This is a genomic window from Pseudomonas sp. B111 (assembly GCF_026428275.1).
Classification (GTDB): domain Bacteria; phylum Pseudomonadota; class Gammaproteobacteria; order Pseudomonadales; family Pseudomonadaceae; genus Pseudomonas; species Pseudomonas aeruginosa.
In genome coordinates, this window is record NZ_CP097857.1 from 953,833 (window position 1) to 1,065,586 (window position 111,754).

General features: G+C 66.4%; 99 protein-coding genes, 1 tRNA gene and 3 pseudogenes (2 of these 103 running past the window's edge). 55 read left to right on the forward strand and 48 right to left on the reverse strand.

Going from position 1 to position 111,754, the window contains the following annotated elements; genetic code table 11:
* From M6E97_RS04395 to M6E97_RS04410, 4 genes are all read left to right on the forward strand, one after another.
* Positions 1 to 480 carry the end of a Leu/Phe/Val dehydrogenase gene (locus M6E97_RS04395; protein WP_003091859.1) on the forward strand. Its footprint begins 546 nt before the window's first position, so only the last 480 of its 1,026 coding nucleotides appear in the window; the start codon falls outside the window, past its left edge; the stop codon is at positions 478 to 480.
* A 141-nt stretch (positions 481 to 621) separates the two neighbouring features.
* Entirely contained in the window at positions 622 to 1,719 is a 1,098-nt protein-coding gene (gene pdhA / locus M6E97_RS04400; protein WP_003112129.1) for a pyruvate dehydrogenase (acetyl-transferring) E1 component subunit alpha, read from the forward strand.
* Positions 1,712 to 2,713, forward strand: a complete 1,002-nt coding sequence (locus M6E97_RS04405) for an alpha-ketoacid dehydrogenase subunit beta (protein WP_015502548.1) — start codon at positions 1,712 to 1,714, stop codon at positions 2,711 to 2,713. The genes pdhA and M6E97_RS04405 overlap by 8 nt, the downstream gene beginning before the upstream one ends.
* Before the next feature lie 17 nt (positions 2,714 to 2,730).
* Positions 2,731 to 3,843 (forward strand): dihydrolipoamide acetyltransferase family protein, encoded by a 1,113-nt coding sequence (locus M6E97_RS04410; RefSeq protein ID WP_009313643.1) that lies wholly within the window; start codon positions 2,731 to 2,733, stop codon positions 3,841 to 3,843.
* On the opposite strand, the gene M6E97_RS04415 is transcribed toward M6E97_RS04410, so the two are convergent.
* The 3 genes from M6E97_RS04415 to M6E97_RS04425 form a co-directional block, all read right to left on the reverse strand.
* Positions 3,844 to 4,242 carry a DUF2809 domain-containing protein gene (locus M6E97_RS04415; protein ID WP_003107529.1) on the reverse strand — a complete coding sequence of 133 codons (399 nt, stop codon included), beginning with the start codon at positions 4,240 to 4,242 and terminating at the stop codon, positions 3,844 to 3,846.
* A 93-nt stretch (positions 4,243 to 4,335) separates the two neighbouring features.
* Positions 4,336 to 4,920, reverse strand: a complete 585-nt coding sequence (locus tag M6E97_RS04420; RefSeq protein ID WP_034005770.1) for a hypothetical protein — start codon at positions 4,918 to 4,920, stop codon at positions 4,336 to 4,338.
* Positions 4,921 to 4,955: 35 nt separating this feature from the next.
* Positions 4,956 to 5,222 (reverse strand): YebG family protein, encoded by a 267-nt coding sequence (locus M6E97_RS04425; protein WP_003091854.1) that lies wholly within the window; start codon positions 5,220 to 5,222, stop codon positions 4,956 to 4,958.
* 209 nt (positions 5,223 to 5,431) lie between these two features.
* Here M6E97_RS04425 and M6E97_RS04430 point away from each other — a divergent pair, with 209 nt between their 5' ends.
* The 9 genes from M6E97_RS04430 (at position 5,432) to M6E97_RS04470 (ending at position 15,964) form a co-directional block, all read left to right on the forward strand.
* Complete coding sequence (locus tag M6E97_RS04430; RefSeq protein WP_003091850.1) at positions 5,432 to 5,701, forward strand: DUF2790 domain-containing protein; 270 nt, start codon at positions 5,432 to 5,434, stop codon at positions 5,699 to 5,701.
* Positions 5,702 to 5,820: 119 nt separating this feature from the next.
* Entirely contained in the window at positions 5,821 to 6,039 is a 219-nt protein-coding gene (locus M6E97_RS04435; protein WP_003112066.1) for a hypothetical protein, read from the forward strand.
* A 76-nt stretch (positions 6,040 to 6,115) separates the two neighbouring features.
* Entirely contained in the window at positions 6,116 to 6,631 is a 516-nt protein-coding gene (locus M6E97_RS04440) for an RNA polymerase sigma factor (RefSeq protein WP_003107536.1), read from the forward strand.
* A 64-nt stretch (positions 6,632 to 6,695) separates the two neighbouring features.
* Positions 6,696 to 7,682 (forward strand): FecR family protein, encoded by a 987-nt coding sequence (locus M6E97_RS04445; RefSeq protein WP_022579688.1) that lies wholly within the window; start codon positions 6,696 to 6,698, stop codon positions 7,680 to 7,682.
* A 209-nt stretch (positions 7,683 to 7,891) separates the two neighbouring features.
* On the forward strand, positions 7,892 to 10,567 hold the full coding sequence (hasR, locus tag M6E97_RS04450; protein ID WP_079385797.1) for a heme uptake receptor HasR: 2,676 nt from the start codon (positions 7,892 to 7,894) through the stop codon (positions 10,565 to 10,567).
* Positions 10,568 to 10,652: 85 nt separating this feature from the next.
* On the forward strand, positions 10,653 to 11,270 hold the full coding sequence (hasA, locus tag M6E97_RS04455; RefSeq protein ID WP_003115011.1) for a heme acquisition protein HasA: 618 nt from the start codon (positions 10,653 to 10,655) through the stop codon (positions 11,268 to 11,270).
* 217 nt (positions 11,271 to 11,487) lie between these two features.
* Entirely contained in the window at positions 11,488 to 13,284 is a 1,797-nt protein-coding gene (locus M6E97_RS04460) for a type I secretion system permease/ATPase (RefSeq protein ID WP_023108624.1), read from the forward strand.
* Positions 13,281 to 14,612 (forward strand): HlyD family type I secretion periplasmic adaptor subunit, encoded by a 1,332-nt coding sequence (locus tag M6E97_RS04465; RefSeq protein ID WP_034005767.1) that lies wholly within the window; start codon positions 13,281 to 13,283, stop codon positions 14,610 to 14,612. The genes M6E97_RS04460 and M6E97_RS04465 overlap by 4 nt, the downstream gene beginning before the upstream one ends.
* Positions 14,609 to 15,964 carry a TolC family outer membrane protein gene (locus tag M6E97_RS04470; protein WP_004345209.1) on the forward strand — a complete coding sequence of 452 codons (1,356 nt, stop codon included), beginning with the start codon at positions 14,609 to 14,611 and terminating at the stop codon, positions 15,962 to 15,964. The genes M6E97_RS04465 and M6E97_RS04470 overlap by 4 nt, the downstream gene beginning before the upstream one ends.
* Here the strand turns inward: M6E97_RS04470 and M6E97_RS04475 are convergent.
* Positions 15,957 to 16,244, reverse strand: a complete 288-nt coding sequence (locus M6E97_RS04475; protein ID WP_003098669.1) for a DUF3509 domain-containing protein — start codon at positions 16,242 to 16,244, stop codon at positions 15,957 to 15,959. The two genes, M6E97_RS04470 and M6E97_RS04475, sit on opposite strands and share 8 nt — an antisense overlap.
* 174 nt (positions 16,245 to 16,418) lie before the next feature.
* Here M6E97_RS04475 and M6E97_RS04480 point away from each other — a divergent pair, with 174 nt between their 5' ends.
* The 5 genes from M6E97_RS04480 (at position 16,419) to M6E97_RS04500 (ending at position 20,689) form a co-directional block, all read left to right on the forward strand.
* Complete coding sequence (locus M6E97_RS04480; RefSeq protein WP_003091838.1) at positions 16,419 to 16,904, forward strand: phosphate-starvation-inducible protein PsiE; 486 nt, start codon at positions 16,419 to 16,421, stop codon at positions 16,902 to 16,904.
* A gap of 112 nt (positions 16,905 to 17,016) precedes the next feature.
* A complete protein-coding gene (locus M6E97_RS04485; RefSeq protein ID WP_003091837.1) occupies positions 17,017 to 17,988 on the forward strand; it encodes an HlyD family secretion protein in 972 nt (323 codons plus the stop codon).
* Positions 17,989 to 17,991: 3 nt separating this feature from the next.
* Complete coding sequence (locus M6E97_RS04490; protein ID WP_049311454.1) at positions 17,992 to 19,164, forward strand: ABC transporter permease; 1,173 nt, start codon at positions 17,992 to 17,994, stop codon at positions 19,162 to 19,164.
* Positions 19,161 to 20,294, forward strand: a complete 1,134-nt coding sequence (locus tag M6E97_RS04495) for an ABC transporter permease (RefSeq protein ID WP_003098675.1) — start codon at positions 19,161 to 19,163, stop codon at positions 20,292 to 20,294. The genes M6E97_RS04490 and M6E97_RS04495 overlap by 4 nt, the downstream gene beginning before the upstream one ends.
* Before the next feature lie 53 nt (positions 20,295 to 20,347).
* Positions 20,348 to 20,689, forward strand: a complete 342-nt coding sequence (locus M6E97_RS04500; RefSeq protein ID WP_003098676.1) for a YceK/YidQ family lipoprotein — start codon at positions 20,348 to 20,350, stop codon at positions 20,687 to 20,689.
* 1 nt (position 20,690) lies between these two features.
* Here the strand turns inward: M6E97_RS04500 and M6E97_RS04505 are convergent, their stop codons facing one another.
* Complete coding sequence (locus M6E97_RS04505; RefSeq protein WP_003091833.1) at positions 20,691 to 21,617, reverse strand: LysR family transcriptional regulator; 927 nt, start codon at positions 21,615 to 21,617, stop codon at positions 20,691 to 20,693.
* Between the two features lie 273 nt (positions 21,618 to 21,890).
* Here M6E97_RS04505 and fpr point away from each other — a divergent pair, with 273 nt between their 5' ends.
* Positions 21,891 to 22,667, forward strand: a complete 777-nt coding sequence (gene fpr, locus M6E97_RS04510; RefSeq protein ID WP_003091832.1) for a ferredoxin-NADP reductase — start codon at positions 21,891 to 21,893, stop codon at positions 22,665 to 22,667.
* Between the two features lie 82 nt (positions 22,668 to 22,749).
* On the opposite strand, the gene M6E97_RS04515 is transcribed toward fpr, so the two are convergent.
* The 7 genes from M6E97_RS04515 to M6E97_RS04545 form a co-directional block, all read right to left on the reverse strand.
* A complete protein-coding gene (locus M6E97_RS04515; protein WP_034005766.1) occupies positions 22,750 to 23,286 on the reverse strand; it encodes a nitrous oxide reductase accessory protein NosL in 537 nt (178 codons plus the stop codon).
* A gap of 16 nt (positions 23,287 to 23,302) precedes the next feature.
* A complete protein-coding gene (locus M6E97_RS04520; protein ID WP_003122216.1) occupies positions 23,303 to 24,130 on the reverse strand; it encodes an ABC transporter permease in 828 nt (275 codons plus the stop codon).
* Positions 24,121 to 25,035, reverse strand: a complete 915-nt coding sequence (locus M6E97_RS04525) for an ABC transporter ATP-binding protein (protein WP_015502557.1) — start codon at positions 25,033 to 25,035, stop codon at positions 24,121 to 24,123. The genes M6E97_RS04520 and M6E97_RS04525 overlap by 10 nt, the downstream gene beginning before the upstream one ends.
* On the reverse strand, positions 25,032 to 26,318 hold the full coding sequence (locus M6E97_RS04530) for a nitrous oxide reductase family maturation protein NosD (protein ID WP_079383904.1): 1,287 nt from the start codon (positions 26,316 to 26,318) through the stop codon (positions 25,032 to 25,034). Before M6E97_RS04530 ends, M6E97_RS04525 begins: the two co-directional genes overlap by 4 nt.
* Positions 26,315 to 28,225 carry a TAT-dependent nitrous-oxide reductase gene (nosZ, locus tag M6E97_RS04535; protein ID WP_003138228.1) on the reverse strand — a complete coding sequence of 637 codons (1,911 nt, stop codon included), beginning with the start codon at positions 28,223 to 28,225 and terminating at the stop codon, positions 26,315 to 26,317. Before nosZ ends, M6E97_RS04530 begins: the two co-directional genes overlap by 4 nt.
* 42 nt (positions 28,226 to 28,267) lie before the next feature.
* Positions 28,268 to 30,415, reverse strand: a complete 2,148-nt coding sequence (gene nosR, locus M6E97_RS04540; protein WP_033938292.1) for a transcriptional regulator NosR — start codon at positions 30,413 to 30,415, stop codon at positions 28,268 to 28,270.
* A gap of 228 nt (positions 30,416 to 30,643) precedes the next feature.
* Positions 30,644 to 31,057 (reverse strand): VOC family protein, encoded by a 414-nt coding sequence (locus M6E97_RS04545; protein ID WP_003098688.1) that lies wholly within the window; start codon positions 31,055 to 31,057, stop codon positions 30,644 to 30,646.
* Between the two features lie 60 nt (positions 31,058 to 31,117).
* Here M6E97_RS04545 and M6E97_RS04550 point away from each other — a divergent pair, with 60 nt between their 5' ends.
* Positions 31,118 to 31,420, forward strand: a complete 303-nt coding sequence (locus M6E97_RS04550; protein WP_021265108.1) for a putative quinol monooxygenase — start codon at positions 31,118 to 31,120, stop codon at positions 31,418 to 31,420.
* Between the two features lie 6 nt (positions 31,421 to 31,426).
* On the opposite strand, the gene tsaA is transcribed toward M6E97_RS04550, so the two are convergent.
* The 4 genes from tsaA to amrZ all read right to left on the reverse strand — a co-directional run bounded on the left by tsaA (position 31,427) and on the right by amrZ (position 33,888).
* A complete protein-coding gene (gene tsaA, locus M6E97_RS04555; RefSeq protein ID WP_003091808.1) occupies positions 31,427 to 32,122 on the reverse strand; it encodes a tRNA (N6-threonylcarbamoyladenosine(37)-N6)-methyltransferase TrmO in 696 nt (231 codons plus the stop codon).
* A gap of 52 nt (positions 32,123 to 32,174) precedes the next feature.
* Entirely contained in the window at positions 32,175 to 32,945 is a 771-nt protein-coding gene (gene rhlG / locus M6E97_RS04560; RefSeq protein WP_003138231.1) for a 3-oxoacyl-ACP reductase RhlG, read from the reverse strand.
* A 97-nt stretch (positions 32,946 to 33,042) separates the two neighbouring features.
* A complete protein-coding gene (locus M6E97_RS04565; protein ID WP_003109290.1) occupies positions 33,043 to 33,408 on the reverse strand; it encodes a DUF2784 domain-containing protein in 366 nt (121 codons plus the stop codon).
* A gap of 153 nt (positions 33,409 to 33,561) precedes the next feature.
* Positions 33,562 to 33,888: a transcriptional regulator AmrZ gene (gene amrZ, locus M6E97_RS04570; protein WP_003091802.1), complete on the reverse strand. Its 327-nt coding sequence runs from the start codon at positions 33,886 to 33,888 to the stop codon at positions 33,562 to 33,564.
* Positions 33,889 to 34,248: 360 nt separating this feature from the next.
* Here amrZ and phnC point away from each other — a divergent pair, with 360 nt between their 5' ends.
* From phnC to phnP, 13 genes are all read left to right on the forward strand, one after another.
* Positions 34,249 to 35,085: a phosphonate ABC transporter ATP-binding protein gene (gene phnC, locus M6E97_RS04575; protein WP_003109291.1), complete on the forward strand. Its 837-nt coding sequence runs from the start codon at positions 34,249 to 34,251 to the stop codon at positions 35,083 to 35,085.
* Positions 35,086 to 35,137: 52 nt separating this feature from the next.
* Positions 35,138 to 36,142, forward strand: coding sequence for a phosphonate ABC transporter substrate-binding protein (phnD, locus tag M6E97_RS04580; RefSeq protein WP_003091795.1), 1,005 nt, complete (start codon positions 35,138 to 35,140; stop codon positions 36,140 to 36,142).
* A gap of 67 nt (positions 36,143 to 36,209) precedes the next feature.
* Positions 36,210 to 37,004 carry a phosphonate ABC transporter, permease protein PhnE gene (gene phnE, locus M6E97_RS04585; protein WP_003091793.1) on the forward strand — a complete coding sequence of 265 codons (795 nt, stop codon included), beginning with the start codon at positions 36,210 to 36,212 and terminating at the stop codon, positions 37,002 to 37,004.
* A 20-nt stretch (positions 37,005 to 37,024) separates the two neighbouring features.
* Positions 37,025 to 37,747 carry a phosphonate metabolism transcriptional regulator PhnF gene (phnF, locus tag M6E97_RS04590; protein ID WP_003091792.1) on the forward strand — a complete coding sequence of 241 codons (723 nt, stop codon included), beginning with the start codon at positions 37,025 to 37,027 and terminating at the stop codon, positions 37,745 to 37,747.
* A 9-nt stretch (positions 37,748 to 37,756) separates the two neighbouring features.
* Complete coding sequence (gene phnG / locus M6E97_RS04595; RefSeq protein WP_003138234.1) at positions 37,757 to 38,215, forward strand: phosphonate C-P lyase system protein PhnG; 459 nt, start codon at positions 37,757 to 37,759, stop codon at positions 38,213 to 38,215.
* Positions 38,215 to 38,844 carry a phosphonate C-P lyase system protein PhnH gene (phnH, locus tag M6E97_RS04600; protein ID WP_003138236.1) on the forward strand — a complete coding sequence of 210 codons (630 nt, stop codon included), beginning with the start codon at positions 38,215 to 38,217 and terminating at the stop codon, positions 38,842 to 38,844. Before phnG ends, phnH begins: the two co-directional genes overlap by 1 nt.
* Positions 38,844 to 39,944, forward strand: a complete 1,101-nt coding sequence (locus M6E97_RS04605; RefSeq protein WP_003091786.1) for a carbon-phosphorus lyase complex subunit PhnI — start codon at positions 38,844 to 38,846, stop codon at positions 39,942 to 39,944. Before phnH ends, M6E97_RS04605 begins: the two co-directional genes overlap by 1 nt.
* Entirely contained in the window at positions 39,941 to 40,825 is an 885-nt protein-coding gene (locus M6E97_RS04610; protein WP_003091784.1) for an alpha-D-ribose 1-methylphosphonate 5-phosphate C-P-lyase PhnJ, read from the forward strand. Before M6E97_RS04605 ends, M6E97_RS04610 begins: the two co-directional genes overlap by 4 nt.
* Positions 40,822 to 41,637: a phosphonate C-P lyase system protein PhnK gene (gene phnK / locus M6E97_RS04615; protein ID WP_003091781.1), complete on the forward strand. Its 816-nt coding sequence runs from the start codon at positions 40,822 to 40,824 to the stop codon at positions 41,635 to 41,637. The genes M6E97_RS04610 and phnK overlap by 4 nt, the downstream gene beginning before the upstream one ends.
* Before the next feature lie 49 nt (positions 41,638 to 41,686).
* Positions 41,687 to 42,403, forward strand: coding sequence for a phosphonate C-P lyase system protein PhnL (gene phnL / locus M6E97_RS04620; RefSeq protein WP_003091778.1), 717 nt, complete (start codon positions 41,687 to 41,689; stop codon positions 42,401 to 42,403).
* Complete coding sequence (locus tag M6E97_RS04625; protein ID WP_003091776.1) at positions 42,393 to 43,556, forward strand: alpha-D-ribose 1-methylphosphonate 5-triphosphate diphosphatase; 1,164 nt, start codon at positions 42,393 to 42,395, stop codon at positions 43,554 to 43,556. The genes phnL and M6E97_RS04625 overlap by 11 nt, the downstream gene beginning before the upstream one ends.
* Positions 43,556 to 44,113, forward strand: a complete 558-nt coding sequence (gene phnN / locus M6E97_RS04630; RefSeq protein WP_003109293.1) for a phosphonate metabolism protein/1,5-bisphosphokinase (PRPP-forming) PhnN — start codon at positions 43,556 to 43,558, stop codon at positions 44,111 to 44,113. Before M6E97_RS04625 ends, phnN begins: the two co-directional genes overlap by 1 nt.
* Entirely contained in the window at positions 44,104 to 44,874 is a 771-nt protein-coding gene (phnP, locus tag M6E97_RS04635) for a phosphonate metabolism protein PhnP (RefSeq protein WP_033938287.1), read from the forward strand. Before phnN ends, phnP begins: the two co-directional genes overlap by 10 nt.
* 38 nt (positions 44,875 to 44,912) lie before the next feature.
* Here the strand turns inward: phnP and M6E97_RS04640 are convergent, their stop codons facing one another.
* The 4 genes from M6E97_RS04640 to M6E97_RS04655 all read right to left on the reverse strand — a co-directional run bounded on the left by M6E97_RS04640 (position 44,913) and on the right by M6E97_RS04655 (position 46,374).
* Positions 44,913 to 45,098, reverse strand: coding sequence for a PA3371 family protein (locus tag M6E97_RS04640; RefSeq protein WP_003091768.1), 186 nt, complete (start codon positions 45,096 to 45,098; stop codon positions 44,913 to 44,915).
* A 51-nt stretch (positions 45,099 to 45,149) separates the two neighbouring features.
* Complete coding sequence (locus M6E97_RS04645; RefSeq protein WP_003091766.1) at positions 45,150 to 45,296, reverse strand: hypothetical protein; 147 nt, start codon at positions 45,294 to 45,296, stop codon at positions 45,150 to 45,152.
* Positions 45,297 to 45,384: 88 nt separating this feature from the next.
* A complete protein-coding gene (locus M6E97_RS04650; protein WP_003109295.1) occupies positions 45,385 to 45,663 on the reverse strand; it encodes a hypothetical protein in 279 nt (92 codons plus the stop codon).
* A 192-nt stretch (positions 45,664 to 45,855) separates the two neighbouring features.
* Positions 45,856 to 46,374: a GNAT family N-acetyltransferase gene (locus tag M6E97_RS04655; protein ID WP_003091762.1), complete on the reverse strand. Its 519-nt coding sequence runs from the start codon at positions 46,372 to 46,374 to the stop codon at positions 45,856 to 45,858.
* 119 nt (positions 46,375 to 46,493) lie between these two features.
* On the opposite strand from M6E97_RS04655, the gene M6E97_RS04660 reads away from it, so the two are divergent.
* The 3 genes from M6E97_RS04660 (at position 46,494) to M6E97_RS04675 (ending at position 49,925) form a co-directional block, all read left to right on the forward strand.
* Positions 46,494 to 46,570: transfer RNA gene (locus M6E97_RS04660), tRNA-Arg, on the forward strand.
* Between the two features lie 1,284 nt (positions 46,571 to 47,854).
* A complete protein-coding gene (locus tag M6E97_RS31105) occupies positions 47,855 to 49,660 on the forward strand; it encodes an RHS repeat-associated core domain-containing protein (RefSeq protein ID WP_323809308.1) in 1,806 nt (601 codons plus the stop codon).
* A gap of 28 nt (positions 49,661 to 49,688) precedes the next feature.
* Positions 49,689 to 49,925, forward strand: a complete 237-nt coding sequence (locus M6E97_RS04675) for a DUF7336 domain-containing protein (RefSeq protein ID WP_071534362.1) — start codon at positions 49,689 to 49,691, stop codon at positions 49,923 to 49,925.
* Between the two features lie 533 nt (positions 49,926 to 50,458).
* On the opposite strand, the gene cdiI (M6E97_RS04680) is transcribed toward M6E97_RS04675, so the two are convergent.
* The 16 genes and pseudogenes from cdiI (M6E97_RS04680) to M6E97_RS04755 form a co-directional block, all read right to left on the reverse strand.
* A complete protein-coding gene (cdiI, locus tag M6E97_RS04680; protein WP_003160373.1) occupies positions 50,459 to 50,821 on the reverse strand; it encodes a ribonuclease toxin immunity protein CdiI in 363 nt (120 codons plus the stop codon).
* A gap of 461 nt (positions 50,822 to 51,282) precedes the next feature.
* A complete protein-coding gene (locus tag M6E97_RS04685; RefSeq protein WP_071534440.1) occupies positions 51,283 to 51,834 on the reverse strand; it encodes a DUF6990 domain-containing protein in 552 nt (183 codons plus the stop codon).
* Positions 51,835 to 52,253: 419 nt separating this feature from the next.
* Positions 52,254 to 52,616 (reverse strand): ribonuclease toxin immunity protein CdiI, encoded by a 363-nt coding sequence (gene cdiI / locus M6E97_RS04690; protein WP_031690644.1) that lies wholly within the window; start codon positions 52,614 to 52,616, stop codon positions 52,254 to 52,256.
* A 549-nt stretch (positions 52,617 to 53,165) separates the two neighbouring features.
* Complete coding sequence (locus tag M6E97_RS04695) at positions 53,166 to 53,522, reverse strand: hypothetical protein (protein WP_169311288.1); 357 nt, start codon at positions 53,520 to 53,522, stop codon at positions 53,166 to 53,168.
* Positions 53,523 to 53,925: 403 nt separating this feature from the next.
* Positions 53,926 to 54,324, reverse strand: a pseudogene (locus M6E97_RS04700) (hypothetical protein); the annotation flags it as partial.
* A 187-nt stretch (positions 54,325 to 54,511) separates the two neighbouring features.
* Positions 54,512 to 54,967 carry a DUF6911 family protein gene (locus tag M6E97_RS04705; protein ID WP_123794459.1) on the reverse strand — a complete coding sequence of 152 codons (456 nt, stop codon included), beginning with the start codon at positions 54,965 to 54,967 and terminating at the stop codon, positions 54,512 to 54,514.
* Between the two features lie 1,175 nt (positions 54,968 to 56,142).
* Positions 56,143 to 60,204: pseudogene (locus M6E97_RS04710) on the reverse strand (DUF637 domain-containing protein); the annotation flags it as partial.
* A 143-nt stretch (positions 60,205 to 60,347) separates the two neighbouring features.
* The gene (locus M6E97_RS04715; RefSeq protein WP_014595514.1) at positions 60,348 to 61,328 is read right to left on the reverse strand and encodes an IS5-like element ISPst7 family transposase; all 981 of its coding nucleotides are present in this window, start codon (positions 61,326 to 61,328) and stop codon (positions 60,348 to 60,350) included.
* Positions 61,329 to 61,394: 66 nt separating this feature from the next.
* Positions 61,395 to 72,950 (reverse strand): annotated as a pseudogene (tpsA1, locus tag M6E97_RS04720) (two-partner secretion system exoprotein TpsA1); the annotation flags it as partial.
* A gap of 112 nt (positions 72,951 to 73,062) precedes the next feature.
* Positions 73,063 to 74,760: a two-partner secretion system transporter TpsB1 gene (gene tpsB1, locus M6E97_RS04725; RefSeq protein ID WP_014603856.1), complete on the reverse strand. Its 1,698-nt coding sequence runs from the start codon at positions 74,758 to 74,760 to the stop codon at positions 73,063 to 73,065.
* A 312-nt stretch (positions 74,761 to 75,072) separates the two neighbouring features.
* Positions 75,073 to 75,597, reverse strand: a complete 525-nt coding sequence (locus M6E97_RS04730) for a hypothetical protein (RefSeq protein ID WP_003120098.1) — start codon at positions 75,595 to 75,597, stop codon at positions 75,073 to 75,075.
* A gap of 46 nt (positions 75,598 to 75,643) precedes the next feature.
* A complete protein-coding gene (locus M6E97_RS04735) occupies positions 75,644 to 76,792 on the reverse strand; it encodes a PepSY-associated TM helix domain-containing protein (protein ID WP_019486300.1) in 1,149 nt (382 codons plus the stop codon).
* A gap of 117 nt (positions 76,793 to 76,909) precedes the next feature.
* The gene (foxA, locus tag M6E97_RS04740; RefSeq protein WP_023091724.1) at positions 76,910 to 79,372 is read right to left on the reverse strand and encodes a ferrioxamine receptor FoxA; all 2,463 of its coding nucleotides are present in this window, start codon (positions 79,370 to 79,372) and stop codon (positions 76,910 to 76,912) included.
* Positions 79,373 to 79,515: 143 nt separating this feature from the next.
* Positions 79,516 to 80,502 carry an anti-sigma factor FoxR gene (gene foxR / locus M6E97_RS04745; RefSeq protein ID WP_019486298.1) on the reverse strand — a complete coding sequence of 329 codons (987 nt, stop codon included), beginning with the start codon at positions 80,500 to 80,502 and terminating at the stop codon, positions 79,516 to 79,518.
* An 8-nt stretch (positions 80,503 to 80,510) separates the two neighbouring features.
* Positions 80,511 to 81,029 (reverse strand): sigma-70 family RNA polymerase sigma factor, encoded by a 519-nt coding sequence (locus tag M6E97_RS04750; protein ID WP_003089775.1) that lies wholly within the window; start codon positions 81,027 to 81,029, stop codon positions 80,511 to 80,513.
* Between the two features lie 88 nt (positions 81,030 to 81,117).
* Complete coding sequence (locus tag M6E97_RS04755) at positions 81,118 to 82,032, reverse strand: LysR family transcriptional regulator (RefSeq protein ID WP_003089777.1); 915 nt, start codon at positions 82,030 to 82,032, stop codon at positions 81,118 to 81,120.
* A 124-nt stretch (positions 82,033 to 82,156) separates the two neighbouring features.
* On the opposite strand from M6E97_RS04755, the gene gtdA reads away from it, so the two are divergent.
* From gtdA to M6E97_RS04780, 5 genes are all read left to right on the forward strand, one after another.
* Positions 82,157 to 83,218 carry a gentisate 1,2-dioxygenase gene (gene gtdA / locus M6E97_RS04760; protein ID WP_019486297.1) on the forward strand — a complete coding sequence of 354 codons (1,062 nt, stop codon included), beginning with the start codon at positions 82,157 to 82,159 and terminating at the stop codon, positions 83,216 to 83,218.
* Between the two features lie 12 nt (positions 83,219 to 83,230).
* Complete coding sequence (locus M6E97_RS04765; protein ID WP_034005383.1) at positions 83,231 to 83,929, forward strand: fumarylacetoacetate hydrolase family protein; 699 nt, start codon at positions 83,231 to 83,233, stop codon at positions 83,927 to 83,929.
* 77 nt (positions 83,930 to 84,006) lie between these two features.
* Positions 84,007 to 85,353: an MFS transporter gene (locus M6E97_RS04770; protein ID WP_023094007.1), complete on the forward strand. Its 1,347-nt coding sequence runs from the start codon at positions 84,007 to 84,009 to the stop codon at positions 85,351 to 85,353.
* Between the two features lie 12 nt (positions 85,354 to 85,365).
* Positions 85,366 to 86,010 carry a maleylacetoacetate isomerase gene (gene maiA, locus M6E97_RS04775; RefSeq protein ID WP_003113293.1) on the forward strand — a complete coding sequence of 215 codons (645 nt, stop codon included), beginning with the start codon at positions 85,366 to 85,368 and terminating at the stop codon, positions 86,008 to 86,010.
* A 41-nt stretch (positions 86,011 to 86,051) separates the two neighbouring features.
* Positions 86,052 to 86,963, forward strand: coding sequence for a SphA family protein (locus M6E97_RS04780; protein ID WP_019485206.1), 912 nt, complete (start codon positions 86,052 to 86,054; stop codon positions 86,961 to 86,963).
* On the opposite strand, the gene M6E97_RS04785 is transcribed toward M6E97_RS04780, so the two are convergent.
* The 4 genes from M6E97_RS04785 to dsbD form a co-directional block, all read right to left on the reverse strand.
* Positions 86,945 to 88,279, reverse strand: coding sequence for a cytochrome P450 (locus M6E97_RS04785; RefSeq protein WP_003089787.1), 1,335 nt, complete (start codon positions 88,277 to 88,279; stop codon positions 86,945 to 86,947). The two genes, M6E97_RS04780 and M6E97_RS04785, sit on opposite strands and share 19 nt — an antisense overlap.
* 72 nt (positions 88,280 to 88,351) lie before the next feature.
* Entirely contained in the window at positions 88,352 to 89,122 is a 771-nt protein-coding gene (dsbG, locus tag M6E97_RS04790; RefSeq protein WP_003089790.1) for a thiol:disulfide interchange protein DsbG, read from the reverse strand.
* Entirely contained in the window at positions 89,119 to 89,955 is an 837-nt protein-coding gene (locus M6E97_RS04795; RefSeq protein ID WP_003089792.1) for a TlpA family protein disulfide reductase, read from the reverse strand. Before M6E97_RS04795 ends, dsbG begins: the two co-directional genes overlap by 4 nt.
* Positions 89,955 to 91,724, reverse strand: coding sequence for a protein-disulfide reductase DsbD (gene dsbD / locus M6E97_RS04800; RefSeq protein ID WP_003109558.1), 1,770 nt, complete (start codon positions 91,722 to 91,724; stop codon positions 89,955 to 89,957). Before dsbD ends, M6E97_RS04795 begins: the two co-directional genes overlap by 1 nt.
* 162 nt (positions 91,725 to 91,886) lie before the next feature.
* Here dsbD and M6E97_RS04805 point away from each other — a divergent pair, with 162 nt between their 5' ends.
* The gene (locus M6E97_RS04805; protein ID WP_003103570.1) at positions 91,887 to 92,567 is read left to right on the forward strand and encodes a response regulator; all 681 of its coding nucleotides are present in this window, start codon (positions 91,887 to 91,889) and stop codon (positions 92,565 to 92,567) included.
* Complete coding sequence (locus M6E97_RS04810; RefSeq protein WP_009314168.1) at positions 92,564 to 93,886, forward strand: ATP-binding protein; 1,323 nt, start codon at positions 92,564 to 92,566, stop codon at positions 93,884 to 93,886. Before M6E97_RS04805 ends, M6E97_RS04810 begins: the two co-directional genes overlap by 4 nt.
* 189 nt (positions 93,887 to 94,075) lie before the next feature.
* Here the strand turns inward: M6E97_RS04810 and M6E97_RS04815 are convergent, their stop codons facing one another.
* The 4 genes from M6E97_RS04815 to M6E97_RS04830 form a co-directional block, all read right to left on the reverse strand.
* The gene (locus M6E97_RS04815; protein ID WP_022580888.1) at positions 94,076 to 94,951 is read right to left on the reverse strand and encodes a c-type cytochrome; all 876 of its coding nucleotides are present in this window, start codon (positions 94,949 to 94,951) and stop codon (positions 94,076 to 94,078) included.
* Positions 94,948 to 95,601, reverse strand: a complete 654-nt coding sequence (locus M6E97_RS04820; RefSeq protein ID WP_003089803.1) for a c-type cytochrome — start codon at positions 95,599 to 95,601, stop codon at positions 94,948 to 94,950. Before M6E97_RS04820 ends, M6E97_RS04815 begins: the two co-directional genes overlap by 4 nt.
* A 114-nt stretch (positions 95,602 to 95,715) precedes the next feature.
* The gene (locus tag M6E97_RS04825; RefSeq protein WP_003089806.1) at positions 95,716 to 96,717 is read right to left on the reverse strand and encodes an LLM class flavin-dependent oxidoreductase; all 1,002 of its coding nucleotides are present in this window, start codon (positions 96,715 to 96,717) and stop codon (positions 95,716 to 95,718) included.
* Positions 96,718 to 96,867: 150 nt separating this feature from the next.
* Positions 96,868 to 97,482 carry a TetR/AcrR family transcriptional regulator gene (locus tag M6E97_RS04830; RefSeq protein ID WP_003089808.1) on the reverse strand — a complete coding sequence of 205 codons (615 nt, stop codon included), beginning with the start codon at positions 97,480 to 97,482 and terminating at the stop codon, positions 96,868 to 96,870.
* Positions 97,483 to 97,669: 187 nt separating this feature from the next.
* Between M6E97_RS04830 and M6E97_RS31110 the strand changes: the two genes are divergently transcribed.
* Both M6E97_RS31110 and ptrC read left to right on the forward strand, forming a co-directional pair.
* The gene (locus tag M6E97_RS31110) at positions 97,670 to 97,789 is read left to right on the forward strand and encodes a PA2485 family small membrane protein (RefSeq protein ID WP_003116878.1); all 120 of its coding nucleotides are present in this window, start codon (positions 97,670 to 97,672) and stop codon (positions 97,787 to 97,789) included.
* Positions 97,790 to 97,805: 16 nt separating this feature from the next.
* A complete protein-coding gene (gene ptrC, locus M6E97_RS04835) occupies positions 97,806 to 98,000 on the forward strand; it encodes a type III secretion system co-regulatory protein PtrC (protein ID WP_003089814.1) in 195 nt (64 codons plus the stop codon).
* Positions 98,001 to 98,025: 25 nt separating this feature from the next.
* Here the strand turns inward: ptrC and M6E97_RS04840 are convergent, their stop codons facing one another.
* On the reverse strand, positions 98,026 to 98,298 hold the full coding sequence (locus M6E97_RS04840) for a hypothetical protein (RefSeq protein WP_022580887.1): 273 nt from the start codon (positions 98,296 to 98,298) through the stop codon (positions 98,026 to 98,028).
* 97 nt (positions 98,299 to 98,395) lie between these two features.
* Here M6E97_RS04840 and M6E97_RS04845 point away from each other — a divergent pair, with 97 nt between their 5' ends.
* From M6E97_RS04845 to M6E97_RS04855, 3 genes are all read left to right on the forward strand, one after another.
* On the forward strand, positions 98,396 to 99,160 hold the full coding sequence (locus M6E97_RS04845) for an AraC family transcriptional regulator (RefSeq protein ID WP_034005384.1): 765 nt from the start codon (positions 98,396 to 98,398) through the stop codon (positions 99,158 to 99,160).
* Between the two features lie 26 nt (positions 99,161 to 99,186).
* Complete coding sequence (locus tag M6E97_RS04850) at positions 99,187 to 100,002, forward strand: AraC family transcriptional regulator (RefSeq protein WP_003103554.1); 816 nt, start codon at positions 99,187 to 99,189, stop codon at positions 100,000 to 100,002.
* Positions 100,003 to 100,082: 80 nt separating this feature from the next.
* A complete protein-coding gene (locus tag M6E97_RS04855; protein WP_003089825.1) occupies positions 100,083 to 100,457 on the forward strand; it encodes a cupin domain-containing protein in 375 nt (124 codons plus the stop codon).
* A 58-nt stretch (positions 100,458 to 100,515) separates the two neighbouring features.
* Here M6E97_RS04855 and mexS read toward each other — a convergent pair whose 3' ends face one another.
* Complete coding sequence (gene mexS / locus M6E97_RS04860; protein ID WP_003103552.1) at positions 100,516 to 101,535, reverse strand: oxidoreductase MexS; 1,020 nt, start codon at positions 101,533 to 101,535, stop codon at positions 100,516 to 100,518.
* Positions 101,536 to 101,755: 220 nt separating this feature from the next.
* On the opposite strand from mexS, the gene mexT reads away from it, so the two are divergent.
* The 4 genes from mexT to oprN all read left to right on the forward strand — a co-directional run bounded on the left by mexT (position 101,756) and on the right by oprN (position 108,770).
* Positions 101,756 to 102,670: a multidrug efflux system transcriptional regulator MexT gene (gene mexT / locus M6E97_RS04865; protein ID WP_003089829.1), complete on the forward strand. Its 915-nt coding sequence runs from the start codon at positions 101,756 to 101,758 to the stop codon at positions 102,668 to 102,670.
* 230 nt (positions 102,671 to 102,900) lie between these two features.
* The gene (mexE, locus tag M6E97_RS04870; protein ID WP_003109551.1) at positions 102,901 to 104,145 is read left to right on the forward strand and encodes a multidrug efflux RND transporter periplasmic adaptor subunit MexE; all 1,245 of its coding nucleotides are present in this window, start codon (positions 102,901 to 102,903) and stop codon (positions 104,143 to 104,145) included.
* Positions 104,146 to 104,166: 21 nt separating this feature from the next.
* A complete protein-coding gene (gene mexF, locus M6E97_RS04875; RefSeq protein WP_003089834.1) occupies positions 104,167 to 107,355 on the forward strand; it encodes a multidrug efflux RND transporter permease subunit MexF in 3,189 nt (1,062 codons plus the stop codon).
* Positions 107,352 to 108,770, forward strand: coding sequence for a multidrug efflux RND transporter outer membrane subunit OprN (gene oprN, locus M6E97_RS04880; RefSeq protein ID WP_003089836.1), 1,419 nt, complete (start codon positions 107,352 to 107,354; stop codon positions 108,768 to 108,770). Before mexF ends, oprN begins: the two co-directional genes overlap by 4 nt.
* Positions 108,771 to 108,928: 158 nt before the next feature.
* Here the strand turns inward: oprN and M6E97_RS04885 are convergent, their stop codons facing one another.
* A complete protein-coding gene (locus M6E97_RS04885; RefSeq protein WP_003089838.1) occupies positions 108,929 to 109,444 on the reverse strand; it encodes a DinB family protein in 516 nt (171 codons plus the stop codon).
* A gap of 58 nt (positions 109,445 to 109,502) precedes the next feature.
* Complete coding sequence (locus tag M6E97_RS04890; protein ID WP_033938691.1) at positions 109,503 to 110,381, reverse strand: LysR substrate-binding domain-containing protein; 879 nt, start codon at positions 110,379 to 110,381, stop codon at positions 109,503 to 109,505.
* A gap of 127 nt (positions 110,382 to 110,508) precedes the next feature.
* Here M6E97_RS04890 and M6E97_RS04895 point away from each other — a divergent pair, with 127 nt between their 5' ends.
* The 3 genes in view from M6E97_RS04895 to M6E97_RS04905 are tightly spaced (at most 17 nt apart) and all read left to right on the forward strand, a layout consistent with a single transcriptional unit that may run on beyond the window.
* Positions 110,509 to 111,141 (forward strand): ankyrin repeat domain-containing protein, encoded by a 633-nt coding sequence (locus M6E97_RS04895; RefSeq protein WP_003109549.1) that lies wholly within the window; start codon positions 110,509 to 110,511, stop codon positions 111,139 to 111,141.
* A 17-nt stretch (positions 111,142 to 111,158) separates the two neighbouring features.
* The gene (locus M6E97_RS04900) at positions 111,159 to 111,614 is read left to right on the forward strand and encodes a nucleoside deaminase (RefSeq protein ID WP_003109548.1); all 456 of its coding nucleotides are present in this window, start codon (positions 111,159 to 111,161) and stop codon (positions 111,612 to 111,614) included.
* Positions 111,611 to 111,754, forward strand: the start of a protein-coding gene (locus M6E97_RS04905; protein ID WP_033938692.1) for a CynX/NimT family MFS transporter. It continues 1,083 nt past the right edge of the window; 144 of the gene's 1,227 nt are visible here — the first part of the coding sequence; it begins with the start codon at positions 111,611 to 111,613; the stop codon falls past the right edge of the window. Before M6E97_RS04900 ends, M6E97_RS04905 begins: the two co-directional genes overlap by 4 nt.

Genomic DNA, 111,754 nt, shown 5'->3' on the forward strand with positions numbered 1-111,754 from the left:
GCCGAGCAACTGGCGGCGGTCGGCGCCGAGTTGCTGGTCTGCGACCTCGATCCCGGCCGGGTGCAACTGGCCGTCGAGCAGCTCGGCGCCCATCCGCTGGCGCCGGAGGCATTGCTCTCCACCCCTTGCGACATCCTCGCGCCCTGCGGCCTGGGCGGCGTGCTCACCAGCCAGAGCGTCAGCCAGTTGCGCTGCGCGGCGGTGGCCGGGGCGGCGAACAACCAGTTGGAGCGGCCGGAGGTCGCCGACGAGCTGGAGGCGCGCGGCATCCTCTATGCGCCGGACTACGTGATCAACTCCGGCGGCCTGATCTACGTCGCCCTCAAGCACCGCGGCGCCGATCCGCACAGCATCACCGCGCACCTGGCGCGGATTCCCGCGCGGCTCACCGAGATCTATGCCCATGCCCAGGCCGACCACCAGTCGCCGGCGCGGATCGCCGACCGTCTGGCGGAACGGATTCTCTACGGCCCGCAGTGACGGGCCGGCGTTTCCGGCGAGGCCGCCAGCGGGCCTCGCCAGCGGCAGTGCGGGCCACCCCCGCGGTGCCGCGCGTGCACGCCGCCACCCGCGGCGCGACCCTGAGCGGCACGCCTACCCGGCGTGCGGAGGAGGTTTGCGATGGTTCACAACCGGATCGACCCGCCTTTCACCCGCTACCTCGACAGCGACGGTCGGCCCCTCGGGGAGTTGCCCGCCTGGGCCGGCGACAGCGACGCGCTGGTCGGCCTCTACCGGCAGATGCTCCTGACCCGCCTGTTCGACCAGAAGGCGGTGGCCCTCCAGCGTACCGGACGGATCGGCACCTATGCGCCAACCCTCGGCCAGGAAGCCATCGGTGTGGCCATCGGCAGCCAGATGCGCGCCGAGGACGTGCTGGTGCCCTATTACCGCGATACCGCCGTGCAATTGATGCGCGGTGTGCGCATGGAGGACATCCTCCTCTACTGGGGCGGCGACGAGCGCGGCAGCGACTACGCCGAACCGCTGGCGGCGCAGGACTTTCCCATTTGTGTGCCGATCGCCACCCAGGCCCTGCATGCCTGCGGGGTCGCCTCGGCGTTCCGCATCCGCGGCGAGCACCGGGTGGCGGTGACCACCTGCGGCGACGGCGCCACCAGCAAGGGCGATTTCCTCGAGGCGCTGAACGTGGCGGGCGCCTGGCAGTTGCCGGTGCTCTTCGTGGTCAACAACAACCAGTGGGCGATCTCGGTGCCGCGGCGCATCCAGTGCGGCGCGCCGACCCTGGCGGAGAAGGCGGTGGGTGCCGGCTTCCCCGGCGAACAGGTGGACGGCAACGACGTGCTGGCGGTCGCCGAACGCGTCCGCGCGGCCCTGGAGCGCGCGCGCCAGGGCAAGGGGCCGACCCTGCTGGAGTGCATCAGCTATCGCCTGTGCGACCACACCACGGCCGACGACGCCAGCCGCTACCGTTCCGCCGAGGAGGTCAACCAGGCCTGGCGCGAGGAGCCGATCAAGCGCCTGCGCGCCTTCCTCGCCGGCCGCGGCCAGTGGGACGAGGAGCGCGAGCAGGCGCTGGTGGGCGAGTGCCAGGCGCGGGTGCAGGAGGCGGTGGAGTGTTTCGAGACGTTCGCCGCGCAGGCGCCGCAGGCACTGTTCGAGCATGTCTACGCGCGCTGGCCGGCGGCCCTGGAGGAGCAGCGCGAGCAATTGCTGGAACGCGCCGCGCGGCGGCAGGGAGGGGCCGAACATGAATGAGCGCAACGGCGAAGCGAAACGCCTGGCCCTTCTGGAGGCGGTCAACCTGGCGTTGCACCGGGCCATGGCCGAGGACGAGGCGGTGGTGGTGCTGGGCGAAGACGTCGGGGTCAACGGCGGGGTGTTTCGCGCCACCCTCGGCCTGCGCGAGCGCTTCGGCTTCAAGCGGGTGCTGGATACGCCGCTGGCGGAGAACATGATCGCCGGGCTGTCCATCGGCATGGCCGCCCAGGGCCTGAAGCCGGTGATGGAGATCCAGTTCATGGGCTTCATCTACGCCGCCATGGAGCAACTGGTGTCCCATGCCAGCCGCCTGCGCAATCGCACCCGCGGCCGCCTGGCCTGCCCGTTGGTGCTGCGCACGCCGATGGGCGCGGGAATCCGCGCGCCGGAGCACCACAGCGAGGCGACCGAGGCGATGTTCGCGCACATCCCCGGCGTCCGCGTGCTGGTGCCGTCGTCGCCGGCGCGGGCCTACGGCCTGCTCCTGGCGGCGATCGACGATCCCGATCCGGTGATCTTCCTCGAACCGACCCGGCTCTACCGGATGAACCCGCAGCCGCTGGCGGACGACGCCCGGCGCCTGCCGCTGGACAGTTGCTTCACCCTCCGCGAAGGCGGCGACCTGACCCTGGTCAGCTGGGGCGCCAGCGTCCACGAGACCCAGCAGGCCGCCGAGCGCCTGGCGCAGCGCGGCATCGAGGCCGAAGTGATCGACGTCGCCTGCCTCAAGCCGCTCGACCTCGACACCCTCGAAGCTTCGGTGCGCAAGACCGGTCGCTGCGTGATCGTCCATGAGGCGCCGAAGAGCGGCGGCCTCGGCGGGGAAATCGCCGCGAGCCTCTACGAGCGTGTCCTGTTCGATCTGCGGGCGCCGATCCAGCGGGTCGCCGCGGCCGATATCCCGCCGCCGCTGTACCGCCTGGAACCGCTGTACATGCCCGCCGTGGAGGACATCCTGGCGGCCTGCGACACCGTGCTCGGCTACGCCTGAGCCGAGGGGAGACGACCATGAAGCACTTCAAGCTGCCCGACCTGGGCGAGGGCCTGCAGGAAGCGGAAATCGTCGAATGGCACGTCAAGGCCGGCGACAGCGTGCGCGCCGACCAGCGCCTGGTCTCGGTGGAAACCGCCAAGGCGCTGGTGGACATCCCCGCGCCCTACGACGGGGTGGTGGGCAAGCTGTTCGGCGCCGAGGGCGACATCCTCCACGTCGGCGAACCGCTGGTGGGCTTCGAGGGCGAGGAGGCGGACGCCGGTACCGTGGTGGGGCGCCTGGAGGGCGGCGGTAGCGCCCTGGAGGACCGTTTCTTCATCGGCGCCGCACCATCCACCCGCGAGCACCTGGCACCGCGCGCGACCCCGGCGGTGCGCCAGTTCGCCCGCCAGCAGGGCGTCGAGCTGGCCGGCCTGAGCGGCTCCGGCCCGGATGGCCTGATCACCCGCGGCGACGTCGAGGCCGCTGCCCAGGGCGCCCGCGAACGCTTCGGCGGCGAGCGCTTGCGCGGGGTACGGCGGAGCATGGCGCTGAACATGGCGCGCTCGCATGCCGAGGTGGTGCCGGTGACGATCTACGGCGACGCCGACCTGCATCGCTGGAAGACCGCACGCGACCCGTTGATCCGCCTGGCCCAGGCGCTGGCCGAGGCCTGTCGCGCCGAGCCGACCCTCAACGCCTGGTTCGATGGCGCCTCGTTGTCGCTGAAACTGCATGAGCGGCTCGACCTGGGGATCGCCGTGGACACCCCGGACGGCCTGTTCGTGCCGGTGCTGCGCGACGTCGGTGCGCGTTCGGCGGAGGACCTGCGCGCCGGTATGCGGCGCCTGCGCGAAGATGTCCAGGCACGCTCGATCCCACCGGCGGAAATGCTCGGCGCGACCCTGACCCTATCCAACTTCGGCACCCTGTTCGGCCGCTACGCCAACCCCGTGGTGGTGCCGCCGCAGGTGGCCATCCTCGGCGCCGGCGGCATCCGCGACGAAGTAGTGGCCTGGCGCGGCGAGATGGCGATCCACCCGATCCTGCCGCTCTCGCTGACCTTCGATCACCGCGCCGCCACCGGTGGCGAGGCGGCGCGTTTCCTCAAGGTACTGGTGAACGCCCTGGAGCAGCCCGACGGCTGATCAGCGCCGGCGCTCCAGCCACCATGCCAGCAGCGCGCCGAGGGCATAGGCGAGCAGGTCGAAGCCGTCGGCGGTGCTGCCGAGAACGATGCGCAGCACGGGGCTGGAGAATTGCCAATGCAGTTGCGCCGCCAGGTACTGGCCCAGTTCCAGCAGCGCGCCGACGGCAAAGGCGGCGGATGCCAGCCAGGCGGCCGGCGCCCTGAGCGCGCTGCCCATCAGGTAGTAGAGCCAGACCACCGCCAGCAGGTCGCCGCCGAAGCTGCGTATCCAGCCCCAATGCCGGCCCAGGGTGGCGAGCAGGACCAGCAGGCCGAACAGCAGCAGTGCCAGCAGCAGGCTGCGCCGGTCCAGGCGCCAGCGTCGGGAGCGGACGGGAGAGGCGGGGAGAGCGGGCATGGGACCTTCCTGGTCGATGGGGCTGCCGGGCGTTGTACGGCAAGCGCCGGTTTCCGGCAAGCCGGGCGCGGGTCGGACAAGCGCCGCGCGGACTCAGCGGCGTCGCAGGCTGGCGAGCAGTTGTTCGACGAAGGCGTCGCTGCCGGAGCTGTCGAGGTAGTGCACCTGGGGACCGTCGAGCAGGTAGAGCGCGTGGTAGGGCTTGCCGGCCTGGCTGCCGCGCAGGCGATAGACCTCGGTGCCGGCCACGCGGTAGCGGCTGGCGCTGGCGCGCCGGTCGCACAGGCCGAGGGCCTGGCGCTGCGCCTGGAGACGCTCGCGCTCGGCGTCGGGCAGGCCGTCCAGCGGCAGGGCTCCGAAGAGCAGGCGAACCTGTCGCGGAAGGTCGAGCCGTTCGCCCTCGTCCGCGCCCATCTCGTTGCCTTCGAGCAGGCGGTGGGCGAGGTAATGACCCTCGGCGTAGCGGGCGATCAGCAGGTCGCCGCTGTGCAGCAGGGTGGCGGGGGCCCGTTGCAGGTCGAGTTGCAGCCTGCCGGTGCCGCCCAGGGCCAGGACCTGCGCGGCGCCGGCAGAGGCTGCCGGTGTCTCGGCGTCCGTGGCCTGGAATGGGCAGGCGAGGGCAGGGGCGCCGGCGAGGCCGAGGAGGACGCACAGCAGGCCGGCAAGTTGTCGCGGCATGTTTCGGCTCCTTGCGCTTTGCTTGCAGCGGCGGCTCATTCGTCCGCGGCGTTTTCCTCGAACAGTTCGTTGAGGGCGTCCGGCTGGTTCTTGAAGGCGCGGGCGAAGGCGTCGCGGTTCTTCGCCATGAAGATGCCGAGTTCTTCCACCTGTTCCTCCTTCAGCGACGGCACCGCCTTCTGCAGCACCTCGGCCAGCGTTTCCGCCAGCTCCAGCATCTTGTCGTAACGATCGGCTTCAGCCTTGTCCATGAACAAACGCTCCTGATCCCGGCTGCTGCGGTACACCACTTCGACGGCCATTCATCACCTCTGTGCCTTCTGAGTCGCAAGGTTGCTTTGACTGGTTATCCATACAGTATATGGCGTCTTGCCGTCCGTGGATAGCGCCAGGATTGCCGGCGCATTGCCGGGGCGGTCGTCGTCTGACAGAAATGTCACGCCGGGCTCATGAGCCTGACAGTCTCCGCAGCGTAGTTTCAGGCTGAACGTTATACCAAGGAGACATCCTCATGAGAGTGATCCCGTTGGCACTTGTCGCGCTGCTCGGCCTGGCGCCGCTGGCCCAGGCGCAGCAGCAGCCCTACGGACCCAACCCGGACTCGAAATCGCTCCGCCAGCATTACGTGGAAGGGCGCCTGGACATCGCCCGGGTGATCTACAAGACCGACCTGTGGAGCGCCTGTGGGATCGTCCCGGCGCGCCTGGTCTACGAGGACTCGCAGGGCGAGCGGCATACCGTCGAGTACAAGGCCTGGGGCAGCGGTTGCAGCGGCAATTGAGCGAACCCGGCGCGGCACGGGCCGCGCCGGGTTTTCCTCGGCTCCCGCGCTTCTGCTAAGGTTGCGCGCCTGCCGCCCGTTGCGCGGCGCATACCTTCCGCCCCGCAAGGATGCCCGGCATGCAAGACCTCGGTTTCGCCCTCCTTCTCATCGGCTACGTCTGGTCCGTGGCCAGCGGCGGCCGCCGTTCGATCCCCTGCGCATTGCTCTGCCTGCTGCTGTTTCCGCTGGCGCAACTGGCCTTCGCCATCAACGACGCGCCGATGCGTCCGCCGCTGGCGCTGGCGGCCTTTGGCGCGGGCCTGGCCTACCTCGGCGGCGGCTCGGTGTTCGGCTGAGCCCGGCATCTCACAAGAATACGATTGAAAATCATTATCATAAAAAATATGCTGCTGCCCTTCTGAAAGGACGTGGGTGGATGCGCCGTTGGCGGAGCAGGATCTCAAGGCACTGTTTCTCAGGCATGCGCGGCAGTTGCAGTCGTATCTGTTGCGCAAGACCCGCGATCCGCACCTGGCGGCGGACCTGGCGCAGGAGAGCTTCCTGCGCCTGGCCGAGCAGCGGCACAAGGAGCCGATCGAGCATGTCGACGCCTATCTCTACCGCACCGCGCACAACCTCACCATCGACCATTACCGGCAGGAACGGCGGCGCCGCACCGAGACCCGCCCCAACGACGACCTCGCCGGGTTCGTCGCCGACCAGCCCGGCCCCGAGGAGTCCGCGGTGGATGCCGATGCGCTTGCCCGCCTGCGCGAGATAGTCGCCGAACTGCCGCCGCGCACCCGTGAGATCTTCCGTCTCAACCGTCTGGAGGGGCTGACCCATGCCGAGGTGGCGAGACGCCTGGAAATCTCCGATAGCTCGGTGCAGAAGCACCTGGCCCGCGCCCTGGCCCATGTGATGCAGGCACTCGAGGATTCCCGCTGAATGGATTACCGAGTCTTGCCGGTTCGCGCGTCTGAACCTCAATAACGACCAACGAGAGCCGCACGTGAACAGCCCCCAGGAACAACAGCAGATCCGCCAGCAGGCCGCCGAATGGGCGATCCGCCTGGACGGCGGCGACCTCGACCGGTCCCGGCGCGAAGCGCTGGACGGCTGGCTGGCGGCCGACCCCCGGCACCCGGCCGCGCTGGCGCTGGCGCAACGGACCTGGAAACAGCTGGGATCGCTGGCCGAACCGCGGACGATGGTTCAGACGGCGGTCGCCAGCGCGCCGCGCCGCGCCGGGGGGCGGCGCAAGGGCTGGCGCGGCTGGGCCGCGGCGGCGGCGGTGCTGCTGGCCCTGGGCAGCGCCTGGAACGAACGCGACGCCGGCGTGAGCTGGCTGGCCGACCACGCCACCGGCAAGGGCGAGGTGCGCATCCTGCGGCTGGTGGATGGCAGCGAGGTCGAGCTGGACGCACAGAGCGCCATCGATGTCGCCTACGACAGCCGCGAGCGACGGGTGCGCCTGCTCGAAGGCAGCGCGATCTTCCGCGCCGCCCCACGCGCGGGCCGGGAGACCCGGCCCTTCGTGGTGGAAAGCGCCGGCGGCAGCACTCGCGCGCTGGGCACTCGGTTCCTGGTCAGCCGCAACGACGACGGCAGCGTCCAGGTCGGGGTGCTCGAACACCGCGTCGCGGTGGCCCTGGCGCATCCGCGCACGGGGACCGTCGGACGCCGCGAGCTGGGCGAGGGCGAGAGCCTGCGCTACAGCGCGGAGGGCGGCGTCGAGGCGCCGCTGGGCGGTCGCCTCGACGACCTGACCAGTTGGCGGCGCGGCCTGCTGGTCTTCGACGAGCAGCCGCTGGGCGAGGTGGTGGCGCGCCTCAATCGCTACCGGCCGGGGCATTTGCTGGTGGCTCCCGGTGCGTTGGCGCAGCGGCGGGTCAGCGGGGTATTCCGGGTCGCCGACCTGGAGGCCTCGTTGCAGTCGATCAGCGATGAGCTGGGCGTGCGCAGCCTGGGCCTGGCGGGAGTGACGCTGCTGTACTGAGCGGCGCGATCGCTTCCGAGAGCCTCGACCAGGGGCCGGGCAGTCGCCCCGCGCGCTTGTTCCGGCAGGGGCCGGGAAGCGCATTTTCGAGCCGTGGATCCCGCCGGCGAAAAATTTTCTCGATTTCCGTTACTGACTTTCCCTGCCTCCATCGTTCTCTTAACGAGACTGATTCTTATTACACAAAGCGATGGAGTGTAGGCGCTGTCATGAAACATCGTGGATGGAGTGCCGTGCGAGGCGGTCGCAAGGGGGCGCAACTGGCCCTGGGGCTGGGCCTGGTCCTGCTGGGAACGGCCGCGCTACCGCTGCATGCGCAAGACGGGGCGGACTCGGCGAGCCAGCAGCAGACCGCGCTGCGCCGGGTCCGGCTGGACATCCCGGCACAACCGCTGAACCGCGCCCTGCTGCGATTCGCCGAGCAGGCCGGGGTCCAGGTGTTCTTCGACAGCCAGCGTTTCGCCGGTCTCGGCAGCGCGGCGGTGCACGGCGAATACGTGCTGGCCGACGGCCTGAGCCAGATGCTCCAGGGCAGCCCGGTGGAATACCGCTTCTCCGGCAAGGACCAATTGAGCCTGATCCGCGTCAGCCAGGACGACCTGGTGCAGATGTCGCCCTCGGTGATCTCCGCCGCGCGTCCGGACGACTGGGTCTACCAGACGCCGCATTCGGTCAGCGTGATCGGCCGCGAGCAGATCGAGCGCAACCCGCCGCGGCATGCCGCCGACATGCTCGAGGAAACCCCCGGGGTGTACTCCTCGGTGAGCCAGCAGGACCCCGGCCTGTCGGTGAACATCCGTGGCATCCAGGACTACGGGCGGGTCAACATGTCGGTCGACGGCATGCGCCAGAACTACCAGCAGAGCGGCCACCAGCAGCGCAACGGGACGCTCTACGTCGATCCCGAGCTGCTCAGCGAGGTGGTCATCGACAAGGGCGCCAGCTCGGCCATGGGCGGCGCCGGGGTGATCGGCGGGATCGCCAACTTCCGCACCCTGGAGGCCCGCGACCTGGTCAAGCCGGGCAAGCAGGTCGGTGGCCGGGTGCGCCTCACCAGCGGCCTGGGCGGCGACGCCAACGGCACCCACTTCATCGGCAGCGCGGCCTTCGCCATCGGCACCGAGGCCTGGGACATGCTGGTCGCCGCCAGCGAGCGCCACCTGGGCGACTACGACCCGGGGACCAAGGGCAGCATCGGCGAGCTGCGCACCGGCGCCTGGTTCAATCCCGAGGCCGGGCAGCGGGTCAAGCATTCGCCGGTGGCCTACTCCGGCTACGTGATGCGCTCGCGACTGGCCAAGCTTGGCGTCGCCCTGCCGCAGGACCAGCGCCTGCAGTTCAGCTACCTGACCACCCAGGTGTCCTACGACGACGCCAACATGCTCAACACCGAGAACCAGGCGCTCTGGGAAAAGCTCGGCAGCAGCGACGTGCGTGCGCAGAACTTCGCCATCGACTACGGCTACGCGCCGGACAACCCGTTGGTGGACTTCAAGGCCAAGCTCTACTACGTCGACAACCGCAACCGCCAGCAGACCCTGCAACGCGGTATCACCCCCGGCTACTCGATCACCTACCAGACCGACACCTACGGCGCGCAGGCGCAGAACACCTCGACCTTCGCTCTCGACGATCTCTCCACGCTGCGCGCCAACTATGGCCTGGAGTTCTTCTACGACAAGGTGCGGCCGGACTCCAGCCAGCCGCGGGCGAGCACCTCGGCGGTCGACTTCCCCGCGGCCGAAGGCATGACCCCCAAGGGCGATCGCGCCCTCGGCAGCCTGTTCGCCCGTCTCGACTACGACTACGACGACTGGCTCAACCTCAACGCCGGGCTGCGTTACGACCGCTACCGCCTGCGCGGCGACACCGGCTTCAACGCGCGCACCTTCATCCTTGGCACCACCCGGCAGACCGACATGCCGCTGCAATACGCCGTCGACCGCGAGGAGGGGCGCTTCTCGCCGACCTTCGGCCTGTCGGTCAAGCCCGGTGTCGACTGGTTGCAGCTGTTCGCCACCTACGGCAAGGGCTGGCGCCCGCCGGCAGTGACCGAGAGCCTGATCACCGGCCGCCCCCACGGCGGCGGCGCGGAAAACATGTACCCCAACCCGTTCCTCAGTCCGGAGCGCTCGAAGGCCTGGGAAGTCGGCTTCAACGTGCTGAAGGAGAACCTCTGGTTCAGCGACGACCGCCTGGGCCTGAAGGTCGCCTACTTCGACACCCGGGTCGACGACTTCATCTTCATGGGCATGGGCATGCAGCCGCCGGGCTACGGCATGGCCGGGATCGGCAACAGCGCCTACGTCAACAACCTCGACAGCACGCGCTTCCGTGGCGTCGAGTACCAGCTCGACTACGATGCCGGGCTGGCCTACGGGCAGCTCTCCTACACGCACATGATCGGCAGCAACGACTTCTGTTCGAAGACCGCCTGGCTCGGCGGCGTCACCCAGACGGTGAAGGGCAGCGGTCGCCGCCCGCCGGTGATCGACATGCGGCCGGACGAGCAGGCCAACGCCGCCACCCATTGCAGCGCGGTGCTCGGCTCCGCCGAACACATGCCGATGGACCGCGGCTCGCTGACCCTGGGCATGCGCTTCTTCGACCGCAGGCTGGACGTCGGCGCCCGTGCCCGCTACAGCGAAGGCTACTCGGTGGCCGGCGGCGCCACGGTGTCGCAGGCCGGCGTGTACCCGGCGGACTGGAAGGAATACACCGTCTACGACCTGTACGGCAGCTACCGGGTGAGCGACGAACTGACCCTGCGCCTGGCCATGGAGAACGTCACCGACCGCGCCTACCTGGTGCCGCTGGGCGACGTGCTGGCCTTCACCCTCGGTCGCGGGCGGACCCTGCAAGGCACCCTCGAATACCAGTTCTGATCCCCGTTTTGCCCAGTGAAGGGCAAAACCGGAGCGGGCATCCGTGCGCTCCGGCATTCACCACTCGTTGAATTGGAGTTTTGGCATGAGCATTTCGATTTCCTACAGCACCACCTACAGCGGCTGGACCGTAGCGGATTACCTGGCGGACTGGTCGGCCTACTTCGGCGACGTCAACCATCGTCCGGGCCAGGTGGTGGACGGCAGCAATACCGGCGGCTTCAACCCCGGTCCGTTCGACGGCAGCCAGTACGCGCTGAAGAGCACCGCTAGCGACGCGGCCTTCATCGCCGGCGGCGACCTCCACTACACCCTGTTCAGCAACCCCAGCCACACCCTGTGGGGCAAGCTGGACAGCATCGCCCTCGGCGACACCCTGACCGGCGGCGCCTCCAGCGGTGGCTACGCCCTGGACAGCCAGGAGGTGAGCTTCAGCAACCTGGGCCTGGATTCGCCGATCGCCCAGGGCCGCGACGGCACCGTGCACAAGGTGGTCTACGGCCTGATGAGCGGCGACAGCAGCGCCCTGCAGGGGCAGATCGACGCGCTGCTGAAAGCGGTCGACCCGAGCCTGTCGATCAACTCCACCTTCGACCAGTTGGCCGCGGCCGGCGTCGCCCATGCCACCCCGGCTGCGGCAGCGGCGGAGGTCGGCGTGGTCGGCGTACAGGAACTGCCGCACGACCTGGCCCTGGCGGCCTGAGCAACTGTCCACGATAGCGTTCGTGGACTGCTTGCGCTAAAGGCCGGAGAGGAGTTGGCGCTCCTCTCCGGCGCACGAACCGCCGTCGTTGCGCCTCGCACCCGTGGCGACGGCGGCCCCCGGATTGTTCCTCCGCCGGCCGTGCCCGGCAAGCGGAGACTGCCGCAATGTCCTCCGGGCCCGCTCGCGGCCCGGACACCCACAGGACCCGACTCCGATGAAGCTCCGGCCGGCCTCGCCGCGCAATGAAATCCTCGCCACCCTCGGCCGCTTCCGCCCGGCGCTGCGCAGCGTCGCGCTGTTCACCGCGGTGATCAACCTGCTGATGCTGGCGCCGTCGCTGTACATGCTGCAGGTCTACGACCGGGTGCTCGGCTCCGGCAACCACATGACCCTGCTGATGCTGACCCTCATGGTGCTCGGCCTCTACCTGCTGCTCGGCGCCCTGGAGTGGGTGCGCAGCCTGGTGGTGATCCGCCTCGGCGGCCAGCTCGACATGCAACTCAACCAGCGCATCTACGACGCCTCCTTCCGCGCCAGCCTGGAGCGCGGCGAGCAGGCCGCCGGACAGGCGCTGAACGACCTGACCAGCCTGCGCCAGTTCCTCACCGGCAACGCCCTGTTCGCCTTCTTCGACGCGCCCTGGTTCCCGCTCTACCTGCTGGTGATCTTCCTCTTCAGTCCCTGGCTCGGCCTGCTCGCCCTGGCCGGGGCGCTGCTGCTGGTGCTGCTCGCCTGGGTCAACGAAAGCCGCTCGCGCGAACCGCTGGCCGAGGCCGGGCAACTGTCGATCCTCGCCACCCAGCAGGCCTCGGCCAACCTGCGCCAGGCGGAAACCCTGGCGGCAATGGGCATGTTGCCGGCCATGCGCGCGCGCTGGTTCGCCCAGCACCAGGCCTTCCTTGCCCGGCAGAACCTCGGCAGCGAGCGCAGTGCGGCGATCGGCGCGACCTCCAAGGGCGTGCGCCTGGCCTTGCAGTCGCTGGTGCTCGGCCTCGGCGCCTGGCTGGCGGTGGAAGGCCTGATCACCCCGGGGATGATGATCGCCGGCTCGATCCTGATGGGCCGCGTGCTCAGCCCCATCGACCAGTTGATCGCGGTCTGGCGCCAGTGGAGCGGCGCGCGGCAGGCCTACCAGCGGCTGGCGCGGCTGCTCGAGGAGAATCCGCCGGCTGCCCTGGGCATGCCGCTGCCGGCGCCGCGCGGCGCGTTGCGCGTCGAGCGGCTCTGCGCGGCCGCGCCGGGACGCGAGCAGGCATTGTTGCAGGACCTCGGTTTCGCCCTGGAGCCTGGCGAAGCGCTCGGCGTGATCGGGCCGTCCGGTTCCGGCAAGTCGACCCTGGCGCGCTTGCTGGTGGGCGCCTGGCAGCCGCTGTCCGGCGCGGTGCGCCTGGACGGCGCCGACCTGCGGCAGTGGAGCGCGGCGGCACTGGGGCCGCACATCGGCTACCTGGCCCAGGACGTGCAACTGTTCGCCGGCAGCATCGCCGAGAACATCGCGCGCTTCGCCGAGGTGGATGCCGAGAAGGTGGTGGCGGCAGCGCGCCTGGCCGGCGTACACGACCTGGTGCTGCGCCTGCCGCAGGGCTACGACACGCGCCTTGGCGACGGCGGCGCCGGTCTCTCCGGCGGCCAGCGCCAGCGCATTGGCCTGGCCCGCGCGCTGTACGGGCGACCGGCGCTGATCGTGCTCGACGAACCCAATGCCAGTCTCGACGAGGCGGGTGAGGCGGCCCTGGCCGAGGCCATCGCGGCGATGCGCCGGCAGGGCAGCAGCCTGGTGCTGGTCACCCACAAGCCGGCAGTGCTGGCGCTGACCGACAAGCTGTTGTTGCTGCATGGCGGGCGCCTGCAGCGTTTCGGCGCGACCGCCGAGGTGCTCGCCAGCGCCTCGCCGCCGGCCGCTGCGGCCCCGGCCCCGGCGCCGACACGGCCGACGCCGGCGTTCGGTTTCGGCTACCGGCCGGGACCGGGCATGCCGGTCGGCGGTGTGCCGGGAGGAGCGGCGCGATGAGCGGGCAGGCGCGGTTGCGCGAAGTCGGCGCCGGCGGCGCGGCGCTGGAACTGGACGAGAAGCGTTTTTCCCGGCTCGGCTGGGGGCTGGTGCTGCTCGGCTTCGTCGGCTTTCTCCTGTGGGCCGGGTTGGCCCCGCTGGACAAGGGCGTCGGGGTCTCCGGCACGGTGATGGTGGCCGGTAGTCGCAAGGCCGTGCAGCACCCTACCGGCGGCCTGGTCAGGCACATCCGCGTGCACGAAGGCGAGCGGGTTGAGGCAGGACAGGTGCTGCTGGAGATGGACGCTACCCAGGCCCGGGCCCAGGCCGATGGCCTGTTCGCCCAGTACCTGGCGGCGCTGACGAGTCTGGCGCGGCTGAGCGCCGAGCGCGATGAAAAGGCGCGGATCGAGTTTCCCGCCGAGCTGCTGGCGCTGGACGACCCGCGCCTGCCGACCCTGCTGGAACAGCAGCGGCAGTTGCACGACAGCCGTCGGCGGGCGCTGCGCCTGGAACTCGATGGTCTCGCCGAGACGGTCGCCGGCAGCCAGGCGCAACTGGACGGCCTGCAAGCCGCGCTACGCAGCAAGGAGCAGCAGCGCGCCGCCCTCGAGGAACAATTGCGCGGCCTGCGCCAACTGGCCAGCGAGGGCTACGTGCCGCGCAACCGCCTGCTCGACAGCGAGCGCCTGCTGGCCCAGGTCAACGGCGAGATCGCCGGCGACCTCGGCAGCCTCGGCAGTACCCGCCGGCAGATCCTCGAACTGCGCCTGCGCATGGCCCAGCGGCGGGAGAAGTTCCAGGAAGAGGTGCGCGCCAGCCTGGCCGACGCCCAGGTGCGCGCCGAGGAGTTGCGCAATCGCCTGGCCAGCGCGCGCTTCGACCTGGCCAACAGCGAGGTACGGGCGCCGGTCGCCGGCCTGGTGGTCGGCCAGGAAGTGTTCACCGAGGGCGGCGTGATCGCGCCCGGCCAGCAACTGATGGAAATCCTCCCGGAGCGCCAGCCGCTGCTGGTGGACGCTCGGCTGCCGGTGGAGATGGTCGACAAGGTCCGCGTCGGCCTGCCGGTGGAGCTGATGTTCAGCGCCTTCAGCCAGAGCACTACGCCGCGGGTGGAGGGCGAAGTGACCCTGGTTTCGGCCGACCGCCTGCTGGACGAGCGCAGCGAGGCGCCGTACTACCGGGTGCGCATCCGCGTAGGGGAGGAGGGCGTACGTCGCCTGGCCGGCCTGGAGATCCGCCCGGGGATGCCGGTGGAGGCCTTCGTCCGCAGCGGCGAGCGCTCGCTGCTGAACTACCTGTTCAAGCCGCTGGCCGACCGTACCCACCTGGCGCTGGGGGAAGAATGAATCGCCTGCGAGCCTGCCTGCTGTCCTCCGCGCTGCTTTCGGCCTCCTCGGCCCAGGCGCTGGGCCTGCTGGACGCCTACCAACTGGCGGTGCGCCACGACCCGACCTTCCAGGCGGCGCTCCACGAGCGCCGCGCCGGCAGCGAAAACCGCGCCATCGGCCGTGCCGGCCTGCTGCCGAGCCTGCGCTACGACTACAACAAGGCGCGCAACGACTCCACCGTCAGCCAGGGCGACGCCCGCGTCGAGCGCGACTATCGCAGCTACGCCTCGACCCTCAGCCTGGAGCAGCCGCTGTTCGACTACGAGGCCTACGCGCGCTACCGCCAGGGCGAAGCCCAGGCGCTGTTCGCCGACGAACAGTTCCGCGGGCGCAGCCAGGAACTGGCGGTGCGCCTGTTCGCCGCCTACAGCGAAACCCTGTTCGCCCGCGAGCAGGTGCTCCTGGCCGAGGCCCAGCGGCGCGCCCTGGAAACCCAGCTGGCGTTCAACCAGCGTGCCTTCGAGGAAGGCGAGGGCACCCGCACCGACCTGTTGGAGACCCGCGCCCGGCTGAGCCTGACCCGCGCCGAGGAGATCGCCGCCGGCGATCGTGCGGCGGCGGCGCGGCGTACGCTGGAAGCGATGCTCGGGCAGGCACTGGAGGATCGCGAACTGGCCGCGCCCATCGAGCGTTTCCCGGCGTTGCGCCTGCAACCGGCGACCTTCGAGGGCTGGCGCCAGGTGGCCCTGCAACGCAGCGCCGAGCTGGGCGCCCAGCGCTATGCGCTGGAGGCGGCGGCCTACGAGGTGGAGCGCAATCGTGCCGGCCACCTGCCCAGGCTCAGCCTCTACGCCAGCAGCAGCAAGACGCACTCGGCTTCGGAAAGCACCTACGAGCAGAAATACGACACCGACAGTGTCGGCCTGCGTCTCAGCCTGCCGCTGTTCGAGGGCGGGCGGGTGTCGGCGGCGACCCGCCAGGCCGGCGACAAGTACGCCCAGGCCCAGGCCGAGCTGGATGCCCAGGTGGCCAGTGTGATCAATGACCTGCACAGCCAGTTCGACCTGACCGCCAGCAGCCTGGCCAAGGTGCGTGCCTATGAGATGGCGGTGGCGGCGGCGCGCGAACAGGTGACGGCGACGCGGCGCAGCGTCGCCGGCGGGGAGCGGGTCAATCGCGACGTGCTGGACGCCGAACAGCAGTTCTACGGCGCCCGCCGCGACCTGGCGGAAGCGCGCTACGCCTACCTCAACGCCTGGCTGCGCCTGCGCCAGCTGGCGGGGGTGCTGGAAGACCGCGACCTGGCGGTGCTGGCCGCCTATTTCGGCGCCGGCGAAGGACGCGCGCAGGTCGCCGCTGCCATCAGATAGCTATCGGCCAGCGTGCCTTGCCTTGGGTCATCTCCTGCAACAGTTGCGGCGCGCTGGTGCCGTTTTCGATGGCGATGCCGAAGCGGATGCTCTCGATCATCCGCTGCAACTGTTCCAGGTCATGCAGTTGCGCCGGTCGGATCAGGCGCTTGGCGGCGACCCCGCGTTCGTTGGAGAGGGTGAGGACGATGCTGCCGTCCGGCCGCTCCAGGCTGAGGTTGACCCGGTACTCGGCCTGGAAGGCCTCGGTGAGGAGCTGGAAAGGGCTGCTGTCGGTCATGGCGGACCACCTGAATGCTGTCGTGCTGGTTGGGACTGGGTGCCGCCCGGAAAGTTCTTTGTCACCGCCGGGCTGTACCCTGCGCCGACGTGCGGACGTCTATCTGCGCACGTGCCTTGGCCTGGGCCTTGCACGCTTCGGGCCAGGTGGCCGTCGTCTTTGTCGGGAGAAGCTATGAAACAGAATTGGGCCGAGCGCCTGCGCGCAAGCATGCACCACCAGGCGGAGAGCCTCGGCAACCTGCTGGTGGAGGCGTTCCACTACCTGGCCCTGTTCGCCATCGGCGCCACGGTGTTCTGGGCGGCGGGCGCGGCCTTCCTGGGGATGGTGAACAAGGGGCATGCGTCGATCGACGACATCCTCCTGCTGTTCATCTACCTCGAGCTGGGCGCGATGGTCGGTATCTACTTCAAGACCAACCACATGCCGGTACGCTTCCTGATCTACGTGGCGATGACCGCGCTGACCCGCCTGATGATCGCCGACATCCAGCACAACCATACGCCGGACGATGGCATCATCCTGGTCTCGGTGGCGTTGCTCCTGCTGGCGCTGGCGATCCTGGTGGTGCGCTTCGCCTCGGCGCGCTTCCCTTCGGCGAAGTCCGACGGCGCCGCCGCGCGGCGGGTGGCGAGCGAGGACGCCGAAGGGGAAGCCTGATTCGTCGCCGCGCCGGAGCCGGTCTCCGGCGCGCTTCCGCCCGGCGCGCCGGCCAGCGCAACGGCCTGGCAATGTACTACCATCGCCCGGTCGTGTTCAGGAAGCCTGCCCCATGAAGGGATGGAAACTCTTTACCCCGTTGCTGATCCTCGCGATCGTCGCCATCACCCTCTACCTGCGCCTGCACAATCCGCCCCTGCTGTTGCAGGGCGAGGCGGACGCCACCAACGTCATCGTTTCCTCCAAGGCCAAGGGCCGGGTCCAGGTGCTGCACGTGCGGCGCGGCGACGAGGTGAAGCAGGGCGACCTGCTGATCAGCCTCGACAGCCCCGAGCTGGAAGCCCAGCTCGATGCCCTGCACGCGGCGCGCAACCAGGCCCAGGCGCAGCTCGATGAGTCGCTCCACGGTACCCGCGAGGAGAGCATCCGCGCGCTCAAGGCCAGCCTGGCACAGGCCGAGGCCGAGTTGCGCAACGCCGAGTCGGATTTCCAGCGCAACCAGCAGATGGTCGAGCGCGGCTTCCTCTCGCGGACCCAGTTCGACCTCTCGCGGCGTGAGCGCGATGTCGCCCGCGACCGCGTCGCCGAGGCGCGGGCCAATCTCGACGAAGGCCTCAAGGGCGACCGCGAGGAGCGCCGCCAGGCGTTGCAGGCCGCGGTGCGCCGGGCCGACGCGCAGATCGCCGAGCTACAGGCGCAGATCGACGACCTGCAGGTGCGCGCGCCGGTCAACGGCGAGGTCGGGCCGATCCCCGCCGAACAGGGCGAACTGATCAACGCCTACAGTCCGCTGCTGACGCTGGTGCGGCTGGACGACAGCTACTTCGTCTTCAACCTGCGCGAGGACATCCTGGCCAAGGTGCGCAAGGGCGACCGCATCGTCATGCAGGTGCCCGGCCTGGGCGGCGCCGAGGTCGAGACCGAACTGCGCTACATCGCCCCGCTGGGCGATTTCTCGACCAGGCGCGCGACCCGCGCCACCGGTGATTTCGACCTGAAGACCTTCGAGACCCGCTTCTACCCGTTGCAGCCGACACCCGGCCTGCGCCCGGGCATGAGCGCGCTGTGGCGCTGGACGAACTGAGCGATGGCGTGGGCCGCGCTGAAGCGCAACGCCAGCCGTTTCGTCCAGGCGTTCAACACCGAGACGCGGATCGCCTGCCGCAGCTGGACCATCCACTGGCTCGGCTGGTGCTGGCCGCTGCTGCTGTTCGGCGTGATCAGCGGCGTCTACCAGGCCGGTACCCTGCTGGACATGCCGCTGGCGGTGGTCGACAAGGACCATAGCCAACTGTCGTGCAAGCTGATCCGCGACCTCGACGCGACCTCCCACGCCCAGGTGATCACCGTTCCCGCCGGCGTCCAGGAGGGGCTCGACGCGATCCGTCGGGCCGATGCCTACGCCTTGCTCTACATCCCGCCGGACTTCGAGGCCGACGTGCTCGGCGGGCGCGCGCCGAAGGCCGAGCTGTACTACAACGCGCTGCTGTATTCGGCCGGCTACGCCGCCACCCAGGACTTCTCGGCGCTGGTCGCCAGCCTCAACGGCGAATTGCGTCCGCGCCTGGCCGCCGGGATGCCGGCGGCGCTGCCGCACCTGGCGAGCATCAGCGTGTCCTACGACAGCCTGTTCAATGCCAGCGGCAACTACATCTATTACCAGCAGTTCGCCGCCATCGTGCACCTGCTACAGCTGTTCGTGATCGTCACCATGGTGCATGTGCTGGCCCGCGAGGCGCCGGAACTGCGCGCCTCCTCGCCGCACATCCTGCGGGCCAAGGCCCTCGGCGTACGCCTGGTGGGCAAGCTGGCGCCCTACACGCTGCTGTTCACCGCGCTGCTGATGCTGGAAATCTTCCTGCTGGTGGCGTTCTCCGGCGCGCGCATCAACGGCAGCCCGCTGGCGATGCTGATGATCACGCTGTTCTACGTGATTGCCGCGCAGAGCGTCGGGCTGGTGCTGTTCGTCTTCACCGCCAACCGCTTCACTGCCTATTCGCTGGTGGGCATGCTGATCGGCGTCGCCCAGACCTACTCGGGAGTGCTGATCCCGGAACTGGCGATGCCGACCCTGGCGCGGGTGATCGCCGAGGCCGAGCCGCTGACCCACACCCTGCACGGCCTGTTCGACCAGTTCCTGCGCCAGGCGCCGCCCAGTTCGGCGCTCTACACCTGCGCCAAGCTGGCGCTGTACCCGCTGATCGCCTACATGATCGCCAAGATGCGCCTGCGCAGCCGCCTGGACCTGAGCCCGATATGAAGAACTACCTGCAGATCCTCCGGGAAACCCTGAAGGCCATGCTGTCCAAGCCGATGTGGCTGATGGTCGTGGCCTCGGTGTGCATCACCTCGCTGCCGTACATGAACCACACCGCCCTCGACCTGCCGGTGGCGGTGGTCGACGAGGATCACAGCGACGTGTCGCGCGAGCTGGTCCGGCTGCTCGATTCGGCGCCGAAGGTCGCCGTGGTCGGCTACGACAGCCTGCCGCAGGCCAAGCGCGACCTGGCCTGGCGCGAGCTGTACGCGATCATCGTGATCCCGCTGAACTTCGAGAAGCGCCTGCTGCGCGGCGAGGCGCTGGTGATCCCGTACTTCGGCGATGCCACCAACCGCATGGCCAACGGCCAGATCCAGCAGGACATCTCGGCGGTCTACAGCGCGCTGACCAACCGCTACAACGCTGCCCTGCTGGAACGCGAAGGCTTCACCGCGACCCAGGCGCAGGTGGTGCTGAGCCCGCTGGTAGGGCAATTGACCGACCTGTTCAACCCCGGCATCAGCTTCGCCGCCATCGTCCTTCCGGGGTTGCTGTCGCTGATCCTGCAACACAGCCTGCTGCTCGGCTGCACCCGCGGCAACATCATGCTGCGCGGCGGCACCCCGCGCTACATGCGCCAGCCGCTGTCGACCCGCTTCGGCCGCTACAGCGCGCAACTGCTGATCTGGACCGTGCTGGCGATGCTCTTCTACGTGATCTGGCCGCACCTGCTGGGCTATCGCCAGTCGGCCTCGTTCTTCATGCTGCTGGGGATCGTCCTGCCGTTCCTGATCGCGGTGATCGCCCTCAGCGAGTTCATCGCCGAGCTGCTGCCCACCGAGGAATCGGTGTACCTGACCATGACCTTCATCACCCTGCCGCTGTTCTACATGGCCGGCTACAGCTGGCCGGAACAGGCCATGCCGGACTGGGTACGCTGGCTGGCCGACGCGATCCCCTCGACCTGGGCGATCCGCGCCATCGCCGAGATGAACCAGATGGACCTGCCGCTGCGCGAAGTCAGCGACCATGCCCTGGTGCTGCTGGGCATGGCCGCCACCTATGCGTTGCTGGGTACGCTGCTGTACCAGTACCGCAACTGGCGCTGGGACAACGTCAAGGGTTGGTGAAGCGGCGCAAGGCCGGCCATACTCGGCTGGCGTTCGCACAGGGAGATGAAGGAATGTTTCGTTCGGGGCTTTCTTTGCTGGTGCTTCTGGGGCTCGCCACGCTCGGCGGGTGCGGTTCCGTCAACACGCTGGTACGCGACGACGCCAGCGCCGCCCACGACCTGCGCCTGAAGGCGACCGCCTGCACCAGCCTGCCGCGGGTGTACAGCGGGGTCAGCTACACCTTCTGCCGGCTCAACGTGAAGACCGGGTCGCCGGTGGCGCCGGCGCAAGCCGACGGCATCCTCGAGGTGCTGGCCCTCGACTTCGCGCTGTCCGGGGTGATCGACACCCTCGCGCTGCCCTATACCTCGTACCGCCAGTACCGCGACGGCAACCTGTCCCTGGCCAACTGAGTCAGGGAATCAGCGGCAGCACGATCTCGTCGCTGCGGCTGATCCCGGCGGTCTCGCTGCGGCACAGGTCGAGGAACTCGCGCATGGTCGCGGTCTGGTACTTCTGCTTGTGCCAGATGAAGTAGAACTGCCGGCGCAGGTCCAGGCCGGGCGTTTCCACCGGCACCAGGCTGCCGCGGCGGAAAGCGTCGCGCAGGGCCAGGCGGGAAATGCAGCCGATGCCCAGGCCGGACTCCACGGCACGCTTGATCGCCTCGGTGTGCTCCAGCTCCAGGCGGATGTTCAGCGGCCGCGGGTGATGACGCATGGCCTGGTCGAAGGTCAGGCGGGTGCCGGAGCCCTGCTCGCGGAGGATCCAGGCCTCCCGCGTCAGCCGTTCCAGGTCGGCGCCGCCCCGCCGCGCCAGCGGATGCTGGGGGGCGCAGAACACCACCAGTTCGTCCTCCATCCAGGGTTGCACCTCGATGTCCGGATGCCGGCAGTCGCCCTCGATCAGGCCCAGGTCCAGCTCGTAGTGGGCGACCTGCTGCACCACCTGGGCGGTGTTGTGTACGTGCAGGCGCACCCGGCAGTCCGGCTGGCGCTGCATGAAGGCGCCGATCAGCAGCGTGGCCAGGTAGTTGCCGATGGTCAGGGTGGCACCGAGGTCGAGGGAGCCGAAGGCGGTCTTGCCGTTGAGCAGGTTCTCGATTTCCTCGCCGCGGTCGAGCAGCGCCACCGCCTGCGGCAGCAGTTGGCGGCCGAGGGCATTGAGGGTCAGGCGCTTGCCGGCGCGGTCGAACAGCTTGCAGTCGAACTGCCGCTCCAGCTCGCCGAGCGAGGTGCTGGTCGCCGACTGCGACAGCGACAGCCCCTCGGCGGCACGGGAGACGCTCTCCTGCTGGGCCACGGCGACGAACACCTCGAGCTGGCGGAGGGTGAATTTCATCCAGGCTTCCTCGTCTAGAGCGAAAGGCCCCGCGACATTTTGCCGTTCCGTCGGCGGGGTTGGCTCGGTTATCCTTGCGCCCCGTCCGCGGGAGCGATGGGAGCCCTCGGCGGCCGGCGGCCGACCGATATCGTGTTATCCCATATCCATATTCTGGATAAGCATTATCCAGACAATTCATTTTGCGGATATTTTGGCAACCGATAAAATGCCGCGCAACTGCGTCACGTCTGCTGCTGTTGGTGTGCGCCCGCGTTTTCCTAGGAGTCTTTGATGAGCAATCTGTACACCGAGCGCGTTCTCAGCGTGCACCACTGGAACGACACCCTGTTCAGCTTCAAGACCACCCGCAACCCGGGTCTGCGCTTCAAGACCGGCCAGTTCGTGATGATCGGCCTGGAAGTCGACGGTCGCCCGCTGATGCGCGCCTACAGCATTGCCAGCCCGAACTACGAAGAGCACCTGGAGTTCTTCAGCATCAAGGTCCCGGACGGCCCGCTGACCTCGCGCCTGCAGCACCTGAAGGAAGGCGACGAGCTGATGGTCAGCCGCAAGCCGACCGGCACCCTGGTGCACGACGACCTGCTGCCCGGCAAGCACCTCTACCTGCTCAGCACCGGCACCGGCATGGCGCCCTTCCTCAGCGTGATCCAGGACCCGGAAACCTACGAGCGCTACGAGAAGGTGATCCTGGTCCACGGCGTGCGCTGGGTCAGCGAACTGGCCTACGCCGACTTCATCACCAAGGTCCTGCCGGAACACGAGTACTTCGGCGACCAGGTGAAAGAGAAGCTGATCTACTACCCGCTGGTGACCCGCGAGCCGTTCCGCAACCAGGGCCGCCAGACCGACCTGATGCGCAGCGGCAAGCTGTTCGAGGACATCGGCCTGCCGCCGATGAATCCGCAGGACGACCGTGCGATGATCTGCGGCAGCCCGAGCATGCTGGAAGAGACCAGCGCCGTGCTCGACAGCTTCGGCCTGAAGATCTCGCCGCGCATGGGCGAGCCGGGCGACTACCTGATCGAGCGCGCCTTCGTCGAGAAGTAGGCCTCCGCCGCGCCTCGTCGCGCCAGGCGAAGAAAGCCCCTGCCGTATCCGCGGCAGGGGCTTTTTGCTTTCCGGCCCCCGCTCAGTGCGCCGGGTGCCGGTGCGGGTGGTCGCCGCCCACGCCTTGCAGCACCGCCTGGTCGATCTCGTCGAAGCGCAGTACCCGGCCGCCTTCCTCGGCCGCCAGGCGCGTCGCGGCCTCTTTGTCGGCGAACGAGGCGAGGGTGGCGCCCATGCCGCCCGGCCGCTGGATGCCGACCACGTAGTAGGCGCGGGTGGCGTCGATCAGGCGGGCGTCGTCGGGGTGCCGCCAGTCGGCCTGGCTCATGTCGTGGACATACAGGCGCGCCTGGCCCTGGCGGTTTTCCGGTTGCAGCCACCAGCCGAACAGTTCGGCGGTGGAGCAGAACTTGCGCACCGCGCCGGGAAGCACCGCCTCGCCCTTGGGACCGGGCATTTCCTCGATGAGCATGCCGCAGACGTGGCATTCGTCGCCGCTGGCGATCGGCACCGGGCCGAGTGCCGTGGCGTCGTCCCGCGACGCATCGCAGCCGGCCAGCAGCAGGCCGAGCAGGAGCGTGCCGAGCAGAGGGCGCAGGGGGAGGGTATGACGTTGCATGGCGGAACCTCGTGAGTCAGATGGGGCGGCGGCGGAACAGGCCGTGGGCCAGCGCCAGGGCAGCGCAGGCCCAGAGGGCCAGGGCCAGCCAGAGGGCGCTGGCGGACACCGGCAGGTCGCTGGCCAGGGGAACCACCCCGCCGGCGGCGGCTGCGTCGAAGCCGGACAGGTTGATCAGCCGGTAGAGGTCGGTCGGGTTGAGCAGCAACAGCCAGGGCAACAGCCGCGGGCTCAGGTGACCCTGGCTGAGGACCAGGATCGCCAGCAGGGCCAGGTCGAACAGCAGGACGAAGAAGAACCACAGGCCGAGCGCCTGCCCGGCGGCGCTGGATTTCTCGCTGGCGCGGCTGCTCAGGGCGTAGGCCAGGGCGAGGAACACGCAGCCGAGCAGCAGCGAGGAACCCATGAAGCGGCCGAAGGCGCCCAGCAGGATGGCCGCCTCGACCTCCGGCACCAGCACGAGGATCGCCAGCGCCGCGCTGCCGAAGCCGATCAGGGTGGCCAGGGCGAGGATCAGGCCGTGACCGAGGAACTTGCCGAGCAGCAACTGGCCGCGCCCCAGCGGGTAGGTCAGGAGCAGCAGCAGGGTGCCGCCTTCCTCCTCGCCGACGATGGCGTCGTAGGCCAGCAGCAGGGCGATCAGCGGCATCAGGAAGGTGGCCAGGCTGGTCAGGCTGGCGACCGTCGCCGGCACCGAGGTGAAGCCGACCTGGCCGGCCGCGGCGGCGCCGAACCAGGCGATGCCCACCGAGAGCAGGGCGAACAGCAGGCTGATCGCCAGCAGCCAGCGATTGCGCAGGCCGTCGGCCAGTTCCTTGCGGGCGATGGTCCAGACTACGGGCATGGCGTGGCTCCGGCGGGGGCGGGGGACATGTGGTGGCGATAGAGGTCCTCCAGCGACGGCGGCAGGATCTCCAGCTCGAACTCGCGCGCGGCCAGCAGCGCTTCCAGTACGCCGTCGCGCTCGGCATCGTCCAGCAGTACCTCGATGCGCTGGCCGTCCAGTCTCCGCGCCGCCAGGCCGGCCCGGTGCCAGCGTTCGAGCCACTGCGGGTTATGCGGGCTGGCCAGGCGCACGCGGGTCGGCAGAGCCGCCTTGCGGCGCAGTTCGGCGAGGCTGCCGGCCACTTGCAGGCGGCCGCCGGCGAGAATCGCGGCGCGGTCGATATGCGTCTCGACGCCGGGCAGCACATGGGAGCAGAGGACGATCCCGGTGCCCTGGCCGCGCAGGCGGTCGAGCAATTGGTAAAGCTCGACGGTGGCCAGCGGGTCGAGGCCCACCGTCGGTTCGTCGAGCAGCAGCAGGCGCGGCTCGCCGAGCAGCGCCTGGGCCAGGCCGAGGCGCTGGCGCATGCCCTTCGAGTAGGTTTTCAGGCGCCGCCTGGCGGCATGGCCGAGGCCGACCTGTTCCAGCAGGCGCGCGGCCTCGGCCGGCGCCACGCCCTTGAGGCGGGCGAAGTGGCGCAGGGTTTCCGCGCCGCTGAGCTGCGGGTAGAAGGTCACGTTCTCCGGCAGGTAGCCGAGCTGGCGGCGCGCCTCCAGGCTTCTTGCATCGTGGCCGAGGACCCGCACGCGGCCTTCGCTGGGGGCCAACAGGCCGAGGACCAGCTTGATGGTGGTGGTCTTGCCGGCGCCGTTGTGGCCGAGCAGGCCGAGCACCTCGCCGGGCTCCAGGCGCAGGTCGAGCCCGCTCAGGGCGGTGAGGGCGCCGTAGCGCAGGGTCGCGCCGTCGATCTCGACCAGGCTCATGGCCTCGGCTCCGCGGCGGGCATCCGCATCAGCGGATGGCTGTCGCGCACGCCGGGCGAGCGCACCACCGGGAAGGCGCGCTGGACCCAGCGCAACAACTCGATGCTCGGGCTGTTCAACAGCAGGCGTACCTGCGGGTACAGCCAGATCAGCCGGTCGACGTTGTCGTTGGGCTCGTAGGCGACGTCGCCGAGACCGTCGTCGTCGCGGTCCCAGCCCAGGTAGTCGCTCCAGTAGTTGCCGCGGCCGTCGGCGGACCACTCCTGCTCGCGGCTGGCGACGTACTTGACCTGCTGGCGGTTGCCTATGAAGGCGTTGCCGGCGATGCGATTGTCCTCCGAGCCGGCGGTGAGGTGGATGCCCAGGGCGCTGTCGGCGAAGCTGTTGCCTTCGATGCGGTTGAACAGCGAGTTGTAGATGAACAGCGCCTTGCCCTCGGCGCCGGAAATCATCGCGTCGCCGGTGCTGCCGCTGCGCACGCCCTCGACGCGGTTGCCGGCCAGGGTCGAGTAGGTGATGTAGTTCATCAGGATGCCGTAATTCTCGTCGTCGATGGAGCGGTTGCCGGTCACGGTCAGCTTGCGGCTCTGCATCAGCGCGTAGCCGGTGCGGGTGCGCCGGGTCAGGTTGTCGGTCACCCGGCTGTTGTGGGTGAACATGTAGTGCACGCCGTAGCGCAGGTCCTCGAAGCGGTTGGCTTCGATGCTGCTGTCGTTGGAGGTGTCGATGTAGACCCCGTCGCGGGTGTGGCTGACCCGGTTGCCGCGGACCAGGGCGTCCTTCACCGCATAGAGGTGGATGCCGTTGCCGCGATCCTGGGAGCGCACGCTTTCGTCGCCCTCGATGCGGTTGTCGAGCACCTGCGCGCCCACCGTGGCGTCGAGCCAGACGCCGAAGCCCGCGCCGCGCAGGTCGTTGCCGCGGATCACGGCGCCGCTGGCGGCCTTGCCGACGAAGATCGCGGCGTCGAGTTCGGTCAGATTGCGCCCCCAGTTGCGCAGCCGGCAGCCCTCGACGGTGATCCCGGGGCTGGTCAGGGTCAGCAGGCTGCCGTGGCCGCCGCCGTCCAGTTCGGCGCCGGCCTCGCAGCGCAGGTGCAGCGGTCGGTCGATGACGAAGTTGCCGGCGTAGCGGCCCGCCGCCAGGCTCCAGCGGCCATCGCCGTCGGCCCGCAGCGGCAGGCCGTCGACCGGCTCCGCGCGGGCCGTGGCGAGGCCGAGCAGGAGCAGGGCGAGGAGCGGCCCCGCCCGGCGCCCGGCCATCGACCGCGCTGCGTGGATCAAGCCTTTTCCACCAGCATCCGCCCGCACATTTCCATGTGCAGGGCGTGGCAGAACCAGCTGCAGTAGTACCAGTGCACCCCGGGCTTATCGGCGACGAAGGTGATCGACGAGGTCTGTTGCGGGCTGATCTCCATGCAGACGCCGTGGTTGACCATGACGAAGCCGTGGGTCACGTCCTCGATCTCGTCGAGGTTGGTGATGGTCACGGTGACTTCGTCGCCCTGCTTCACCTTGAACTCGGTGAGGCCGAAGGAGGGCGCCATCGAGACCATGTAGACGCGGACCTTGTTGCCCTCGCGGATGACCTTGTTGTCCTTCATCAGGTCGATGCCGTCCTTTTCCGCGCGCTTGACCGTCTCGGCGAAGAACGGGTCCTTGCGGTCCCAGATCTTGCGGGTCTTGATCTGGTCGCGGCGGGCGAGGATGCAATCGTGCGGTTCGGCGAAGGTCGGACCGTCGTGGACCAGCTTCATTTCCTCGCCGGAAATGTCGATCAACTGGTCGTTCTCCGGGTGCAGCGGACCGGTGGGCAGGAAGCGGTCCTTGGAGAACTTGCTGAGCACCACGATCCACTTGCCGTCGGCTTCGCTGGTCTCGCACAGGGTGGCGTGGTTGTGCCCCGGCTGGTACTGCACGTCGAGCTTCTGGCGGATGTAGTCGACCTTCTCGCCCTTGTAGGCGCGCACCGCGTCGGCGAGGTTCCACTTCACCAACTGGCTGTCGATGAACAGCGTGGTGTAGGCGTTGCCTCGGCCATCGAAGGTGGTGTGCAGCGGGCCGAGGCCCAGTTCCGGCTCGCCCACCACCACGTCGCGCGGGTCGGCCAGCTTGCCGGCGAACAGGTCGCCGAGGCGCTCGATGGCGATCATGGTGCAGGTCGGCGAGAGCTTGCCGTTGGCGATGAAGTACTTGCCGTCCGGCGAGGTGTTCAGCCCGTGGGGATTCTTCGGTACCGGGATGTAGCGGGTCACCGGGCTGTCCTTGCCGTCCTTGCGCCGGCCGTCGACCACCGGCACCTTCGAGTCGCCGAGGGTGACGAAGCGCTTCGCCTTGATCTCGGCCTCGATGCGCGGGATGTCGAACACCACCACCCAGTCGCGCTCGTTGCGCATCATGCCGCCGAGGTCGACGGCCTTCTCCGAGTTGTAGCAGGTGGAGGCGGCGAACCTGCCGCTGTAGTCCATGTCGGTGTTGTCGAGGTTGCCGTCGACGATCACCTGCCAGGCCACTTCCATGGTCTCGGCGTCGATGGCGTTGTACAGGGTGAAGGCGTTGTCGCCGGACAGGTCGAAGGTCGAGCCGTCGTTGGGATGGGGGATGATGAACTCGGCGTTGCAGAACACGTAGCGGGTATGCGGCACCTTTTGCAGGCGCAGGCCGTGGATCGCCTGGACGTTGGGAATGGTGACGATGCGGTCGCACTTCATGACGTCCAGGCGGATGCGCGCGACCCGGCTGTTGGCCTTGTCGTTGATGAACAGGTACTTGCCGTCGTACTTGCCGTCGGTCATCGAGATGTGCGGATGGTGGCAGTCGCCGTTGAGGAAACGTGCGCCGTCGCCGAGGACCCGCTTGCTCTCGTTGGTCAGGCCCCAGCCGGTGGCCGAGTCGACGTTGAACACCGGTATGCGCATCAGCTCGCGCATCGACGGCACGCCGAGCACGCGTACTTCGCCGGAATGTCCGCCGCTCCAGAACCCGTAGTACTCATCCAGTTCGCCGGGGGCGACCTCGGCCTTGCTGCGCTCGCCCTTGCCCGCGGCCCGGGCCTCGCGGCCGACCACCGCGCTGCCCAGGGCGCTGGCGCCAACCAGGGCGGCGGCTCCGGTCAGCGCCGAGGCGCCGAGGAAGCCGCGGCGGTTCAGGCCGTGGGTTTCTTCGTGGGGGCTTTTCGTGTCGTCGCTCATCTCGTGTCGTCCTCAAGGGCAGTCAGGGGAAAGGGAGCCAGGTCAGAGGTTCTCCGCGGGTATTCGCGCGTTGTCCGCCGGCGCGCTCTTCGCGCGCTTCTTGCGCTTGTTCACCAGCGGCGGGCACTTGTCCTGGTCGTGGTAGGTCATCTGGCAGTCGAGGCAGTAGTGGCATTCGTTGGCCTCGATGCGGCCGTCCGGATGGATCGCCTGGATCTCGCATTCGCGGGCACAGAGCTGGCACGGCTTGCCGCATTCCGCGCGGCGCTTGAGCCAGTCGAACAGGCGCGCCTTGGCCGGGATCGCCAGGGCCGCGCCCAGCGGGCAGAGGTAGCGGCAATAGACCTTGCGGGTGAACAGGTTGACCACCAGCAGCGCGACGGCGTAGGCGACGAACCACCACTGGCGGTCGAAGCCGAGGGTGATGGCGGTCTTGAACGGCTCCACCTCCGCGGCCTGCTCGGCCAGCGCCAGGGATTCCAGGGAGAGACCGAAGAGCACCAGCAGGATGATGTACTTGATCGCCCAGAGCCGCTCGTGCACGGCGAACGGCACCTGGAACTGCGGCACGCGGAGCTTGCGCGCGAGTTCGTTGAGCAGTTCCTGTAGCGCACCGAACGGGCACAGCCAGCCGCAGAACACGCCGCGGCCCCAGAGCAGCAGGCTGGCTGCGGTGAAGGTCCAGAGGATGAACAGCAGCGGGTCGCTGAGGAACAGCTCCCAGCGGAAGCCTTCGAACAGCGCGTGGACGAAGGTCAGCACGTTGACCACCGATAGCTGGCCGAGGCTGTACCAGCCCAGGTAGACCAGGGTGAACGCCAGGTAGCCGGTGCGCAGTCGCTGCATCAGGCGCGGCCGTCGCACCAGGCGGTCCTGGAGGAAGAGGATCGCCAGGAGCAGGACGAGGGCGGTACAGAGGACCCCGATCTGGAAACTCTTCTGGTACCAGACCCGCAGCCACAGCGGCCGGGCAGCCTCTTCCAGGGCGGCCAGTTCCTCGGCCGTTGGCTGCGGCCGCTCCAGGTATTCCTCGGGCGTCTGGCAGGCCAGCTCGAAGCTGGTGAATACCCCCGCCACCGGGCCGGTCTGGCGCCGCACGAGCAACTCCAGGGTCCAGGGCGAGCCCGGATCGAAACGCTGGCTGGCGCGGGCGACGAAGATCGCCATCTCGCGGAACTCCGGCATGCCTTCGGCGTAGACGTCCGACAGGCGCTGGTAGTCGAGGTCGCGGAAGCTGATGATGTCGCCGAACTGGCGCAGTTGGACCCGATCGAAGATGCCACCGCGCACGTAGCCGGAACCCTTGAAGGAATACTCGCCGTCGCCGAGCACGACGAAGGCGTATTCGCTTGGCTTCAGCGACGCCATCAGTTCGCGGTACTGGTTGTCGCCGAGCAGGCTGCGGCCCACCGCGGGAGGGTTGAGCAGGGCGCTGTAGAGATCGATGAACGGCTCGTCGCGGTGCGCCGCGTCGGCTTCGCCGATGCCTTCGGCCTCGCTGCCCTTGAAGGCGTCGTCGATCTGCCCGCGACTCAACTGCAGGCGGCGGATCGCGCCGTTGCCGAGCAATTCGCTCCAGCTCGCCGTCGCTGCCGGCTGCTGGCGCACCTGCGCCGGCTTGGGCCGCACATTGCCGCGGTCCTCGATCAGGCCGAGGGAAACCGCCACCGTATGTGCGGCGCGCATGACGATCTCGTTGACCACCATCACCGTCACCGTGGCGCCGCTCACCGCGTCGACGGTAACCGCCTGCGGGTCGCTGGAGCGGCCGACCACCACCCGCTGGTCGGCGCGCACGCCGTCGTACCTGGCGCTGAAGGCGTGCAGCTTCTCTTCCGGGATGCCGATCAGCAGGATCGGTTCGTGGTGTTCGAGGACGTAGGCGTCGCGGATAACCGCCTGCGGATCGAGGATCACCTGCAGGTTGATCGGCTTGCCGGAGTAGGCCGGGATGTCGGTGACGCTGAGGGTCTGGAAGGCGTAGCCGAGGGTTTCCTCGCCCTTGCTCAGGCGGCGTACGCCGTAGTCGCCTTCGGGGTCGCCGATCCGCTCGACCGCGGGGAATACCTGGGCGATGCGCAGACGCTCCAGCTCGCTGAGTTCGGTACCCTGGGCGGCGAGGCCGACCAGCAGGAGCATCCAGGCGAAGACACACCGCCACGATCCGGCGGAAAAACGAAGGGCGCGCATAGGTTCCATCTACTACTGGCTACCGGCGAAAAAAGGGACGCCGCGCTGCGGTGGGGTCTGCGCCTGGCGGTGGAATCGCTTCCGTTGCCGGATGCTAGGAGGAGCGGGGGCGGAACGCGCTTGATGAAAGTCAAGAAGTGGAGATGAGGAGCCAGCGAGGTTGCTGGCACTGAGTGTACCGAGTCGCCCCTCTCCCTTCAGGGAGAGGGGGAGAGGGCTGTCCGAGGCTCAGGCCAGGCGCTGCCCGGATACCGCCGGATGGTACAGCGGCTGCACCTTGTTGCCCGCCGGGTCGAGCAGGTGGAAGCTGCGCGCGCCGTCGCCGTGGTCGAAGGGTTGGTCGAGCAGGGTCACGCCCAGCGCCTTCAGGTAACGGTACCAGGCTTCCAGTTCCTCCACGCTGTCGACGACGAAGCCGTAGTGATCCATGGTCTGCAGGCCGTTGCTGGCGGCGTGGGCGCGGCCGAGGGAAAGGTTGTCGTTGCCGCAGGTGAGATACACCAGGTCTTCGTTGGCGCGGTTCAGCACTTCCATGCCCAGCACGTCGACATAGAAGCGCTCGCATTCTTCCAGGTTGGGCACCAGCAGGGCGAGGTGACGCAGGCCGTTGAGGCGGGAGGGGCGGGCAGGGCGGTCGGACATGGGCTTGCTTCCTTTTTTGTATACAATAATTTTTTAAATCTAAAACAAAAGGAAGTTTCCGTGTACTGCATCTTTATCAAGACCCGCCTCAGGCCCGGCTGCGCCGAAGCTTTCATCGATGCCATCCGGGTCAACGCCGCCGCTTCCGTGTCCACCGAGCCCGGCTGCCTAGTGTTCGACGTTTCCCGCGACCGACAGGACCCTGACCTGGTCTATCTCTACGAGATCTATCGCGATGACGCGGCCTACGAGGCGCACACCCGCACCGCGCATTTCCGCGACAGCCGGCCGTTGGTCGAGCCGCTGATCCTCGAACAGGAAGTCTTCGAAAGCGACGCGCTGGCGCTCAATCCGCTGCGCTGAGAAGGCTCAGTCGCCGCGGGCGACGTCCAGCACGCGGATCAGGTCCGGGCGCGGGTAGTGCCAATGCACGTCGAGGTCCCACAGGCGCACCCCGTAGCGGCGCCCGGGCTCCGGCTTCTGGTAGGCCGGACGCGGGTCCTGGGCCAGGCATTGCTCGATCAGCTCGGCCACCGGCTGCCGCAACCGCTGGCCGTGCTCATGGGCCTGGCGCCGCGCCTGCTCGCTCCACTCCACCGCGATGCCCGGCGGCGGCGCGTCGGCGATGCCGTTGCGGGCGTCGGCCACGGCGTCGGCGTAGGGTACGTAGGGCTTGATATCGAGTACCGGGGTGCCGTCGAGCAGGTCGATCCCGGACAGCCACAGGCGCCCCGCTTCGAAGCCCTCCAGGCGCACCACCGACTGGCCGATGCCGTTCGGCCGATGGGTGGCGCGGGTGGCGAAGACTCCCAGCGAGCGGTTGCCGCCCAGGCGCGGCGGGCGCACCTTCAGCCGCGGCTTGTCTTCCAGGGCCTGGTGGAAGAGGAACAGCAGCCAGACATGGCTGACCTGCTCCAGGCCTTCCAGCGCTTCCGCCTGGTCGAACGGCGGCAGCAGTTCCAGGGTCCCCCGCGCCGCCGGCGCGAGCAGCGGCTGGCGCGGGATGGCGAACTTCTCCATGAAGCAGGAGCGGATGTAGCCGATGGGAGAAACGCTGTGGGTCATGGCGGGACGAGGCGAGCGGTCGGGGGCGTCATGTTACCCGGATTGGCGGCGCTCAGAGATGAAAACCGCCGTCGATGGGGATCACGTTGCCGGTCATGTAGGCGCCGGCGGTGCCGGCCAGGCTGATCGCCAGCGCCGCCATCTCCTCCGGGCGACCCCAGCGGCCCATGGGAATCGACGCGCTGTCCGCCTCCAGTGCCTGCGGGTCATTGGCGATGTGACGGGTCATGCGGCTCGGGAAGCGTCCGGGAGCGATCACGTTGACATTGATGTGCTCGCCGACCAGTTCCTTCGCCAGCATCCGCGACAGTTGATGCAGCGCGGCCTTGCTCGGCCCGTAGGCATAGGCTTGTTCGCCCATGGCGCTGATGCCCGCCACCGAGCCGATGTTGATCACTCGCGCCGGATTTTCCGCGCTGGCCGAGCGGCGCAGCAGCGGCAGCAGTTGCTGGATGCAGGAAAACACCGAGGTGACATTGAGCTGCATGACCTTTTCCCAGCCGGACACCGGATAGCTTTCCAGCGCTGCGCCCCAACTGGTGCCGGCGTTGTTCACCAGGATATCCAGCCGCGCGCTGAGTTCGCCGAGCGCCTGCGCCAGGCGCCGGGCACCGGCTTCGCTGGAAAGGTCGGCAGGGATCGCCTGGCAATCGCCGTAGGCCGAGAGGTGTGTGGCGGTGTCGGCGCAGGCCTCTGCGTCACGTGCGCAGATGAAGACGCGGGCGCCGGCTTCGAGAAGACCCTGGGCGATCATCTGGCCGATGCCGCGGCTGCCGCCGGTGACCAGGGCGACGCGACCGGCGAGGCTGAAATAGGGATGCATGGGAAACACTCCGGGCTGGGCAGGGGTGACCAGCCTACGATTCGCCTCGCTGCCGGCGCAGCACTATCCAGGTACGGAATGACGTGGCATCCGTGGCTCAGCGGCTACCGCGGCGATGCCACAGATACAGGTAGGCGATCAGGTTGACCAGCAGAACGATGGCGCCAAGGATCCATTGCACCGTCGGGGTCAGGCCGGCGGGATAGATCAGCGGCAACAGGTAGTGCTCGACGAAGCCGCCGCTGTAGCCGGCGTCCCCGGCGGCCCGGCGCAGACGATTCTCCAGCGGGGTCAGCGGACAGGGCAGGCCGAGGAACTCAACGGCGCAGCCCCAGGCCACCGCCGGCAGGTGCAGCCAGGCCAGGCGTGGCCAACGCAACGGCAGCAGGCCGCCGAACAGGACGAACAGGATGAAGCCCAGGTGCAGCCAGACCAGGGCATCGGCGGCCAGGCGATAGCTCATTCGGCTCTCCCTCGTGGCGTTGGAGGGATAACGCCACCGCGACAGGGGCCGGCGGATAACCGCCTTGCGGTTACTCGCCCATGGTTGGGCCATCCATAAAGAAAAAGCCGGCGAATGCCGGCCATTTCAAGCGCTACGCGTGGGCTTCGGCGCTCAGGCCTGGGCCAGCTCCGCATCGTGTGCGATCAGGGCGACCAGCGCGTTCTGCTGACGGTGGGTCAGCTGGCGGAAACGCTGCAGCAGCTCGCGCTCGTGCAGGCTGAGTTCCGGGCTGTCCAGGCGAACACCGAGATTGTCTTGCAGCGCCCCTTCCTGGAGCAGGCTCTGCTCGAGTCGGGCGATGATCTCGGAGTTCATGCTGCGGTGATGGCTGCGAGCGACTTCTGCGATCTGCTCACGCATGCCCTCGGGCAGACGAACGACGAATTTGTCAGCGGTACGGCTGGAGTAGGTAGGAGTTGCCTGTTTCAGTGGGCGCATACATTGAACCTGTAGAGTCAGGGAAAAGCGGTGCCGAGGAAGCGTTCATTGTTCTCGGGCCTATGACCACGATTTCCGCCAGCCGTTCAGTCTGTTATTTCGGAAACAACAATTAGTTGACGTCAATTGTGCGTTGCGTGACGGCGTTTTGCCAGTACCAGCTATCTGAAATGCGAGCGATTCAACAAAAGCCTAGTTTTTTACTGGGGTTAGATGATGGCCTTCTGACCATCGGTCGTTCAATGGATTGTCACTCGACTGTCATCGTCACTTCACCGGTCTGACACAGTCTCCTCCTATCTTGGTCTACACCAGATGGCGCCGCTGGCGTCTTCGTGCAACCGATTGGAGGGGAGAACGATGAGCGCGGTGATCCGTGTCGACAGCCTGAACAAGACCTTTGCCCGCAAGCAGGCGCTTTTCAACCTGAAGCTGGAAATCCAGGCGGGCGAGATGGTGGCGTTGATCGGTGCATCCGGCTCCGGCAAATCCACGCTCCTGCGTCACGTCGCCGGGCTCGCCCGCTGCGACCGCGACAACGGCGGCAGCATCGACGTGCTGGGTCGCCGCCTGCAGGCGTCCGGTCGCCTGAGCGGCGAAGTGCGCCGCCTGCGCGCTGACATCGGCTACATCTTCCAGCAGTTCAACCTGGTCAACCGCCTCAGCGTGCTGGACAACGTCCTGCTCGGCTTCCTCGGTCGCATGCCGCGCTGGCGCGGTTCGCTGGGGCTGTTCAGCGCCGAGCAGAAGCGCCAGGCCCTGGAAGCGCTGGCGCGGGTCGGCCTGGCCGATCTCGCCGGGCAGCGCGCCTCGACCCTCTCCGGCGGCCAGCAGCAGCGCGTAGCCATCGCCCGCGCCCTGACCCAGAAGGCCGAGGTGATTCTCGCCGACGAACCGATCGCCTCGCTCGACCCGGAGTCGGCGCGCAAGGTGATGGACATCCTCGCCGACATCAACCGCCACGACGGCAAGACCGTGGTGGTGACCCTGCATCAGGTCGACTACGCGTTGCGCTATTGCCCGCGCGCGGTGGCCCTGAAGGGCGGCCGGATCCTCTTCGACGGCAGCAGCGAGCACCTTTCCGAAGGCTTCCTCAACGAACTCTACGGCGCCGAAGGGGACACCCCGTTGCTGTTTTCCGACCGTGCCCGGCGCGGGGCGGAGAGCCAGCCGGAACTGACCCTCGCGCGCGCCTGACGTCATTCGAACCGCATAAAAACCCGCCAAACCCTGCCCAGGAGTTCTCTCCATGTTGAAACGCTTCAGTCGTGTGCTCGCGGCTTCCGCCCTGCTCGCCGGCTCCCTTGCCGGGATGGCGCACGCCGACCAGCCGGTGATCAATTTCGGGATCATCTCCACCGAGTCGTCGCAGAACCTCAAGAGCATCTGGGAGCCCTTCCTCAAGGACATGAGCCAGCAGACCGGCTACCAGGTGAAGGCCTTCTTCGCCCCCGACTACGCCGGGATCATCCAGGGCATGCGTTTCGACAAGGTCGACATCGCCTGGTACGGCAACAAGGCCGCCATGGAAGCGGTGGATCGCGCCCACGGCGAGATCTTCGCCCAGACCGTCGCCGCCAGCGGCGCGCCGGGCTACTGGAGCCTGCTGATCGCCAACAAGGACAGCAAGATCGACAGCGTCGAGGACATGCTGGCGAACGCCAAGAGCCTGACCTTCGGCAACGGCGATCCGAACTCCACCTCCGGTTACCTGGTGCCCGGCTACTACGTGTTCGCCAAGAACAACGTCGATCCGGTCAAGGCCTTCAAGCGCACCCTCAACTCCAGCCATGAGGTCAACGCCCTGGCGGTGGCCAACAAGCAGGTCGACGTCGCCACCTTCAATACCGAGGGCATGGAGCGCCTGGAATTGACCCAGCCGGAGAAGGCCAGGCAGCTCAAGGTGATCTGGAAGTCGCCGCTGATCCCGGGCGACCCGCTGGTGTGGCGCAACAACCTGAGCGACGAGCAGAAGAACAAGCTGCGCGACTTCTTCTTCAAGTACGGCGCCAACGCCGAGCAGAAGAAGGTCCTCGCCGACCTGCAATGGTCGAAGTTCCAGCCCTCCGACGACGACCAGTTGCTGCCGATCCGCCAGCTCGAGCTGTTCAAGCAGCGCACCGACGTGGCGAACAACGCCAACCTCGGCGCCGAGGAGAAGGCCGCCAAGCTGAAGGCCCTCGACGAGGAGCTGGCCAAGCTGGAGAAACGCATGGCCGAGCGCGAGCAGAAGACCGCCGCCAACGCCGGCTGATCCACCCCGGGCGCGGCCGGCGCCGCGCCCCACCCGATTCGCCAATACCGCTGTCGAGATTCCCGATATGAGCACTCTGAGCACCACCGCCGCGGCGGCCGCCACCGGCAAGCCATCCTGGGGACGCCTGGTCGGCTGGGGCCTGTTCCTCGCCATCCTCGCCTGGTCCTGGAAGGGCGCGGAAATGAACCCGGCCGTGCTGTTCCGCGACGCCGGCAACATGGCGACCTTCGCCGCCGACTTCTTCCCGCCGGACTTCGGCAACTGGAAGCTCTACCTCAGCGAGATGCTGGTCACCGTGCAGATCGCCCTCTGGGGCACGGTGCTGGCCATCGTCTGCGCCATCCCGCTGTCGATCCTGGCCTCCGAGAACATCGTGCCCTGGTGGGTCTACCAGCCGGTGCGGCGGGTGATGGATGCCTGCCGTTCGATCAACGAGATGGTCTTCGCCATGCTCTTCGTGGTCGCTGTCGGCCTGGGCCCGTTCGCCGGCGTGCTGGCGCTGTTCATCAGCACCACCGGGGTGCTCGCCAAGCTCTTCGCCGAGGCGGTCGAGGCGATCGACCCCGGTCCGGTCGAAGGCGTCCGCGCCACCGGTGCCAGCGCCCTGCAGGAGGTCATCTTCGGGGTCATCCCGCAGGTCCTGCCGCTGTGGATCTCCTATTCGCTGTACCGCTTCGAGTCCAACGTGCGTTCCGCCACCGTGGTCGGGATGGTCGGCGCCGGCGGCATCGGCGTGATCCTCTGGGAGGCCATCCGCGGCTTCCAGTTCGGCCAGACCTGCGCCGTGCTGATCGTCATCATCGTGGTGGTGAGCCTGATCGACGTTCTGTCACAACGCCTGCGCAAGCTGTTCATCTGACGACGCGAGGAGGGCGCCTGGTGCGCCCTTTCCAAACCATGCACTTGTCTAGACAAAGCGAACCGCTGTACCGCGAACTGGCCGAACGGCTGCGCCAGGAACTGCTGGCCTACCGCCCCGGCGACTACCTGCCCGGCGAGATCCAGCTGGCCCAGCGCTTCGCGGTGAACCGCCATACCCTGCGCCGGGCGCTCGACGAACTGGTGCTCGAAGGCCGCGTGCTGCGGCGCCAGGGCAAGGGCACCCAGGTCCTGGAGGCGCCGACGATCTACCCGATGGGCGCCGCCAACGCCTACACCGAGTCGCTCTCGGCCCAGGGCCACCGGGTCGAGGCCCGGCTGCTGGAGGCGCGCCAGCGTCCGGCCGGCGCCGCCGAGGCCACCCACCTGGGGATCGGCGAGGGCGGGCGGGTGCTGGAACTGACCACCCTGCGTTACCTCGACGGCCAGCCGGTGAGCCTGATCCGCCATTGCTACGCCGTTTCCCGCAGCGAGCTGCTCGCCGACTACCAGGGCGGTTCGCTGCGTCGCTACCTGGCCGACAAAGGCCTGCCGCTGACCCGCACCTACAGCCTGATCGGTGCGCGCCTGCCCAACCGCGAGGAGGCGGCGCGCCTGCTGATGCCCCGCCATGCGCCGTTGCTCACCGTCCTCACCCTGTCCCGCGACCGTACCGGCCAACCGGTGGAACTGGCCCAGTCGATCAGCCGCGCCGATCGCTTCCAGTACCAGGTCGCCCCCTAGGAGAAGCCCATGACCGCCTTGCATTCCGATCCCACCATCGCCGCACGACAGCGCTGGATGGGCGTGCTCGCCCGCGCCCGTCGCGAGGAGCTGGACGCCCATGCGGACGCCCTGCGCGATGCCGACTATCACCTGCTGCGCGCCGCCGAGACCGGCATGACCCTGGTGCGCGGACGCATGGGCGGCACCGGCAGCCCGTTCAACTTCGGCGAGATGACCGTGACCCGCTGCGTGGTGCGGCTCGCTGACGGACGCACCGGCTACAGCTATGTCGCCGGGCGCGACAAGCGCCACGCCGAACTGGCCGCCCTGGCCGACGCGCACCTGCAGGGCGCCGATGCGGCGGCCTGGCAGGCGCGCCTGATCGAACCGCTGGCCCGTACCCAGGCCGAGCGCCGTGCCGCCCAGGAGGCGGAAATCGCCACTACCAAGGTGGAGTTCTTCACCCTGGTCCGAGGAGAAGATTGATGACCAGCGCTTCGCTTCCCAGCCCGGCGGATACCGCCGCGCTATTGCAACCGGCGTTCCAGGACCCGGTCCTGGACGCCCAGCGGAGTTTCCGCGCGGCGCTCAAGGCCCTCGCCGAACCGGGGCTGGTACGCAACCTCGACCGCGCACCGGCGCTGGCCGCGTTGCAACCGGCCAGCTACGCGCTGTGCCTGAGCTTCCTCGACTCCGACACCCCGCTGTGGCTGGCGCCGGGTCTCGACAGCCCGACGTTGCGCGCCAACCTGGCCTTCCATTGCGGCTGCCCGATCGTCGCCGAGCGCGAGCAGGCGCTGTTCGCCTTGCTCGACGAAGGCGAGCTGGACGACCTGAGCGGCTTCGACAGCGGCAGCGACCGTTATCCGGACCAGTCCTGCACCCTGCTGATCCAGCTCGCCGGCCTCGATGGTGGCGACTCGCTGGAGTGGCGCGGACCGGGTATCGCCGAGGTGCGCCAGGTGGCGTTGCCGGTGAGCGCCGGGTTCTGGGCGCAGCGCGCCGCACGCACCGAATTCCCCAGGGGCCTGGATGCCTTCTTCGCCGCCGGCGAGCGCATCCTCGGCCTGCCACGCAGTACCCGGGTCAGCGAACCCGTCGAGGAGGTGGCCTGATGTACGTAGCCGTCAAGGGTGGCGAGAAGGCCATCGACAACGCCCATCGCCTGCTGGCGCGCAAGCGCCGCGGCGATACCGCGCTGCCGGAGCTGTCGGTGGAGCAGATCCGCCAGCAGATGCCGCTGGCCGTGTCGCGGGTGATGACCGAGGGTTCGCTGTACGACGAGCAACTGGCGGCACTGGCGATCAAGCAGGCGGCCGGCGACCTGATGGAAGCGATCTTCCTTCTCCGCGCCTACCGCACCACGCTGCCGCGCTTCGCCGCCAGCCTGCCGCTGGATACCGCCGGGATGCGCCTGCAACGACGGATCTCGGCGACCTACAAGGACCTGCCGGGCGGGCAACTGCTCGGTCCGACCTTCGACTATACCCATCGCCTGCTCGACTTCAGCCTGCTCGCCGAGGGCGACTACCCCGGCCCCGAAGTGGAGCGGGGCGCGTCCCTGGAGCCTTGTCCGCGCGTGCTCGGCCTGCTCGACCGGGAAGGCCTGATGACGCCGGAGTACGAACTGCCCGGCGCGGTGCCGGATATCACCCGCGAGCCGCTCGACTTCCCCACCGGCCGCGCCCAGCGCCTGCAGGCCCTGGCCCGCGGCGACGAGGGCTTCCTTCTCGCCCTGGGCTATTCGACCCAGCGCGGCTACGGCCGCAACCATCCGTTTGCCGGGGAGATCCGCATCGGCGCCTGCGAGGTCTGGCTGGAGCCCGAGGAACTCGGCTTCGCGGTGCCGGTGGGCGAGATCGAGGTCACCGAGTGCGAGATGGTCAACCAGTTCGTCGGTTCCCGCGAGGAACTGCCGCAATTCACCCGTGGCTACGGCCTGGCCTTCGGCTACGCCGAGCGCAAGGCGATGGGCATGGCCCTGGTCGACCGCGCCCTGCGCGCCGAGGAATACGGCGAGGAGGTGGTGTCGCCGGCGCAGCAGGAAGAGTTCGTCCTGATGCACTGCGACAACGTCGAGGCCGGTGGCTTCGTCTCGCACCTGAAGCTGCCGCACTACGTCGATTTCCAGTCCGAGCTGGAGCTGATTCGCAAGCTGCGTCGTCCCGGCGTCGCCGAATCCGCGCAACCCACTGTCCAGGAGAAGCGCGCATGAGCCTTTCCCCGCAAGCCAGCGCCGCGCCGGAGCAGGGCTACAACTTCGCCTACCTCGACGAGCAGACCAAGCGCATGATCCGCCGCGGCCTGCTCAAGGCGGTGGCGATCCCCGGCTACCAGGTGCCCTTCGGCGGCCGCGAGATGCCGCTGCCCTACGGCTGGGGCACCGGCGGCATGCAGGTGACCGCGGCCATCCTCGGTGCCGACGACGTGCTCAAGGTGATCGACCAGGGCGCCGACGACACCACCAACGCGGTATCCATCCGGCGTTTCTTCGCCCGCACCGCCGGGGTCGCCACCACCGAACGGACCCCGGAGGCGACGGTGATCCAGACCCGCCACCGGATACCGGAAACCGCCCTGAGCGGCGAGCAGATCATGGTCTACCAGGTGCCGATCCCCGAGCCGCTGCGCTTCATCGAGCCTTCCGAGGCGGAGACCCGGACCATGCATGCGCTCAACGACTACGGGGTGATGCACGTGAAGCTCTACGAGGACATCGCCACCTTCGGCCATATCGCCACCAGCTATGCCTACCCGGTGACGGTGGACGAGCGCTACGTGATGGATCCCTCGCCGATTCCCAAGTTCGACAACCCCAAGCTGGACATGAACCCGGCGCTGATGCTGTTCGGCGCCGGTCGCGAGAAGCGCCTGTACGCGGTGCCGCCGTTCACCCGGGTGGCGAGCCTGGACTTCGAGGACCACCCCTTCGAGGTCCAGCGCTGGGAGGAAAGCTGCGCCTTCTGCGGCAGCCACGAGTCCTACCTGGACGAACTGATCGTCGACGACCGTGGCGGCAAGCGCTTCGTCTGTTCCGACACCGATTACTGCACGCAGCGGCGTGCCCGCCAGGAAGAAGGGGAGGACGCGCAATGAACGCGGTCTGCGAATCCATCGATGCGAGCCTCGACGCACGCGACCGGCCGCTGCTCTCGGTGCGCGGCCTGACCCGCCTGTACGGGCCGGAAAAGGGCTGCCAGGAGGTCGACTTCGATCTCTACCCCGGCGAAGTGCTGGGCATCGTCGGCGAGTCCGGCTCGGGCAAGTCGACCCTGCTCTCGCTGCTCTCCGGGCGCTGCCCGCCGGACGCCGGCACGGTCGCCTACCGCGACGACGGCGACCGCTGGCTGGACCTCTACGCCGCCAGCGAAGCCGAGCGGCGCACCCTGCTGCGCACCGAGTGGGGCTTCGTCGAGCAGAACCCGCGCGACGGCCTGCGCATGGGCGTGTCCGCCGGCGCCAACATCGGCGAACGGCTGATGGCCCAGGGCGTGCGCCACTACGGTCGGCTGCGCCAGGCCGGGTTGGACTGGCTGGAACAGGTGGAGATCGATCCGCTGCGCATCGACGACCTGCCGCGAACCTTTTCCGGCGGCATGCAGCAGCGCCTGCAGATCGCCCGCAACCTGGTCTCGGCGCCACGCCTGGTGTTCATGGACGAACCCACCGGCGGCCTCGACGTGTCGGTGCAGGCGCGCCTGCTCGACCTGCTGCGCGGCCTGGTGCGCGAGCTGGACCTGGCGGTGGTGATCGTCACCCACGACCTGGCGGTGGCGCGCCTGCTCGCCGACCGCCTGATGGTCATGCGCCGTTCGCGGGTGGTGGAAGCCGGTCTCACCGACCAGATTCTCGACGACCCGCAGCATCCGTACACGCAATTGCTGGTGTCGTCGGTCCTGCAACCCTGAGCCGAAGCGTCGGCGCCGGTCCGCGCGACGGGCGCCCGGAGAAGTAGCGATGAACAACCTGATCGAGGTCCGCGACCTCAGCAAGACCTTCACCCTGCACCAGCAACAGGGCGTAGTGCTCAATGTGCTGCGCGGGCTCAACTTCAATGTCGCCGGCGGCGAATGCCTGGTGCTCCACGGTCGCTCCGGCGCCGGCAAGAGCACCCTGCTGCGCACGCTCTACGGCAACTACCTGCCGGCCGGCGGCAGCATCCGCCTGCGCCACGCCGGCGACTGGCTGGAACTGGTCGGCGCCGAGCCTCGCGAGGTGCTCGCCGTGCGCCGCCAGACCCTCGGCTACGTCAGCCAGTTCCTGCGGGTGATCCCGCGGGTGGCGACCCTCGACGTGGTCATGGAGCCGGCCCTGGCCCGTGGCTGGAGCCGCGACAGCGCCGAACTGCGGGCGCGCAGCCTGCTGGCCCGGCTGAACATCCCGGAACGCCTCTGGCAACTGGCGCCGGGTACCTTTTCCGGCGGCGAGCAGCAACGCGTCAACATTGCCCGCGGCTTCATGGTCGAGTGGCCGATCCTGCTGCTCGACGAGCCGACCGCGTCCCTCGACGAAGCCAACCGCCAGGTAGTGCTGGAACTGATCGGCGAAGCCAAGGGCGCCGGCGCCGCTTTGATCGGCATCTTCCACGACCGCGCCGCCCGCGAGGCGGTGGCCAGCCGCTACCTGGACATGAGCCAGGAGCTTTCCCGCCAGGAGCAAGCCCATGTCGTCTGAACGCGTTCTCAGCAATGCCCGGGTAGTCAGCGCCGAGCGGGTCTTCGTCGGCAGCGTGCTGCTGCGCGACGGCCTGATCGCCGCGGTCGACGAAGGCCGCAGTCACCTGGCCGGGGCCGAGGACCTGGGGGGCGACTACCTGCTGCCCGGCCTGGTCGAGCTGCACACCGACAACCTGGAGAAGCACATGACCCCGCGTCCCGGCGTCGACTGGCCGTCGGCCTCGGCGGTGCTGGCGCACGACGCGCAGATCGTCGCCGCGGGGATCACCACGGTGTTCGACGCGCTGTCCATCGGCGACGTCAACCCCAAGGGCAAGCGCATGCAGCAGTTGCCGAAGATGCTCGAGGCCATCGGCGAGGCCGCCGCCAGCGGCGACGCGCGCGCCGACCATCGCCTGCACCTGCGTTGTGAGGTCAGCCATCCGCAGACGCTGGAGGTGTTCCGCGAACTGGTCGAGCATCCGCTGGTGCAACTGGTCTCGGTGATGGACCACGCCCCCGGCCAGCGCCAGTTCGCCAGGCTGGAGAAGTACCGCGAGTACTACCAGGGCAAGTACCACCTGAGCGATGCCGAGATGGACGCCTTCATCGTCGAGCAGGTAGCCAACTCCGAGCGCTACAGCGACGCCGCCCGTGCGGCCATCGTCGATGTCTGCCAGGGACGCGGCCTGTCGGTGGCCAGCCATGACGACGCGACCCTCGCGCATGTCCGCGAGTCGGCCGGCTACGGCATGGCCATCGCCGAGTTCCCGACCACCGTGGAGGCCGCCAGGGCCAGCCACGAGCACGGCCTGCAGGTGCTGATGGGCGCGCCCAACGTGGTCCGCGGCGGTTCCCACTCGGGCAACGTGGCGGCGGCGCAACTGGCGGGAATCGGCGTGCTGGATATCCTTTCCAGCGACTACTATCCGGCCAGCCTGCTGCATGCGGCCTTGCTGCTCGCCGGCGAGCACAGCGAGTATGATGCGATCCGTTACGACCTGCCGCGCGCGGTGGCGATGGTCAGCCGTACCCCGGCGCTGGCCGCCGGGCTGACCGATCGTGGCGAAATCCGCGTCGGCCTGCGCGCCGATCTGCTGCAGGCGCGGGCGCTCGGCAACAACCAGCCGGTGGTGCGTCAAGTCTGGCGCGGCGGGCAGAGAGTGTTCTGATGACAGGCAGACTGATTTATCTGATGGGGCCTTCCGGCTCGGGCAAGGACAGCCTGTTGCAGGCCGCGCGCGAGCCTCTGGCGCTGCGCGGCTGCCGTATCGTGCGGCGGGTGATCACGCGCTCCGCGGAAGCGGTGGGGGAGGACGCCCAGGCGGTGACCCCGGCGCAGTTCGACACCCTCGAGCGGGCCTCGGCATTCGCCATGAGCTGGCGCGCCAACGGCCTTTGCTATGGCATTCCGGTGCAGATCGACGAGTGGCTGGCGCAGGGCTACGACGTGCTGGTGAACGGCTCGCGCGGCTACCTGGCGCAGGCCCGCCGGCGCTATCCGGATCTGCTCGCGGTCCTGCTCGGGGTGAAACCCGAGGTGCTGCGCCAGCGCCTGCTGGCGCGCGGCCGGGAAAGCCCCGAGGAAATCGAGGCGCGCCTGGCGCGCAACGCCGAGTTCGCCGCCGGCCTGGAGGGCCCGCTGTTCCAACTGGACAACTCCGGTGACCTCGACGACACGCTACGCAGCCTCCTGGCCCGTCTCGGCAGCGACCGCGCATGCGCCTGACCCTGCTCGGCACCGGCGATGCCCGCCAGGTGCCGGTCTACGGTTGCGATTGCCCGGCCTGTCGCAACGCCCGCGCCGACGCCGGCCTGCGTCGCCGTCCCTGTAGCGCGCTGCTGGAGTGCGCCGGCCAGCGCTGGCTGATCGACAGCGGCCTGGTCGATCTCTGCGAGCGCTTCCCGCCCCATAGCCTCGACGGCATCCTCCAGACCCATTACCACGCCGACCACGCCCAGGGCCTGCTGCACCTGCGCTGGGGTCAGGGCCTGGTGATCCCGGTGCATGGCCCGGCCGACCCGGAGGGCCTCGCCGACCTCTACAAGCATCCGGGCATCCTCGATTTCAGCCAGCCCTTCGGCGCCTTCGAGCGGCGCCAGTGGGGCGCGTTGGCGGCGACCGCGCTACCGCTGGTCCACTCGAAGCCGACCTTCGGCTACTTGCTGGAGGGGGCTTCCGAGGAGGGAACGATACGGCGTCTGGCCTACCTCACCGATACCGTCGGGCTGCCGGCGGACAGCGCCTCGCGATTGCTCGCGGCGCCGCTGGACCTGCTGGTGCTGGACTGCTCGATGCCGCCGCAGGAGCGGCCGCCGCGCAACCACAACGACCTGACGCGGGCACTGGAGTGCATCGAATCGCTGCGTCCCCGGCGGGCCGTGTTGACTCACGTCGGGCATGCGCTGGACGCCTGGCTGCTGGACCACCCCGCTGCGTTGCCCGAGGGGGTGGAACTGGCACACGACGGCATGTGCCCGCCGCTGTGAGCGACGCTGTAGCGCCCGGCAAGGCGTTGTGGGCGAAATCAGTCCAGGCTGGGATCGAAGCGGATTCGCCGACCTACCACCAGGGCAAACAGCAGCCAGGCGCCGGATATGCCCAGCAGTCCCCAGGCGCACCAGGCGAGGAGGGTGGCATCGGGCGGCAGGCTCAGCGCCAGGATCGCGCTGGCGATCACCACGAACAGAAGAATGACGGCGGATCGTGACATGGTTTCACTCCCGGAGCCCTCTCCGTCGGGCTCGCTGTTCCTTGTGCCGGTTCAGTGGCGCCGAGGTTCCGTGGCGCCCTTGTCGCTCAGCGGAAGCTTCGCTGGATATTCGTCTCCTCCGCGCTCTATCAGCCAGAGCAGCCCGTAGACGCCGACCGAAAGGGCCAGGGCGGTCAGCGGCAAAGCCAGGATCCACATGTTCTTTCTCCCTTCCGCCCGCCAGCATCCCGGGGACCTGTGCGGCGGTGTAGCGTCGTTGGATGCCGGTCTCCCGGCGCTTGCTTCGTCAGAATGTCCAGGCCTGTTCGTCGGCCGCGGTCACCAGCGCCGTGCCGCGCTCGTCCTCGCCTACGGTGACGATGCGCGGGGATTCTTCGGGCGCCTGGATCACCAGTCGCTGCGCAGCGGGTGCCCACTGCGGTGTTGCGTTGCTGTCCAGCACTACCGGCTTTTCGCCGTTGCGTTCCTGCGTCCTGTCCTCGTCGCCCAGTGCGCTGTTCTGGAAGACTACGAGAGCCAGCAGGGAAAGAAGTCCGGTGCCGACCAGGTTGCGTGAGCTGCTCATGTTCACCTCCATTTCGTAGCTTTGCCAGGCAGATGGCCAAGGTTTGATCCTGAGGGTCTTGTAGCAGCGGTTGTGCCAACTTTTTTCTATAAAAAATCCTTTTAAATCAATGAATTATATATGTGTCCGAGACTCTCTCGCATGCACTTTGCACGGATGGGCATTTTGCCGGTTGCAAAATGCATGATGATGTCAGCCCAGATGCAGCGCCAGGCTTACGCCGTGGCTGGTGAACCCTAGCGCGGCATAGAAGCGCTGCGCGGTTTCCCGGTCCTGGTGACTGGAAAGCGCCAGTTTGTAGCAGCCCCAACTGCGCGCGCGCTCCACGGCCCGGCCGATCAGTTCGCGGCCTACGCCCTGGCCGCGGGCGTGGCGGTCGACCACCATGTCTTCGAGAATTGCCGAGCGGGCGAAATCGTGCGCCAGGTGTTCGATCAGATGCAGGGTGCAGGTGCCGAGCAGGCGCTCGCCGCGCTCGGCCACCAGGGTGACCCGGTCGCCGCGCGGTCGTTGCAGTTGGATGGCCAGCAACGCCGGGTCCGGGCGCGGATCGGCGCTACCGAGTTGCTGTAGCAGCAACGACAGGCGCGGCGCGTCGTGCTCGCTGGCGATCCGCACATCGAAGCTGGCGAAGGGGGAGTCCGGTATCCGCGGCTGGCGCGGGGCGTCCGGCAGGTCCTGTGCGGCGGGAATGGCGACGGTCTGGTTCATGCTGCACCTCCAGGGTTGCGGAAAATTATGCGCAGCCTTGGTGGCAGTGGCATGACAAACGCTTTCTCTGCCGTTAACATGCCGCCCGGACGCGGCGCACCGCTCGCCATGTCCGGCGTGTCCCGGTAGCTCAATTGGATAGAGCATCCCCCTCCTAAGGGGAAGGTTGGAGGTTCGACCCCTCTCCGGGACGCCAAATATATCGGGCACTTACCGCAAATCGCTTCTCCCGGGCCAGTTCTTTGTCGGGGCATGGTGGGTGCAGTAAGCCTAAAGGAAAGCCCCGTCCTGAATCGCTCAGACGGGGCTTTTCCATGCCGGCCAGCTCAAATGTCTGTCGTCACGCCAGCAGGACAACCGGGTGGCCTGCGCCGCTCCCGGTAAGCTCGATCCTCGCTTTCCCTTCTCATCGCGACCTTCGCGCGTGTTCTTAATCCTCCGAATACCCTACCAAGCGCATCGCTGGATGCAGCTTCGAGATCTTTCACCTTCATCGAGAGCACGTCCTCATTGTGGTTTTCCGGGCAGTTCTAGCCTAGTGCCATTACGTCGAGGTTTGGGCTCGATGTGATGGTGTGCCTAAGGGCGGTGCCGGCAGATCGCATCCAGGCGGATGAGGTGCTGGAGATAGGCGGAATTTTCCGCCGATCAGGAGGGGCCAGAAACTTTCCGGACTCTGGCCGGAGGGGGAGTGCGGAATCATTGCAGATCCTGGCTAAGCCATGCCGGAAAATTTTCCGGTATATGGCGGGAAAGTCTCCGGCACATGCGACGGGCACGCTTTTGTACCCGTATCGGGAGGGATTCCTCGGCGGTGGGTCCGACAAGGTAGGTTTTTCTCACTTTCCCCCATTAGTAGTGGTCGTGATCTGCGGTGCCTGACTGTCTCCTCAAAATTGTGGGCACGGTCGCGCGACCCTCTCCTGAAAATTCAGGAATTTCGTCCCCAGCTCAAAAGAACGTTTTGCGTCCTTTAGCCAGTGCGAGATACCGGGAGTTTTCCTGCATTGCAGGAGATCCGAACTGGCGATTTTCCGGTTTGGCCGGGGTGTCGTTTCATCGTCCTTGGGCATAGCGGGACGGCATCCTCATTGGCCGTCCTCCATTGGAGTTTTTGCCCCCCGACGGTGGCCGCAAGGCAGGCCGACTGCGCCACCTCGTCCGAGGTCGGTAGATTCCTGGCTTAATCACCTTGGCCGCGCGCTTGCTCCCGTCTGGATCACGGACAGAAATTTGCGTAACGCCGTCGGTTCTTAAGACTGGCTCACGGAATACAGTGAACATCTATACGAAACTCGACTGCCGGATATGATCGGCACTGGATTTGGGGCGAATAGTAAGCCGGGTAGATGATCGAGGGGGCTTCATTGCGAACCGGAAGTGGCAGGAAACGAAGCTTTTTGTGGCCCAGGAGAAAGGATAAATGAGGACTAAGGCAAGTCTATTAGCTCAGGGGAGGCTACGTTCTGTAACGCGTTTAATGTTCACGTTGTTCTTCGCCCAGAGCGCTAATGCTGAACTTTATCAATGGAAAATTAGCATACCAGGGGAACCTACAGCCTTCTTTCCATCCTATGCGGCGGCGTGCCAGTACTACTTCGATAATACATCAAAAAACTGGCTAAAAACAATTGAGAAAATGAATCCCAAGTGGGTTCAATGCAATGTTTCGGGTACTGGCGGGATTACTTGGCAGACCTCGGGAGCTACCTTGATCGGCAACAGCTGCCCACTAGGGGCTGAGCTTAATAACGAGACAGGAAGCTGCGATTGTCGCCCCGGTTACGAAATGGATGACGCTGGCTGTAAGCTTCCAGATAAAAATGGCCCCGACAAGGGGGCTCCGCCGCCGGAGGGTTGCGCAGGAAACCCGGTCAACATCACCAATGGCAACAAATATCAGGTCGAGCATGACTTAATAACCCCGATTCCGCTTGCCCGACACTACAATGGCCTGGACGGATTATGGCGTCATTCGTTCTCTCCGCGCATAACACGCAAGGATGATAGCTACCTACTTTACCGCGAAGACGGAAAGGTTTCGGAGTTCACTGGGGCCGGGAGAGATCTAACTTCCCTCACGGATCTGGGAAGGCTTAGCCGACTAGCAGGAAGATTTTTCTATACCTCGGAGCTCAACGAAACTATAGAGTTTGACCCGTATGGAAAACTCGCCAGGCTCAAGACCAAGGAGGGTCGCAAGTATCGTGTAGAGCGAGGCGCTAATCTTGTGATTAGCGACGAGCATGGCAACAAACTCGTTCTCTCGGAGGGAGCCAACCATCAACTCCTTCGCGCTCAGACAGGGGGTATATCCATTGAGTACACATACGACAAGGAACAGCGACTCACTTCGGTAACACGAACAGATGGGCAATACAGCACGAAAACACAGTACCTCTATGACGACCCGAGGAACATAAAACTACTTACAGGCATCCAGGATAACAATAATCGCCGGTTCGCCACCTGGGCCTACGACAACCAAGGCCGCGCCATCTCCAGCGAACACGCCAACGGCGCCGAAAAGGTCTCCCTCGCCTACAACGATGACGGCTCCACCACCGTCACCAACGAATACGGCAAGCAGGCCACCTACCGCTTCCAGGTGATCCAGGGCATCAAGCGCATCGTCGCCATCGAAGGCGAACCCTCTCCCAACTGCCCCAGCAGCAATTCCACCTTCACCTACGACGAACGCGGACTGCTCAGGAGCGGGCTGCACTACAACTACTTCCGCGACTATGATCCGGAGACTGGGCGGTATGTGGAGAGTGATCCGATTGGGTTGGTAGGAGGGTTAAATACATATGGATATGTAGAGGGAAATCCACTCGGACTTTCAGATCCACTAGGACTGGCTCCAGGGGATCTGTTTGCAACAGAGGCTGCGGCACGAGCAGATGCTCTTGCTTATCAGGAGTCTGTGAACAGTAGCATTGATAGATGGCTATGGGGGAATATGGTCTATGGCTTCCGTGTGTTTAAAACCTCCGATTGCCTTTGGACCTACGAAGTACAGACCCCAGTCTTGGGAATTGCGCCTCCACTTGGCCCCAAAGGTCCTTGGAAGGTCAACAAGCCAGGAGTTTCAGGAAAGGCAGGAGCTAAAGACGTTCCAAGCTGGGCAAAAGGGGATAGGCCATATCAAGGCGAATCAGGGAAAGACTTTGCCAAACGCATCATGGATCAAAAATATGGCAAAGGTAACTGGAAAGACGGACCAGGCTCTGAATACAACCAGATCAAAAAGTGGGGTGACAGATCGTTCATAGACCCCAAGTAATCAAACTCCTAAAAAAATGGAGGCACTGATGGATAACGTATTCATACTCCACCATACATACGGAGACTCTGAAAGTGAAAGCTATAAGCTTCTAGGAGTATTCAGCACAGAGGATAGGGCAAACTCAGAAATCCCCAAATACCTAAAGCTCCCAGGGTTCAAAGAGTTCCCTGACGGATTTACTGTAACCAAGTACTCCCTTGATGAACCACATTGGTTAAGCGGTTTCGAAGGAGCAGAGTCTAGCGTTATAGAAGATAAGTAATAGAATAGATCCAGGAAGCCTTGGTCGATCTGTTGAAATACAGTTCTCGCTGAATCTGAGCCTTGCCGCATAACCCAGATGAGTTTTTCCGATGACGGGTACGACCAGCATGCCTGCAAGCTGGTCGGCTCGGCTCAGTCAAACCTCGATATAGAACTGGGGGAGCTGCGGCGCCGGCCCATGGGAAAAGGGGACAGATTTATTTTCCCTACTCTAGTTTTGGCTAGTGCTTATATTTCTCATTTCCACTGTATACCACTGCCGATCTTACCCACACTGAACCACGTAAAGCGGATAGTTCAGTAAAACCACTCGCCTCTGCCTAGGCCTCGCGGAGCCTCCTTACGGCGTCTGCACTGGAGCCTCCCTGCTCAGAAATCAGGGTAGGAAAAATACATCTGCCCCTTTATTCGCTCAACCCGCATCTTGCCACCGGCCATCAAGTTAACACGTGACTGAACACGTCCAGGAACTTGAATAGAGGCTTTTGACGATTCAATCTGTTCATGGCTACGGAGTATATCGGTCAGGGATCAGAAAGACAGCTTATCTAAAAGCTCTTTTACTTTCTCAGTATCTTCAGGATGGCGCTGAAGATACTTTTCACAAGCGAGCCGAATGAACTTAGAACAAACAGCCTCGCTCACAACAATGGTGTCTTCATCCTTCGGGGGATAGCCATAAGAAAACTCAACCCCCTCGAAGTGCTCCTCATCAAACGGACTATTTTCATCAGGGAAGTTACAGTACGCCCCATCCGTACTGAACCCCCATCTCTTCACGATATAGCCAACCGCCTCAATGAAGTAGCCATCATCATACATCCTGTCAAAATACCCTTTAACGACCCAATAAGGGTCTGACTCGCTGTATGGCTGACCAAACAATTCTTTCACAAGCACCTCCTTTACTTCGGGTGGAAACTTGTTACCGCTCCTGTGAACTTATCTAAATACACCCTAAAAGTGACACCCCCGGCAACAGAGTCATATTGACTCAGCCCTTTAGATAGCGCGCCCTTATAGCCGCCAGCTGCGGCCTGCTGCCCTAGATCAAGGATTCCCTGATCAGTAAATATTTTCGGATCATAAACAGTTTTCGGGAAATTTTGTCTTTAAATTCAACAATATTCCCTGCCCGATCATAAAGGAAAAAGGGGACAGATTTATTTTTACTACTATAATTTTCAGCAACCGCCCACGCCAAACCACTCAAAGCGAATAACTCGCTAAACCAATCGCCCTTACCTAGGGCATCGCGGAGCCTCCTTACGGTGTCTGCACTGGAGCCTCTCTGCTCAGAGAATTAGAGTAGGGAAAATAAATCTGTCCCCTTTATTCGCTTTGGGTAATTAGCGTCAACGCACATTTCGCGCAATCAAGAGAGCGCGCTCTATCATGTCTTGGGTGATATACGGAACAAACCCTAATCTGTCACCCTGCTCGAAGCTGAATTGATAATTTGCAAGACAGCTAACGTCTCCAGCTATCGCCAAAGCTGCCAAGTGCCGCAACGGCATAGCACCCTTCGAATTTGTTGGCAAAGCTCTATAAGCTGCCAAGCCTTTTTCTATATCTTGAGCAGAAGCCCAAGATATAGCACTTTGAGAAAGTCTAACGACATCATCCAGTGAGAAATCGACTATTTTCTCCGGCACGTCATTACTCACAATAATCGGCACATAATTACTGGCCTCACCCAAAACGAATGCAACTGCCGCCGTAAAATTCTTCGTAGAAACAGATGGCATTAATGAAACCCTAAAATGATCAGAGCGCTTCCCTATAGTTGGAATAATCTGAACCTGGACTTCACCAATGTCCATTAGGCAAAAATAATCCCCAGCCTCATCTTTGTCGCATCTCCAGCCAAGCCCTTCTAGAGCTGACAATATCTCTATTTCTTTCACTACTTAGCACCTGGAAAATTCATGACCTCAACCGGAATTCCATTGGGATAGCCTTCTTGAGGAAAGGGACAGAAAAGGGGACAGATTTATTTTTCCTACTCTAATTTTGACTAGTGTTTATATTTCTCATTCCCACTGCATACCACTGCCGATCTTACCACACTGAACCACGTGAAGCGGATAGTTCAGTAAAACCACTCGCCTCTGCCTAGGCATCGCGGAGCCTCCTTACGACGTCTGCACTGGAGCCTCCCTGCTCAGAAATCAGGGTAGGGAAAATACATCTGCCCATTTATTCGCTCAACCCGCATCTTGCCACCGGCCATCAAGTTAACACGTGACTGAACACGTCCAGGAACTTGAATAGAGGCTTTTGACGATTCAATCTGTTCATGGCTACGGAGTATATCGGTCAGGGATCAGAAAGACAGCTTATCTAAAAGCTCTTTTACTTTCTCAGTATCTTCAGGATGGCGCTGAAGATAATTTTCACAAGCGAGCCGAATGAACTTAGAACAAACAGCCTCGCTCACAACAATGGTGTCTTCATCCTTCGGGGGATAGCCATAAGAAAACTCAACCCCCTCGAAGTGCTCCTCATCAAACGGACTATTTCCATCAGGGAAGTTACAGTACGCCCCATCCGTACTGAACCCCCATCTCTTCACGATATAGCCAACCGCCTCAATGAAGTAGCCATCATCATACATCCTGTCAAAATACCCTTTAACGACCCAATAAGGGTCTGACTCGCTGTATGGCTGACCAAACAATTCTTTCACAAGCACCTCCTTTACTTCGGGTGGAAACTTGTCACCGCTCCTGTGAACTTATCTAAATACACCCTAAAAGTGACACCCCCGGCAACAGAGTCATATTTACTCAGCCCTTTAGATAGCGCGCCCTTATAGCCGCCAGCTGCGGCCTGCTGCCCTAGATCAAGGATTCCCTGATCAGTAAATATTTTCGGATCATAAACAGTTTTCGGGAAATTTTGTCTTTAAATTCAACAATATTCCCTGCCCGATCATAAAGGAAAAAGGGGACAGATTTATTTTTACTACTATAATTTTCAGCAACCGCCCACGCCAAACCACTCAAAGCGAATAACTCGCTAAACCGATCGCCCTTACCTAGGGCATCGCGGAGCCTCCTTACGGTGTCTGCACTGGAGCCTCTCTGCTCAGAGAATTAGAGTAGGGAAAATAAATCTGTCCCCTTTATGGTCTGAATATCGGCGCGGATATCTACGTTTATTGCGCCGAGAGTCTGCGCATTCTTCCCGCCGAACAGCTCAACGGTGGGCTTCCCGCCTGTTGCTTTTGCCCCATCTAAATCTCTAACTTAGATAAAGCCACGTCATCTGAAACTCTAACCACGCCATCAATTATGGACAAGTTATCCTCTAACTCCAAAACGCTAAAACCACAATCTCCAAAATCGAAATACACGCCGACACAACCATCTTCCACATCCGAAAAAAGATACTTGTAAACAGCAAGCAGGTCCTTACCAAAATATCTATCCAATTCATTCGAACTCTGGATCGGGTACGCAAAGTCATCGGAAATCTCATCCAGCCCCAACAGCTTTGGTTCAGAGCCAAAAGACAAAATCCTTAACACACCTTCCCCAATATCTAATGAAACCCATCCCGATCTTGAAAACCTAAGAAACAGAACCAACATTTTACAAACCAAAGACCCCGACATAAAGAACGACCGAAATCTAAACTCAAAAATCTTCTCACCAATGATCATAAGGCCAAACCCCGCGACTAAAATTTTGAGGATTTCACTGAAATCAAAGTGTCGAATTCATATTTGCCGCCGGGCAACACTCGTAGGTTAACACTGCTATTAGTTTTAGAGCTGTAAACATGAACAAGGTCATAACTCCCTCGGACAGCCGACTTAGGAATTATGTCACTAACAGCGGTAGCGTTCTCCAATGTTTCTTTAACTGCTAGCTTGGCCTGCTCAACACCAGCGCGACTGGCCTCGTAAGGCAGTCTGCCTTCACCTATTTTCGCACCCAACTTCTTGTTTAAATTTGCTGCTTGAGAGCTAAGAAACGTATCAACCCCACCGAGTTCAGGAAGTTTTTGAACTCCTTTTGCCCCCCACCCAGCCGACCCAAGTCCCCCACTGCCCCGAGCTGCGAACTCATACTACCGGAAACAGGTGACTCCGCAATCGCGTTGACCAGGTTCTTGGCTGCTGTTGGCAGCTTGGCGGTTATCTGCGCGCCACCTTTTACTGCCGTCAGAACGCCAACAAGTTCCGCAGCGAACCTACCGCCCTCGACACCAGCTGTGACCGAACCTTGCCAGCCGGCATCCTCGTATGCCTGAGTCAAGAATGCGGCGCGCTCCTCCAGCCCCTTGAGGTAGTTATCGCCAAATTGCTGCCGGAACTCTGGCGAAGTGGCCAACTGCTCCAGAGCTGCATAGGTTTCCCTCCAGTTCTTGACCAGCTCATAAACACCGAAAAATAAATCTGTCCCCTTTATTCGGACTGTCCCCTTTATTCACTGATAATTCGGTAAAACCACTCGCCCTTGCCTAGGCATCGCGGAGCCTCCTTACGGCGTCTGCGCTGGAGCCTCCCTGCTTAGAAAATTAGAGTAGGGAAAATAAATCTGTCCCCTTTATGCTGTCCCCTTTATGCTCTTGTGGTCATGGCTTGGGGTTCCAGGGCGAACGCATTTGAGCCAGACCTACATCCAGGCCACCTGTTTCATAAAGCTCTTTAAAGACCGCTTCAGCTATTGAAATATCTGCACACACAGTTCTAGAGTCGAATTCATCATCACCAAACCTTACGACTCCTCTGAAAGGAGAATCCCCAAACTCCCACCATTCAAGATACTCTTCTTTAGGGTTAGGTGAACTTGTTAGAACTGCCAATTTGAACCTCCCTGGTAAAGAGTCCATCGAGAGCTCTCTAACCAGGGAACTCTGGGGCTCATTTACCGAGAGCCTGACAAATCCGCCAAATTTGTATACTTTTCTAATACCTTCAGAAATACTCTCCCAAACAGGATTTTCGACAATTACCGCAGGGGGAGAATTTGACCTATCCAAATAGCAAAGCTCTAGACAGATAGGTTTCTCATCTTCAAGATCAAACATTATTTCCACCCTTCTATTCCGCGAGTCCAAGTAAAAATTTTGCCACTTTCTGCTTCAACAAGCTTCAAACTATTCAATCCCGAACGATCAGCTGCGGCTAAAATATTATTAGAAGATCGACAGAACGAACACACTCGCTCTCCGCGTACAATTATTGCCATATCCTGCCCCTTTGTTATGCCTGCATCGAATGCCCGTTGAATAACCGCGATTTCAGCATGAGCGTTTGCCATAGAAGAGTTAGGACTGCCAAGTGGAAGCAAATCCGCAATAAGAGTTGGCTTATTTTCGGCAACCATTGCAGGGCGTGCCGTCTGATTAGTATCAACCAACACTTTTCCTCCAACGCTTCCCTCCGCTGTAACCGTAACTGGAGCCTTCGCACCTGGCAAAGTAGTTCCGATTAAAGCATCCCTCGCCTGAGCAGCACGTAATTCATTGTATAAACCTTCTTTAGCTATTACAGAAGTAGCCGGTACTTCTGCCGGTACTGTTCCCTTCGCCGCTTGAAGTGCCTTCAAACGATCCAATGCATTGGTAGCTTTTTCAACCGTTTTGGGACCGACTCCAGCCACCCCAGCACCCAGCATAGCCAGGACCGCTTTGAATTCCTCTGCTGTGCCTCCGGTCTGACGGACATACTCTAGGGTAGCTTGATCGGCAGATACACGGTTACTGGGGATGAACGCAATGCCGATAGCACCGGCTATACCGTTGTACTGAGCGTTCCGCAAACTTTCCATCAGATCGACATTGAGCTGTTCTTCCGCGCTCAAGCGGTTGGCGATCTGGACACAAGACGTTAGGTTGGCCCGGCAGAGCTCTGGGAATGCCTTGTTTCGTTGTTCATCCAAGTCGGCATAGTGTTCACGGATCGGCTGCTCGCAGTTCTGATCACCTCCGCACGCCTTGATCTTATTGGCCATCTCCTCCATTTCTTCATGGAAGAGATAGTTGTTAAGGGTCGCCTGCTGCGCCACCCAGCCAGCCTTCTCCTGTGCCTTTTCGTCTCCGCCAGCAGCTGCCGCGACCGTCATGCCAATCAGGTTCGAGGTCATGCCCAACAGTTTTTCGTGCTGCTCACCAGGGAAAATTTTCTCCCCGAAAGCCGCTACCACCGCTTCGTTGGCACCCGCCGCCAAGGCTCCAGTACGGAAGTCTCCACCTGCCGCTTCGGCCATCAGACCACCGACCAAGGCGTGGACCGCCACCTTAGTCGGTATACCGGTACCCGTCAGGGCATCACCCACCTCGTTGTAGATAGCCCCGGAAACAGCATCCGCAATCATGTCGATAGCGGCTTGTCCGAGGTTGTCCTTGAAACTGCCACCCCGGGTGACGGTCTTCAGTGCGGCATTGACGGACAGCTGCAAACCAATGTTTTGCGGAGAGTAGCCCGCACTGACCCCTGCGGCAGCGTAGTTTTTCAGGGCATCACTGGAGGTCACGTCTTTGGCAACCGCTCCCAAATCACCTCGGTTGTTGATGGTGCTGATGGCGGTTTGGGAGGCGGCGGATGTCGCCGCGGCAGTGAGGGCAATGTTCGCCCAGCCTGCTGAGGTGGCCGCAGTCGTAGCTGTGGCGGCCGTACCAGCAGCCATCGCGGTCCCTGATCCAGCGGTGGCACCAGCAGCACTACCAATCGCCGCACTAGCAGCACCGGCAGTGAGATAAGTCACGACGATGGCAACGGCCAGTTGCGCTCCGACTCCCAACCCCGAATGGCTGTACTTGAAGCTGTCATGTACTTCCCGGACTTTGCGCCAGTCGACGTCGCCCTGTTTTTCGGCCTCCCGCAACCAGGCGAGGCTCGGATCGGCCTTGACCATGACATCGATGGTCTGGCTCACGGTCTTCTGGTCGATGTGCTTGAGGTCGATCTTCAGCCCTTCCACGGCCTTGATCGCCAGGTTGCCCTGGGCGACGAGCTGGCTCTGGCGTACGGTTTCGTCGGTCTGGCCCTTGCCCTTCGACGACTGCCACGCCAGGTCGCCCTTGCTCTTCTCGTGGCTCTCCTGGTGCAGGTCCTTCACCGCGTCGAAGGTCACCGCGCCGCCGCTGACGATGGCCAGGTCGTTGCCCGATTCCAGCTTCGCGCCCTGGTAAGTCTGGTCGCCGCCATTGAGCAGGGTGAGGTCGCCGCCGCTGGATATTTGGCTGCCCACTGCCGTCACATCGGTGATTTCGTCGCGCCGCGTCTTCTTGCTACCGAAGCTGCCTTTGCTCTTCTTGTCGTAGAGGTAGTAACTGCTGTCGTTGGCGGCCAGCAGCTCCAGCTTGTCGCCGGCCACCAGGTAGGCTTCGTCGCCGGCGCTGGCCTGGCTCGCGACCAGCCGCAGGTCCTGTCCGGCATTGATCGCCAGGTCGCCGCCAGCGTCCACGCGAGTGGCCTGCTGGGTGATCTTGTCGTCCTGGAAAGTGACCTTCTTGGTCTTGCCATAGGCATGCTCTTCGTTGGCAGCCGCGACCAGGCCCACATCGCGACCCGCCTCGAATGTCACGTCGCGACGAGCGTCGATGCGGCTGCCCACGACGCTGATATCGCGTCCGGCGCTGACGCTGATATCGCGCCCCGCCACGACCTCGGCGCCCATCTGGGTCGTCTGGGTCTGGTATGCCTGGCTTCCTGCCGTCCAGCCCCGCTCCGCTACCGCAGCCGAAACCAGGACATCCCTGCCGCCTTGCAAGGCGAGGTCGCCCTTGCTGTCGATGACACCGCCAATATTGGCTACATCGCGTCCTGCCGAAACGGTCAGCTTCTGCGCAGCCTCGATACGCGCGGCGCTATCGGCAAATGCCTCAGTGGTACCGGTTCCCCTGTAGGAGGACTGGTGCTGGGTCACCGTCCGTTCATTGATGACGTCTCCGGTAAGGGCGGAGAGGTTTACCTCGCGCCCGGCAATGATGCCGCCCTGGTCATTGCGGATGGAGCCGCTGGCCAGCAGGTCGAGGCGGTTGCCGGCCTCGATCAGGCCGCTGTTGTCGATGTTGCCGGCTGTCGCGCTGAGGTCGTTCTGCGCGCGCAGGGTACCGGCGTTCCTCAGGTCCCCGCCGGTGATCAGGTTCACGTCGCGCCCCTGGATCAGCGCGCCGTTCGGGCCCAACCGCCCCTCGGCCTGGGCCAGGTAGACCACGGGGGCGAGGACCTTCTCGCCATTCACCTCGACTTCTTCCAGCCAAACGATGTCGTGGGTCAGCGCGGCCACCTGGGCGGCGCTGAGGGTGACGCCAGGGGTCAGTCCCAATACGTCCTTGCTGGCGATGGCGTTGTCCATCAGATAGCGGAACATCGCTTCGTCGCTGTTCAATCCGGCGATGAAGCGCTGCCCCGTACGCTGGACGATCGCTTCGCGTACCAGGCGCTGCTCGTATAGACCGTCGCCCAGGCGCTTCTTGCTGTCATCCGGATTGATACCCAGGCCACCGAGCAGGTAGTCCGAGTTGAGGAACTGCTTCAGCTCGGTGAGCGCCGGGTTGCTCTCGATCAGATACTTGTGGCTGTTGCTCGGTGTGGCATTGCTGGGCACGCCCTCAACGCGCGCAACCGACGGCAGGGTTTGCAACGCTGGCTGCCCAACCGGAGGCTCGGCAAGAACGGCGCTCCGCTCTTCGAGGCGAGGCAGGCTGCCCTGAGCCCTAACGGCCGAAGGCAGTGCCTGCACCGACGACTGCTCAGCCGGCAGATCGGCAAGGATGCTGCCATTGCCACCTGGACTGGAAACTACCCCCTCTACACGCACTGTCGAAGGCGAGGCCTGGACCGTCGCCTGCGCACCCTGCCAATTGGCGAGAATAGTTCCATTCCCATCGTGACCGGGCGCTGTGCCTTGAATACGATCAGCCGCGGGAAGGCTTGAGAACGAGGGTAGACCACCGCGCAGATCGGCGAGGATGACGCCATTGCCGCTGTGACCCGATGCATTGCCCTCGACGAGTCCACCCAGTCCCGTGGTCGCCTGGTGCTCACCGGCCTGGAAACGGCCAGTGTTTCCCCCGTCGCCCGAGATTGGCGCGGAAGCCCGTAGCGCATCGATAGCCTCAGCTACCCGGCCTTGATAGGCGGAACCGGTAAGCGAGGTGACCCGATCATCGCCGACACGACGCGCCTGGGTACTCCAGCCACTTGCGTCACTGCCTGCCTGTGCGGATACAGATACGCCATGGCCGCTCTGGGTGAGATCGCTGGCGGATTTCAGAGCACCACTTGCCTGGTTCACCTGGGCTCCTTGGGACGCCAGGCGGAAGAGCCCATTCTGGCCTTGAGGCAGGCTGAAGCCCGGCAAGGTGAGAGGATTGATCTGTTGCCTTGCCAAATCCGCTGGCAGTTGACTCTTCAGAGTCACTACGGCGCTCGTCGTGCTTGAAACAGCTATGTCCTGATGAGGTAACTGGGTTTCCTGAACGGCCTGAAATCCCTGTAGGACAGAGTTATTGAAACTCTCCGCAGCATTCACCGTTACACGACCGCCAGCTTGCACGACAGCACCAACCGTTGAGTTCGCCCCTTTGTTAATCGTCAACTCATCGAGAGGAGCCAATCCCTTAAGTAGATCTGGAATAGCATCCGTTTTTTTCGATGAATAATTCGGCGCCGGTATTCGTCCAATAGCCTTATTCCAGCGATCTGTGCCCGGATACTCAACATCTAAGGTACCGAAGTACAGGTGCCAACCCGGCCCACCATTTTTCCCGTTTCCATGAATGACCTCCAGCGGAGAGACTTTTTCATTAAAATTCTTGTCGAAATAATGAATATTCGGAAGTCTCCCCCCTGTGCTCGCATATCCCTCCCCATAACTGGGATCGTTGACAGCGTTATACGCCAATATGCGCATAAGCAATTCTTCGCCAAATTTACTCGGCGGCGAATAAACGCCCCTGACCGCATATTCCCCTAACGCATAACCTTTGTTTTCGAAATTACTCAGAGATAGCGTGGCGTCTCTTACAGCACTTATATTAGAAGCAATATTCTGCAGGCTTGCACCTACAACAAGCAGATCTCGACCAGCCGTAATTGAAGCAGCGGCAGAAGACTCTCCCAATGTAGACTTATATTCCCTGATCCAGACAAGCTCGCTCGAAGACCTAGTTTTTCCCCACCTCTCAGAAAGCTGACACCCCGTACAGCGGACGCCAATAGCGCTATTCTGCAAGTCACCTTCAATCTCTAGGGTTTCCCTTCTATTGAGAAGTGAACTCACGGAGAAACGCATATCACCTGTGCTCTCTAAGGATGGTCTGAAGTAGCCATGCATTTCCGGCTGACTTCAGCCTCCGCCGATTTTGAAAGCGGCAAACCGATCAAAAACGATCAGATAACCAGCTCATTTCGGTGTTTCTAGCCGCCGAGAACACCTCGCGGCGGCCATTTCCTGCATTACAGGCGCACCTCTCCTGCATTGGTCAGCAAATGTCGGCGTGCCATCCACAGGTTCGACAACGCGAACAGCGTCACCAGTTGCGCAGTATTCTTGGCCAAGCCACGGAAGCGCGTCTTCACATAACCGAACTGCCGCTTGATCACCCTAAACGGGTGCTCAACCTTGGCCCGTACCTGAGCCTTGGCTTTCTCGATCTTGCGTCTGGCTTTGTACAGCGCGCTGCTCTTGCCCAGCTTTTTGTAAGTGCTGCGCCGTGCTGCCACCTGCCAAATCACTTCGCGGCCATCATGCTCGGCACGCTTCTCGACGCCGGTATAACCCGCATCGGCGCAGACCACGTTTTCCTCGCCATGCAGCAACTTGTCGACCTGGGTGACGTCCGCCACGTTAGCCGCCGTACCTACCACGCTATGCACCAGGCCCGATTCGTCATCGACGCCGATGTGGGCCTTCATGCCAAAGTAATACTGGTTGCCCTTCTTGGTCTGGTGCATCTCTGGGTCGCGCTTGCCGTCTTTGTTCTTGGTCGAACTCGGCGCATTGATCAGCGTGGCATCGACGATGGTGCCTTGGCGCAGCGACAGGCCACGGTCACCCAGGTAGCCATTGATCACGGCCAGGATGCCAGCAGCCAGTTCGTGTTTCTCCAGCAGGCGACGGAAGTTGAGGATGGTGGTTTCGTCGGGGATACGCTCCAGGCTCAGCCCCGCGAACTGCCGCAGGATGGTGGTCTCGTACAGTGCCTCCTCCATCGCTGGATCGCTATAACCGAACCAGTTTTGCATTAGATGAACCCGCAGCATTGCCATCAACGGGTACGCCGGACGGCCACCTTCACCCTTGGGGTAATGCGGCTCGATCAGGGCAATCAACCCCTTCCACGGCACCACCCGATCCATCTCGATCAGGAACAGCTCTTTGCGGGTCTGCTTGCGCTTGCCGGCGTACTCGGCATCGGCGAAGGTCATCTGCTTCATCAGAAAACTCGGTGGGTGGCGTTCGGCTATTTTGCCAAAATCAGAAAGTCTTTTTCAGACTGTCCCTAAATTCCCGGAAATGTTCTCCAAGCGATTTGCCCAGCCCCCCGCATCGTCGCGGGCGATATCCAGCCTGCCGAGGCTGTACACATCCCCGTAGAGGTTGGTGATGTCGCCGGCGCGCAGGGTCATGTCGGCGCCACTGAACAGCAACCCGCGCTCGTTGAGCAGGGCGGGCGCGTTCAATCGCAGGTTGCCGCCGCCGCCCAGGGTGCCGTAGTTGTTCAGGCTCGCGGCGCTGGCCACGAGGTCGCCGGCAGCGGTGATCCGCCCACGGTTGACCAGCAGGTTGCCGGCGCCAAGCGTGACATTGGCGCCGCCGGCGAGGCTGGCGGCATTGCCGAGGTCGAGGCTGGCGGCGTTCAGGGCGAAGTCGCCGAGGCTGGTGGCGCGGCCGTTGCCACGGTAGCCGCCGCTCAGGTCGAGTCGCAAGCTGCCGTCGCTGGCCAGCAGGCCGTCGTTGCTCCAGTCGCCGCCGCGGCCAGTGAAGGACTGCACCGCCAGCAGCTTGCCCTCGGCCGTCTGGCGGAAGGTGCCGATGTCCAGATTCAGGCGTCCGGCTTGCAGCACGCTGCTGTTGGTCCATTCGCTGGCGCGGATGTCCAGCAGGCCATTGGTGGTCAGTTCCCCGCCGGCGCGGATCACCTGCGCGGAATCCAGGCCGAAGGTGCCATTGCCGGTGTGGAGGATGCGCCCGCCGGCGTTGGCCAGGCTGCCCAGTTGCAGGTCGAGGTCCTGGTTGGCGCTTTCCAGCACGCCGTAGGCGTTGTTCAGGCCGCCAGCGACCAGCCGCGTGCTGCCGCTGCGGCCGAGGGCGCGCAGGCTGCCGCCGCTGTTGTCGATCGCGGCGGCGCGCAGGTGCAGCTCGCTTTCGCTTTCCAACTGGCCGAAGCGGTTGGCCAGCGCGCCGGCCAGGCTGAAGTCGATGCGCCCGGCGCCGACCTTGCCGCCCTGGCCCGCCGCCGCGCCCTGGTTGAGGAAGCGCTGGCCGTCGAGGCTGAGCAGGCCGCTGGCGTAGAGGCCGCCGCCCTGGTTGTCGAAGTCGGCGGTGACGATGCGGTTGTCGCCGCCCAGCGCCGAGAGATGGCCCTGCTGGTTGCGTACGCCTTGCCCGGCGCGAATCTCCAGCGACTGCGCCTGGGTGACGCCGGCGCTGTTGTCGAACAGCCCGGTGACCAGCTTCAGCCAACCCTTGGCGCTGTTGAGCACGCCGCCGGCGCCGTTGTCGAGGCTGCCGCTCTGCAGGTCGAGGTTGCCGGCCCGGCTGTCCAGGCGGCCGCCCTGGTTGTCCAGCGCGCCGCCGATACGCAGCCGGTTGTCACCCTGGGCCTGGAGCGTGCCCTGGCGGTTGTCCAGGCTGCCGGCCTGCACCTCGAGGGCGCCGGCCTGGCTGAAGATCAGGCCGTCCTGCTGGTTGCGCAGGGCGCCGCCGACCAGGCGCAGGCTCATGTCGGCCTGGCTGGCGAGGGTGCCGGAGGCGCTGTTGTCGAGGCTGCCGGCGCTGATCTCCAGCAGCCCCTGGCTGACCAGCTTGCCGCCGCGGTTGTCGACGCTGGCGCTGCGCAGCAGCAGGTCGCCGCCGCTGGCCAGGCGCGCCGCGCCGGTGTTGACCAGGGCGCCGCCGAGGATGGCGTCGAGCCGGCCCTGGCTGATCAACTGGCCGTCGCTGTTATCCAGGCTGGCGCCCTTGAGCAGCAGGCTGCCGCCGTTGATCCGGCCGCCGGCGTTGTTCAGCAGCGTATCGTCGCGCTCGAAGCTCAGCGCGCGCTGCGCCGAGACCAGGCCGCCCTGGCCGTTGTCCAGCTTCCCGGCGATGCTCAGGGTCACGTCGCTTTCGCCGGAGACGATGCCCTGGGCGTTATCCAGGCTGGCGGCGTCGATCCGTTGCGCGCCCTTGCTGACCAGCGCGCCCTGGCCGTGGTTGTCCAGCGCGCCGCCGAGGCTGATGGCCAGCTCGCCGTCCTTGCTCGAAAGGGTGCCGCCGGCGCTGTTGTCCAGGCTCCCGCCTGTCACCGTCAGGCCCTGCCATCCGGAGAGCAGGCCGGCGCCGGCGTTGCCCAGCGCGTCGGCGTCCAGGCGCAGTTTCCCGGCGCTGATGATGCGCCCCTGCTGGCCGTTGTCGATGCGCCTGGCCAGCAGCTCGAAGCCCTGCTGGCTGGAAATCTCGCCGCCCTGGCGGTTGTCGAGGACGTTCAGCCGCTCGATGCTCAGCGGGCCGCGGGCACTGATCAGGCCGCCCTGGTTGTCCAGGTCGCCACCCCGCAGGTCGAGACTGACGCCGCGCTCGCCGACCAGCCGGCCCTGGCGTTGCACCAGGCGCTCGACCGTCAGGCGCAGGTCGCCCCGGGCGGAGATTTCGCCGCCGTCGGCGGAATCGACGCGCCCTGCCGTCAGTTCCAGTTCGCCGTCGCTGGTGAGCAGGCCGCCACGGTTGTCCAGGTTGGCGGCGCTCAGGCGCAGCGACTGCTTGCCACTGAGGGCGCCGCCACGGTTGTCGAGGTCGGCGCTGCTGACGTCCAGCACGCCCTGGCTGATCAGTTGGCCACCCTCGGCGTTGTCCAGCGCACCAGTGACGACGCTCAGGCCGGCGTTGCCAGAGAGCAGGCCCTTGCCGCTGTTGTCCAGCGAGGCGCTGGCGAGCGTCAGGCGGGCGCCGGAGACGGTGCCTTCGGCGTGGTTGTCCAGCGCGCCATCGACGCGCAGGTCGATGCCGGCGCGGCTGGCCAGGGTGCCCTTGGCGCTGTTGTCCAGGCGAGCGGCCGCGATGTCCAGGCCGGCGGCGCCGGAGATCACCCCGGCCAGGCTGTTGTCCAGGGCCTGGGCGATGCGCAGGGTCAGGCTGTCGGCGCCGATCAGGCGCCCGCCGCGGTTGTCCAGGCTGGCGGCGGCGAGGGTGAAGGCGCGGTCGCTGGAGATTTCCCCGCCGGCGCCGTTGTCCACCGCGCCGAGCTGGCGCAGCAGCAGCGCGCCGGGCGTGGCGATCAGGCCGCCGTCGCGGTTGACCAGCGTGCCGCCATTGAGGTCGAGGGTGACGCCGGTTTCGCTGACCAGAACGCCGCCTCCGCGCTGGTCGAGGCCTTTCAGGTTGGCGTCGAGCAGGCCCTTGGCGCTGATCCGGCCCTGCTGGCCGTTGTCCAGCCGGGCGGCCACCAGGGTGATGCCGGCGTTGCTGCCGATGCCGCCGTTGCGGCTGTTGTCCAGCACGCCGGTGCGGATATCCACCGCACCCTTGGCGCTGATCACGCCGGAACGGCTGTTGTCGAGGCTGGCGCCCTTCAGCGTCACGCCGGCATCGCTGAGCAGCCTGCCGCCCTGGTTGTCCAGCGCGGCCTGGCTGGTCAGCGCCAGCGCACCGGCGCTGGAGAAGGTCCCGCCACGGTTGTCCAGGCGCGCGGCGCGCGCCGTCAGGCTGCCTTCGCTGACCAGCGCGCCGCCCTGGTTGTGCAGCACGCCGCCGAGGCTCACGCTCAGGCTGTTCTGGCTGTCGAGCCGACCGCCGTCGCCGTTGAACAGTTCGCCGCCGTCCAGGCTCAGGCCGTCGCGCCCGGCCAGCACCCCCTTGGCCTGGTTCAGCAGGCGCTGCACGGTGAGGCGCAGGCCGCTGTCGCCGATGACCTTGCCGCCGCGGTTGTCCAGTTGCTCGCGGGCGTTCACGGCGACCTTCGAGGTGCTGGAAATCTCGCCGGCGCGGTTGTCGACCTGCCGCGCCTCGATAGCGATGCCGCCATTCGCGGCGATCAGCCCGGACTGGCTGTTGTCGAGCGTGTCGGCGCGAAGGTCCAGGCTCCCCTGGCTGACCAGCTCGCCGCCTTGCTGGAGCAGCGTACCGACCGCCGCCTCCAGCACGCCTCTGGCGGCGATACGGCCTTGGTTGCCGTTGCTCACCTGGTCGGCTACAAGCTCCAGGCGGCCTTCACTCACCAGGCTGCCTTGTTCGGCGTTGTCCAGGCTGGTCACGCTGATACGGGCATCGCCCTTGCTGCCGATGGTTCCCGCACGGTTGTCCAAGACCTGAGACTCGATGGCCAGTCCGTCGGTCGCCAGGACCTGCCCCTTGAGACTGTTGTCCAGTGCCTTGGCGATGCGCAGGGTCAAAGCTTCGCTGCTGATCAGCCGCCCGCCCTGATTGTTCAGTGTGTTGGCGGCGAGGGTGAAAGCACGGTCGCTGGATATCTCTCCGCCGACGCTGTTGTCCACCATGCCGAGTTGGCGCAGCAGGAGCGCGCCAGGCGTTGAAACCAGACCGAGGTCGTGGTTGTCCAGGGTGCCACCGTTGAGGTCGAGGGTGACACCGCGCTCGCCGACCAACGAGCCTCCCCCCTGCTGAAGCAACCCTTTCAGGTTGGCGTCGAGCGTACCCTTGGTGCTGATCCGTCCTTCCCGGCCGTTGTCGACCAACCCGGCGACCAGGGTGACGCCCGTATTGCCGCCTATGGATCCCTTCTGACTGTTGTTCAGGGCTCCGGTACGAATGGCCACAGCCCCTTTCGCACTGACCAGGCCCGCACGGCTGTTGTCGAAGCCAGTGCTGTTCAGGGTGGCTCCAGCATCGGTCACCAACCTGCCACCCTGGTTGTTCAACTCGCCCCGGCTGGTAACGAGCAGGCTACCCGCACTGGAGAAAGTCCCCGCCTGGTTATTGACCTGGTCGGCCTTCACTGTCAGCGACCCTTCGCTGACCAGTGCACCGCTCCCCTGGTTGTCCAATGCACCACTGAGCGTTACATCCACCTGGCGTTGGCTGCTGAGCAGGCCGCCATCGCCATTGAGCAGTTCCGCGCCGTCCAGGTGCAATCCATCGCGACTGGCGAGCACACCCTTGGCCTGGTTCAGCAGGCGCTGCACGGTTAGGCTCAGCTCACTGTCGCCGATCACCTTGCCCCCCCGGTTGTCCAGTTGTTCCCGGACAGCCAGAGCCACCTTGGCCACGCTGGATATTTCCCCACCGCGGTTATCGATCTGGCGTGCCTCGGCGGTGACCCCGCCATCGGCGCTCACCAGGCCGCCATTGCGGTTATCCAGGCTATCGGCGTCGAGAGTCAGCGTCCCCTGACTGGCCAGTTCTCCACCCTGCTGCTCCAGGGTGCCAACCGTGACCTGCAGATCGCCCTTCGCGGCAATGCGCCCCTTGGCGCTGCTCACCTGCTTGGCGGTCAGATCCAGGGCGCCTTCGCTGACCACGCGGCCTGCCTCGTTCTCCAGGCGGTTCACCCCGATGTGTGTATCGCCCTTGCTACCAACGATGCCGCTATGGTTGTCGAAGACGAGTGCAGCGACATCCAGCCCTCCGCTTGCGGAAAGAACGCCTTGGAGGCTGTTGTCCAGTGCCTGGGCGATGCGCAGGGTCAGGGAGTCGCCGCTGATCACGCGGCCACCCCGGTTGCTCAGCGCGGTCGCGGCGAGGGTAAAGCTTCGATCGCTGGAGATCTCGCCACCGCCACTGTTGTCCACGACACCCAGTTGCCGCAGCAGCAAGGCTCCAGGCGTGGCGATCAGGCCCTGAGCACGGTTGACCAGTTCTCCCCCGCGCAGATCGAGCGCGATGGCCGTATCGCTGACCAGCCTGCCGCTGCCCTGCTGATCCAGCCCCTTCAGGTTGGCATCGATCGCACCCTTGGCAGTGATCCGGCCGTTCTGGCTGTTGTCCACCAGGTCCGCGACCAGCGCGAGCCCGGCACCGCTGCCTATGCCGCCCTTCTGGCTATTGTTGAGGCTGCCAGTACGGATCTCCGCGGCCCCCTTGGCGCTGACGATGCCGCCCTGGCTGTTGTCGAGGCTGGCGCTGCGCAGGACGGCACCGGCGTCGGTGACCACCCTGCCCCCCTGGTTGTTCAACGCACCCTGGCTGGAAAGCGACAGGGTCCCGGCGCTGGAGACTGCACCGCCCTGGTTGTCCAGCCGACCGCTCTTCACGCTCAGGCGTCCCTGGCTGCTCAAGCTGCCCGCCTGATTGCCCAATACGCCGTCCAGAATGACGTCGATGCTTTGCTGGCTGCTGAGCAGGCCGCCGTTGCCATTGAACAGTTCGGCGCCATTCAGGCGCAGCCCATCACGACTGGCGAGTACCCCGCCGTCCTGGTTGAGTACCCGTGGCGCGGCGAGGCGAAGTCCGCTATCGCCGATGGCCTTGCCGCCTCGGTTGTCCAACTGCTCGGCGACGTCCAGTGTCACCTGGCCCGGGCTGGCGATTTCGCCCGCACGGTTGTCGATCCTCCGGGCGGAAACGGTCAGGTTGCCATCAGCACTGACCAGACCGCCGCTGCGGTTGTCGAGGCTATCGGCCTCGAGCATCAGCGCACCCTCGCTGCTCAATTCGCCACCCGCCTGGTTAAAGGCTGTCACGCTGGCGTGCAGGTCACCCCTGGCCGCGATCCGTCCCCTGACACTGTTCGCTCGCTCGGCAGTCAGTTTCAGACGACCTTCGCTAAGCAGGTCGCCGTCATCGTTTTCCAAACGGGACACGTCGATATCGACGGCGCCCTTGCTGCCGATGGAGCCACTGCGGTTGTCCAGGGCAAGCGCCCGGATATCCAGGCCTCCGGTGCCGGAGAGAACACCTTCGAGGCTGTTGTCCAGAGCCTGGGCGATGCGCAACGTCAGTACACCGCCGCTGCGCAGGCGGCCACCCTGGTTGGTCAGCGCGGAGGTGATGAGTGTGAAGGCTCGGTCGCTGGAAATTTCCCCGCCGCTGTTGTCCACCATGCCGAGTTGGCGCAGGAGCAAGGTTCCAGGCGTGGCGATCAGGCCCTGAGCGCCATTGGCCAGGGTTCCCTCGTTCAGGTCGAGTATGATGCCGGCATTACTGACCAGCCGCCCTTTGCCCTGCTGATCGAGTCCCTTGATATTTGCGTCGATCATGCCTTTGGCAGTGATCCGGCCTTCCTGGCTGTTATCCACCTCAGTAGCAATCAGGCCGAGCCCGTCATTACTGCCAAGATTGCCTTTCTGGCTGTTGTTCAGAACCCCGGTATGGATCTCCGCCGCAGCGTTGGCACTGATGATCCCTGATCGGCTGTTATCCAGGCTGGCGCTGGTCAGGCGCAGGCTGGAGTCCGTCACCAACTTGCCGCCACGGTTGTCCACCGCCTCCTGGCTGCTCAGTCTCAGCGCACCGGCGCTGGACAGAGTGGCGTCCTGGTTGTGTATGCGCCCGGCGCTCACCGTCAGGGTACCGTCACTGAGCAGCGCGCCCTTGCCCTGATTGTCCAGCACGCCGTCCAGAGTGACCTCTATATGTCTCTGACTGCTGAGCAGTCCGGCATTGCCATTGAACAATTCGGTACCACTCAGGCGCAGCCCATCGCGGCTGGCGATTACTCCCTTGTCCTGGTTGAGCACGCGTGACGCGGTGATGCCCAGACCACTGTCAGCAACGACTTTGCCGCCACGGTTGTCCAGTTGCTCAGTGAGATTCAGCGTCGCCACGCCCTGGCTGGCAATCTCGCCGGCACGGTTGTCCACCTGCCGGGCATCGATGACCACACCTCGGTTGCCGGCGATGCGACCAGCGCCGTTGTCGACTTTGTCGGCGTCGAGGGCCAGCGCGCCCTGAGTCGTCAGCTCTCCCCCGTTCTGCACCAGCGCACCGAGTTTGGCACGCAGATCATCCTTGGCGACGATACGCCCCTTGGAATTGTTCGCCTCATCGGCCGCCAGCTTCAGGCCGCGTTCGGCGATCAGCGTGCCAGCGTCGTTTTCCAGGCGGGTCACACCGATATCGATGGCGCCCTTGCTGCCGATGGAGCCACTACGGTTGTCCAGGACGAATGCCTGGATATCCAGACCTCCGGCGCCGGAGACAATCCCCTCGAGGCTGTTGTCCAGGGCCTGCGCGATACGCAAGGTGAGGGCTCCGCCGCTGAGCAGGCGTCCCCCCTGGTTGTTCAACGCGGAGGTGGCAAGAGTGAACGCGCGGTCGCTGGAGATTTCCCCACCGCTGTTGTCCACCACGCCGAGTTGGCGCAGGAGCAAGATGCCAGGCGTGGCGATCAGGCCTTGAGCGCGATTGACCAGGCTTCCCTTGTTCAGATCGAGCGTGATACCGGTATCGCTGACCAGGTTGCCCCTGTCATGCTGGTCCAACCCTTGGAGATCCGCATCGATCGCACCTTTGGCAGCGATCCGGCCCGCCTGGCTGTTGTCTACCCGAGCGGCGACCAGGGTGAGTCCCGCATCGCTGCCGATACTGGCTTTCCGGCTGTTGTTCAGGTTGCCGGTACGAATCTCCACGGCCCCCTTGCCACTGATCGCACCGGCCTGGCTGTTGTCGAGGCTGGCGCTGCTCAAGCTAAGTCCGGCGTCGCTCGCCAGTCTGCCGCCCTGATTGTTCAGGGCGCCCTGGCTGGTCACTGCCAATGCCCCTGCGCTGGATAGCGTACCGCCCTGGTTGTCGAGCCGGGCTGACTTCACCGTCAGGAAGCCCCGGCTGTCCAGGCTGCCGGCCTGGTTATCGAACGCACCGGCCAGGGAGACGTCGATACCCTTCTGGCTGGACAGCAGGCCCCCCGCGCCGTTGAACAACTCCGTAGCACTCAGGCGCAGCCCATCGCGGCTGGCGAGTACCCCCTTGTCCTGGTTGAGCACGTGCGGCGCGGTGATGCCCAGACCACTGTCACCGACGATCTTGCCGCCACGGTTGTCCAGCTGCTCAGTGAGGTTCAGCGCCACCACGCCCTGGCTGGCAATCTCGCCGACGCTGTTGTCCACCTGCCGGGCCGTGATGTCCACGCCCTGGTTGCCAGCGATACGGCCAGCGTTATTGTTTAGGATGCCCAGGTCGAGAGTCAGCGAGTCCTGACTGGTCAGTTCTCCTCCCTTCTGGCTCAGCGTGCCAACCTTGGCATGCAGGCTACCATTGGCGGCGATACGCCCCTTGGAACTGTTCGCCTCATCGGCTACCAGCTTCAGGCCGCGTTCGGCGATCAGTGTGCCAGCGTCGTTTTCCAGGCGGGTCACACCGATATCGATGGCGCCCTTGCTGCCGATGGAGCCACTACGGTTGTCCAGGACGAATGCCTGGATATCCAGACCTCCAGCACCGGAGACAATCCCCTCGAGGCTGTTGTCCAGGGCCTGCGCGATACGCAAGGTCAGGGCTCCGCCGCTGAGCAGGCGTCCCCCCTGGTTGTTCAACGCGGAGGTGGCAAGAGTGAACGCGCGGTCGCTGGAGATTTCCCCACCGCTGTTGTCCACCACGCCGAGTTGGCGCAGGAGCAAGGTGCCAGGCGTGGCGATCAGGCCTTGAGCGCGATTGACCAGGCTTCCCTTGTTCAGATCGAGCGTGATGCCGGTATCGCTGACCAGGTTGCCCCTGTCATGCTGGTCCAGCCCTTGGAGATCCGCATCGATCACACCCTTGGCGGCGATCCGGCCCGCCTGGCTGTTGTCTACCCGAGCGGCGACCAGGGTGAGTCCCGCATCGCTGCCGATACTGGCTTTCCGGCTGTTGTTCAGGTTGCCGGTACGAATCTCCACGGCCCCCTTGCCACTGATCGCACCGGCCTGGCTGTTGTCGAGGCTGGCGCTGCTCAAGCTAAGTCCGGCGTCGCTCGCCAGTCTGCCGCCCTGATTGTTCAGGGCGCCCTGGCTGGTCACTGCCAATGCCCCTGCGCTGGATAGCGTACCGCCCTGGTTGTCGAGCCAGGCTGACTTCACCGTCAGGAAGCCCCGGCTGTCCAGGCTGCCGGCCTGGTTATCGAACGCACCGGCCAGGGAGACGTCGATACCCTTCTGGCTGGACAGCAGGCCTCCCCCGCCGTTGAACAACTCCGTAGCGCTCAGGCGCAGCCCATCGCGGCTGGCGAGTACCCCCTTGTCCTGGTTGAGCATGCGTGGCGTTGTGATGTCCAGGCCACTGTCACCAACGATCTTGCCACCGCGGTTGTCCAACTGTTCGCGAGCGCTCGCCACCACCCTCGACGTGCTGGAGATATCGCCCGCTCGGTTGTCGATCAACCGAGAGCTCAAGTCGAGATCCTGGCCGGCGACAATGCGACCGCTGCGATTATCGAGCCGATCCGCCTTCAAGAGCGTACGGCGCTCGCTGACCAGCTTGCCGCCCACACTGTTGTCCAGACGAGCGACCTCGATGTCCATGTCTCCCTTGCTGGAAAGGAGACCGGCACTGCGATTGTCCAGTGCGGCAGCCTGGACCTGCAGCTCGTTCAGACCGACGACCTGGCCGCCACGGTTGTCGAGATCGCCACGGGTCTTGACCACGGCGCGGTCCCGGCTCTGCAACAGGCCGTCCTGGCGGTTGTCCAGGCTGCTCGCCTCGACCCGCAGTTCGCCCTCGGCGAGCAGCTTGCCGCCACGGTTGTCCAGGTGCCCGGCGTCGACCCGGACGGTCGCCCCCTTCAGGCTGCCGCCCTGGTTGTCCAGCGCCTGGCTCGCCTTCGCTTCCAGCGCGCGGCTGGCCACCAGGCTGCCGGCGTTGCGCAGGGTGCCGCTGCGCAGCTCGAGGTCGCCGCGCGCGTTGCGCCGCTCGTCTGGCTCGACGCCGGCTTCGATCACCCCGGCGTTGTCGATATGCGCCGCCTCCAGCGCGATGCGTTCGCGCGCCGCCAGGCTCTGCCGGTTGACCAGTTCCTCCGCGCTGCGAATCTCGGCGCTGCCACCGGCGTAGGTCTTGCCGTTCAGCTCCACGGCCTGGGCCGCGATCTTCAGGTCGCCCTGGCTGGAGGCCTGGGCCAGGCTCAGCTTGCCGCTGGCGTCGATGCGGATGTCGCCGCCGCTGGCGGCCATGTCGCCGGCCAGCTTCACCCCCACGCCCTGCTCGGTGCCGACCAGGCGGATCGCCCCGGCGTACATCCCGCCCAGCGCCGAGCTGTCGATCGCCAGCTGTGGCTTCTCGCTGCCATCGGCGGCGCGCGGCGTGGCCTGCAGGCTGTCGGCCTGGACGTCGTTGCGGCCGGTGACGATGTTGAGGTTCTTCGCGTAGAGCTTGGCGTTGAGCTTGGCGCTGCGGGTGATCAGGTCGAACTGTTCGAGGTTGCCGACGTTCAGTTCGGCGCCTTCGACGACGATGTCGCCGCCGTCCACCTGGAAGCGCTCCAGGCGCTGGCCGTCCATGATCGGCTTGCCGGTGGTGAGGGTCGCGCGCGGCGTGTTGATGAAGCCGCAGCCCTGGCAGGTGATGCCGTGCGGGTTGGCGACGATCACCCGCGCCGACTGCCCGGCCACCTCGGTGTAGCCGGCCAGGGTGCTGCGGTTGCCGCCGGTGACCTGGTTGAGGATCACCTGCGCCGCCTGGCCCTTGAGGTTGGGGTTGCCGAGGATGATCCCGCCGAGCTGGGTACCCTGGGTCTTGCCGGTGGCGTTGTTGAGGATCAGCCCGTTGGCGCCGACGTTGTAGTCGCGGAAATGGTTGTTCGACAGCCCGGCGCCGTTGGGCGTGGCGATATTGACGACGGGCACGCCGTTGCCCGCCTGGCCCAGGCCGGTGTTGCCGCCGGCGGCCTTGTCCAGCGCCAGCCCCGCCGCCGCGGCGACGATCGGGTTGAGGAACAGGATGCCGGCCAGGGACAGGGCGATGCACTGGTTCAGCGGGCTGCGGATGTCCATATCGTTACTCCTTGGCGGGTAGGGGCCCGGCGAGGTTAAGCAAGGTTTTCCAAGGAAAGGGCCTCGATGCAGGTAGGCGCTTTCCTAAAGCGTTCAGGAGGTCGCCGCGTCTTCAGAAGAACGCGTCGACCCGGAAATAGATCGGGTGCTCGCGCCGCTCGATGGCGCTGGGCCGCTCCAGCGAGCGGGCGAAGCCGACGCTGGCGGCGAAATAGCGGCCGCGGGCATCCAGTTCGATGGCGTTGCCGCTCATGCGCCCGCTGGCACCGTCGTTGTAGCGGTCGTGGCGGATCACGCCGACGTCGTAGGCGAAGGCCACGCCGTATTCCTGCAGCCAGGGCCGCAGCGGCGCCCATTCCACCGCGCGCCGCCAGCGCAACTGGTTGCGCCAGTAGCCGCCGCTGTCGCCGGTCAGGGTCTGGTCCTTGAAGCCGCGCACCGAGCTGTTGCCGCCGAGGCTGATGCGCTGCGGGCTGAACAGCACGTCCTCGCTCCTTTGCCCGGTGGCCAGGCTGTCGAAGCTGAAGCGCTCGCCCCATAGCTGGAACGGCTGCAGGTAGCTGAGGGTCAGGCTGTACTTGTCGTAGCGCGCATTCGGATCGCCCGCCTGCGGGTGGCCGCGACCCTGCGCGCCAAGGGCGCCGATGCCCTGCTGCCAGCCGAGGTCGAGGTTGACGAAGCCACTGCCGATCCGCCGGCCATGGTTGAAGCCGAGCTGGGTCTCGGTGATCCGCGTGCTCTGGTCTTCCAGGCGGGTGTCTTCGACATAGTTGTTGGTGCGCTGGTGGCTGAGCCCCAGGCTCATGGCGGTCTTGCTCACACCGTCGCGGTGCAGCACGCGTTCGGCGCGGAACTGGTGGCTGCGGCTGTCGCCATCGAGCTTGAAGGGGAAGCCGCTGGCCTCGTTGCGCGTGCGGTAGTCGCTCTGGCTGTAGCCGTAGGTGAAGGTCCACCAGCCCCAGGGCAGGCTGTAGAACAGGCTCTGGCTGTCGGAATGGCGCCAGCGGTCGGTCACCGCGTCGCGGTTGGCGCGCAGGTTGAGCTGGTCGGCCAGGCCCAGCGGGCTGTCCCAGTCCAGGCCCAGGCCCATCTGCTGCTCGCCGGTGCTGACGTCGCCGTCGTTGTTGCGCGTGGCGGAGACCCGCCAGGGCTTGTCGCGCTCGCCCTTGAGACGCACCCGGCTGCCGCCGACCTCGCTGCCGGGCACCAGCTCCAGTTGCGCCTGGCGCGACGGCAGGCGGCTCAACTGGTCGACCAGTTGCTCCAGTTCGCGCAGGTCGAGCAGCTCGCCGGTCCTGCCCGGAAAGCTCATCGCCAGTTCGCGCGGGCTGGCCAGCGCGGAGCTGTCCAGGCCCTCCAGGCGGCCTTCGACGACGATGATGCGCAGGGTCCCGGAGGCCAGGTCCTGCTGTGGCAGGTAGGCGCGGGTGGTGACGTAGCCGCGATCCAGGTAATGGTCGGTGACGGCCTTGAGCAGCGCATTGAGCTGGCCGACGCCCAGGCAGCGCCCCTGGTAGGGCGCCAGCAACTGGCGACGCGCGCTTTCGCCGAGGTGCCCGGCGCCTTCCAGCTCGATGCGGCGGATCTCGAAGCAGCGCTCGTCGTCGCCGGAGGCATCCGCAGCGGCGGGCGCTCCCTTGCCGGGCAGTTGCTGGAGTTCCTCCAGGCGCTTGCGCTGTTCGTCCAGCAGGCGCTGCTGGCGGTCGCGGATCAGGTCGCGGTCGCCGGGGGAGGTGAAGGGGGCGGCGCTGGCAAGCAGCGGCAGTAAAACCAAGCCAGCGACAACCGCTCGATAGCTAGAACGCAACATCCGATGTCCTGCGAGTTCCCTTCAATATCCACCGCATAGCTAAACGACATGGGCGTGTTGAGGGGGGATTAGTCCAAAAGTAGGAATGCTAATCCAAACAGGGACAGGAGGGAATGGCACTTTGCCTTCATTGCGTCGTCCTGGCTGTACGGACGTTTCAGGATCGATGCGATGTCGTCATTTTCGTAATGGGAAGGACCTATCGGTCTCCAGGCAGCGCTCGGCCGGGTTCTGGTGAGCTGATTATTTGCGCTCGTGGCCCGGCAGAAAGAAGCCCCGCCAAGGCGGGGCTGCTTTGACGCAGACTCGAATTCACTTCACCGGCAGGTCCTTGCCCCACAGGCGCACCGCCTTGATCCCTTCCGCGCCGCCTTCGAAGACGAAGGTCTGGCGGATGCCGGCCTTGGCCGGGACGGTGACGTCGTCGGGGTTGGCGAGGGCGACCAGGGCGTTGGAGTAGCCGTCGTTGTCGATCACCAGCAGCGCGCCGGTCTGGGTCAGGTTGATCAGGCGCACGGTGGCGTCGCTGTCGTTCTTGAAGCCGAGGGTGACGGCCAGTTGCTGGTCGCGCGGCTCGGTCTTGAGCACTTCGACCTGGCCGATCTCGGCGAAGCCGGCGTTGTCGGAGACCACCTTGGCGCCATCGGCGCCCTGGGCCGACTGGCGGCCGCTGGTGATGCCCTCGCTGACCCCGCCGAGGAGGTTCTTGCCGGTCTCGATGGCCGAGGACACCGCGGCCTTGGCCGCATCCTTGACCGAGCTGCCCTCCTCCGCGGCCACGGCGCTGCCGGCGGCCAGGGGCAGGAGCAGTCCCAATGCGGCGATCCTTGCGTTCATTCGTCCATCCTCTGGTGGTGTGGGAGGCAGCCAGACTAACAGCCGTCTAGCGGCCGTTCCAGTGGCGCGCCCGGCGCTTGCGCCACCAGATGTAGACACCGGTCAGCGACAGCCCGGCGATGGCCAGGCCGAGGGCGGCGATGGCGATGCGTCCCGGCAGGCCGGCGATGCGCCCGCCGTGGATCGGGTACTGCAAGCGGTAGAAACGCTCTCCCCAACTGCCCTGCCCGGCGACTTCCTGGCCGAGCAGGCGGCCGTCGCTGCCGTGGAAGAACAGCCAGGACTTGCCCATGGGGTCGTCGTGGTCGCCGAAGCCGGCGCCGAAGAAGTTGTATTCGAAGCTGTAGTACAGCTCGCCGATCGGCTCGGCGATGCCCAGCCGCGCCGCTTCGGCGCTGGCCAACTGGAAGGTGCGGTCGTAGTCCAGGCGGGTTTCCCCCAGTTGCTCCCTGGGCAGCCGCCCGCGCGCCTCGTAGACGCTCGGTTCGATCGGCGAGAACAGCGATACCAGCGGCTTGAACACCTGGCTCGGCAGGTTCAGGGCGACGCTGCTCAGCGCCACCGGCGCCAGCAGCAGCCAGAGCCAGAGGCCGCCGGCGCGATGCAGGTCGAAGTTGAAGCGGTAGGCGTTGCCGCGCTTGATCTTCCAGGCGGTCGCCCACTTGCTCCAGAACGGCCGGCCGCGCGGCAGGGTCAGCCAGGCGCCGACGAAGCAGTCGAGGAACCAGAACATCGCCACCCCGCCCATCAGGTACAGGCCCCAGTTCCCCGGCAGGGTCAGGTTGTGGTGGAACTCCAGGACCCAGGGAACCAGGTTCGCCGGCTGGAAGCAACAGGCCGCCCAGAGGCGCTTGCCGACTTCCTCGCCGCTGACCGGGTCGAGGTAGAACACGTCGTGCTCGACCTTGGCGCCGGCCTCGCGCGGCACGGTGGCGAGCAACGCCGGATGCCCGCCCGCCTCGGGATACTCCATGTACCACACCAGTTGTCGCGGATAGCGTGACTCGACGCGTTGCACCAGGCTGCCCGGGGAAAGGCGCTCGCCGCCCTCGCCCACGGCGTAGAAGCCGGGGTTCAGCCATTCGTCGATTTCATGATGGAAGGCCAGCAGGCTGCCGGTGAGACCGGCGAGGAAAAGGAACAGCGCGGTAGCCAGACCGACATAGCGGTGCAGCAGGACCAGGACGGGGCGCATGGGGGCTCCAGGTAACCAGGGTACGGCCGGCGACGCCGGCGAATGCCCGGCGCGTACGTTGCGCGCCGGGCTGCTTGGCCGGTACCGCGGCGCTGGCGCCGGGGCCCGGGTGGACGGTCAGAACTGGTAGTTCACCGTCGCGGTCACGTTGCGCTTCTCGCCGAAGTAGCAGAAGTCCAGGCTGTAGCAGGACGCCACGTAGTCCTTGTCCAGCAGGTTGTTGGCATTGAGGCTGACGTCCAGGCCTTTCAGGCCGAGCTTGCCGAGGTCGTAGCCGATCCGCGCGTCGACCAGGGTGTAGTCCGGCACCCGCAAGGTGTTTTCCTTGTCCGCCCAGGTCTCGCCGACGTAGCGCGCGCCGCCGCCGATGCTCAGACCGCTGAGCGGGCCGGCGTCGAAGGCATAGTCGGCCCACAGCGAAGCCATGTGCTTGGGCGCCTGGTTCGGCGTATGGCCCTGGTTGCCGTCCAGCGACTTGGTGTAGGTGATGTCGGTGTAGGTGTAGCTGCCGAGCAGCTTCAGGTTGTCGCTGAGCTGGGTATGGGCCTCCAGTTCGAGCCCCTGGGAGCGCACTTCGCCGACCGAGGTGTAGAAGTTGTCCTGGGGCTCCTTGGAGGCGACGTTTTCCTGGGTGATATGGAACAGCGAGGCGGTGTAGAAGCTGTTGCTGCCCGGCGCCTGGAACTTCAGGCCGAGTTCCCACTGCTTGCCCTCGGTGGGCGCCAGGGGCGTGCCGGAGGCGTCTGAATAGGCGTTCGGGTTGAACGACTCGGAGTAGCTGACGTAGGGCGCCAGGCCGTTGTCGAACAGGTACAGCGCGCCGATCCGCCCGGTGAATTTCTCCCAGTCGTCGTCGGCCTTGCTGCCGGTGCTGCGGTTCTTGTCGGTGACGCTGACCCAGTCCTGGCGCAGGCCGAGCGAGAAGCGCCACTGGTCGATGTCGATCAGGTCCTGGAGGTAGACGCCGGTCTGCTCCAGGCGGCGGGTGTGGTTGTCGTCCGGGAAATAGCTGATGGCGTCGTCGCCGTAGATCGGGTTGAACGCGTCCAGCGCCGAGGCCGAGCCGGAACGCCAGTCGACCACAGTGCGCCGGCGCTGATAGTCGAGGCCGGTGAGCAGGGTGTGGCGCGCCGCGCCGGTGGCGAATTCGGCCTGCAGCATGTTGTCGACGATATACGCCTGCAGGTGCTCGCGGGCGCCGCTGAAGTAGCGGTTCAGCTTGTTCGGCTCGCTGGCGCTCCAGCCGTAGGCGTAGACCTGCGACAGGTCGACGTCGGAGTCCAGGTAGCGGAAGTTCTGCCGCGCCGACCAGACGTCGTCGATGCGGTGCTCCAGCTGGTAGCCGAACATCCGCTGGGTGCGGTCGAAGTCGTCCTTGCTCGGCTCGCCATCGAAGAACTCGCGGGAGATGTGCCGGCCGTTGTGGTGCGACAGGGTGCCGTCGGCCGGTACGCCGCCGTGGTAGCCCCCGTTGGGATCGTGTTGCAGGTAGCCTTGCAGGGTCAGGGTGGTGTCATCGCTGAAGTCGATGGCCAGGGTCGGGGCGATGGCGTAGCGCTCCTCCTTGACGTGATCGAACTGGGTGTCCGAGCCCTTGCCGAGACCGACCAGGCGGTAGGCGATGCGCTTCTCCTCGTCGAGCGGCCCGCTGAAATCGAAGCCCATCTCCTTCTGGCCCATGTTGCCGATGCTGCCGGTGATCTGGCGGTAGTCCTCGTACAACGGCTTCTTGCTGGTCAGCGCCACCAGGCCGCCCGGCAGGCTACGGCCGTAGAGCACCGAGGACGGGCCCTTGAGCACATCGATGCGTTCGAGGAAGTACGGGTCGACCTGCATCGAGCTGAAGGTACCGCTGTCGCCCATGGCCTTGAGGCCGTCGAGGTAGATGTTGTCCACGCTGTTGTCGGCGAAGCCGCGCATCACCACGTAGTCGTAGCGGTTGGAGGCGCCGACCTGGCCGGTGAAGATGCCGGGGGTATAGCGCATCGCCTGCTGCACGGTCTTGGAGGCGGTGTCGTCGATCTGCTCGCGGGTGATCACCGAGACGGTCTGGCTGGTTTCCAGCAGCGGCTTGCTGGTCTTGGTGGCGATCTGGCTATGGGTGGCCAGGTAGCCATCGGTGCTGCCCAGGTTGTTGCCGAGGGCGAAGACTTCCACCGCCTGCATGTTCAGCACGTCGCCGTCCTTTGCCGGCGCCTCGCGCAAGACGAAGCTGCCGTCGCCCTGGTCTTCCGCTTCCAGCGGGGTGTCGGCGAGCAGCCGGGCCAGGCCCTGCTGCACGGTGAAACTGCCGCGCAACCCCTGGGAGCTGTAGCCACCGGTCTGCGCCGGAGTGGCCGAGAGGGTGATGCCGGCTTCGCGGGCGAAGCGGTTGAGCACGTCACCCAACTGTCCGGCGGGGATCGCATAGGGCCGCGCCTGTTCCGCCGCCGCTTCGGCGGCCGAGGCGCAGAGCGGCGCCGCGCCGGCCGCCATGGCCAGCGACAGCAGGGCCGCGCGCACCGAACGGCTCAGGCGCGAGGCGCGGGGGAAATCGAGGGACGACGGGGCATTGCGGAGGACGACGGCGGTGGCGGTCATGAACGGGATCCGTTGGAGTCGTTGAAGGGTGTTCAATCGATAAAGCCGGACCAGTCGCGGAAAGCCGACAAAAATAATGAAAATAATTTTCAGTGCGTTTCGCTCCGGGCGGAAGCAAGCGTCCACGCGGCCGCCGGCGCGACTCAGGCGGCGACCACCCTCACCCACCAGCGGGTATGCCGCTGCAGGCGCACCGGCAGGGTCCGCGCGAGCACCTGCAACAGCTTGTCGGTGTCGTCCAGGCGGTAGACCCCGGACAGGCGCAGGTCGGCGACCTCCGCGGCGCAGCCGAGGTAGCCGTTGCGGTAGCGGCTGACCTCGGCGAGGAAGTCGGCCAGGCGCATGTCGCGGGTGACGATCAGGCCATCGGCCCAGGCCACGGCGTCCATCTGCGGCCGTTCGAGGCGCCGCACGCCGTCGGCGGCGATCCGATAGCTCTGCCCCGCCTCGGCCACCGGAGCCTGCAGCGGACGCGCGCCGAAGGCATCGATGCGCACCGAACCCTCGCTGACGCTGAGACAGGTGGCGGCATCTTGCAGGCGTACGTTGAAACGGGTGCCGAGGGCCTCGAACAGCCCTTGCGCGGTACGTACCCGCAGCGGCCTGTGCGTGGGCGATTGCGTATCGGCGCCGCTGGCGAGGAAGATCTCGCCGCGGGCGAGGAGGATCAGGCGCTGGCCGGCGTCGTAGCGCACGTCGACCGCGCTGTCGGTGTTCAGTTGCAGGCGGGTGCCGTCGACCAGCTCGATACTGCGTCGCTCGCCGGTGGCGGTGCTGTAGTCGGCGCTCAGGCGCTGCCAGGGCAGGCTGTCGCGACCGACCCAGGCCACGGCGCCGCCAGCCACCAGCAGCGACAGCAGTTTCAGCGCCTGGCGCCGCTGCAGGCGCTGCGCGCTGCTGTCCAGGGTGCCGTAGGCGACCCCGCCGGGCAGCGCCTTGAAGCGTCCGTGCAGTTCTTCGTTGAGCGCGCTGACCTGCTGCCAGGCCCGCTCGTGCTCGCCGTGCTCCGCGCGCCAGGCCGCGCAGGCGCGCTGCAGGCGATCGTCGCCCGGCTGCGAGCGCAGGCGGACCAGCCAGTGGATGGCCTGCCTGACCACCGCTTCGTCGACCCTACCGCGCGTCCCGTCCACGGCTCCGCTCATTCGCCGTAGCGCAGCAGGTAGCAGTGGTACAGCGCCTCGGCCACGTAGCGCTCGACGCTACGCTGGGAAACCCCCATGCGTTCGGCGATCTGCCGGTGGCTGAGGTCTTCGCACTGGGCCAGGAGGAAGGCGGTGCGGACCTTCGGCTTGAGCCCGTCGAGCATCCGCGAGATTTCCTCCAGCAGTTCCAGCACCAGTTCCCGCGCCTCGGGCGACGGCGCCTGTGCCTCGGGCAGGTGGGCGATGCTTTCGAGGTAGGCGCGCTGCAGTTCCTCGCGACGCCAGTGGTCGATCACCAGGCCGCGGGCGATGGTCCGCAGGAACGCGCGCGGCATGCCGATCTCGCGCAGTTCGCGCTTGAGCAGGATGCGCAGGAAGGTGTCCTGGGCCAGGTCCGCCGCGTCCGCCGCGCAGCCCAGCTTGCCGCGCAACCAGTTCTGCAACCAGCCATGGTGCTCGCTGTACAGCGCATGCATGGCGCGATGGTGGGCGCTGAGAAGGATCGGGGCGGACATGGGAAAGTTGGGGCGACACATGAATGATAATGAATCGCATTGTCGAGAAGCCGCGGCCTTTTTGCAATAGCACCCGCCGGCCGGCGCCCTACTCGGCCGCCGCGCCTTCGCGCAGGCAGGCCAGCAGGTCTTCGCTGGCGCGGTCGCGATGCGGTTCGTCGCGCCAGCACATGCCCACCGCGCCCTCGCCGGGAATCTCCAGCGCCAGCCTGGCCACCAGGCCGAGCCCGGCGAGGTGCTCGACCACCCGCGCCGAGCCGATGGATAGCATGTCGCTGCCACGCAACAATTCGATGTTGGCCAGCATCGACGATGACTCCAGGCGGTAGGCCGGCGGCTGCCGGCCGCCCTGGGTCAGGGCCATGTCGAGCTTGCTGCGGATCGGCGAGCCGGGCGGCCAGACGATCCAGTCGTAGCGCCGCACGTCTTCCCAGTCCAGCGCGGCGGCCTGGGCCAGCGGGTGACCGGGCCGCGCCATCACCACGATCGCCTCGCTGTAGAGCACCTCGCAGCGCAGGCTGGCGCGCGGCGCATAGTTGTCCAGGCGCCCCACCACCACATCGAGCTGGCGTTTCTCCAGCCGTTCGAGAAGGCCGTTCATGGTGCCTTCGAGCAGTTCCACCTGGGCCCCGGGGTAGCGTCCGAGGAACGCCCGCAATGCGCGCGGCACCAGGCTCGGCGCGGAGGCCGGCGACGTGCCGAGGAGCACCCGGCTGCCGCTGCCGCTGCGCATCGCCTCGAGGTTCTGCCGCGCCCGCTCCATCTCGGTGAGCACGCGCTGGGCGTGGTTGAACAGGGTCATGCCGTAGGGCGTCGGGCGCAGGCCGCGGGCGTGGCGCTCGAACAGCGGCGCGCCGACGTCCTCCTCCAGTTCCTTGAGCCACTTCGACAGGCCCGGTTGGGTGGTGTGTGCGGCCCGGGCGGTGCCGCTGAGGTTGCCGGTCTCCATCAGGCTGACCAGCAGTTGCAGGTGTTGCAGGCGCAGGCGGCGGGTCCAGTCCATCGCAAGCCATCCTCGAATACGTATAGGTCGATGTCTAAATATCATTATTCGGTTATGCCTTCACCTCGAATAATGACTACCAGACCGAGGCGGCCCCGCCTCCTCCCGCCGGAGATTCATCGGTATGCATAACGACAATTCCACCGAGAAGCGCGCCGACTTCTATCGACGCATCCGCCAGCAGCACCTCACCCCGCTCTGGGAAGCCCTGCACAGCCTGGTCCCGGCGCAACCCGCCGGCGGCTGCCAGGCGGCGCTGTGGCGCTATCGCGAACTGCGCCCGTTCCTGCTCGAGGCAGGCGACCTGATCAGCGCCGAGGAAGCGGTGCGCCGCGTGCTGGTGCTGGAGAACCCGGACCTTCCCGGCCAGTCGGCGATCACCCCGAGCCTCTACGCCGGCCTGCAACTGATCCTGCCGGGCGAGATCGCCCCCAGCCACCGGCACACCCAGTCGGCCCTGCGCTTCGTCGTCGAGGGCTACGGCGCCTACACCTCGGTGGACGGCGAACGCACCCGCATGGAGCCGGGCGACTTCATCATCACTCCGTCCTGGACCTGGCACGACCACGGCAACCGCCCCGCCGCGGAAGGCGGCGAGCCGGTGGTCTGGCTGGACGGCCTGGACATCCCGATGCTGCGTTTCTTCGGCGCCACCTTCGCCGAAAACCATGATGAACCGGTACAGCCGTTGCGACGTGGCGAAGGCGACAGCCTCGCCCGCTACGGCAGCAACATGCTGCCGCTGCGCCATCAGCCGACGACGCCGACCTCGCCGCTGTTCAGCTACCCCTACGCGCGCAGCCGCGAGGCCCTCGAGCGCCTGGCGCGCCTCGAACGGCCCGATCCCTGGGAAGGCCACAAGCTGCGCTACGTCAACCCGGCCACCGGCGGCTGGGCCATGCCGACCATCGCCACCTGCCTGCAACTGCTGCCGGCCGGCTTCCTCGGGCAGCCCGCGCGCAGCACCGACGCCAGCGTCTATTCGGTGGTGGAAGGCAGCGGCGTGGCGCAGATCGGCGACCGGCGCTTCGCCTTCGAGGCCAAGGATCTGTTCGTCGTGCCCTCCTGGGCCGAGCTGCGCCTGGAAGCCGGCGCCACCGACTGCGTGCTGTTCAGTTTCTCCGACCGCCCTGTGCAGCAGGCGCTCGGCATCCTCCGCGAATCCCGCGAACCCCTCGCCCACTGAAGGACCCGTCCCATGAGCCATCTCTTCGCGCCCGAAGCGCCCGTCAGCCTCACCATCCATGGCAGCGACCAGACCTTCCCGGTGCGGCGGGTCTACTGCGTCGGCCGCAACTACGCCGCCCACGCCCGGGAAATGGGCTTCGATCCCGAGCGCGAGCCGCCGTTCTTCTTCTGCAAGCCGGCCGACGCGGTGGTCCCGGTCGCCGCCGGCAGCACCCTGGAGCTGGCCTACCCGAACCAGACCGGCAACTACCACTACGAGATCGAACTGGTGGCGGCGATCGGCAAGGGCGGCTGCGACATCCCCCTGGAGCAGGCCGAGGAACACGTCTGGGGCTACGCGGTGGGCCTGGACATGACCCGCCGCGACCTGCAGATGCGCATGCGCGAGATGGGCCGGCCCTGGGAGATCGGCAAGGCCTTCGACCGCTCGGCGCCGATCGGCCCGCTCTACCCTGCCAGCCAGGTCGGCCATCCGCGCCACGCCGCCATCAGCCTCCAGGTCGACGGCGAGGATCGCCAGCGCAGCGACATCGACCAGTTGATCTGGTCGGTGGCGGAAACCGTCAGCTACCTGTCGCGCTTCTTCGAGCTGCGCCCCGGCGACCTGGTCTTCACCGGCACCCCGGAAGGCGTCGGCGCGGTCGAGCGCGGCGAGCGGATGCTCGGCGCCATCGACGGCCTCGGCGAACTCAGCGTCCGCGTGGTCTGACCCACCGCCCGCGCACGGCGCGGGCCCACCCTGCCCTTCATCCGGGCCGTCGCCGCGGCGACGGCCGAGGAACGCTCATGCCTACGCCCGACAAGAACAACAAGATCGACGTCCAGGCTTTCATCGATGCGCAGGCGGTTTCCGCCTTCCAGTTGCGAGTCCTGTCGCTGTGCTTCCTGATCGTCGCCATGGACGGATTCGACACCGCCGCCATCGGCTTCATCGCCCCGGCCCTGGCCCACGACTGGCAACTGAGCCCGGCGCAACTCAGCCCGATCCTCGGCGCCGCGCTGGCCGGCCTGGCCCTCGGCGCCTTCGCCGCCGGCCCGCTGGCCGACCGTTTCGGACGCAAGAGCGTACTCCTGCTCTCGGTGCTGTTCTTCGGCGGCTGGAGCCTCGCCTCGGCCTACGCCGGTTCGGTGGAAACCCTGGCCCTGCTGCGCTTTCTCACCGGCCTCGGCCTGGGCGGGGCGATGCCCAACGCGATCACCCTGACCTCCGAATACTGCCCGCGCCGGCACCGCGCGCTGATGGTCACCGCGATGTTCTGCGGCTTCACCCTCGGCTCGGCGCTGGGCGGCCTGCTCGCCGCGCGGATGGTCCCGGCGCTGGGCTGGGAGAGCGTGCTGCTGCTCGGCGGCGGCCTGCCCCTGGCGAGCCTGCCGCTGCTCTGGGCATGCCTGCCGGAGTCGGTGCGCTTCCTCGCCCGCCGCGCACCGGACGCGGCGCGCCTGCGGCGCATCCTCGAACGCCTGGGGCGCCTGCCCGACGGCTGGGCCGGACACCTCGAACTGCCCGCCGACGAGTCCGACGGCACCTCGCCCCTGCGGCAGATCCTCGGCGCCGAGCTGCGCGGCGGCACCCTGCTGCTCTGGGCCACCTTTTTCATGGGCCTGCTGATCATCTACCTGCTGACCAACTGGCTGCCGACGCTGATCGGCGGCACCGGCTTCAGTCTCGGCGAGGCGGCGACGATCAGCGCCATGTTCCAGCTCGGCGGCACCCTCGGCGCACTCCTCCTGGGCAGCGCCATGGATCGCTTCGACGCGCACCGGGTGCTGAGCCTGGCCTACGTCGGCGGCGCCCTGTTCATCCTCGGCATCGCCAGCCTCTACCACAGCTTCGCCCTGCTGGCGCTGTGCGTCGCCGGCGTCGGTTTCTGCATCAGCGGCTCGCAGGTCGGCGCCAACGCCCTGGCCGCCGATTTCTATCCGACCCGCAGCCGCGCCACCGGGGTCAGCTGGGCCCTCGGCCTGGGCCGCATCGGCTCGATCGTCGGCTCCCTCAGCGGCGGCGCCCTGCTCGGCCTGGGCCTGGGCTTCAGCGGCATCCTCGCCCTGCTGGTGATCCCGGCGCTGCTCGCCGCCGTGGCCGTGCATCGCCTGGGCCGGCGCCGGGCCAGGCCTTCTTCCGTCACTCTCTGAACAGGACTTCCCATGCAGCTCTACAGCTTCTTCAACAGCTCCACGTCCTATCGGGTGCGTATCGCATTGGCCCTGAAAGGTCTGGATTACCAGGTAGTGCCGGTCAACCTGCGGCAGGGCGAGCAACTGCGCCCGGCCGACCGCCAGCGCAACCCGATGGGCGCGCTGCCGACCCTGGTCGACGCCGACGGCCGTCGGTTCAGCCAGTCGCTGGCGATCATCGACTACCTCGACGCCGTGCAGCCCGAACCGCGCCTGATCCCTCTCGACCCGCTGCATCGCGCCCAGGCGCTGGAACTGGCCCTGCTGGTGGCCTGCGACATCCATCCGCTGAACAACGTGCGGGTGCTCAAGTACCTGACCCAGGTCCTCGGCATAGACGCCGAGGACCGCCAGCGCTGGTACGCGCACTGGGTCGCCGAGGGCCTGGCGGCGGCGGAGACCCTGCTGAACCGACACCGTCGCGGCGCCTTCTTCGCCGGCGCCGCAGCGGGCATCGTCGAGTGCTGCCTGGTGCCGCAACTGGCCAACGCCCGGCGCATGGGCTGTGACCTGGCGCCCTACCCGGCGTTGCTCGAACTGGAGGGGCGCTGCCTGGCGCTCGAAGCCTTCCAGCGCGCCAGCCCCGAGCGCCAGCCCGACTACCTGCCGGACTGACGCGCTGCCCCGTGGAAAACAACAACAAGAAGGACACGCCCATGACCACCCGCACCCGGGCCAGCCTGCTGGCCCTGCCCCTGCTGCTGCCCTCGTTCCAGGCTATCGCCGCGCTGCCGGGAATGAACCTCGGCCAGACCTCCTTCCTCGACGGCAAGGCCCTGCCCGGCACGCTGTTCCAGCAGTTCGTGAATATCTACGAGGCCGACGACTTCATGGACGCCAACGGTCACCGGCGCCCGCTCGACAATCGCCTGCGCACCCTGCTCGCCACCAGCCACTTCGCCCACATCAGCCAGCACCAGCTGTTCGGCGCCTACTACGGCGCGGAAATCCTCGTCCCGGTGCTGCTCGCCGATCCCGACTTCGAACCCCACGCTGGCAGCGCCAACGGCCTCGGCAACCTGATCGTCAGTCCGTTCATCCTGCAATGGCCGCAGACCGAGCTGTTCGGCCGGCCCTACTGGCAGCGCCTGAACCTCGCCTTCCAGTTACCCACCGGGCGCTACGACAGGCATCGGGCGATCAATCCCGGCAGCAACCACTGGAGCTTCAACCCGCACTACGCGCTGACCTGGGAATTCGCCGAAGGCTGGGAAGCCAGCGCTCGCCTGCAGTACCTGTTGCCGGGCAAGAATCGCGACCCGGCGCCGCCGTTGGCCGACGACTACCTGCAGCCGGGCCAGGCGTTCCACGCCAACTACTCGGTATCGCTGGCGCTGGATGCGCATTGGCGAGTCGGGTTGTCCGGCTACAGCCTGCGACAGATCACCGACGAGCGGGTCGACGGGCACGACCGCCCGGACTCCCGCGAGCGGGTCGATGCCATCGGCCCGGCGCTGATGTTCGGCTGGGGCAAGTCGCGGCTGTTCCTCAACGCCTATCACGAATACGGCGCACGCAACCGCAGCGAGGGCAGCCGGCTGATCCTGCGCTACTCGCAGGTCTTCTGAGCGTCGCCTTCCGGGACGATCGGCAAGCGCTCCAGGGTGCGGAACACCGAGCTGCGCCGCCAGCGCAGGTCCGTCGGTTCCGAGGCCAGGGCGAAACGGCGACGCACCAGGCCGCGCAATGCGCATTGCAATTCGAGCCGGGCCAGGTACGCGCCCAGGCAGTAGTGCGGACCATGGGCGAACGCCACGTGCTGCTTGGCGTTCGCTCGCTGCAATTGCAGACGGTCGGGGGCGGCGAACATCTCCGGGTCGCGGTTCGCCGCGAGGAAGCTCAGCCAGACCTTCTCTCCAGGCGGAATCCGCTGGCCGCCGATCTCCACCTCCTCCAGGGTGCAACGCACGCCGCCGCGCACCGCGCCGTCGAAGCGCAGCAGTTCCTCCACCGCGTTCGCCGCCAGCTCCGGGCACCGCCGCAGCAGATCGAGCTGGTCGGGATGGGTGAGCAGCGCCAGCGTAGCGTTGCCGACCATGCTGATGGTGGTTTCGAACGCGGCCATGAACACCATGGCATAGGCCGCCACCAGGTCCTCGAGGCCCAGTCCGGCCTCCAGCATCGCGGCGCCGTCGAGGATGCTCGGCGCTGCGCCGGGCGGCGGGCGCGAAGAGCCATCGCTCCAGCCGCGCGCCTGGCGTTGCAGGTAGTCGCTGAAGGCGGCCGCGCTGCGGTTGATCTGCCCGGCATCGCCGTGGCTGGCGGCGAGATCGAGCCCGGCGGCCAGGTCGCGGCCCCAGGGCAGCAGTTGCCCGGTGTCTTCGCGGGGAAAGCCGAACAGCTCGGCGGCCACCCGGATCGTCAGCGGTTCGGCGAAGTCCCTGAGCAGATCGGGCTCGCGGCGCTCCAGCAAGCTGTCGAGGAGCTCTTCCACCAGCGCCTCGATGCACGCCTCCCAGCGGCGCACGGCGTCGGGGCCGAAGGCCGGAGCGAACAGCCTGCGCAGGCGGGTGTGCCGCGGCGCGTCGTTGAACAGCATGAAGTTGTCGTAGAAGCGCGCCAGCGGTTGCAATTGCTGGTGGCCGAACCAGCTGGCGCCGCCCTGGCGGACGCCGGCGGCGCCAAGGCGAGCGGGGTCGGCGGAGAAACGGCGGTCGCGCAGGCACGCCGAGACATCGGCATAGCGACTGATCCACCAGATCGAGGCCTGGTCGCGGCAGACCGGCGCACGGGAGCGGATCAGCCGCAACAGCGGATAGGGATCGGCGACGAAGTCGGGATGGTAGGTGTGGATGTCGAAACCGTCGCTCCGCGGAGCGAGCGCCGGACGCTGAGCGTCATGGCGCGGCTGCGCGCTGCCTTCCTCGCTGAATGCGTCGTCCATGGCCCTCGCTCCGCTGGGTTGGCGTAACGCAGGGAGTATAGATGGCCGGCGGCTCGGCGCCGGCCCGGAGGATCAACGCGGACCGAGGATCTCCGCCAACTGGTCCGGCTGCGGCGCGCCCTGTTGCTGCTGCATGCGCCCCTCGGCATTGAGATAGAAGATCGCCGGGGTCGCCGCGGCGCCCATCGACTCCATCAGTTCCATGTTGCCGGCGAGCTGCTTGCGCACCGCCGCCGGGATCTTCGCCAGCGGCTTCAGGGTGCTGGCCTTGCCCGCCTGCTCATGGTCGTGCAGGGCCTTCTGCGGGTCCTTGCTGGCCAGCAGCGCAGCGGACTTGGCTTCGCTGTCCTCGCGAATGATGCCGACCATGATATGCCGCAACTGCACCTTGCCGGCATCCACCCAGGGTCGCGCCTGCTCCCAGAACATGGTGCAGTACGGGCAGTTCGGGTCGCTGAACAGGTAGACCACGCGCGGCGCGTCGGCACGGCCATCGGCGATCCAGGCGCTCTGCTCCATCTTCTGCCACATTTCCTTGGCCAGCGGCGCATACACCAGGCGCTCCAGCGGTTCGCGGCTGAGGTCCTTGCCCTGGGCGTCGAACAGGTGGCCGGTGAGTACGTGCTTGCCGTCGGGCGTCAGGTACAGCGCCATGCCCTGGTTCTGGTATTCGGCGGCGTAGCCGCGCAGGCCATCCGGGGCGTCGAAGCTGCCGAGGATGCGGGCGCCCTTCTCCTGGACCATGCGGATCGGCGCCGGCAGCTCCTCCGCCGCCGTGGCCAGGCCGGCGTTGAGGAGGGTCAGGCCCAGGCCAAGGGTGATCAGGTTGCGCGGCAGTCTCATTCGGAACTCCTGGTTGCGGGGGCGGCAGCGGCCGGCTCGAAGGCTTCGAGGTAGCGCGCCAGGCTGCCGCGGGACAGTTCGCCGAGATGGCTGCCCAGCAGGCGGCCCTCGGCGGTGTAGAAAACGGTGGTGGGCAAGGCGACCGAGCCGACCTGCTGGCCAAGCTGCCCGCCGTTGTCGAACAGCAGGTTGTCCAGGCGCAGGTTCTCGCCCTGGAGGAAATGGCGCACGGTCTCGGCGCTCTCGCCCTGGTTGGCGAAGAGGAACACTACGTCGGGATTCTCCGCCTGCGCCTGTTGCAGCACCGGCATCTCGCGCCGACACGGCGGGCACCAGCTGGCCCAGAGGTTGATCACCAGCGGGCGGCCCCGGAAATCGGCCAGTTGCACCGACTCGCCGGCGGCGTTGCGCAGGCTCAGTTCGGGCAGGCGCGTACCGCGCTCGTAGATGCCCAGGCCCAGACTGCCAAGCAGCCAGAACGCCAGTCCGAGGCTGGCGCCGACACCCAGCGAGCGACGTAGCGCCGGTCGCCGCCAGGCCCAGAACAGCGCGCCGAGCACAGCGGCGAGCAGGCCTGGCCAGGCGAGGAAACCGCCATCGCGGATATCCAGCATCTGTGCGAAGTCGCCACGGTACTGCGGCCAGTAGCGCACCACGAAGGCCAGGCGCGCCACCAGCAGGCCGAGCAACAACAGGTTGAACAGCACCGGCTCGGCGTTGCGCCCGCCGCCGCGCGCCGCCAGCCAACCACCGAGCAGCGCGGCGCCGAGGGCGAGGAACAGCAGCAGGTGTTGCAGCGAGACCACCAGCGGTCCCAGGGAAAAACTCAGCATCAGCCGCGCTCCCGGGTCGCCTGCCAATGGGCGAGGAAGCCGCCGGCGTCGACTTCGCCGGTCAACCGGCGCGCGCGGCGCTCCTCGCCTTCCGGGCCGATCCAGATCAGGCTCGGCGGGCCGGGTACCTGGTAGCGGCGCAGCAGCTCGCGGCTGGCGGCGTTGTCCGCGGTCACGTCGAGCCGCAGCAGGCGCACGCCCTGCAGGGCGGCGAGCACATCGGGTTTGGCGAACACCTGTTTCTCCATGATCCGGCAGGACACGCACCAGTCAGCGTAGTAGTCGAGCAGCACCCATTGTCCCTCGGCCTTGGCCGCAGCCAACTGACGGTCCAGCTCGGCCGGCTGGCTCACCGTGAGGAACGCCTCGTGGGCACTGGCCGTCGGCGTAGCGCCCCGGTTCGCCGCCGCATACACCTGTAGCGGACGCCAGGGGTCGTCGGCCCCGGCCGCGGCGCCCAGCAGCATCGCCGCGCCCCAGAGACCGAAGATGCAGCCCGCCGCGCCGAACAGCACCGCGTGCCGTGCCAGGCCTCGCGCCGTGTGCAGCGCGGCGTAGGCCAGGACCAGCAACAACGCGCCGCCAAGGCCGATCCACAGCGCCTCGCCGAGCAGCGGACGCAGGAGTATCCAGGCGGTGCCGAGGAAAAGGAAGCCGAACACGCCCTTGACCAGGTTCATCCAGGGACCGGGCTTGGGCAGGAAGCGGCTGCCGACCGTCACCAGCAGCAACAGCGGCATGCCGATGCCGAGGCCCAGGCTGAACAGCACCAGGCCGCCATGCAGGGCATTGCCGGTCTGCGCGATATAGAGCAAGGCGCCGGCCAGCGGCGCGGTCATGCACGGCCCCACCAGCAGCCCGGACAACGCGCCGAGCGCGGCCGCGCCGGCCAGGCTGCCGCCCTTGCGGCCGCGACTGAGACCGTCGAGGCGGTCGCGCAGGGCCGCCGGCAGTTGCAGTTCGAAGAAGCCGAACATCGGCAGCGCGAGGAACACGAACAGCGCGGCGAAGCTGCCCAGCAGCCACGGCTGTTGCAGCCAGGCCTGCAGGTTGCCGCCAAGCAGCGCCGCGACCACCCCGAGTCCGGCGTAGACCAGCGCCATGCTCAGCACGTAGCTACCGGCCAGCAGCAGGCCGCGACGAGGGCCGGCGCCGCTGCCGACCACCAGCCCGGCGAGGATCGGCAGCATCGGCAGCGAACAGGGAGCGAACGCCAGCAGCAGGCCGAGGCCGAAGAACAGCAACAGGCTCCAGGCCAGGTTGCCGGCCTGCAGGCTGCCGGCCAGGCCCTGGTCCTCGGCGACTTCGCCGCTCGTCCCGGCGACGGCGGCGGCAGGGCCGGTACCGCCCAGGTCGAGCGCCTGGCTCTGCGGCGGATAGCACAGGCCGGCATCAGCGCAGCCCTGCCAGCCCAGGCGCAGTTGTCCGGCGGCGGCCGCCGGCAGGGTCAGTTCCAGGCTCTGGCGATAGACCTGCGACTCGCCGAAGAACTCGTCGCTGTGGCTTTCGCCCGGCGGCAACTGCGGCTGCAAGGCCGGGTCGAGTCCGTCGAAGCGCAGGCGCTTCTGGTACAGGTAGTAGCCCGGCGCGATCTGCCAGCGCAGTTGCACCTGGCCGTCGTCGAGGCGCTCCCAGGTGAAGCGGAAGGCTTTCTCCACCGGCAGGAAATCCGTCTGCGTCGCGCCGCGCGGCGCGAACAGGTCGTCGCCCGGTTGCGCCTGGGACAGGCCCGGCAGCAGGAGCATCAGGAGCAGGATCAACACACGCATGGATAACGCCTTCTACGATGAACTCGGCGGCAGCATGGCCAGCGACGATTAACAGGCCGTTAACGCGGCCACGGGAAAACCCCGGCGACGCGCCGGGCGGGGCATAATCCTGGCTTAATTCGCCCGCTTCAGACTCCTATCCCTTTAACCAGCGATACCGCCATGCATGTACTGCTCACCGAAGACGACGACCTGATCGCCAGCGGCATCGTCGCCGGCCTCAACGCCCAGGGCCTGACCGTGGACCGGGTGGCCAGCGCCGCCGATACCCAGGCGCTGCTCCAGGTGGCGCGCTTCGACGTGCTGGTCCTCGATCTCGGCCTGCCCGACGAGGACGGCCTGCGCCTGCTGCAACGCCTGCGCCAGCAGGGCGTCGACCTGCCGGTGCTGGTGCTGACCGCGCGCGACGCGGTGACCGACCGGGTCGCCGGGTTGCAGGCCGGCGCCGACGACTACCTGCTCAAGCCCTTCGACCTGCGCGAACTCGGCGCCCGCCTGCATACCTTGCAACGGCGCTCCGCCGGGCGCTGCGTCAACGTCATCGAACACGGTCGCCTCAGCTACGATCCGAGCACCCGCGAAACCTGGCTCGACGGTCGCCCCGTGGAGCTGTCGCGACGCGAACAGGCGCTGTTGCAGGCATTGCTCAACAACCGCGGGCGGATCCTCAGCGGCGAGCAGCTCAAGGACAGCGTCTATGGCTTCGGCGACGAGGTCGAGAGCAACGCCCTCAACGTCCACATCCATCACCTGCGACGCAAGCTCGGCAACGCCATCGTGCAGACCGTGCGCGGCCTCGGCTACCGCCTCGGGCCGGCGCGCGGCGACGGAGACGACGCATGAGCCTGCGCCTGCGCCTGACCCTGATCCTCGGCTCGGCCTTCATCCTGCTCTGGTCGCTGGCCGCGGCCTGGATGCTCTGCGACCTGCGCGGGCAGATGATGCGCTCCTTCGACCAACGCCTGGCGGCCTCGGCGCGGATGGTCGCCGGCCTGCTCCAGCAGTTGCCGCAGCCGCAGCCGGCGGACGGCCAGACCACGCGCCTGAGCGCGGAGCAACTGGGGATTCCCAACGGCATGGCCTGCCAGGTCAGCTCATTGCGCGGCGAAGTCCTGGCGCAGAGCCATGCCACCCCGGAGCGGGCGCTGGACAGCACCGCCAGCGGCTTCCGCGACCAGGAAATCAACGGCGTGCTGTGGCGCAGCTTCACCGTGCAGGCCGGCGATCTGCGGGTCAGCACCGCCGACCGCCTGGAAGAGCGCGACGTGCTGCAACGCTCGGTGGTGGTGGCCGCCGCGGTGCCGGTGACGGTCGCCCTGCTCGGCAGCCTGGCCCTGCTCTGGCTCGGCGCCGGCCAGGGCCTGGCGCCGCTCAAGCGGATTCGCGACGCCCTCACCCGGCGCGGCGCCGACTCGCTGGAGCCACTGGAGCTGGCGGCCCTGCCGAGCGAACTGAAACCGCTGGTGGAAACCCAGAACCAGTTGTTCCAGCGCATCGCCCAGGCCATCGAACGCGAGCGACGCCTGACCGGCGATGCCGCCCACGAACTGCGCAGCCCGCTGACCGCGATCAAGACCCACCTGCAGGTCGCGCGCATGACCGAGGGCGCCGCCGCCGAGCAGGCCCTGGCCCACGCCGAGGAAGGCGCCGACCGTCTGCACCGGACGCTGGACCAGTTGTTGCTGCTGGCGCGGGTGGAAGGCAGCCTGTCGTTCGACGACGGCGTGCAGTGCAGCGCCGAGGACGCCGCCCGGGTGGCCATGCACGACGCCGGCCACGGCGACGTGCGGATGTTCGAACTGAAGCTGGCCGACGGCTTGTCCGAGGCGCCGCTGGAAGTCCCCTCGGTGCTGGCCATCGCCGCGCTGCGCAACCTGCTGGACAACGCCCTGCGCCACACCGCCGCCGGCACCCGGGTGGAGCTGGCGGTGGAAACCGAGCAAGGCTGCGCGCGCTTCCACGTCCGCGACCACGGCCCGGGCATCGCCGAAGCCGACCTGCCGCACCTCACCCGGCGCTTCTGGCGCCACGGCAAGAGCGGCGGCAGCGGGCTCGGCCTGGCCATCGTCCAGGCCATCGTGCAACGCTGCCAATGCCGGCTGGACTTCGACAGCCGCGCGGACGGCCTGCGGGTGACGCTGGAAATGCCGCTGCGCGAGTGATGCGCGGGCACCACGCGCCCCACCCACCCGCCAACCGACTCCGTAGGGCGAATAGCCGCCCCGCGGCTATCCGCCGGACCCAGGCCCAGGCATCGGCGGATAACGCCGCTGGCGTTATCCGCCCTACCCAGGCGCCGACCTGCTTCCGCCGGACCGGGTCTCCGTCCTGCGGACGCCAGGCCACGAGGGTCAGATTCCCTGTCCCAGCAGCACGCCGTTGACCTTCTGTCCGTACAGGTTGACGCCGTCGTTGGCATGGAACTTCTGCCGCGTCTTCTCCACGGAACCGTCCACCAGGCGCGGGTCCTGCGGGCGCTCGTGGCTGTTCATGAAGGCGGCGACGTCCCAGGCGTCGCGGTCGCTGAGGGTACCGGGCTTGCCCAACGGCATGTTGTACTTGATGAAGGAAGCCGCGGTGTTGATGCGGTGCATGCCCGCGCCCCAGTTGAACGACTGCGCGCCCCACAGCGGTGGGAACACCGTCTGCCCCAGAGCCATCTGGCCCTGGCCGTCGGCGCCGTGGCAGATCGCGCACTGCGCGGCATAGACCTTGGCGCCGCGCTCGATGCTGTAGCCGCCTTCCGGCGGGGCCACGTCCGGATAGCCGCGTCCGGGCAGGCTGACCCCGGTCGGCGCCTGGCTCGCCAGCCAATAGGCGTAGACGGTCAGGGCCTTGATCTCCGGGCTGTCGGCCGCCGGCACCTTGCCGTTCATGCTGAACTGGAAGCAGCCCTGCAGGCGCTCGGCGAACGTATTGACCTTGTTGTTCTTGGCGCGGAACGCCGGATAGACCGGGTAGGCCGCCCACTGCGGCGCGGCGTTGGCCCGGCGGCCCTGGTCGAGATGGCAGTTGACGCAGTTGAGCTGGTTGCCGACCAGATGCGGCGCGTTCTTCCGGGTTTCCACGAACAGCGCCTGGCCCTGGCGGACCATTTCGCCGAAGGCGTTGTCCGGGAGGCTGCTTTCCGCCGGCGGCTGGAACGGCTCCGAGGGCGCCGTTGCCGCGTGGACGGGAGCGACCAGCAGGCCGGCGACGACCAGGGAAAGGATCGACGGCATGTTCATGGCTGGCCTCCTGCCTGACCGAGGGTGGCGAAGAACTGGCTGACGCTGCGGATCTCCTCTTCGCTGAGGGATTTGGCGATATGTCCCATCAGATCGTTCGGGTCGTTGCGGCGAGTGCCAAGCTGCCAGGCGCGCAACTGGTTGCTCAGGTACATCTCGCCCTGCCCCTGCAACGGCGGGAAGGCCTCCCCCACGCCGCTGCCGGCCGGACCGTGACAGGTCACGCACTCGGGAATGTTGCGCTCCCAGGCGCCACGCACCGCCAGGGTCTCGCCGGGGCTGCGCGGGGTGGCCACGCGCGACAGCTCCACCGGCTTGGGCGCCGGCATTGCCGCGAGGGTAGTGGCGAGCGCCTGGATCTCGTCGTCGCCGAGAGCATCGGCTATGCCCTTCATCACCGGGTGCTCGCGACTGCCGCCCTGCTTGAGGTCGTGCAGCTGCTTGCTCAGGTAGGCGGCGGGAAGGCCCGCCAGGCGCGGAAAGCCGGCGGCGGCCAGGCCCATGCCATCGGCGCCGTGGCAGGTGACGCAGGCCGCGGCGGCCGGGTTGGCGCCGCCCTGGGTATAGAGTTTCTGGCCGTCCACGGCGGCCTGGGCCGTCGCCGCCAGCAAGGCGGTCAATGAAAACAGCAGTCGGTGTGCAACCGGCATGGCAGGGTTCCTCTCTGGCTTATTGTTTTTAGTTCTAAGTTTAGAACCAAAAAACCTATCGCCGAAAGACCCTACCGCACGCAGGTCTACATCATTTTCCCTACAGGCCCCGGATCACGCCCCTTTCAGCCCCGCGACGATTTCGCAAGAGCGCAGCCGATGGGCGTGCTCGTAGAAGTCGCTGGTGAAGATAAGCTCGTCGGCGCCGGTCTGCTCCAGGAGGATCTCCAGGCGCGCGCGAACCTTCTCCGGACCGCCGATCACCGCCAGGCCGAAGAAGCTGCCGACCGCATCCTGCTCGTGGGGCAGCCACAACGGCGCCATGCTTTCCACCGGCGGCTTCTGTTTCAGGCTCTCGCCGCGGATCAGCGCCAGCACGCGCTGGAAGGCGGTAGTGGCGAGGAACTCGGCCTCTTCGTCGGTAGGTGCGGCGATCAGCGGCACGCCGATCATCGCGTAGGGTTTGTCGAGTACCGCCGAGGGCTGGAAGTTGCTGCGGTAGATGCGCAGCGCCTCGTGCAGGTAACGCGGTGCAAAATGCGAAGCGAAGGCATAGGGCAAGCCTTTCTGCGCCGCCAGGTGGGCGCTGAACAGGCTCGAACCGAGTAGCCAGATCGGCACCTGGGTACCCTCGCCCGGCACCGCCAGCAGGCTCTGCTGGGAACGGCGCGGGCCGAGCAGCATTTCCAGCTCGGCGACCTGCTCGGGGAAGTCGTCGCCGTTGCCCAGGCGATCGCGACGCAAGGCGCGCATGGTCGCCTGGTCGGCGCCCGGGGCGCGGCCAAGGCCGAGGTCGATGCGGCCCGGGTAGAGCGTCTCCAGGGTGCCGAAGTTTTCCGCCACCACCAACGGCGCATGGTTCGGCAGCATCACCCCACCCGAGCCGACGCGGATCCGCGAGGTGCCACCAGCGATATGGCCGATCAGCAGCGCGGTGGCGGAGCTGGCGATGCCATCCATGTTGTGGTGCTCGGCCAGCCAGAAACGGTTGAAGCCCAGGCGCTCCACATGGCGCGCCAGGTCCAGGGAGTTGTGCAGGGCTTCGGCCACGCTGCCGCCGGTGCGCACCGGCACCAGGTCGAGCATGGACAGGGGGATATCAGCAAGCGTTGTCATGAAGGCTCCAATCGGCAGCGGGCGATGGCCAGGGCGCGAGACACGCGCGGAAGGACCTCGCCCGGGGTTTGGATCAATTCTATATCACGCGTTATAGTTTTTGCCCACGGAGAATCCATGGGCTTTTTCCAGCCAAGGAGCGCTGTGGCGTCAGGCGGCCTCGACCGCCAGCAGGGAATCCCAGGCCGCCATCGCGCAGCGGCCGATGGCCAGCAACTGCTGGCGGCTGGCGCCGTCGCGGGCCTGGATCGACAGGCCCTGGAGCACGCTGCTGTAGAAACTGGTGAGCGCGTCGAGATCGGCTCCGGCCGGCACGTCGCCGTCGGCCACGCCTCGTGCGAAACGCTCGCGCAGCAGGCGCGCGGCGCGCCGCCGGTGATCGCGCAGATAGTCTTCGACGCCTTTGTTGGCCGGCGAGAAATTGGTCGTGCTGAGGTCGACCAGGCAACCGCGCGGCTTGCCTTCCGTGGTGTAGCTGACAGCGGCGCTTTCCAGCAGCGCGGCGATCGACTCGCGCGCCGTCGGCAGGGCGAAGGCGCCCTTGGAAAGCTGGCATTCCTGGCTCAGGTAGAGTTCCACCGCCGAACGGAACAGCGCCTCCTTGGAACCATAGGCGGCATACATGCTCGGCGCGCAGATGCCACCCATGGCCTCCTTCAGCGCGGCCATGGTCGCGCCTTCGTAACCGGCCTCCCAGAACACGTCGAGCGCCCGGCGCAATGCCTGTTCACGATCGAAGCCGCAGGGGCGTCCACGCTTGGCCATGGGAATTCCTGAGAAAAAAACACGTCATATGGTAACACCGGCGAACAGTCGCAAGGCTGGAGGGGGTCGCTTGATCCATCACCGCGCTCGATATACACCATGCAGGCTTTTTACTTCTGCCGGTTCTCCCGCTGGGCAAACATGCTCTCCAAGGGCAGACGCCCACCCTTCCTCAGGAGAACCGATCATGTCCAGCTTCAGCGCCCTCGCCAGCTACTTCGCCGCTTCCGCGTTCTACAGCAATGCAGTGACCCCTACTCGCCCGGTTCAGGCCAGCGCGCCCGCATCGACCAGCGAGAAGAAATGAGCCCAAGGAGGCATCCATGCTCTCAGCCCGCTCCCGCAAGGCCCCGACCTATGGCGTCACCTATGTGAGCCTCGAGGATTGCACCCTGCACTTCGAGACCGAGTACATCATCGAGCGCCGCGACGGCAGCCTCGCGCACATGCCGATGCGCACGCCGGTCAGTGAGCGCGAAGCCCTGCAACGCCTGATCGAAAGCTGCATCGACGACTGATACCTCCAGTGCCCGTGTGCCGCTCTCAGGAGCGGCCAGCGGCGTTTTCCCAATCCGCCACCAGCGTCCGCAGTCGCGCGTCGCGCAGTTCGAAGAGTTCCAGCAGCCCCAGTGCCCGGATCGCCGGCAGCAGGGCGCGCAGGTCTTCTTCAGCCTGCCGCCGTTGCGCCGGGGGCAGTTCCTCCTCAAGCAGCAGCCGGGCGTTGGCGATGAACGCGCCGACGCTGCCCTTGCGTATCTCCACGCCGCCCAGGCGGATGCGGTCCTGTCGGTCGGGAAGGATGTCTTCGGCTTTCATGGCGTGCTCCAGGCAAGAATGATGAGCCGCCAGGCTACATCCGCAGTCGAATGGCCTATTATCCATTCCAAGCCAATCATCGTCGTTTTTCCGCCAAATGCTTCCGGAACCCCTGCCCGTCCCGCTCTTCGCCCTGCGCATCGACCGCGCAGCCAGCCGCACGGCCTCCCACCGCCATGCCTGCGGCCAGCTCTACTGCCTGGAGCGCGGCCTTCTGGTGGTCGAGGACGAGCATGGCCGCCAGGCCCTGCCTCCGCGCCAGATCGCCTGGATCCCACCGGGTCACCCACACTCGGCGCACTCCCACGGCAGCCTGGCGGGCTGGAGCGCCTACCTCGCCGCCGAACACTGCCGCGACCTGCCCCGGCACCCCGGCGTGCTCGCCTGCTCGGCTTTCGTGGCGCTGATCGTCGAACGCGCCACCCGCTGGCCGACCGGCTCCGCCTGGAACACCGAACGCGAGAACCTGCTGCGCGTGCTGCTGGACGAACTGCGCCACGCCGTGCCCCAGCGGACCCGCCTGCCCTATCCGGGGGATTCGCGCCTGCGCAGGATCGCCGAGGCATTGCTGGCCAACCCCGGCGATCCGCGACCGGCGGCCGAATGGGCACGCTGGGCGGACCTCAGCAGCCGTAGCCTGAGCCGGCTGTTCGGCGCCGAGACCGGTATGAGCTTCGCGCAATGGCGGCAACTGGCGCGACTGCACGCGGCCGTCGAACGGCTGGCAGCGGGCCAGGCGGTCGGCGAGGTCGCCTGGTCGCTCGGCTACGAAAGCCCGAGCAGCTTCGCCAGTGCCTTCCGCACAGTATTCGGCGAGACGCCGTCCGGCTATTCCAGTCGCGCCAACGAAGCGCTAGCCTGAACCTTCCGCGCCACGAGCCTTTCCCCATGAGCCACGCCAATACGCCCCGCGACTGGGTTCGACGCGCCCCGCAACACGGTGCGGTGGAACGCATCGAGGCTTACTTCGCCGGCCACGGCTACGATCCGCATCGCCACGACACCTATGCCATCGGCCAGACCCTGGCCGGGGTGCAGAGCTTCCGCTATCGCCGCAGCCAGCGCCACAGCCTGCCGGGCGGCTGCCTGGTGCTGCATCCCGACGAGCTGCACGACGGCGAGGCCGGCAGCCAGGAAGGGTTCCGCTACCGGATGCTCTACGTCGAGCCGGCGCTGATCCAGCAGGCCCTCGGCGGCCGGCCGCTGCCGTTCGTGCGCGGGGGCTTGTCCGACGACCCGCGCCTGATCGCCGCCAGCCGGGCCCTGCTACAGGCCATGGATACCCCGCTGGAGCCGCTGGAAGAACAGGACGCCCTGTTCGAACTGGCCCACGCCCTCGACGCCGTGGCCGGCAACCGGGCGCGCGGCAGGCGCCACTTCGACTTCGTCGCCGCCGAGCGCGCCCGGCAGTACATCCACGCGCACCTGGAGCGCCCGCTGGGCCTCGACGAACTGGCGCAGGTCGCCCAGCGCGAACGCTGGAGCCTGTCGCGCGATTTCCGCGCGCTGTTCGGCACCAGCCCCTACCGCTACCTGATCCAGCGCCGGCTGGACATCGCCCGCCGGCTGATGCTCGGCGGCCAGACGCTGGCCGAAGCCGCGCTTGCCGCCGGTTTCACAGACCAGAGCCACATGACCCGCCATTTCGGCCAGAGCTACGGCCTGCCACCGGCACGCTGGCTGCGTATGCTCGGCCGCGCCTAGCCAGGTTGCACGATCATCCAAGACCGCCCGCTCCGTAGCCGCCTACCCTGGCGCCAGAGACCAACCACCGGAGCGCACCGATGTCCACCAGCACAACCCAAGCGATCAACTTCGCCGCCAAGCTCGCCCTGTTCGACGACCGCTGGCAACCCAGGGTGATCGCCCAGATGAACGACTACCAGTTCAAGCTGGTGAAGATCGAAGGCGACTTCGTCTGGCACAGCCACGCCGACACCGACGAGACCTTCATCGTCCTCGCCGGTCGCCTGCGCATCGATTTCCGCGACGGCGCGGTGCACCTGGGCCCCGGCGAGATGTATGTGGTGCCGCGCGGCGTGGAGCACAAGCCGTTCGCCGAGGGCGAGGTGCGCATGCTCCTGGTGGAGCCCTGCGGCGTGCGCAATACCGGCGACCAGGGCGGCGAGCGGACGGCGGTCAACGATCTGTGGATCTGAAACCGCGCCCACGAAAAAGCCCGGCTCGATGGCCGGGCTCTTTCGCTGCGGGTCGTCCTCAATCGGCGACGTGGATCACCACCCGGCCGCGCTTCGGACAGGTTTCCATGTAGCGGTGCGCCTCGACCACCTGGTCGAACTCGAATACCCGGTCGACCACCGGCTTGAGCAGGCGATCGCGGGTCAGTTGCTCGATGTGCGCGAGGGCCTTGCTCACCGACTCGTCGTTGCGTTCCAGGCCCATCTCCGGATGACCGGTGAAATCCATCAGGCAGTGGCGGTAGAACTGCAGATGCTTCTTGAACGCGGCGCAGGCCGGGAACGCCGACTCGTTGCCGCCGTTGCAGCCATACAGCACCAGCTTGCCGCGGGTGGCGGAGACATCGCCGAGCAGGGTCATCTGCGGGCCGCCCAATTCGTCGAGGATGACATTGACGCCCTTGCCCTCGGTGAAGCGCTCGACTTCCAGGACCAGGTCCTGCTCGTCGGTCACCACCACCTTGTCGGCGCCCTGCTCGCGGAGGAACTCGCGCTCCTCGGCGGACTTGGTGGAAGCGATCACCCGCGCGCCGAGAGCCTTGGCCAACTGGATCGAGACCGGTCCGTACATGCGCGCCGCCTCGGTGATCAGCACGGTCTGCCCGGCCTTCAACCCGGCCAGGTCGACCAGGCCGAAATAGGCCACCAGCAGGCCGGTGTAGTAGACGCTGGCCTCCACCGGGGTGAGTACCTCGGGGTAGACCGCCAGGGCCGCGCGTGGCATCAGCACCACGTCGCCATAGGCCGGATAATGATCGGGGGTATGGGCGGGGAAACTGGCCACGCGGGAACCCAGCGGCAGGTCGCCGACGCCGGCGCCGACCGCCAGCACCTCGCCGGCCAGTTCGAAGCCGAGACCGGACGGCAGCGCAGCCTGCTCCGGGGCCAGGTTCTGACGCCAGAGCACATCCTTCCAGCTCACGCCGATCGCCTGGACACGCACCAGGACTTCCCCTGCGGCCGGCGCCGGGGTCGGCAGCTCTTCGCATTTGAGGACCTCTGGCGGGCCAAACTGATGAAAACGGATCACTCGGGACATCGCAAACCTCTGCAGTGCATCACGGGGTGAATAACCTCATGGGTTGTGACTGTATCCGCCCATGCCTGACAAAACCACCCGTCGTTATTGATAATGGCTATGCCTGTCAGTGATCCTATGCCCCTCCGGCACCTCGCCAGGCCCCGCCCCGTCTCGCACGCAAGGCTTGACGGCGAGCCCCCGCGGTTGCAGCCTCTAGCCCCTGGAAACGAGGAACACCATGAACCGAAACGACCTGCGCCGCGTCGATCTGAACCTGCTGATCGTGTTCGAGACCCTGATGCACGAACGCAGCGTGACCCGCGCCGCAGAGAAACTGTTCCTCGGCCAGCCGGCCATCAGTGCCGCGCTGTCGCGCCTGCGCACGCTGTTCGACGACCCGCTGTTCGTCCGTACCGGACGCAGCATGGAGCCCACCGCGCGAGCCCAGGAAATCTTCGCCCACCTGTCGCCGGCGCTGGACTCCATCTCCACCGCCATGAGCCGCGCCAGCGAGTTCGATCCGGCGACCAGCACCGCGGTGTTCCGCATCGGCCTTTCCGACGACGTCGAGTTCGGCCTGCTGCCGCCCCTGCTCCGCCGCCTGCGCGCAGAGGCGCCGGGGATCGTCCTCGTCGTGCGCCGCGCCAACTATCTATTGATGCCGAACCTGCTGGCCTCGGGGGAGATCTCGGTGGGCGTCAGCTACACCGACGAACTGCCGGCCAACGCCAAGCGCAAGACCGTGCGCCGCAGCAAGCCGAAGATCCTCCGCGCCGACTCCGCGCCCGGCCAGCTGACCCTCGACGACTATTGCGCGCGACCGCACGCGCTGGTGTCCTTCGCCGGCGACCTCAGCGGCTTCGTCGACGAGGAACTGGAGAAATTCGGCCGCAAGCGCAAGGTGGTCCTGGCGGTGCCGCAGTTCAACGGCCTCGGCACCCTCCTCGCCGGCACCGACATCATCGCCACCGTGCCCGACTACGCCGCCCAGGCGCTGATCGCCGCCGGCGGCCTGCGCGCCGAGGACCCACCGTTCGAGACCCGCGCCTTCGAACTGTCGATGGCCTGGCGCGGCGCCCAGGACAACGACCCGGCGGAACGCTGGCTGCGCTCGCGGATCAGCATGTTCATCGGCGATCCGGACAGTCTCTGAGCCCTCCGGCGGCTACCTGCACGAGGCGTCGCAACGGGGAAATCGATCGCGCACCGCGAGCCTGTGGCTTATTCCATCGAAAGCACTGTCCATAACCATGGACTGTTACAGAAAACGAAAAACCATGTATCACTGTTCGTGATAATCAAAATCTCATCGTTCGATTAGTTCCCTGCCGGAGCAGCCCGCAGACTTCGCCAATCCCGAAAAACCGACTGGCGGAGTCAAGCATGGAACAGTCATCCCACTTCTTCTGGCGTTACCCCCTCGCACTCGCGGCCGTACTGGTCCTGAGCGCCTGCGGCAAGGCCCCGGAAACCACCCAAGGCATGGCGGCGCCCAAGGTCAGCGTCGCCGAAGTCATCGAACAACCGCTGAACGAGTGGGACGAATTCACCGGCCGCCTGGAGGCCCCGGAGTCGGTGGAGCTGCGCCCGCGGGTATCGGGCTACATCGACCGCGTGGCCTTCCATGAAGGCGCCCTGGTGAAGAAAGGCGACCTGCTGTTCCAGATCGACCCGCGCCCGTTCGAGGCCGAGGTCAAGCGCCTCGAAGCCCAGCTGCAACAGGCCCGCGCGGCCCAGGCGCGGAGCGTCAACGAAGCCCAGCGCGGCGAACGCCTGCGCGCCAGCAACGCGATCTCCGCGGAACTCGCCGACGCCCGCACCACCGCCGCCCAGGAAGCCAAGGCGGCGGTCGCCGCGACCCAGGCGCAACTGGACGCGGCACGCCTGAACCTGAGCTTCACCCGGATCACCGCGCCGATCGATGGTCGCGTCAGCCGCGCCGAGGTCACCGCCGGCAACCTGGTCAACTCCGGGGAGACCCTGCTCACCACCCTGGTCAGCACCGACAAGGTCTACGCCTACTTCGACGCCGACGAGCGCGTGTTCCTCAAGTACGTCGAGCTGGCCCGCCAGGCCGGTCGCGACACGCGCAGCGAGAGCCCGGTGTACCTCGGCCTGAGCAGCGAGGACGGCAACCCGCACCTGGGCCGGCTGGACTTCCTCGACAACCAGGTCAACCCGCGTACCGGCACCATCCGCGGCCGCGCCGTGTTCGACAACGCCAAGGGCGAGTTCACCCCGGGCCTCTACGTGCGCCTGAAGCTGGTCGGCAGCAAGACCTACGCCGCCACCCTGATCAAGGACGAAGCGGTCGGCACCGACCTGGGCAAGAAGTTCGTGCTGGTCCTGGATGGCGACAACAAGACCGTCTACCGCACCGTCGAAATGGGACCGAAGCTGGAGGGCCTGCGCATCGTCCGCAGCGGCCTGAGCAAGGGCGACCGGATCGTCGTGAATGGCCTGCAGCGGGTCCGCCCGGGCATGCAGGTGGATCCGCAGAAGGTCGAGATGGCCAGCGCCGACACCCTGGCCACCCTCGCGCGCCTGCGGCAGTCGGTCGGCGACAGCGAACCACCGAAGGTGGCGGCGTCCAAGGACAACGCCACTCGCAACGAGCCGCGCGGCTGAGCGCGGCGATAGGAAGAACCGATGAATTTCTCCCAATTCTTCATCCAGCGGCCGATCTTCGCCGCGGTGCTGTCGCTGCTGATCCTGATCGGCGGCGCCATCTCCCTGTTCCAGCTACCCATCAGCGAATACCCGGAAGTGGTGCCGCCGACCGTCGTGGTCCGCGCCAACTTCCCCGGCGCCAACCCGAAAGTCATCGGCGAGACCGTCGCCTCTCCCCTGGAACAGGCGATCACCGGGGTGGAGAACATGCTCTACATGTCCTCCCAGTCGACCTCCGACGGCAAGCTGACCCTGACCATCACCTTCGCCCTCGGCACCGACCTGGACAACGCCCAGGTGCAGGTGCAGAACCGCGTCACCCGGACCGAGCCGAAGCTCCCGGAAGAAGTGACCCGGCTCGGCATCACCGTCGACAAGGCCTCGCCCGACCTGACCATGGTCGTGCACCTGACCTCGCCGGATAACCGCTACGACATGCTCTACCTGTCGAACTACGCGGTGCTCAACGTGAAGGACGAACTGGCCCGTCTCGACGGCGTCGGCGACGTCCAGTTGTTCGGCCTCGGCGACTATTCGCTGCGCGTCTGGCTGGACCCGAACAAGGTCGCCTCGCGCAACCTCACCGCCACCGACGTGGTCAACGCCATCCGCGAGCAGAACCGCCAGGTCGCCGCCGGCACCCTGGGCGCGCCGCCGGCGCCGAGCGATACCAGCTTCCAGTTGTCGATCAACACCCAGGGTCGCCTGGTCACCGAGGAAGAGTTCGAGAACATCATCATCCGCGCCGGCGCCAACGGCGAGATCACCCGTCTGCGCGACATCGCCCGGGTCGAGCTGGGCTCCAACCAGTACGCCCTGCGTTCGCTGCTGAACAACAAGCCGGCGGTGGCGATCCCGATCTTCCAGCGTCCCGGCTCGAACGCCATCGAGATCTCCAACCTGGTGCGGGAGAAGATGGCCGAGCTGAAGCACAGCTTCCCGCAGGGCATGGACTACTCCATCGTCTACGACCCGACCATCTTCGTCCGCGGCTCCATCGAGGCGGTGGTGCACACCCTGTTCGAAGCCCTGGTGCTGGTGGTGCTGGTGGTGATCCTGTTCCTGCAGACCTGGCGCGCCTCGATCATCCCGCTGGCCGCGGTGCCGGTGTCGCTGATCGGCACCTTCGCGGTGATGCACATGCTCGGCTTCTCGCTCAACGCGCTGTCGCTGTTCGGCCTGGTGCTGGCCATCGGCATCGTGGTGGACGACGCCATCGTGGTGGTGGAGAACGTCGAGCGCAACATCGGCCTCGGCCTCAAGCCGGTGGAAGCCACCAAGCGTGCCATGCGCGAGGTGACCGGGCCGATCATCGCCACGGCGCTGGTGCTCTGCGCGGTGTTCATCCCGACCGCGTTCATCTCCGGCCTCACCGGGCAGTTCTACCGCCAGTTCGCCCTGACCATCGCGATCTCCACGGTGATCTCGGCGTTCAACTCGCTGACCCTGTCGCCAGCGCTGGCGGCGGTCCTGCTCAAGGGCCACCACGAGCCGAAGGACCGCTTCTCGGTGTTCCTCGACAAGCTCCTCGGCAGTTGGCTGTTCCGTCCGTTCAACCGTTTCTTCGACCGCGCCAGCCATGGCTACGTCGGCACGGTGAACCGGGTCCTGCGCGGCAGCTCGATCGCCCTGCTGGTCTACGGCGGGCTGATGGTGCTCACCTACTTCGGCTTCTCCAGCACGCCGACCGGTTTCGTCCCGCAGCAGGACAAGCAGTACCTGGTGGCCTTCGCCCAGTTGCCCGACGCGGCCAGCCTGGACCGTACCGAGGCGGTGATCAAGCAGATGTCCGAGATCGCCCTGGCGCAGCCCGGCGTGGCGGACTCGGTGGCCTTCCCCGGCCTGTCGATCAACGGCTTCACCAACAGCCCGAACAGCGGCATCGTGTTCACCCCGCTGAAGCCGTTCGACGAGCGCAAGGACCCGAGCCAGTCGGCCGGTGCCATCGCCGCCGCGCTGAACGCCAAGTACGCCGACATCCAGGACGCCTACATCGCGATCTTCCCGCCGCCGCCGGTACAGGGGCTGGGGACCATCGGCGGCTTCCGCCTGCAGATCGAGGACCGTGGCAACCAGGGCTACGAGGAGCTGTTCAAGCAGACCCAGAACATCATCACCAAGGCCCGTGCGCTGCCTGAGCTGGAACCCAGCTCGGTGTTCTCCAGCTACCAGGTCAACGTGCCGCAGATCGACGCCGACATCGACCGCGAGAAGGCCAAGACCCACGGCGTGGCGATCAGCGACATCTTCGACACCCTGCAGGTCTACCTCGGCTCGCTGTACGCGAACGACTTCAACCGCTTCGGCCGTACCTACCAGGTCAACGTCCAGGCCGAGCAGCAGTTCCGCCTCGAACCCGAGCAGATCGGCCAGCTGAAGGTGCGCAACAACCTCGGCGAGATGGTCCCGCTGGCGTCCTTCATCAAGGTCAGCGACACCTCCGGTCCGGACCGTGTGATGCACTACAACGGCTTCATCACCGCCGAACTCAACGGCGCCCCGGCCGCGGGCTACAGCTCCGGCCAGGCGCAGGCGGCGATCGAGAAGCTGCTGAAGGAGGAACTGCCCAACGGCATGACCTACGAGTGGACCGAGCTGACCTACCAGCAGATCCTCGCCGGCAATACCGCGCTGTTCGTCTTCCCGCTCTGCGTGCTGCTGGCCTTCCTCGTGCTGGCCGCCCAGTACGAGAGCTGGAGCCTGCCGCTGGCGGTGATCCTGATCGTGCCGATGACCCTGCTGTCGGCGATCACCGGGGTGATCCTGGCCGGCAGCGACAACAACATCTTTACCCAGATCGGCCTGATCGTTCTGGTGGGGCTGGCGTGCAAGAACGCGATCCTGATCGTCGAGTTCGCCAAGGACAAGCAGGAGGAAGGCATGGACCGCGTCGCCGCGGTGCTGGAAGCCTGCCGCCTGCGCCTGCGGCCGATCCTGATGACGTCCATCGCCTTCATCATGGGCGTGGTGCCGCTGGTGATCTCCACCGGCGCCGGCGCCGAGATGCGCCATGCGATGGGCGTGGCGGTGTTCTCCGGGATGATCGGGGTGACCTTCTTCGGCCTGCTGCTGACGCCGGTGTTCTACGTCCTCATCCGCCGCTTCGTGGAGAACCGCGAAGCGCGCCGCGCCGCCAACGACAAAGGCCTGCCAGAGGTGCATGCATGATTCACGCGCAGTCGATCCGGAGCGGGCTCGCGCCCGCCCTGGGTCTGTTCAGTCTGCTGGCGCTCAGCGCCTGCACGGTGGGTCCGGACTACCGGACCCCCGACACCGCGGCGGCGAAGATCGACGCCACGGCGAGCAAGCCCTACGACCGCAGCCGCTTCGAAAGCCTGTGGTGGAAACAGTTCGACGATCCGACCCTGAACCAGTTGGTCGAACAGTCGCTGAGCGGCAACCGCGACCTGCGCGTGGCCTTCGCCCGCCTGCGCGCCGCCCGCGCCCTGCGCGACGACGTGGCCAACGATCGCTTCCCGGTGGTCACCAGCCGCGCCAGCGCCGACATCGGCAAGGGCCAGCAACCGGGAGTGACCGAGGACCGGGTCAACAGCGAGCGCTACGACCTTGGCCTGGATAGCGCCTGGGAGCTTGATCTGTTCGGGCGCATCCGTCGCCAGCTGGAGTCCAGCGACGCCCTCAGCGAAGCGGCCGAGGCCGACCTGCAGCAACTGCAGGTCAGCCTGATCGCCGAGCTGGTGGACGCCTACGGCCAGCTGCGCGGCGCGCAACTGCGCGAGAAGATTGCCCTGAGCAACCTGGAGAACCAGAAGGAGTCGCGCCAGCTCACCGAGCAACTGCGCGACGCCGGGGTCGGTGCCGAACTCGACGTACTGCGCGCCGATGCGCGCCTGGCGGCCACCGCCGCCAGCGTGCCGCAACTGCAGGCGGAAGCCGAGCGCGCCAGGCACCGTATCGCCACCCTCCTCGGCCAACGGCCGGAAGAGTTGACAGTGGACCTTTCGCCGCGCGACCTGCCGGCGATCACCAAGGCCCTGCCGATCGGCGATCCCGGCGAGCTGCTGCGCCGCCGACCGGACATCCGCGCCGCCGAACGGCGCCTGGCCGCCAGCACCGCCGACGTCGGCGTGGCCACCGCCGACCTGTTCCCGCGGGTCAGCCTCAGCGGCTTCCTCGGCTTCACCGCCGGGCGGGGCTCGCAGATCGGCTCAAGCGCCGCCCGCGCCTGGAGCGTCGGCCCGAGCATCAGTTGGGCCGCCTTCGACCTCGGCAGCGTGCGTGCCCGCCTGCGCGGCGCCAAGGCCGACGCCGACGCCGCGCTGGCCAGCTACGAACAGCAGGTGCTGCTGGCCCTGGAAGAATCGGCGAATGCCTTCAGCGACTATGGCAAGCGCCAGGAGCGCCTGGTCTCGCTGGTCCGCCAGTCGGAAGCCAGCCGCGCCGCCGCGCAACAGGCGGCGATCCGCTACCGCGAAGGCACCACCGATTTCCTGGTGCTGCTGGACGCCGAACGCGAGCAACTCTCCGCCGAAGATGCCCAGGCCCAGGCCGAGGTCGAGCTGTACCGCGGCATCGTGGCGATCTACCGCTCCCTCGGCGGTGGCTGGCAACCCAGCGCCTGAACCGGCTATCCCCGGCCGATGGAAATCGGCCACTCCAGCCCCGCGATTGCAGCTCCTGGTCGCGGGGCTTTTTTATGCGCAGCGCGGGGCGGACGCTCGGTCGAGCCCCACGTCGTTTCTCGGCGATGGCGTAGAGGCTCGGCGGCCATTGCCGCGGGCTATTCCCGCCGCTCCGGCTGCGCGGAGTGGATATACAGGGTGTAGGTATCCGCCGGCCGGGGCGCGCCCGCCAGGTCGAGGGCATGACCGATGGCGCCGCGATGGTAGGTGCCATGGTTGACGATATGGAAGAGGATCTCCTGGCGCGTCATGCCGCCGTCGCGGCCATCGGCGAAGCGGAAGCGCAGCCATTCGCCGCGACGCTCCAGCGGCAGCTCGGCGACATAGCCGGCGAACCAGGCGGCCGAATCCTCCAGCCGGCGACGCAGGACGTCGTAGCCAGGCACCACCTCGCTGTTGGTCTGTTGGTGGGGCGCCGGCTCGCCCAGCAGGCGCGCCCTGAACAGTTCCTCGACGATCGCCATGTGATTGAGCTGTTGCAAGGCGAAGGCCAGCGAGGCCGGGAACGCCTCGGCGTCGATCCGGGCGATGGCATCGAGGGTGCGGCGGTCGGACCAGGCCTTGTAGTTGAAGGACTCGACCAGCAGGTCGACTTGCAGGGTGGGTCGGGACATGTGGCGGGCTTCCGTGTCCATTCGCTGAGGGAGCCGGATCATAGCCCGGAGACAGTGCTCAGCGCTCGCCCTGCAACCCTTCCAGGCGTGCATCGCAGAGGTCGCGCAGGCGGTCGCGGAGGGTGCGCCCGGCGCTGTCCAGCTCGGGCCGCGCGTAGAGCGCCAGCTCCAGGCCAGCGATGGGCGGGAAGCCGGCCTGCGCGCCAAGCAGGCGATGCTCGGGCCCGACGCAGCCCAGCGGCAGCAGGCTGACCCCCAGTCCGGCGCCGACCGCGGCCACCAGGCTGGCCAGGCTGGCGCTGGAATAGCCGATGCGCCAGCGACGCCCGATGCTCTCCAGGGCATGGATCATCTCCTGGCGATACAGCGCGCCGACCGGGAACACCACCAGCGGCACCGGCTCCTCCGGCGAACCCTCGCCGAACGGCCGCGCGGCGCTGCCGAACCAGCCCAGCGGCTCGGCCCAGCGTGCATGGCAGTCGCTGTCGGCCCCCCACTGCTTGACCAGCAGCAGGTCCAGCTCGCCGCTGCGGTAGAGGCGCAGCAGGTGATGGCTGAGACCGCTCTCGACCTCCAGGCGCAGTCGCGGACGCTCTTCGGTGAAGCGCGTCAGCACCGGCATCAGCACTTCGCCGGCGAGGTCTTCCGGCACGCCAAGGCGCAGCACACCGTCGCCATGGACCGGGCTGAGGGCCTCGCTGGCCTCGTCCGAGAGCCGCAGCAGGCGCCGCGCGTAGCCAAGCAGGCGCTCGCCTTCCTCGGTCGGCAAAACCTGCCGCTGGCTGCGGTCGAGCAGGCGGCAACCGAGGTTCTGTTCGAGGCGGATGACCTGCTGGCTGACGGTGGACTGGGTCAGGTGCAGGTGTTCGCCGGCGCGGGTGAAGTTGCCGGTATCGACAACGCTGACGAAGGTACGGAGCAGGACCAGATCGAGCATGCACACTCCCACTGAAAGGCATTCCATCATTTAATTTCAGCATACATGACATCGACGCCATACTTTTCGCCAACGCCTATCGGAGCCCATCGACATGTCCCTGGCCAATCTATGCAGGAGCGGAGCCATGCTGGTCTGCGCAGCATTCAGCGGAGGCGCCGGCGCGAGCGACGCCGGAGCATTGCTCGAAGCCGCGCGTCGCGGCGATACCGCGCAGGTCGCCAGCCTGCTCGAACGCAAGGTCGAGGTCGACGCGCCCAGCGCCGACGGCAGCACCCCGCTGCTGCTGGCCACCGCCAACGACCACCTGGCGGTGGCGCGCCAGTTGATCGAGGCCGGCGCCGACGTCAACCGGCAGAACAGCCGGCTCGACAGTCCGTATCTGCTGGCCGGCGCCGAGGGCCGCCTGGAAATCCTGCGCCTGACCCTGCTCCACGGCGCCGACCTGAAGAGTACCAACCGCTATGGCGGCACCGCGCTGATCCCGGCCTGCGAACGCGGCCATGTGGAAGTGGTGAAGACGCTGCTGCAAGCCGGGGTCGATCCCAACCATGTCAACAAGCTCGGCTGGACCGGGCTGCTCGAGGCGATCCTGCTCAGCGACGGCGGTCCGCGCCACCAGGAGATCGTGCGCCTGCTGATCGACGCCGGCGCCGACGTCAACCTGGCCGATGCCGACGGCGTCAGCCCGCTGGCCCACGCCCGCCAGCGCGGCCAGGGCGGGATCGAGCGGCTGCTGCTGGCCGCCGGCGCCCAATGAAAGCGAAGGAGAAAGACATGTCCGATGAAACCTTCATGCGCGAGGCCATCGCCCTCGCCCGCGCCAACGTCGAGGCCGGCGGCCGCCCGTTCGGCGCCGTGCTGGTGCGCGACGGGCGGGTCCTGGCCCGCGGCGTCAACCAGATCCACGAGACCCACGACCCCAGCGCCCACGCCGAGCTGCAGGCGATCCGCCAGGCCAGCCAGGCGCTCGGCAGCCCGCGCCTGGACGGTTGCGTGATCTACGCCAGCGGCCATCCCTGCCCGATGTGCCTGGCCGCCATGCATCTCTGCGGCATCCAGGCGGCCTGGTTCGCCTATTCCAACGAGGACGGCGAAGCGTTCGGCCTGTCCACGGCCACGCTCTACGCCGAGATGGCGCGCCCGCCACAGCGGCAGAGCCTGCCGCTACGCGCCCTGCGTCCTGCCGGCGAAGAGGGTCTGTACCGGCAATGGCGGCAACGCCAGGCATGAGCGCGCGAATCCCTTCCGGCGGCCAGGCCGCCACCGGCGTCGGCGCGGCGGAGGTCAGTTGGGTCGGCCTGCTGGTGATCTTCTGCCTCGGCATCAACCTGCGACCGATCCTCACCGGCATCGGCCCGCTGCTCGAGGAA

What these genes read in the sequence shown, in the direction of transcription:
- phnK (WP_003091781.1), top strand. Translation starts at nt 40,822, where the DNA reads ATGAACGCGGTCTGCGAATCCATCGATGCGAGCCTCGACGCACGCGAC.
- phnH (WP_003138236.1), top strand. Translation starts at nt 38,215, where the DNA reads ATGACCAGCGCTTCGCTTCCCAGCCCGGCGGATACCGCCGCGCTATTG.
- phnL (WP_003091778.1), top strand. Translation starts at nt 41,687, where the DNA reads ATGAACAACCTGATCGAGGTCCGCGACCTCAGCAAGACCTTCACCCTG.
- nosZ (WP_003138228.1), bottom strand. Translation starts at nt 28,225, where the DNA reads ATGAGCGACGACACGAAAAGCCCCCACGAAGAAACCCACGGCCTGAAC.
- M6E97_RS04805 (WP_003103570.1), top strand. Translation starts at nt 91,887, where the DNA reads ATGCATGTACTGCTCACCGAAGACGACGACCTGATCGCCAGCGGCATC.
- M6E97_RS04815 (WP_022580888.1), bottom strand. Translation starts at nt 94,951, where the DNA reads ATGAACATGCCGTCGATCCTTTCCCTGGTCGTCGCCGGCCTGCTGGTC.
- M6E97_RS04495 (WP_003098675.1), top strand. Translation starts at nt 19,161, where the DNA reads ATGAAGAACTACCTGCAGATCCTCCGGGAAACCCTGAAGGCCATGCTG.
- M6E97_RS04465 (WP_034005767.1), top strand. Translation starts at nt 13,281, where the DNA reads ATGAGCGGGCAGGCGCGGTTGCGCGAAGTCGGCGCCGGCGGCGCGGCG.
- phnG (WP_003138234.1), top strand. Translation starts at nt 37,757, where the DNA reads ATGACCGCCTTGCATTCCGATCCCACCATCGCCGCACGACAGCGCTGG.
- M6E97_RS04610 (WP_003091784.1), top strand. Translation starts at nt 39,941, where the DNA reads ATGAGCCTTTCCCCGCAAGCCAGCGCCGCGCCGGAGCAGGGCTACAAC.
- M6E97_RS04625 (WP_003091776.1), top strand. Translation starts at nt 42,393, where the DNA reads ATGTCGTCTGAACGCGTTCTCAGCAATGCCCGGGTAGTCAGCGCCGAG.
- M6E97_RS04825 (WP_003089806.1), bottom strand. Translation starts at nt 96,717, where the DNA reads ATGACAACGCTTGCTGATATCCCCCTGTCCATGCTCGACCTGGTGCCG.
- M6E97_RS04810 (WP_009314168.1), top strand. Translation starts at nt 92,564, where the DNA reads ATGAGCCTGCGCCTGCGCCTGACCCTGATCCTCGGCTCGGCCTTCATC.
- M6E97_RS04565 (WP_003109290.1), bottom strand. Translation starts at nt 33,408, where the DNA reads ATGAGCTATCGCCTGGCCGCCGATGCCCTGGTCTGGCTGCACCTGGGC.
- M6E97_RS04785 (WP_003089787.1), bottom strand. Translation starts at nt 88,279, where the DNA reads ATGGACGACGCATTCAGCGAGGAAGGCAGCGCGCAGCCGCGCCATGAC.
- mexT (WP_003089829.1), top strand. Translation starts at nt 101,756, where the DNA reads ATGAACCGAAACGACCTGCGCCGCGTCGATCTGAACCTGCTGATCGTG.
- phnE (WP_003091793.1), top strand. Translation starts at nt 36,210, where the DNA reads ATGAGCACTCTGAGCACCACCGCCGCGGCGGCCGCCACCGGCAAGCCA.
- pdhA (WP_003112129.1), top strand. Translation starts at nt 622, where the DNA reads ATGGTTCACAACCGGATCGACCCGCCTTTCACCCGCTACCTCGACAGC.
- dsbD (WP_003109558.1), bottom strand. Translation starts at nt 91,724, where the DNA reads ATGCGTGTGTTGATCCTGCTCCTGATGCTCCTGCTGCCGGGCCTGTCC.
- maiA (WP_003113293.1), top strand. Translation starts at nt 85,366, where the DNA reads ATGCAGCTCTACAGCTTCTTCAACAGCTCCACGTCCTATCGGGTGCGT.
- M6E97_RS04470 (WP_004345209.1), top strand. Translation starts at nt 14,609, where the DNA reads ATGAATCGCCTGCGAGCCTGCCTGCTGTCCTCCGCGCTGCTTTCGGCC.
- M6E97_RS04490 (WP_049311454.1), top strand. Translation starts at nt 17,992, where the DNA reads ATGGCGTGGGCCGCGCTGAAGCGCAACGCCAGCCGTTTCGTCCAGGCG.
- M6E97_RS04435 (WP_003112066.1), top strand. Translation starts at nt 5,821, where the DNA reads ATGCAAGACCTCGGTTTCGCCCTCCTTCTCATCGGCTACGTCTGGTCC.
- M6E97_RS04415 (WP_003107529.1), bottom strand. Translation starts at nt 4,242, where the DNA reads ATGCCCGCTCTCCCCGCCTCTCCCGTCCGCTCCCGACGCTGGCGCCTG.
- M6E97_RS04730 (WP_003120098.1), bottom strand. Translation starts at nt 75,597, where the DNA reads ATGAACGCAAGGATCGCCGCATTGGGACTGCTCCTGCCCCTGGCCGCC.
- hasR (WP_079385797.1), top strand. Translation starts at nt 7,892, where the DNA reads ATGAAACATCGTGGATGGAGTGCCGTGCGAGGCGGTCGCAAGGGGGCG.
- fpr (WP_003091832.1), top strand. Translation starts at nt 21,891, where the DNA reads ATGAGCAATCTGTACACCGAGCGCGTTCTCAGCGTGCACCACTGGAAC.
- M6E97_RS04735 (WP_019486300.1), bottom strand. Translation starts at nt 76,792, where the DNA reads ATGCGCCCCGTCCTGGTCCTGCTGCACCGCTATGTCGGTCTGGCTACC.
- mexF (WP_003089834.1), top strand. Translation starts at nt 104,167, where the DNA reads ATGAATTTCTCCCAATTCTTCATCCAGCGGCCGATCTTCGCCGCGGTG.
- M6E97_RS04430 (WP_003091850.1), top strand. Translation starts at nt 5,432, where the DNA reads ATGAGAGTGATCCCGTTGGCACTTGTCGCGCTGCTCGGCCTGGCGCCG.
- M6E97_RS04485 (WP_003091837.1), top strand. Translation starts at nt 17,017, where the DNA reads ATGAAGGGATGGAAACTCTTTACCCCGTTGCTGATCCTCGCGATCGTC.
- M6E97_RS04605 (WP_003091786.1), top strand. Translation starts at nt 38,844, where the DNA reads ATGTACGTAGCCGTCAAGGGTGGCGAGAAGGCCATCGACAACGCCCAT.
- M6E97_RS04650 (WP_003109295.1), bottom strand. Translation starts at nt 45,663, where the DNA reads ATGAGCAGCTCACGCAACCTGGTCGGCACCGGACTTCTTTCCCTGCTG.
- phnC (WP_003109291.1), top strand. Translation starts at nt 34,249, where the DNA reads ATGAGCGCGGTGATCCGTGTCGACAGCCTGAACAAGACCTTTGCCCGC.
- M6E97_RS04850 (WP_003103554.1), top strand. Translation starts at nt 99,187, where the DNA reads ATGAGCCACGCCAATACGCCCCGCGACTGGGTTCGACGCGCCCCGCAA.
- hasA (WP_003115011.1), top strand. Translation starts at nt 10,653, where the DNA reads ATGAGCATTTCGATTTCCTACAGCACCACCTACAGCGGCTGGACCGTA.
- M6E97_RS04830 (WP_003089808.1), bottom strand. Translation starts at nt 97,482, where the DNA reads ATGGCCAAGCGTGGACGCCCCTGCGGCTTCGATCGTGAACAGGCATTG.
- mexE (WP_003109551.1), top strand. Translation starts at nt 102,901, where the DNA reads ATGGAACAGTCATCCCACTTCTTCTGGCGTTACCCCCTCGCACTCGCG.
- M6E97_RS04755 (WP_003089777.1), bottom strand. Translation starts at nt 82,032, where the DNA reads ATGGACTGGACCCGCCGCCTGCGCCTGCAACACCTGCAACTGCTGGTC.
- M6E97_RS04500 (WP_003098676.1), top strand. Translation starts at nt 20,348, where the DNA reads ATGTTTCGTTCGGGGCTTTCTTTGCTGGTGCTTCTGGGGCTCGCCACG.
- mexS (WP_003103552.1), bottom strand. Translation starts at nt 101,535, where the DNA reads ATGTCCCGAGTGATCCGTTTTCATCAGTTTGGCCCGCCAGAGGTCCTC.
- M6E97_RS04425 (WP_003091854.1), bottom strand. Translation starts at nt 5,222, where the DNA reads ATGGCCGTCGAAGTGGTGTACCGCAGCAGCCGGGATCAGGAGCGTTTG.
- M6E97_RS04890 (WP_033938691.1), bottom strand. Translation starts at nt 110,381, where the DNA reads ATGCTCGATCTGGTCCTGCTCCGTACCTTCGTCAGCGTTGTCGATACC.
- M6E97_RS04780 (WP_019485206.1), top strand. Translation starts at nt 86,052, where the DNA reads ATGACCACCCGCACCCGGGCCAGCCTGCTGGCCCTGCCCCTGCTGCTG.
- M6E97_RS04640 (WP_003091768.1), bottom strand. Translation starts at nt 45,098, where the DNA reads ATGTCACGATCCGCCGTCATTCTTCTGTTCGTGGTGATCGCCAGCGCG.
- amrZ (WP_003091802.1), bottom strand. Translation starts at nt 33,888, where the DNA reads ATGCGCCCACTGAAACAGGCAACTCCTACCTACTCCAGCCGTACCGCT.
- M6E97_RS04705 (WP_123794459.1), bottom strand. Translation starts at nt 54,967, where the DNA reads ATGTTTGATCTTGAAGATGAGAAACCTATCTGTCTAGAGCTTTGCTAT.
- M6E97_RS04900 (WP_003109548.1), top strand. Translation starts at nt 111,159, where the DNA reads ATGTCCGATGAAACCTTCATGCGCGAGGCCATCGCCCTCGCCCGCGCC.
- M6E97_RS04845 (WP_034005384.1), top strand. Translation starts at nt 98,396, where the DNA reads ATGCTTCCGGAACCCCTGCCCGTCCCGCTCTTCGCCCTGCGCATCGAC.
- M6E97_RS04505 (WP_003091833.1), bottom strand. Translation starts at nt 21,617, where the DNA reads ATGAAATTCACCCTCCGCCAGCTCGAGGTGTTCGTCGCCGTGGCCCAG.
- M6E97_RS04715 (WP_014595514.1), bottom strand. Translation starts at nt 61,328, where the DNA reads ATGAAGCAGATGACCTTCGCCGATGCCGAGTACGCCGGCAAGCGCAAG.
- M6E97_RS31105 (WP_323809308.1), top strand. Translation starts at nt 47,855, where the DNA reads ATGTTCACGTTGTTCTTCGCCCAGAGCGCTAATGCTGAACTTTATCAA.
- M6E97_RS04655 (WP_003091762.1), bottom strand. Translation starts at nt 46,374, where the DNA reads ATGAACCAGACCGTCGCCATTCCCGCCGCACAGGACCTGCCGGACGCC.
- M6E97_RS04480 (WP_003091838.1), top strand. Translation starts at nt 16,419, where the DNA reads ATGAAACAGAATTGGGCCGAGCGCCTGCGCGCAAGCATGCACCACCAG.
- M6E97_RS04675 (WP_071534362.1), top strand. Translation starts at nt 49,689, where the DNA reads ATGGATAACGTATTCATACTCCACCATACATACGGAGACTCTGAAAGT.
- M6E97_RS04645 (WP_003091766.1), bottom strand. Translation starts at nt 45,296, where the DNA reads ATGTGGATCCTGGCTTTGCCGCTGACCGCCCTGGCCCTTTCGGTCGGC.
- foxA (WP_023091724.1), bottom strand. Translation starts at nt 79,372, where the DNA reads ATGACCGCCACCGCCGTCGTCCTCCGCAATGCCCCGTCGTCCCTCGAT.
- M6E97_RS04525 (WP_015502557.1), bottom strand. Translation starts at nt 25,035, where the DNA reads ATGAGCCTGGTCGAGATCGACGGCGCGACCCTGCGCTACGGCGCCCTC.
- gtdA (WP_019486297.1), top strand. Translation starts at nt 82,157, where the DNA reads ATGCATAACGACAATTCCACCGAGAAGCGCGCCGACTTCTATCGACGC.
- M6E97_RS04770 (WP_023094007.1), top strand. Translation starts at nt 84,007, where the DNA reads ATGCCTACGCCCGACAAGAACAACAAGATCGACGTCCAGGCTTTCATC.
- M6E97_RS04795 (WP_003089792.1), bottom strand. Translation starts at nt 89,955, where the DNA reads ATGCTGAGTTTTTCCCTGGGACCGCTGGTGGTCTCGCTGCAACACCTG.
- M6E97_RS04515 (WP_034005766.1), bottom strand. Translation starts at nt 23,286, where the DNA reads ATGCAACGTCATACCCTCCCCCTGCGCCCTCTGCTCGGCACGCTCCTG.
- M6E97_RS04895 (WP_003109549.1), top strand. Translation starts at nt 110,509, where the DNA reads ATGCTGGTCTGCGCAGCATTCAGCGGAGGCGCCGGCGCGAGCGACGCC.
- M6E97_RS04840 (WP_022580887.1), bottom strand. Translation starts at nt 98,298, where the DNA reads ATGAAAGCCGAAGACATCCTTCCCGACCGACAGGACCGCATCCGCCTG.
- M6E97_RS04520 (WP_003122216.1), bottom strand. Translation starts at nt 24,130, where the DNA reads ATGCCCGTAGTCTGGACCATCGCCCGCAAGGAACTGGCCGACGGCCTG.
- M6E97_RS04885 (WP_003089838.1), bottom strand. Translation starts at nt 109,444, where the DNA reads ATGTCCCGACCCACCCTGCAAGTCGACCTGCTGGTCGAGTCCTTCAAC.
- M6E97_RS04405 (WP_015502548.1), top strand. Translation starts at nt 1,712, where the DNA reads ATGAATGAGCGCAACGGCGAAGCGAAACGCCTGGCCCTTCTGGAGGCG.
- rhlG (WP_003138231.1), bottom strand. Translation starts at nt 32,945, where the DNA reads ATGCATCCCTATTTCAGCCTCGCCGGTCGCGTCGCCCTGGTCACCGGC.
- M6E97_RS31110 (WP_003116878.1), top strand. Translation starts at nt 97,670, where the DNA reads ATGTCCAGCTTCAGCGCCCTCGCCAGCTACTTCGCCGCTTCCGCGTTC.
- M6E97_RS04695 (WP_169311288.1), bottom strand. Translation starts at nt 53,522, where the DNA reads ATGTTGGTTCTGTTTCTTAGGTTTTCAAGATCGGGATGGGTTTCATTA.
- tsaA (WP_003091808.1), bottom strand. Translation starts at nt 32,122, where the DNA reads ATGACCCACAGCGTTTCTCCCATCGGCTACATCCGCTCCTGCTTCATG.
- phnN (WP_003109293.1), top strand. Translation starts at nt 43,556, where the DNA reads ATGACAGGCAGACTGATTTATCTGATGGGGCCTTCCGGCTCGGGCAAG.
- M6E97_RS04420 (WP_034005770.1), bottom strand. Translation starts at nt 4,920, where the DNA reads ATGCCGCGACAACTTGCCGGCCTGCTGTGCGTCCTCCTCGGCCTCGCC.
- tpsB1 (WP_014603856.1), bottom strand. Translation starts at nt 74,760, where the DNA reads ATGTTGCGTTCTAGCTATCGAGCGGTTGTCGCTGGCTTGGTTTTACTG.
- ptrC (WP_003089814.1), top strand. Translation starts at nt 97,806, where the DNA reads ATGCTCTCAGCCCGCTCCCGCAAGGCCCCGACCTATGGCGTCACCTAT.
- nosR (WP_033938292.1), bottom strand. Translation starts at nt 30,415, where the DNA reads ATGCGCGCCCTTCGTTTTTCCGCCGGATCGTGGCGGTGTGTCTTCGCC.
- M6E97_RS04475 (WP_003098669.1), bottom strand. Translation starts at nt 16,244, where the DNA reads ATGACCGACAGCAGCCCTTTCCAGCTCCTCACCGAGGCCTTCCAGGCC.
- M6E97_RS04855 (WP_003089825.1), top strand. Translation starts at nt 100,083, where the DNA reads ATGTCCACCAGCACAACCCAAGCGATCAACTTCGCCGCCAAGCTCGCC.
- M6E97_RS04750 (WP_003089775.1), bottom strand. Translation starts at nt 81,029, where the DNA reads ATGTCCGCCCCGATCCTTCTCAGCGCCCACCATCGCGCCATGCATGCG.
- dsbG (WP_003089790.1), bottom strand. Translation starts at nt 89,122, where the DNA reads ATGAGACTGCCGCGCAACCTGATCACCCTTGGCCTGGGCCTGACCCTC.
- M6E97_RS04460 (WP_023108624.1), top strand. Translation starts at nt 11,488, where the DNA reads ATGAAGCTCCGGCCGGCCTCGCCGCGCAATGAAATCCTCGCCACCCTC.
- M6E97_RS04410 (WP_009313643.1), top strand. Translation starts at nt 2,731, where the DNA reads ATGAAGCACTTCAAGCTGCCCGACCTGGGCGAGGGCCTGCAGGAAGCG.
- oprN (WP_003089836.1), top strand. Translation starts at nt 107,352, where the DNA reads ATGATTCACGCGCAGTCGATCCGGAGCGGGCTCGCGCCCGCCCTGGGT.
- M6E97_RS04820 (WP_003089803.1), bottom strand. Translation starts at nt 95,601, where the DNA reads ATGCCGGTTGCACACCGACTGCTGTTTTCATTGACCGCCTTGCTGGCG.
- M6E97_RS04545 (WP_003098688.1), bottom strand. Translation starts at nt 31,057, where the DNA reads ATGTCCGACCGCCCTGCCCGCCCCTCCCGCCTCAACGGCCTGCGTCAC.
- phnD (WP_003091795.1), top strand. Translation starts at nt 35,138, where the DNA reads ATGTTGAAACGCTTCAGTCGTGTGCTCGCGGCTTCCGCCCTGCTCGCC.
- M6E97_RS04765 (WP_034005383.1), top strand. Translation starts at nt 83,231, where the DNA reads ATGAGCCATCTCTTCGCGCCCGAAGCGCCCGTCAGCCTCACCATCCAT.
- phnP (WP_033938287.1), top strand. Translation starts at nt 44,104, where the DNA reads ATGCGCCTGACCCTGCTCGGCACCGGCGATGCCCGCCAGGTGCCGGTC.